Source organism: Curtobacterium sp. MCBA15_004 (assembly GCF_001865055.2).
In the GTDB taxonomy this organism is placed as follows: Bacteria; Actinomycetota; Actinomycetes; order Actinomycetales; family Microbacteriaceae; genus Curtobacterium.
The window spans coordinates 2,116,412-2,231,754 of record NZ_CP126266.1 but is presented as its reverse complement, the minus strand read 5'-3'; the positions used below and the strand labels follow the sequence as shown (position 1 = coordinate 2,231,754).

102 protein-coding genes and 1 other RNA gene (2 of these 103 running past the window's edge) are annotated in these 115,343 nt (G+C 73.3%); 57 read left to right on the top strand and 46 right to left on the bottom strand.

From position 1 onward, the window contains the following. Positions 1-469, bottom strand: the 5' portion of a protein-coding gene (lipB, locus tag QOL16_RS10395) for a lipoyl(octanoyl) transferase LipB (protein ID WP_065961973.1). It extends 215 nt beyond the left edge of the window; 469 of the gene's 684 nt are visible here — the first part of the coding sequence; its start codon is at positions 467-469; its stop codon lies off the left edge, out of view. 106 nt (positions 470-575) lie between these two features. Beyond that, the gene (locus QOL16_RS10390; protein WP_065961974.1) at positions 576-1,373 is read right to left on the bottom strand and encodes a nucleotidyltransferase domain-containing protein; all 798 of its coding nucleotides are present in this window, start codon (positions 1,371-1,373) and stop codon (positions 576-578) included. A 77-nt stretch (positions 1,374-1,450) separates the two neighbouring features. On the opposite strand from QOL16_RS10390, the gene ffh reads away from it, so the two are divergent. Both ffh and QOL16_RS10380 read left to right on the top strand, forming a co-directional pair. After that, positions 1,451-3,007, top strand: coding sequence for a signal recognition particle protein (ffh, locus tag QOL16_RS10385; RefSeq protein WP_071284076.1), 1,557 nt, complete (start codon positions 1,451-1,453; stop codon positions 3,005-3,007). A 189-nt stretch (positions 3,008-3,196) separates the two neighbouring features. Next, positions 3,197-5,185 (top strand): hypothetical protein, encoded by a 1,989-nt coding sequence (locus QOL16_RS10380; protein ID WP_305410809.1) that lies wholly within the window; start codon positions 3,197-3,199, stop codon positions 5,183-5,185. A gap of 187 nt (positions 5,186-5,372) precedes the next feature. Here QOL16_RS10380 and QOL16_RS10375 read toward each other — a convergent pair whose 3' ends face one another. Next, the gene (locus tag QOL16_RS10375; RefSeq protein WP_071284071.1) at positions 5,373-6,503 is read right to left on the bottom strand and encodes a glutamate--cysteine ligase; all 1,131 of its coding nucleotides are present in this window, start codon (positions 6,501-6,503) and stop codon (positions 5,373-5,375) included. A 78-nt stretch (positions 6,504-6,581) separates the two neighbouring features. Here QOL16_RS10375 and QOL16_RS10370 point away from each other — a divergent pair, with 78 nt between their 5' ends. From QOL16_RS10370 to trmD, 5 genes are all read left to right on the top strand, one after another. Then, positions 6,582-8,702 (top strand): FAD-dependent oxidoreductase, encoded by a 2,121-nt coding sequence (locus QOL16_RS10370; RefSeq protein WP_071284068.1) that lies wholly within the window; start codon positions 6,582-6,584, stop codon positions 8,700-8,702. 175 nt (positions 8,703-8,877) lie between these two features. Next, positions 8,878-9,285, top strand: coding sequence for a 30S ribosomal protein S16 (gene rpsP / locus QOL16_RS10365; protein WP_065961987.1), 408 nt, complete (start codon positions 8,878-8,880; stop codon positions 9,283-9,285). Between the two features lie 4 nt (positions 9,286-9,289). After that, the gene (locus tag QOL16_RS10360; protein WP_065961989.1) at positions 9,290-9,526 is read left to right on the top strand and encodes an RNA-binding protein; all 237 of its coding nucleotides are present in this window, start codon (positions 9,290-9,292) and stop codon (positions 9,524-9,526) included. Between the two features lie 37 nt (positions 9,527-9,563). Continuing rightward, on the top strand, positions 9,564-10,106 hold the full coding sequence (rimM, locus tag QOL16_RS10355; RefSeq protein WP_083394991.1) for a ribosome maturation factor RimM: 543 nt from the start codon (positions 9,564-9,566) through the stop codon (positions 10,104-10,106). Positions 10,107-10,113: 7 nt separating this feature from the next. After that, positions 10,114-10,803 (top strand): tRNA (guanosine(37)-N1)-methyltransferase TrmD, encoded by a 690-nt coding sequence (trmD, locus tag QOL16_RS10350; protein ID WP_071284065.1) that lies wholly within the window; start codon positions 10,114-10,116, stop codon positions 10,801-10,803. A gap of 145 nt (positions 10,804-10,948) precedes the next feature. Here trmD and map read toward each other — a convergent pair whose 3' ends face one another. Next, positions 10,949-11,737, bottom strand: coding sequence for a type I methionyl aminopeptidase (gene map, locus QOL16_RS10345; protein WP_065962033.1), 789 nt, complete (start codon positions 11,735-11,737; stop codon positions 10,949-10,951). A 168-nt stretch (positions 11,738-11,905) separates the two neighbouring features. Here map and rplS point away from each other — a divergent pair, with 168 nt between their 5' ends. The 9 genes from rplS to QOL16_RS10300 all read left to right on the top strand — a co-directional run bounded on the left by rplS (position 11,906) and on the right by QOL16_RS10300 (position 19,188). After that, positions 11,906-12,262 (top strand): 50S ribosomal protein L19, encoded by a 357-nt coding sequence (gene rplS / locus QOL16_RS10340; RefSeq protein WP_065961995.1) that lies wholly within the window; start codon positions 11,906-11,908, stop codon positions 12,260-12,262. A 198-nt stretch (positions 12,263-12,460) separates the two neighbouring features. Beyond that, positions 12,461-13,207: a signal peptidase I gene (gene lepB / locus QOL16_RS10335; protein ID WP_071284062.1), complete on the top strand. Its 747-nt coding sequence runs from the start codon at positions 12,461-12,463 to the stop codon at positions 13,205-13,207. Next, positions 13,204-13,908: a ribonuclease HII gene (locus tag QOL16_RS10330; RefSeq protein ID WP_083394107.1), complete on the top strand. Its 705-nt coding sequence runs from the start codon at positions 13,204-13,206 to the stop codon at positions 13,906-13,908. Before lepB ends, QOL16_RS10330 begins: the two co-directional genes overlap by 4 nt. Positions 13,909-14,093: 185 nt before the next feature. After that, positions 14,094-14,417, top strand: coding sequence for a DUF2469 family protein (locus QOL16_RS10325; RefSeq protein ID WP_065962000.1), 324 nt, complete (start codon positions 14,094-14,096; stop codon positions 14,415-14,417). A gap of 114 nt (positions 14,418-14,531) precedes the next feature. Beyond that, entirely contained in the window at positions 14,532-14,882 is a 351-nt protein-coding gene (locus tag QOL16_RS10320) for an Lsr2 family protein (protein ID WP_065962001.1), read from the top strand. Between the two features lie 153 nt (positions 14,883-15,035). Further along, complete coding sequence (locus QOL16_RS10315; protein ID WP_065962003.1) at positions 15,036-15,404, top strand: YraN family protein; 369 nt, start codon at positions 15,036-15,038, stop codon at positions 15,402-15,404. Next, positions 15,401-16,921 carry a YifB family Mg chelatase-like AAA ATPase gene (locus tag QOL16_RS10310; RefSeq protein WP_083394990.1) on the top strand — a complete coding sequence of 507 codons (1,521 nt, stop codon included), beginning with the start codon at positions 15,401-15,403 and terminating at the stop codon, positions 16,919-16,921. Before QOL16_RS10315 ends, QOL16_RS10310 begins: the two co-directional genes overlap by 4 nt. Continuing rightward, a complete protein-coding gene (gene dprA, locus QOL16_RS10305; protein ID WP_071284059.1) occupies positions 16,918-18,231 on the top strand; it encodes a DNA-processing protein DprA in 1,314 nt (437 codons plus the stop codon). Before QOL16_RS10310 ends, dprA begins: the two co-directional genes overlap by 4 nt. Before the next feature lie 27 nt (positions 18,232-18,258). Then, the gene (locus tag QOL16_RS10300) at positions 18,259-19,188 is read left to right on the top strand and encodes a tyrosine recombinase XerC (protein ID WP_065962006.1); all 930 of its coding nucleotides are present in this window, start codon (positions 18,259-18,261) and stop codon (positions 19,186-19,188) included. Between the two features lie 97 nt (positions 19,189-19,285). Here QOL16_RS10300 and QOL16_RS10295 read toward each other — a convergent pair whose 3' ends face one another. Next, the gene (locus tag QOL16_RS10295; protein WP_175473075.1) at positions 19,286-19,921 is read right to left on the bottom strand and encodes a murein hydrolase activator EnvC; all 636 of its coding nucleotides are present in this window, start codon (positions 19,919-19,921) and stop codon (positions 19,286-19,288) included. Between the two features lie 255 nt (positions 19,922-20,176). Between QOL16_RS10295 and QOL16_RS10290 the strand changes: the two genes are divergently transcribed. The 10 genes from QOL16_RS10290 (at position 20,177) to QOL16_RS10245 (ending at position 28,928) form a co-directional block, all read left to right on the top strand. Beyond that, positions 20,177-21,619, top strand: coding sequence for a sugar porter family MFS transporter (locus tag QOL16_RS10290; RefSeq protein ID WP_065962008.1), 1,443 nt, complete (start codon positions 20,177-20,179; stop codon positions 21,617-21,619). Positions 21,620-21,905: 286 nt separating this feature from the next. After that, on the top strand, positions 21,906-22,802 hold the full coding sequence (gene rpsB, locus QOL16_RS10285; RefSeq protein ID WP_065962010.1) for a 30S ribosomal protein S2: 897 nt from the start codon (positions 21,906-21,908) through the stop codon (positions 22,800-22,802). 80 nt (positions 22,803-22,882) lie between these two features. Then, a complete protein-coding gene (gene tsf / locus QOL16_RS10280) occupies positions 22,883-23,710 on the top strand; it encodes a translation elongation factor Ts (protein ID WP_065962012.1) in 828 nt (275 codons plus the stop codon). A gap of 155 nt (positions 23,711-23,865) precedes the next feature. Beyond that, positions 23,866-24,585 carry a UMP kinase gene (pyrH, locus tag QOL16_RS10275; RefSeq protein ID WP_065962014.1) on the top strand — a complete coding sequence of 240 codons (720 nt, stop codon included), beginning with the start codon at positions 23,866-23,868 and terminating at the stop codon, positions 24,583-24,585. A 47-nt stretch (positions 24,586-24,632) separates the two neighbouring features. Beyond that, positions 24,633-25,187 carry a ribosome recycling factor gene (frr, locus tag QOL16_RS10270; RefSeq protein WP_065962015.1) on the top strand — a complete coding sequence of 185 codons (555 nt, stop codon included), beginning with the start codon at positions 24,633-24,635 and terminating at the stop codon, positions 25,185-25,187. Beyond that, entirely contained in the window at positions 25,187-26,182 is a 996-nt protein-coding gene (locus QOL16_RS10265; RefSeq protein ID WP_071284055.1) for a phosphatidate cytidylyltransferase, read from the top strand. Before frr ends, QOL16_RS10265 begins: the two co-directional genes overlap by 1 nt. 119 nt (positions 26,183-26,301) lie before the next feature. Then, entirely contained in the window at positions 26,302-26,859 is a 558-nt protein-coding gene (locus tag QOL16_RS10260) for a DivIVA domain-containing protein (RefSeq protein WP_065962019.1), read from the top strand. Positions 26,860-26,919: 60 nt separating this feature from the next. Further along, positions 26,920-27,876, top strand: a complete 957-nt coding sequence (locus QOL16_RS10255; protein ID WP_254780225.1) for a lytic transglycosylase domain-containing protein — start codon at positions 26,920-26,922, stop codon at positions 27,874-27,876. A gap of 12 nt (positions 27,877-27,888) precedes the next feature. Further along, complete coding sequence (locus QOL16_RS10250) at positions 27,889-28,191, top strand: hypothetical protein (protein WP_071249163.1); 303 nt, start codon at positions 27,889-27,891, stop codon at positions 28,189-28,191. Further along, the gene (locus QOL16_RS10245) at positions 28,188-28,928 is read left to right on the top strand and encodes an alpha/beta hydrolase (protein ID WP_071284051.1); all 741 of its coding nucleotides are present in this window, start codon (positions 28,188-28,190) and stop codon (positions 28,926-28,928) included. Before QOL16_RS10250 ends, QOL16_RS10245 begins: the two co-directional genes overlap by 4 nt. Positions 28,929-29,057: 129 nt before the next feature. On the opposite strand, the gene QOL16_RS10240 is transcribed toward QOL16_RS10245, so the two are convergent. Continuing rightward, positions 29,058-30,926 (bottom strand): hypothetical protein, encoded by a 1,869-nt coding sequence (locus QOL16_RS10240; protein WP_071284047.1) that lies wholly within the window; start codon positions 30,924-30,926, stop codon positions 29,058-29,060. A gap of 205 nt (positions 30,927-31,131) precedes the next feature. On the opposite strand from QOL16_RS10240, the gene QOL16_RS10235 reads away from it, so the two are divergent. Both QOL16_RS10235 and QOL16_RS10230 read left to right on the top strand, forming a co-directional pair. Then, complete coding sequence (locus QOL16_RS10235; protein WP_071284044.1) at positions 31,132-32,865, top strand: hypothetical protein; 1,734 nt, start codon at positions 31,132-31,134, stop codon at positions 32,863-32,865. Then, the gene (locus QOL16_RS10230) at positions 32,862-33,878 is read left to right on the top strand and encodes a tetratricopeptide repeat protein (protein WP_071284042.1); all 1,017 of its coding nucleotides are present in this window, start codon (positions 32,862-32,864) and stop codon (positions 33,876-33,878) included. The genes QOL16_RS10235 and QOL16_RS10230 overlap by 4 nt, the downstream gene beginning before the upstream one ends. 168 nt (positions 33,879-34,046) lie before the next feature. Here QOL16_RS10230 and glgB read toward each other — a convergent pair whose 3' ends face one another. The 3 genes from glgB to QOL16_RS10215 all read right to left on the bottom strand — a co-directional run bounded on the left by glgB (position 34,047) and on the right by QOL16_RS10215 (position 40,942). Continuing rightward, positions 34,047-36,632 (bottom strand): 1,4-alpha-glucan branching protein GlgB, encoded by a 2,586-nt coding sequence (gene glgB / locus QOL16_RS10225; protein ID WP_254780223.1) that lies wholly within the window; start codon positions 36,630-36,632, stop codon positions 34,047-34,049. After that, complete coding sequence (locus QOL16_RS10220) at positions 36,629-38,629, bottom strand: alpha-1,4-glucan--maltose-1-phosphate maltosyltransferase (RefSeq protein ID WP_175473074.1); 2,001 nt, start codon at positions 38,627-38,629, stop codon at positions 36,629-36,631. The genes glgB and QOL16_RS10220 overlap by 4 nt, the downstream gene beginning before the upstream one ends. Before the next feature lie 231 nt (positions 38,630-38,860). Beyond that, on the bottom strand, positions 38,861-40,942 hold the full coding sequence (locus QOL16_RS10215) for a glycogen-debranching protein (protein ID WP_071284039.1): 2,082 nt from the start codon (positions 40,940-40,942) through the stop codon (positions 38,861-38,863). A 59-nt stretch (positions 40,943-41,001) separates the two neighbouring features. Between QOL16_RS10215 and QOL16_RS10210 the strand changes: the two genes are divergently transcribed. The 6 genes from QOL16_RS10210 to ssrA all read left to right on the top strand — a co-directional run bounded on the left by QOL16_RS10210 (position 41,002) and on the right by ssrA (position 46,390). Beyond that, a complete protein-coding gene (locus tag QOL16_RS10210) occupies positions 41,002-42,213 on the top strand; it encodes a cysteine desulfurase family protein (RefSeq protein WP_071284037.1) in 1,212 nt (403 codons plus the stop codon). A 144-nt stretch (positions 42,214-42,357) separates the two neighbouring features. Beyond that, on the top strand, positions 42,358-43,467 hold the full coding sequence (gene prfB, locus QOL16_RS10205) for a peptide chain release factor 2 (protein WP_065962117.1): 1,110 nt from the start codon (positions 42,358-42,360) through the stop codon (positions 43,465-43,467). Positions 43,468-43,539: 72 nt separating this feature from the next. Then, entirely contained in the window at positions 43,540-44,298 is a 759-nt protein-coding gene (ftsE, locus tag QOL16_RS10200) for a cell division ATP-binding protein FtsE (protein WP_065962119.1), read from the top strand. Further along, positions 44,295-45,209, top strand: a complete 915-nt coding sequence (gene ftsX / locus QOL16_RS10195) for a permease-like cell division protein FtsX (RefSeq protein ID WP_071284033.1) — start codon at positions 44,295-44,297, stop codon at positions 45,207-45,209. Before ftsE ends, ftsX begins: the two co-directional genes overlap by 4 nt. Before the next feature lie 173 nt (positions 45,210-45,382). After that, positions 45,383-45,859, top strand: a complete 477-nt coding sequence (smpB, locus tag QOL16_RS10190) for an SsrA-binding protein SmpB (RefSeq protein ID WP_065962122.1) — start codon at positions 45,383-45,385, stop codon at positions 45,857-45,859. A 153-nt stretch (positions 45,860-46,012) separates the two neighbouring features. Beyond that, positions 46,013-46,390, top strand: a transfer-messenger RNA (tmRNA) gene (ssrA, locus tag QOL16_RS10185). A 107-nt stretch (positions 46,391-46,497) separates the two neighbouring features. Here the strand turns inward: ssrA and QOL16_RS10180 are convergent. From QOL16_RS10180 to aroA, 10 genes are all read right to left on the bottom strand, one after another. Next, positions 46,498-47,802 (bottom strand): LLM class flavin-dependent oxidoreductase, encoded by a 1,305-nt coding sequence (locus QOL16_RS10180; RefSeq protein ID WP_071284030.1) that lies wholly within the window; start codon positions 47,800-47,802, stop codon positions 46,498-46,500. A 2-nt stretch (positions 47,803-47,804) separates the two neighbouring features. Next, on the bottom strand, positions 47,805-49,289 hold the full coding sequence (locus tag QOL16_RS10175) for an O-acetylhomoserine aminocarboxypropyltransferase/cysteine synthase family protein (RefSeq protein ID WP_083394987.1): 1,485 nt from the start codon (positions 49,287-49,289) through the stop codon (positions 47,805-47,807). A 78-nt stretch (positions 49,290-49,367) separates the two neighbouring features. Further along, the gene (locus QOL16_RS10170; protein ID WP_071249182.1) at positions 49,368-49,937 is read right to left on the bottom strand and encodes an NUDIX hydrolase; all 570 of its coding nucleotides are present in this window, start codon (positions 49,935-49,937) and stop codon (positions 49,368-49,370) included. 30 nt (positions 49,938-49,967) lie between these two features. Continuing rightward, entirely contained in the window at positions 49,968-50,681 is a 714-nt protein-coding gene (locus QOL16_RS10165; RefSeq protein ID WP_175473073.1) for a M50 family metallopeptidase, read from the bottom strand. 181 nt (positions 50,682-50,862) lie between these two features. Then, complete coding sequence (gene glmS, locus QOL16_RS10160; RefSeq protein ID WP_071249188.1) at positions 50,863-52,755, bottom strand: glutamine--fructose-6-phosphate transaminase (isomerizing); 1,893 nt, start codon at positions 52,753-52,755, stop codon at positions 50,863-50,865. A 427-nt stretch (positions 52,756-53,182) separates the two neighbouring features. After that, positions 53,183-55,933, bottom strand: a complete 2,751-nt coding sequence (locus QOL16_RS10155) for an AAA family ATPase (RefSeq protein WP_071284024.1) — start codon at positions 55,931-55,933, stop codon at positions 53,183-53,185. A 749-nt stretch (positions 55,934-56,682) separates the two neighbouring features. Continuing rightward, on the bottom strand, positions 56,683-57,465 hold the full coding sequence (locus QOL16_RS10150; RefSeq protein ID WP_071284020.1) for an inositol monophosphatase family protein: 783 nt from the start codon (positions 57,463-57,465) through the stop codon (positions 56,683-56,685). A 52-nt stretch (positions 57,466-57,517) separates the two neighbouring features. Then, entirely contained in the window at positions 57,518-58,666 is a 1,149-nt protein-coding gene (locus QOL16_RS10145; RefSeq protein WP_139266372.1) for a hypothetical protein, read from the bottom strand. Positions 58,667-58,803: 137 nt separating this feature from the next. After that, complete coding sequence (rsgA, locus tag QOL16_RS10140) at positions 58,804-59,910, bottom strand: ribosome small subunit-dependent GTPase A (RefSeq protein ID WP_071249194.1); 1,107 nt, start codon at positions 59,908-59,910, stop codon at positions 58,804-58,806. Next, complete coding sequence (gene aroA, locus QOL16_RS10135; protein ID WP_071284014.1) at positions 59,907-61,265, bottom strand: 3-phosphoshikimate 1-carboxyvinyltransferase; 1,359 nt, start codon at positions 61,263-61,265, stop codon at positions 59,907-59,909. Before aroA ends, rsgA begins: the two co-directional genes overlap by 4 nt. A gap of 129 nt (positions 61,266-61,394) precedes the next feature. Between aroA and QOL16_RS10130 the strand changes: the two genes are divergently transcribed. The 3 genes from QOL16_RS10130 to QOL16_RS10120 are packed head-to-tail and all read left to right on the top strand — an operon-like array spanning position 61,395 to position 63,042. Beyond that, positions 61,395-62,312, top strand: a complete 918-nt coding sequence (locus QOL16_RS10130) for a sigma-70 family RNA polymerase sigma factor (RefSeq protein WP_302847180.1) — start codon at positions 61,395-61,397, stop codon at positions 62,310-62,312. Then, positions 62,309-62,551: an alpha-ketoglutarate decarboxylase gene (locus tag QOL16_RS10125; protein ID WP_065962138.1), complete on the top strand. Its 243-nt coding sequence runs from the start codon at positions 62,309-62,311 to the stop codon at positions 62,549-62,551. The genes QOL16_RS10130 and QOL16_RS10125 overlap by 4 nt, the downstream gene beginning before the upstream one ends. 50 nt (positions 62,552-62,601) lie before the next feature. Further along, positions 62,602-63,042 carry a GNAT family N-acetyltransferase gene (locus QOL16_RS10120; RefSeq protein WP_071249200.1) on the top strand — a complete coding sequence of 147 codons (441 nt, stop codon included), beginning with the start codon at positions 62,602-62,604 and terminating at the stop codon, positions 63,040-63,042. Positions 63,043-63,202: 160 nt separating this feature from the next. On the opposite strand, the gene QOL16_RS10115 is transcribed toward QOL16_RS10120, so the two are convergent. Continuing rightward, the gene (locus QOL16_RS10115) at positions 63,203-66,955 is read right to left on the bottom strand and encodes a multifunctional oxoglutarate decarboxylase/oxoglutarate dehydrogenase thiamine pyrophosphate-binding subunit/dihydrolipoyllysine-residue succinyltransferase subunit (RefSeq protein WP_175473072.1); all 3,753 of its coding nucleotides are present in this window, start codon (positions 66,953-66,955) and stop codon (positions 63,203-63,205) included. A 172-nt stretch (positions 66,956-67,127) separates the two neighbouring features. Between QOL16_RS10115 and QOL16_RS10110 the strand changes: the two genes are divergently transcribed. After that, positions 67,128-68,567, top strand: a complete 1,440-nt coding sequence (locus QOL16_RS10110; RefSeq protein ID WP_071284154.1) for a GuaB1 family IMP dehydrogenase-related protein — start codon at positions 67,128-67,130, stop codon at positions 68,565-68,567. A gap of 175 nt (positions 68,568-68,742) precedes the next feature. Here QOL16_RS10110 and QOL16_RS10105 read toward each other — a convergent pair whose 3' ends face one another. From QOL16_RS10105 to QOL16_RS10095, 3 genes are all read right to left on the bottom strand, one after another. Beyond that, a complete protein-coding gene (locus QOL16_RS10105; RefSeq protein ID WP_171898755.1) occupies positions 68,743-69,834 on the bottom strand; it encodes a hemolysin family protein in 1,092 nt (363 codons plus the stop codon). Beyond that, complete coding sequence (locus QOL16_RS10100; RefSeq protein WP_065962143.1) at positions 69,831-71,276, bottom strand: hemolysin family protein; 1,446 nt, start codon at positions 71,274-71,276, stop codon at positions 69,831-69,833. The genes QOL16_RS10105 and QOL16_RS10100 overlap by 4 nt, the downstream gene beginning before the upstream one ends. Positions 71,277-71,477: 201 nt before the next feature. Then, positions 71,478-72,560: an NADH:flavin oxidoreductase/NADH oxidase gene (locus QOL16_RS10095; RefSeq protein ID WP_071284011.1), complete on the bottom strand. Its 1,083-nt coding sequence runs from the start codon at positions 72,558-72,560 to the stop codon at positions 71,478-71,480. A 194-nt stretch (positions 72,561-72,754) separates the two neighbouring features. Between QOL16_RS10095 and QOL16_RS10090 the strand changes: the two genes are divergently transcribed. The 4 genes from QOL16_RS10090 to QOL16_RS10075 all read left to right on the top strand — a co-directional run bounded on the left by QOL16_RS10090 (position 72,755) and on the right by QOL16_RS10075 (position 76,797). Next, on the top strand, positions 72,755-73,600 hold the full coding sequence (locus QOL16_RS10090; RefSeq protein ID WP_071284008.1) for an ADP/ATP-dependent (S)-NAD(P)H-hydrate dehydratase: 846 nt from the start codon (positions 72,755-72,757) through the stop codon (positions 73,598-73,600). Between the two features lie 447 nt (positions 73,601-74,047). Then, positions 74,048-74,839, top strand: coding sequence for a glycoside hydrolase family 16 protein (locus tag QOL16_RS10085; protein WP_071284005.1), 792 nt, complete (start codon positions 74,048-74,050; stop codon positions 74,837-74,839). A 231-nt stretch (positions 74,840-75,070) separates the two neighbouring features. Continuing rightward, a complete protein-coding gene (locus QOL16_RS10080) occupies positions 75,071-76,492 on the top strand; it encodes a glycosyltransferase 87 family protein (protein ID WP_305404394.1) in 1,422 nt (473 codons plus the stop codon). Continuing rightward, positions 76,489-76,797 carry a thiamine-binding protein gene (locus tag QOL16_RS10075; protein ID WP_065962980.1) on the top strand — a complete coding sequence of 103 codons (309 nt, stop codon included), beginning with the start codon at positions 76,489-76,491 and terminating at the stop codon, positions 76,795-76,797. The genes QOL16_RS10080 and QOL16_RS10075 overlap by 4 nt, the downstream gene beginning before the upstream one ends. A 20-nt stretch (positions 76,798-76,817) precedes the next feature. Here QOL16_RS10075 and QOL16_RS10070 read toward each other — a convergent pair whose 3' ends face one another. Together QOL16_RS10070 and QOL16_RS10065 are read right to left on the bottom strand one after the other, a co-directional pair. Then, positions 76,818-76,997 carry a hypothetical protein gene (locus tag QOL16_RS10070; RefSeq protein WP_139197581.1) on the bottom strand — a complete coding sequence of 60 codons (180 nt, stop codon included), beginning with the start codon at positions 76,995-76,997 and terminating at the stop codon, positions 76,818-76,820. A gap of 129 nt (positions 76,998-77,126) precedes the next feature. Next, positions 77,127-77,570, bottom strand: coding sequence for a hypothetical protein (locus QOL16_RS10065; protein WP_071249214.1), 444 nt, complete (start codon positions 77,568-77,570; stop codon positions 77,127-77,129). 293 nt (positions 77,571-77,863) lie between these two features. Here QOL16_RS10065 and QOL16_RS10060 point away from each other — a divergent pair, with 293 nt between their 5' ends. Both QOL16_RS10060 and QOL16_RS10055 read left to right on the top strand, forming a co-directional pair. Next, positions 77,864-78,043, top strand: a complete 180-nt coding sequence (locus tag QOL16_RS10060) for a hypothetical protein (protein WP_071249216.1) — start codon at positions 77,864-77,866, stop codon at positions 78,041-78,043. A gap of 343 nt (positions 78,044-78,386) precedes the next feature. Then, on the top strand, positions 78,387-79,652 hold the full coding sequence (locus QOL16_RS10055) for an MFS transporter (RefSeq protein ID WP_071249218.1): 1,266 nt from the start codon (positions 78,387-78,389) through the stop codon (positions 79,650-79,652). Positions 79,653-80,125: 473 nt separating this feature from the next. Here QOL16_RS10055 and QOL16_RS10050 read toward each other — a convergent pair whose 3' ends face one another. From QOL16_RS10050 to QOL16_RS10025, 6 genes are all read right to left on the bottom strand, one after another. Next, a complete protein-coding gene (locus tag QOL16_RS10050; RefSeq protein WP_065962989.1) occupies positions 80,126-80,797 on the bottom strand; it encodes a response regulator transcription factor in 672 nt (223 codons plus the stop codon). Positions 80,798-80,946: 149 nt separating this feature from the next. Continuing rightward, entirely contained in the window at positions 80,947-82,269 is a 1,323-nt protein-coding gene (locus QOL16_RS10045) for a hypothetical protein (RefSeq protein WP_083230272.1), read from the bottom strand. Continuing rightward, positions 82,266-83,423 (bottom strand): sensor histidine kinase, encoded by a 1,158-nt coding sequence (locus QOL16_RS10040; protein ID WP_071249220.1) that lies wholly within the window; start codon positions 83,421-83,423, stop codon positions 82,266-82,268. Before QOL16_RS10040 ends, QOL16_RS10045 begins: the two co-directional genes overlap by 4 nt. Before the next feature lie 218 nt (positions 83,424-83,641). Further along, entirely contained in the window at positions 83,642-84,841 is a 1,200-nt protein-coding gene (locus QOL16_RS10035) for a homoserine O-acetyltransferase (RefSeq protein ID WP_071284001.1), read from the bottom strand. Positions 84,842-85,255: 414 nt separating this feature from the next. After that, a complete protein-coding gene (locus tag QOL16_RS10030) occupies positions 85,256-86,587 on the bottom strand; it encodes a bifunctional o-acetylhomoserine/o-acetylserine sulfhydrylase (RefSeq protein WP_065962995.1) in 1,332 nt (443 codons plus the stop codon). Between the two features lie 270 nt (positions 86,588-86,857). Then, positions 86,858-87,949, bottom strand: a complete 1,092-nt coding sequence (locus tag QOL16_RS10025) for an acyltransferase family protein (RefSeq protein ID WP_071283998.1) — start codon at positions 87,947-87,949, stop codon at positions 86,858-86,860. A 109-nt stretch (positions 87,950-88,058) separates the two neighbouring features. Here QOL16_RS10025 and QOL16_RS10020 point away from each other — a divergent pair, with 109 nt between their 5' ends. From QOL16_RS10020 to QOL16_RS10000, 5 genes are all read left to right on the top strand, one after another. After that, positions 88,059-88,832: an SDR family oxidoreductase gene (locus QOL16_RS10020; protein ID WP_065962999.1), complete on the top strand. Its 774-nt coding sequence runs from the start codon at positions 88,059-88,061 to the stop codon at positions 88,830-88,832. Between the two features lie 90 nt (positions 88,833-88,922). Continuing rightward, complete coding sequence (locus QOL16_RS10015) at positions 88,923-89,456, top strand: phosphoribosyltransferase (protein ID WP_253181657.1); 534 nt, start codon at positions 88,923-88,925, stop codon at positions 89,454-89,456. Continuing rightward, positions 89,453-90,172, top strand: coding sequence for a Type 1 glutamine amidotransferase-like domain-containing protein (locus tag QOL16_RS10010; RefSeq protein WP_071283994.1), 720 nt, complete (start codon positions 89,453-89,455; stop codon positions 90,170-90,172). Before QOL16_RS10015 ends, QOL16_RS10010 begins: the two co-directional genes overlap by 4 nt. A gap of 8 nt (positions 90,173-90,180) precedes the next feature. After that, positions 90,181-90,882: a uracil-DNA glycosylase gene (locus tag QOL16_RS10005; RefSeq protein WP_071249230.1), complete on the top strand. Its 702-nt coding sequence runs from the start codon at positions 90,181-90,183 to the stop codon at positions 90,880-90,882. 9 nt (positions 90,883-90,891) lie between these two features. Continuing rightward, on the top strand, positions 90,892-91,500 hold the full coding sequence (locus QOL16_RS10000; RefSeq protein WP_065963005.1) for a GNAT family N-acetyltransferase: 609 nt from the start codon (positions 90,892-90,894) through the stop codon (positions 91,498-91,500). Between the two features lie 141 nt (positions 91,501-91,641). Here QOL16_RS10000 and QOL16_RS09995 read toward each other — a convergent pair whose 3' ends face one another. After that, positions 91,642-92,442: a FadR/GntR family transcriptional regulator gene (locus QOL16_RS09995; RefSeq protein ID WP_071284150.1), complete on the bottom strand. Its 801-nt coding sequence runs from the start codon at positions 92,440-92,442 to the stop codon at positions 91,642-91,644. Positions 92,443-92,684: 242 nt separating this feature from the next. Here QOL16_RS09995 and QOL16_RS09990 point away from each other — a divergent pair, with 242 nt between their 5' ends. Beyond that, positions 92,685-94,259 carry a GntP family permease gene (locus tag QOL16_RS09990; protein WP_253181658.1) on the top strand — a complete coding sequence of 525 codons (1,575 nt, stop codon included), beginning with the start codon at positions 92,685-92,687 and terminating at the stop codon, positions 94,257-94,259. Positions 94,260-94,339: 80 nt separating this feature from the next. Further along, positions 94,340-94,843 (top strand): gluconokinase, encoded by a 504-nt coding sequence (locus QOL16_RS09985; RefSeq protein WP_370692520.1) that lies wholly within the window; start codon positions 94,340-94,342, stop codon positions 94,841-94,843. Here the strand turns inward: QOL16_RS09985 and QOL16_RS09980 are convergent. Together QOL16_RS09980 and QOL16_RS09975 are read right to left on the bottom strand one after the other, a co-directional pair. Then, complete coding sequence (locus tag QOL16_RS09980; RefSeq protein WP_065963006.1) at positions 94,836-95,750, bottom strand: L,D-transpeptidase; 915 nt, start codon at positions 95,748-95,750, stop codon at positions 94,836-94,838. The genes QOL16_RS09985 and QOL16_RS09980 overlap by 8 nt on opposite strands. 77 nt (positions 95,751-95,827) lie before the next feature. Then, positions 95,828-97,492, bottom strand: coding sequence for an ABC-F family ATP-binding cassette domain-containing protein (locus QOL16_RS09975; RefSeq protein ID WP_071283991.1), 1,665 nt, complete (start codon positions 97,490-97,492; stop codon positions 95,828-95,830). A 119-nt stretch (positions 97,493-97,611) separates the two neighbouring features. Between QOL16_RS09975 and QOL16_RS09970 the strand changes: the two genes are divergently transcribed. Further along, positions 97,612-98,427: an ornithine carbamoyltransferase gene (locus tag QOL16_RS09970; RefSeq protein WP_065963011.1), complete on the top strand. Its 816-nt coding sequence runs from the start codon at positions 97,612-97,614 to the stop codon at positions 98,425-98,427. 40 nt (positions 98,428-98,467) lie between these two features. Next, a complete protein-coding gene (locus tag QOL16_RS09965) occupies positions 98,468-99,070 on the top strand; it encodes an NAD(P)H-dependent oxidoreductase (protein WP_071283988.1) in 603 nt (200 codons plus the stop codon). 25 nt (positions 99,071-99,095) lie between these two features. Here QOL16_RS09965 and QOL16_RS09960 read toward each other — a convergent pair whose 3' ends face one another. From QOL16_RS09960 to QOL16_RS09950, 3 genes are read right to left on the bottom strand one after another with little or no spacing between them, the layout of a single operon-like run. Then, positions 99,096-99,764 carry a response regulator transcription factor gene (locus QOL16_RS09960; RefSeq protein ID WP_065963015.1) on the bottom strand — a complete coding sequence of 223 codons (669 nt, stop codon included), beginning with the start codon at positions 99,762-99,764 and terminating at the stop codon, positions 99,096-99,098. Beyond that, complete coding sequence (locus QOL16_RS09955) at positions 99,761-101,164, bottom strand: sensor histidine kinase (protein WP_065963016.1); 1,404 nt, start codon at positions 101,162-101,164, stop codon at positions 99,761-99,763. Before QOL16_RS09955 ends, QOL16_RS09960 begins: the two co-directional genes overlap by 4 nt. After that, a complete protein-coding gene (locus tag QOL16_RS09950; RefSeq protein WP_083230274.1) occupies positions 101,151-102,185 on the bottom strand; it encodes a CPBP family intramembrane glutamic endopeptidase in 1,035 nt (344 codons plus the stop codon). Before QOL16_RS09950 ends, QOL16_RS09955 begins: the two co-directional genes overlap by 14 nt. A 120-nt stretch (positions 102,186-102,305) precedes the next feature. Here QOL16_RS09950 and QOL16_RS09945 point away from each other — a divergent pair, with 120 nt between their 5' ends. Then, positions 102,306-103,247 carry an NmrA family NAD(P)-binding protein gene (locus QOL16_RS09945; protein WP_071247271.1) on the top strand — a complete coding sequence of 314 codons (942 nt, stop codon included), beginning with the start codon at positions 102,306-102,308 and terminating at the stop codon, positions 103,245-103,247. A gap of 11 nt (positions 103,248-103,258) precedes the next feature. Then, complete coding sequence (locus tag QOL16_RS09940) at positions 103,259-104,698, top strand: amidase (protein WP_071283984.1); 1,440 nt, start codon at positions 103,259-103,261, stop codon at positions 104,696-104,698. A 330-nt stretch (positions 104,699-105,028) separates the two neighbouring features. Here QOL16_RS09940 and QOL16_RS09935 read toward each other — a convergent pair whose 3' ends face one another. Genes QOL16_RS09935 through QOL16_RS09910 form a run of 6 tightly spaced genes read right to left on the bottom strand, consistent with a single transcriptional unit; the run spans position 105,029 to position 111,201 of the window. After that, entirely contained in the window at positions 105,029-105,853 is an 825-nt protein-coding gene (locus QOL16_RS09935; protein ID WP_083394984.1) for an ABC transporter ATP-binding protein, read from the bottom strand. Further along, positions 105,850-106,728: an ABC transporter ATP-binding protein gene (locus tag QOL16_RS09930; protein WP_083394983.1), complete on the bottom strand. Its 879-nt coding sequence runs from the start codon at positions 106,726-106,728 to the stop codon at positions 105,850-105,852. The genes QOL16_RS09935 and QOL16_RS09930 overlap by 4 nt, the downstream gene beginning before the upstream one ends. Next, a complete protein-coding gene (locus QOL16_RS09925) occupies positions 106,725-107,723 on the bottom strand; it encodes an ABC transporter permease (RefSeq protein ID WP_254780221.1) in 999 nt (332 codons plus the stop codon). The genes QOL16_RS09930 and QOL16_RS09925 overlap by 4 nt, the downstream gene beginning before the upstream one ends. Continuing rightward, positions 107,720-108,673: an ABC transporter permease gene (locus tag QOL16_RS09920; protein ID WP_065964613.1), complete on the bottom strand. Its 954-nt coding sequence runs from the start codon at positions 108,671-108,673 to the stop codon at positions 107,720-107,722. Before QOL16_RS09920 ends, QOL16_RS09925 begins: the two co-directional genes overlap by 4 nt. After that, positions 108,670-110,193: an ABC transporter substrate-binding protein gene (locus QOL16_RS09915; RefSeq protein WP_071283979.1), complete on the bottom strand. Its 1,524-nt coding sequence runs from the start codon at positions 110,191-110,193 to the stop codon at positions 108,670-108,672. The genes QOL16_RS09920 and QOL16_RS09915 overlap by 4 nt, the downstream gene beginning before the upstream one ends. A gap of 60 nt (positions 110,194-110,253) precedes the next feature. Next, a complete protein-coding gene (locus QOL16_RS09910; protein WP_065964618.1) occupies positions 110,254-111,201 on the bottom strand; it encodes an alpha/beta fold hydrolase in 948 nt (315 codons plus the stop codon). Between the two features lie 87 nt (positions 111,202-111,288). Between QOL16_RS09910 and QOL16_RS09905 the strand changes: the two genes are divergently transcribed. After that, complete coding sequence (locus QOL16_RS09905) at positions 111,289-112,305, top strand: siderophore-interacting protein (protein ID WP_305410791.1); 1,017 nt, start codon at positions 111,289-111,291, stop codon at positions 112,303-112,305. Positions 112,306-112,373: 68 nt separating this feature from the next. Beyond that, positions 112,374-113,108: an ABC transporter ATP-binding protein gene (locus QOL16_RS09900; RefSeq protein WP_370692360.1), complete on the top strand. Its 735-nt coding sequence runs from the start codon at positions 112,374-112,376 to the stop codon at positions 113,106-113,108. Positions 113,109-113,302: 194 nt separating this feature from the next. On the opposite strand, the gene QOL16_RS09895 is transcribed toward QOL16_RS09900, so the two are convergent. From QOL16_RS09895 to QOL16_RS09885, 3 genes are all read right to left on the bottom strand, one after another. After that, positions 113,303-113,662 (bottom strand): Fe-S oxidoreductase, encoded by a 360-nt coding sequence (locus QOL16_RS09895; RefSeq protein ID WP_175473070.1) that lies wholly within the window; start codon positions 113,660-113,662, stop codon positions 113,303-113,305. Between the two features lie 2 nt (positions 113,663-113,664). Continuing rightward, complete coding sequence (locus QOL16_RS09890; RefSeq protein WP_071283971.1) at positions 113,665-115,068, bottom strand: NAD(P)/FAD-dependent oxidoreductase; 1,404 nt, start codon at positions 115,066-115,068, stop codon at positions 113,665-113,667. A gap of 122 nt (positions 115,069-115,190) precedes the next feature. Further along, on the bottom strand, positions 115,191-115,343 hold the 3' portion of the coding sequence (locus tag QOL16_RS09885) for an arginase family protein (protein WP_071247278.1). The gene runs 666 nt beyond the window's last position; 153 of the gene's 819 nt are visible here — the last part of the coding sequence; its start codon lies off the right edge, out of view — the gene reads right to left on this strand; the stop codon is at positions 115,191-115,193.

Below are 115,343 nucleotides of genomic sequence, written 5' to 3'. Positions count from 1 at the left end.
CGATGCCGTGGCTGGTGACGCCCTCGGCCACGTGGAGCCCGATCGCTCCGACCTTCGCGTACGGCGCGTCGGCAGGTCCAGGGACCCAGGCGCCGCTCCGGCCCTCGACTCGCTCCGCTCGGACCCCGGCGGCGGCTGCGGCGTCGACGAGGACCTGCTCGAGGTCCCGGACCCAGGCCACGACGTCGAGCGGCTCGGCGAGCCGGACGATCGGGTACGCGACGAGCTGCCCCGGACCGTGCCACGTGATGCGGCCGCCGCGGTCGACCTCGACGACGGGGGAGCCGTCGGTCGGCAGGTCGGACGGCTCGGTCCGGCGGCCCGCGGTGTACACGGACGGGTGCTCGCACAGCACGACGACGCCGGGAGAGCGCCCTGCGACGACGTCGGCGCGCAGGCGTCGCTGCAGCGCGAGGCCGTCGTCGTACCGGAGCGGGCCCTGCGGGCGGAAGACCTCGAGTGTCGGCACGGGATGACCGTACGCTTGTTGTTGGACGGAGTCCAGTAACTCGGCGATCCTCGCGGATCGGGTCGCCGCGCGCCCTGCGACCGTCAGGAGCTGCGACCGGGCCCGGTCACCGCGTCAGTCGTGTGACCTCGCCGCGGAAGAAGTCGTCCGCCCGGGCGCGTGCCTCGTCGGTGGGGCCGCCCGGGGGCAGGTGGTCGAAGGCCGCGGCCCGCTCGAGCTCGTCCGCGACGAATCGCTCGAGCACGCCGGGGGTCGATCCGGAGCCCAGTTCCCGGGTCGCGGCCTTCACCTCGATGAGATCGGCCACGGCCTCCCGAACCCCGGCCGGCACCGAGGTCTCCTGCACGAGCGTGGGCAGGTCCATCGGTGGGAGCGCGGAGTCCGGGTGCTCGCGCAGCCACCGCAGGGTCGTCACCGGGCGGAGCACGTAGAAGAAGCGCTTCAGCGTCGTCTGCCGTTCCTGCTGCCGGAGCGCCACGTGCAGGTGGTGCCGACCGATCCGACCTCGGTCGGCGACGGCCGCCAGGAACGCCAGGGCGCGGTCGCGGAAGCCTTCGTCCCCGGAGTAGACGATGGGGGACCGGAGCCACTCGCCGACCGTCGCGTTCCCGTTCACCGCGAGACGGACGGCCTTCCCGAGGTCCCAGCCGTTGACGTCGAAGACCGCGTCGAGCGGGGTCTCGATGACGTCGCGCGCCGGCCAGAGCGACAGGTAGTCGTCCGGCTGCCGGACGTAGACGAAGCGACAGTCGTAGTCGCTGTCCGGCGACGGGAAGCCCCACGCGCGGCTCCCGCTCTCGATCGCCCAGGGCACGGCGACGCCGTGGTCCGTCCGGACGCCGGCCAGTCGCGCGTCGATCTCGTCGACGACGGCAGGGTCGAGGGAGTCGGGGACGTTCCGCATGTCGCCGAGGCTACCCGTGGACCCGGCCGGGACCCGGTCCCGGCCGGTCGGGGACGGCCCTGTAGGATCGACGGATCATGGCGCAATTCGGCTCTCTCTCCGACCGGCTGACCGAGACCTTCCGCAACCTGCGGAGCAAGGGTCGGCTGACCCCGTCCGACGTCGACGGCACCGTCCGCGAGATCCGGCGGGCGCTGCTCGACGCCGACGTCGCGCTCGAGGTCGTCAAGTCCTTCACCGCGGCCGTCCGCGAGCGCGCGCTCTCCGACGAGGTGAACAAGGCGCTGAACCCGGCGCAGCAGGTCGTCCAGATCGTCAACGAGGAACTCGTGGGCATCCTCGGTGGGCAGCAGCGGCGGCTCGAGTTCGCCAAGCGGCCGCCGACGGTCATCATGCTCGCGGGCCTGCAGGGTGCCGGCAAGACGACCCTCGCGGGCAAGCTCGGCAAGTGGCTCAAGAAGGACGGCCACACGCCGATGCTCGTCGCGGCGGACCTCCAGCGCCCGAACGCCGTGCAGCAGCTCCAGGTCGTCGGCGAGCAGGCCGGCGTCCACGTCTTCGCCCCGGAGCCCGGCAACGGTGTCGGCGACCCGGTCAAGGTCGCGAAGAACGCGATCAAGGCAGCCGTCGACCAGCAGTACGACACCGTCATCGTGGACACCGCCGGTCGCCTCGGCGTCGACGCCGAGCTCATGAAGCAGGCCGCGAACATCCGCAAGGCGGTCGACCCCGACGAGGTCCTGTTCGTCATCGACGCGATGATCGGTCAGGACGCCGTGAACACCGCGCGTGCCTTCCAGGAGGGCGTGGACTTCACCGGCGTCGTGCTGTCGAAGCTCGACGGCGACGCCCGCGGTGGTGCGGCCCTGTCGGTGGCGAGCGTCACCGGTCGGCCGATCATGTTCGCGTCCACGGGCGAGGGCCTCGACGACTTCGAGCCGTTCCACCCGGACCGCATGGCGAGCCGCATCCTCGACCTCGGCGACATCCTCTCGCTCATCGAGCAGGCGCAGGGTGCCTTCGACGAAGAAGAAGCCCGCAAGGTCGCCGAGAAGATCGCGAGCGACTCGTTCACGCTCGACGACTTCCTCGGGCAGATGCAGCAGCTCCGCAAGGCCGGCTCGATCAAGGGCATGCTCGGCATGCTCCCGGGCGCCAAGGGCATGCGCGAGGCGCTCGACAACTTCGACGAGCGCGAGATCGTCCGGACCGAGGCGATCATCCAGTCGATGACGAAGCAGGAGCGCCAGCTGCCGAAGCTGCTCAACGGCTCCCGTCGTCTCCGCATCGCCCGCGGTTCCGGCACGACCGTGACCGAGGTCAACGCCCTCGTGAACCGCTTCGAGCAGGCCGCGAAGATGATGAAGACGGTCGCCCGCGGTGGCGTGCCGCAGATGCCCGGCATGGGGCCGATCCCCGGCATGCACGGCGGCAAGAAGAAGCAGCCGGCCGGCGGCGCCAAGAAGAAGAAGGTGGGCAACCCCGCCAAGCGCGCGGCACTGGCATCGGGTGCTCCGGCACAGCCGCAGCAGCAGGCCCCGAGCGGTTCCGGCTTCGGCTTCGGCGGTGCCAAGGGCGGCAAGGCCCCCACCGAGGAAGAACTCGCGAGCCTGCAGAAGTTCCTCGGTCGCTGACCCGACGTCGCTGACCTGACGTCGCTGACCCGACGTCGCTGACGCGACCCCAGACGGACGGGAGGCCCGTGGCGAGACCGCCACGGGCCTCCCGTCCGTCTGGAGGCCGGTAGCAATGGCATGCAAAATACTGTCAGATCACATGGTGTTCGCTGATCGCACGCAATCCGCGTGAACGAGAGGAACTCCATGAAGCGCAACACCCGCCGTCTCTGTGCGGTGCTCGGTGCCGCCACGATCGTCGGTACCGCGATCATCTCCGGGCCGTCCGCCGCACTCGCTGCGCCCGGCGCGGCCTTCGGGCTCGCCGCGTCCTCGGCACCGCACGCCGACGGGCTCCGGATCCAGACCGTGGAGGGCAAGGAGAGCGAGTCGGACAGCTCGGCCTCCTTCACGGTGTACTCGACGCACCCGGAACTCGTCGCCGAGGGCCCGGCGTTCGACCGGTTCGAGGTCGTCGTCCGCTACGGGGGCGAGCGTGTCTGCAGCATCGACGAACCGTCGTCGACCGGGGCCGCGCGCTGCGCCCTCGACCTGTCGACGATCCCCGGCCCGCAGCTCGTCGCGAAGGCGTACCGCGACGGCGAGGTCGTCGCGTCCACCGAGCTCCGGGTCACGTACCGTGCCGAGCCGCCCGTGATCGACCGCGTGGAGCGCGCCGCCGGCGGCGCCTTCACGATCGCCGGGCACACGCTCTTCGAGAACCCCGGCAACCGCTTCCGCGCCGCCGTCCGGGGCAACCCGCAGCTCGGCTCGACGAACGTCGCGGCGGACGGCACGTTCCGCCTGCAGGTGCCCGCTCGGTACGCCGGACAGACGCTCGGTGTCTACTTCGAGTACGACGGCGGCACCACGTCGTACTCGCGCCGCGTCGAGCTGACGGTCGGCGAGGACGGGGTGCAGCTGCCGCTCACCGTGACCTCGGTCGGCGGCCACTCCTCGGGGCTCGCGGCCGGCCTCCCGCTGTACTCGGTGGGCGCCTCCGCGGTGGACTTCGCGGCGCACGGACCCGCGTTCGACCGGTTCGAGGTCGTCGACACCGCGACCGGCACGACGCTGCTCGACCTCCGCGAACCGTCGAGCACGGGCGACGTCGCGTCGACGATCGACTTCTCGTCGGTGCCGGCCGGGCCGTTCGAGGCACGTGCGTTCCGCGGCGACGAGCAGATCGCCTCGACGAAGTTCCAGGCGATCGTCCTGCTCCGTGACGCCCCGGCGGTCGCCGGCGTGCACGAGACGGCCACGGGTTTCCAGCTCGACGGCTCGATCGACGCGAAGCCGACCGGGAGCCGGCTCTTCGCCGAGGTGTCCCTCGGGGACGACCAGTGGACGGCCGTGGTCCGCCCGGACGGCACGTTCAGCGTGGACCTGCCCGCCGAGCTCGCCGAGCGCGAGGTCTCGGTGCGGGTCGCGCACGTCGGGCGCCCGAACGTCTCGTCGCCGTCGGTCACCACCACGGTCCCGGCGCGCGAGGGTGGCTCGGTCGAGCCGGAGCCGATCGTGGCCGTCCCGGCCCCGGGCCCGGTGGACGGGGGCTTCACCCCGACGCCCGGCGGTGGTGACGGTGGCGACAACGGCGGCGGTGACAACGGTGGTGGCGACAACGGTGGTGGTGACAACGGTGGTGGTGACAACGGCGGTGGCGACAACGGCGGCGGCGACGAGGGCGGCCCGTCCGACGGCACCCCCGTCATCCGCGGCGCCGAGGACCAGGGCGGCAAGTGGGTCGCGGTCGTGCAGACCGCGCCCGGCCTCGAGGTCCACGTCACGGCCGACGGCGGCCTCTCGGCGACCGGTCGTGCCGACGAGCACGGCGTCGCGCGGATCCCGACGCAGCTGAGCTCGTCGTTCGACTTCCCCGTGATCATCGACGCGTACCGCTCCCGCTTCGACCGCGTCCGCACCGAGGGCGTGCTCGGGGACACCGGCGCGAACGTCGCCGACGGTGCCCACGCCCGCGTCGTCCGCGGCGCGACGGGCACCGCACGCTTCGACGCCGCCGGGTTCGAGGGCCGCGCGTCGATCACGCTGGCCGACGGGACGCACCTCGCCGACGCCCTCGTCGGGTACAACGGCCTCCTCCGGGCCGTGACCCTGCAGGGCGTCCCGGCCGACGCGGACCACGTGCTCGTCCGCTTCGGCGCCGGCGCGCCGGTCTCGGTCCCGATCGAGGGCTGACCCGGGATCGGCGTCGCCTGCGGGCGGCGCCGACCGGGTGCCGTCCCGATCCAGCGCGGTCCCGTCCGGCGCTGCGCTGACCGGGACCCGGCCCGGTCGAGCGGCGCCGTCACGGAGCGCGCGTCCCACCGGACGGGAGGCGCGGTGTCGGCCGGCACCGCGCCTCCCGTCCGACAGGTGGTGGCGTCTAGAGCGAGTCGCGCAGCTCGGTGACCAGGTGGCGGACGACCGCGCGCAGGTCGCCGCCGTGCTCCTGCGCGACGCGGAGCTGCCGCTGGTACGAGGCGCCGTCCGCGATCATCGTGTCGAGGTGGTGCAGCTCCTGCTGGCAGCCGAGCCGTTCGGCGATCGGGTCGAGGCGCTGCACGAGGTCGTGCACCTCGTCGGTGACGAGGCGTTCGTCGCCCGCCGCGTTCGTGATGATCTCTGCGTCCATGCCGTAGCGGGCCGCGCGCCACTTGTTCTCGCGGATGAACCACGGCTGCATCGACGGCAGCGTCTCGCCACGGTCGAGCCGGTCGGACAGGGCCGTGACGAGGCACTGCACGAACGCGGTCACCGCACCGACCTCGTGCAGGGTCGAGATGCCGTCGGAGACGCGGTTCTCGAGCGTGCCCCAGCCCGGCGAGGGCCGGATGTCCCAGCGGAGGTCCTTGAAGCCGTCGATCACGCCGGTCTTCGTCAGGTCGTCGACCACGGTCTCGAAGCCCGACCACTCCTCGATCGAGGGCGGGAGGCCACCGGTCGGCAGCTGCTGGAACATGAGCGCACGGTTCGAGGCGTACCCGGTGTCGGTCCCGCCCCAGAACGGGCTCGACGCGGTGAACGCCTGCAGGTGCGGGACGTAGGCGAGCATCGCGTTCATGATCGGCACGGCCTTGTCGCGGTCGTCGATGCCGACGTGCACGTGGACACCCCAGATGAGCATCTGGCGACCCCACCAGCGGGTCCGGTCGATGAGCGTCGTGTAGTGCTCGCTGTCGGCCGTGATCTCCTGCTGGTCCCAGACCGCGAAGGGGTGCGTGCCGGAGCACATCACCTGCGCGTCGAGCGGCTCCGCGGCGTCGACGACCTCGCCGATGATGCCCGCGAGCTCGCTCGTGGCACCCCCGACGGTCTCGTGGACACCCGTGACGACCTCGACGGTGTTGGTGAGGAGTTCCTCGGTCACCCGGTCGTGGTCCCCGAGGCGCTCCTGCACCGCGGCGATCACGGCGGGTGCCCGGGGAGCGAGGTCGCCGGTGTCCCGGTCGACCAGCGGGAGCTCCCACTCGACGCCGATGGTCGACGGGCGGGACTCGGTGAAACGGATGTCCATGCGGCCATCCTGCCCGTGATGTTGGAGGGTCGGCACAAGGAACACCGGCCCGGGAGCGGCGTCCGGCAGAGTAGGGGCATGAGCACCGTCGCCCAGCCGGACCTCGCGGTCCTGTCGTCGCCCTGGACCCTCGGCCCCCTGCACCTGTCGAACCGCGTCGTGATGGGGTCGATGCACACCGGACTCGAGGTGCGCGACGACGGCGGAGCAGCGATGGCGGCCTTCTACCGGGAGCGCGCGGCAGGCGGGGTCGCGTGCATCGTGACCGGGGGCATCGCGGTGAGCGACGAGGCCCGCGGCGGCCCCGACTTCGCGGTGTTCGGGGCGGACGGCGCCGACGAGCGCTTCCGGGTCGCCGTCGACGCCGTGCACGACGAGGGCGGCACCGTGCTCGCGCAGCTGTTCCACGCGGGTCGGTACGCGCTCGTGCAGGGCGTGACCGACCGGCACGGCCGACCCCAGCGGGCGGTCGCGCCGTCCGCCCTGCCGTGGGCCGCCGCGCGCGGGGTCGTCCCGGAGGAACTCACCGGGGACGAGGTCCGGTCGACGATCGAGGACTTCGCCGCCGCCGCGCGGTCCGCCCGGGACATCGGCTTCGACGGCGTCGAGATCATGGCGTCCGAGGGCTACCTCGTGAACCAGTTCCAGTCGCCGCTGACGAACCACCGCGAGGACGAGTGGGGCGGCACCCCGGAACGCCGTCGGCGCTTCGCGGTCGAGGTCGTCCGTGCCGTCCGGGCCGCGGTGCCCGACCTCGCGGTGACGATCCGGCTCTCCGGCGCGGACCTCATGCCCGGGTCGACGACCGACGACGAGGTCGACGCGCTCGTCCGGGACCTGCTGCCGCTCGGGCTCGACGGCGTCTCGGTCGGCATCGGGTGGCACGAGTCCCGCACGCCCACCGTGCAGGCCTCGGTGCCGCACGGGGCGTGGGTGTCCTACGCGGAGCGCATCGCCCGCGTCGTGCGGACCTCCGACCACCCGGACGTCCGCGTGATCGCGTCGAACCGGATGACCGACCTCCGCGACGGCGAGACGGTGCTCCGCGACGGCCTCGTCGACGCGGTCGCCCTCGCCCGCCCGTTCCTCGCCGACCCGGACATCGTCGCGCGGTCGCTCGGCGGCAGGTTCGACCTCGTGAACACCTGCATCGGCTGCAACCAGGCCTGCCTCGACCGGTCGATCGTCGGTGCCCCGGTGTCCTGCCTGGTCAACCCGCGCGCCGCGCGCGAGCTCGCGTTCCCGGCCCGACACACGCGTCGGGCGCTGCGGGTCGACGTCGTCGGCGGGGGACCGGCCGGCCTGGCCGCCGCGGTCGACGCCGCACGACGCGGCCACACCGTCACGCTGTGGGAGGCCGACGCGTCGCTCGGCGGCCAGTTCGCCCTCGCCGCCGCGATCCCCGGCAAGGAGGACTACGCGGCGACCGTGCGGGCGGCCGTCGCCGAACTCGCGGACCGCGGTGCCACGGTGCACCTCGGGCGTCGCGCCGCCGTCGCCGACCTGGCCGGGAGCGACGCGGTGCTGCTGGCCCTCGGCGTCGTCCCGCGACCGCTCGACGTGCCGGGCGCGGACCTGCCGCACGTCGTCTCCTACGAGCAGGCCCTCCGCGAGGGCGTGTCGGCGGGGACCGTCGCGATCGTCGGCGGCGGCGGGATCGGCGTGGACACGGCGGCCTTCCTCGTCGAGTCGCCCGACGAGGTCGTCCGCGCCGCGGAGTTCGCCGAGCGCTGGGACGTCGACGTCGCCCGGGACGTCCTCGGCGACGTACCGCAGCGGCTGCCCGCGGTCGACCGGGTCACGCGGCCCGGCCCCGAGGTCACCGTGCTCCGGCGCGCCGGCAAGATCGGCCAGGGGATCGGCATCACCTCCCGCTGGGTGGCCGTCGGGCGCCTGCGGGACGCGGGTGTGCACCTCGTCGCCGGGGTCCGCGCGTACCTGCGGATCGAACCGGGCACGCTGTGGATCCTCGACGAGGCGGGCGTCGAGCGCGCCGTCCCGGCCGACCACGTCGTGGTGTGCGCCGGACAGGAACGCGCGCCCGAGGCGGAGGAGACCGGACCCGACGGGCTGGTGGCGGGCCTCCGGGCTGTCGGCGTGCCGGTCGCCGTCGTCGGCGGGGCCCGCGACGCCAGCGGGATCGACGCGGTCCGGGCGACGAGCGAGGCGCTCGAGGCGGTCCGGCGGCTCGCGCCCTGACGTCCCCGGCGGGTCGCGGCTCGCTTCTCGCGCGGAAACCTGCAAGAATGAACGGTCGAATCGCGTCTGCTCGACCCTCTATCCAGCAGGTCGCGACTTCCCTCGAGCTTCCACCGCGCGTGCCCCCACGCCCGCGGTTCCGGTTCAACCACAACATCACGCAACAGGAGTAATTGTGGCTGTCAAGATCCGTCTCAAGCGCCTCGGCAAGATCCGTGCGCCCTACTACCGCATCGTCGTCGCCGACTCGCGCACCAAGCGCGACGGTCGTGTGATCGAGGAGATCGGTCAGTACCACCCGACCGAGGAGCCCTCGGTCATCAAGATCGAGTCCGAGCGTGCGCTCTACTGGCTCGGCGTCGGCGCACAGCCGACCGAGCAGGTCGCGGCGCTCCTCAAGCTCACCGGCGACTGGGGCAAGTTCAAGGGCGAGGGCAACACCGAGTCCACCGTCAAGGTCGCCGAGCCGAAGCAGGCCTTCGTCGCGGACACCGCCAAGAAGGCCGTCCTCAAGCCGAAGTCGGAGAAGACGGCACCCGCCGCCGCTCCGGCCGACGACGCCGCCGAGACGACCGAGGCCTGATTCCTTGCTCGAATCCGCGCTGACGCACCTCGTCAAGGGGATCGTCGATCACCCGGACGACGTGCGCGTCGCCAGCTCCACCTCCGCGCGGGGCGAGGTCCTCGAGGTGCGTGTGCACCCCGAGGACCTCGGCCGCGTGATCGGTCGTGCCGGTCGCACCGCGAAGGCGCTCCGCACCCTCGTCTCGGCGCTGGCCGACGGCAAGCGGGTGCGCGTCGACGTGGTCGACTCCGATTCCTAGGGAGACGACCATTCCCAGCGAGACGACCCAGCTCCGGGTGGGGCGGATCACGAAGGCGCACGGGCTCAAGGGCGGCATCAAGCTCGAGCTCTACACCGACGACCCGGACCGTCGGTTCACCCCCGGAGCGGTCTTCACGCTCCAGGTCCCGGCGGAGTCCCCGTGGGCAGGCAAGACCCTCACGCTGGACGAACTCCGCTGGTACAACGGTCACCCGGTCGCCTTCTTCGAGGGTGTCGAGGACCGGACCGGTGCCGAGACGCTCGCCCGCGCGATCCTCTGGATCGAGCAGGACGCCGACTCCGACACCGGTGAGGACGACGCCTGGTACGACCACCAGCTCGTCGGACTCCGCGTGCTGCGGGACAGCGTCGAGGTCGGCACCGTCGCACGCGTCGACCACCTGCCGGCGCAGGACCTGCTGGCGATCGACACCCCCGACCGCGGCGAGGTGCTCGTGCCCTTCGTGGCAGCGATCGTCCCGGCGGTCGACATCGCCGCAGGCACCGTCACGGTGACCCCGCCCACCGGTCTGTTCGAGGACCCGGAGGACACGTCCCGTCCCGAGACGGTCTCGTAGGCACCGCGTGCGCATCGACATCGTCACGATCTTCCCGGAGTTCTTCTCCGTGCTCGACGTCTCCCTGCTCGGCAAGGCCCGCCAGGAGAAGCTGCTCGACGTGCACGTGCACGACCTGCGGCACTGGACGACCGACCGGCACCGCACCGTCGACGACACCCCGTACGGCGGCGGCGCCGGCATGGTGATGAAGCCCGAGCCCTGGGCCGAGGCCCTCGGGTCGGTCCTCCGCGAGGACGGCTCCTCCACGCTCGTGGTCCCGACGCCGGCCGGCACGCCCTTCCGGCAGTCGATCGCCCGGTCGCTCGCCGAGCACGAGCACCTCGTGTTCGCCTGCGGGCGGTACGAGGGCATCGACGCCCGGGTGTTCGAGTGGGCGTCGACGCGGGCGACCGTGGTCGAGCTCTCACTCGGCGACTACGTCCTGAACGGCGGCGAGGTCGCGGCCATGGCCATGATCGAGGCCGTCGGTCGACTCGTCCCCGGCGTGGTCGGCAACCCGGAGTCGCTCGTCGAGGAGTCCCACGAGGACGGCCTGCTCGAGTACCCCTCGTACACGAAGCCGGCGGTCTGGCGCGACCTCGCGGTCCCGGACGTCCTGCTCAGCGGACACCACGCGCGCGTCGCCGCCTGGCGGCACGAGCAGCAGGTGGAGCGGACGCGTCGCGTCCGGCCCGACCTGCTGCCCGACGCGTAGGGCGCGGTCCCCGCGACACGACGGACGGGAGGCGCGGTGCCGGCCGGCACCGCGCCTCCCGTCCGTCGTGTGGTGCGTCCGTCGTCCGCCGCGTCTGCCGCGTCCGTCGTGTCCCGCCTCGGTCGCGTCGGTCGCGTCCCTCGCGTCAGCTCGACGCGTCGCGCTGTGCGCGCCGGAGGGTGAGGACCTCCGGTCCGGCCTCGGTGACGGCCACGGTGTGCTCGACGTGCGCGGCCCGGGAGCCGTCGACGCTCCTGAGCGTCCAGCCGTCGGCGTCCTGCACGAGCTCGTCGGTGCCCTGCATGAGCCAGGGCTCGACCGCGACGACGAGGCCCGGGCGGAGCTTCAGGCCGCGACCGGGACGCCCGTCGTTCGGGACGTGCGGGTCGCCGTGCATCGTGCGACCGACGCCGTGGCCGCCGAACTGCGTGTTCACGGCGAAGCCGGCGTCCTTCGCGACCCGGCCGATCGCGTACGAGACGTCGCCGAGCTTGTTGCCCGGCCGGAACTGGTCGATGCCGGCCGCGAGGGCCTGCTCGACGGTCGCGACGAGCCGCTGGTCCTCGTCGCGCGGCGTGCCGACCTGCACGGTGACGGCGGAGTCGGCGACCCAGCCGTCGACGCTCGCGGCGAAGTCGAGGCTCACGAGGTCCCCGTCCACGAGCACGCGGTCGTGCGGGAGGCCGTGCAGCGCGGCGTCGTTCACCGAGGTGCACAGGTTCTTGCCGAACGGCGAGTTGCCGAACGAGGGGTGGTAGTCGACGTAGCAGCTGACGGCGCCCCGCTCGGCGATCATCCGCGCGGCGACGCGGTCGAGGTCGAGCAGGTTCACGCCGACGTCGACGGTCGTGAGCAGCTCGTCGAGGACGTCGGCCACGAACCGGCCGGCCACGCGCAGGCCGTCCAGCTCGGCGGGGGTGCGGAGTTCGATCATGGTCACCATCCTGCCCTGGTTGGTGCGATCACCGGACCTGTGGCAGGATGGGTGGCTGTGCCCTGGCTGGACTCTGCCACGGGGGAGTCGCCGACACCGGGCACACCACCATCTTTCCGAACATCGATCCGCGGCGACCCGTGTGCGTCCGCAGAGAGTGAACCGCTCATGAGCCAGCTCCTCGACAACGTCGACGCAGCATCGCTGCGTACCGACGTCCCCGACTTCCGCGCGGGGGACACCGTCAAGGTCCACGTCAACATCGTCGAAGGCACGCGTTCGCGTATCCAGGTCTTCCAGGGCGTCGTCATCGGCCGTCAGGGTCACGGCATCGGCGAGACCTTCAAGGTCCGCAAGGTCAGCTTCCAGGTCGGCGTCGAGCGCTGGTTCCCGGTGCACTCGCCGATCATCGACCACATCGAGATCGTCACCCGCGGTGACGTCCGTCGCGCCAAGCTGTACTACCTCCGCGAGCTCCGCGGCAAGGCAGCCCGCCGCAAGATCAAGGAGAAGCGCGACGCCTGATCGCCTTCACAGTGAGGCCCGCGAGCCGGGTACGCTGCGAACCCCTCGTCCATGTACGGTTGTGCATCGGCGGGGGGTTCACCCTTTCCCGCACCCGTTCCCGGGGGTGGGCACCGCATGCTCCTGGTGAGCGTGGTCGAGCGTCCGGTCCGGGCGCGGTCGCAACGCTCCACGTGAGCGCGGAGAACGAGAGCAGGAATGACGGACACGACGCAGGAACCGGGGCGCCGCCCGCGATCCGACAAGAAGGCGAACGGGGTCCTGACGTTCCTCCGTGACCTCGTCATCATCTTCCTCGCCGCGCTGCTGGTGTCGTTCCTCGTGAAGACGTTCCTGATCCGGTCGTTCTACATCCCGTCGGCGTCGATGGAGAACACGCTCCAGATCAACGACCGGGTGATCGTCAACGAGCTCGTCCCGGACGCCGTACCACTGAAGCGCGGCGACGTCGTCGTGTTCAAGGACCCGGGCGGCTGGCTCGCCGGGGCCGACGTGCCGAGTGTCGCGCCGACGACGCAGCCCGCGAAGGCGATCGACTGGTTGCTGACCCAGGTGGGCCTCGGCACCGGCGACAGCGACGACCACCTCATCAAGCGCGTCATCGGGCTGCCCGGCGACAAGGTGTCGTGCTGCAACGACCTCGGTCAGATGTCCGTGAACGGCGTCCCGATCAAGGAGCCGTACCTGAAGCTCCCGCTCGGTGAGACGCGCGCATCCGGCACCGACTTCTCGGTCACCGTGCCGAAGGGCACCATCTGGGTCATGGGCGACAACCGCTTCGACTCGAAGGACTCCCGCTACAACGGCGACACCCCGTCGAAGGGCTTCGTGCCGTTGTCCGACGTCACCGGGCGCGCCTTCGTGATCTCCTGGCCGACGAGCCGCTGGACGTGGCTGGACGACTACCCCGAGGTCTTCGCCGGCGTGGAGGAGCGCGACCGGTGACCGCCGTCCGGCCGTCGCTCCGGTTCGAGAAGCGGCTGCTCGGGGAAGGCCGCGTCACGGTGCTCGGCATGGACGAGGTCGGCCGCGGGGCGATCGCCGGGCCGGTCGCCGTCGGGGTCGCCGCCGTGACGCTCGACGTCGGGCGCGTCCCGCAGGGGCTCGCCGACTCGAAGCTGCTCAGCGCCGCACGTCGCACCGAGCTGGTGCCCGTCGTCCGTCGCTGGGCGCGCACGGCGGTCGGGATGGCACCGGCGGAGGTCGTGGACCGGCAGGGCATCGTGCCCGCGCTCGGACAGGCCGGTGCGGCGGCGATCGCCGACCTCGTCGCCGACGGGCTGTCCCTCGACGGAGCCGTGGTGGTGCTGGACGGGTCGTTCGACTGGCTGACGCGTGCGGTGCCGCCGTCGCTCACCGCCGGCCGGCCGCTCGACGTCGTCGTCCGGGTCAAGGCCGACCGGGACTGCGCCTCCGTCGCCGCGGCGTCCGTCGTCGCGAAGGTCGAGCGGGACGCGCTGATGACCGCCGCGCACGCGGATGCTCCGCACTACGCGTGGGCGTCGAACAAGGGCTACGGGTCGGCTGCGCACTACGACGGCATCCGTGCCGTCGGGGTGCACGCGCTCCACCGGACCAGCTGGCTCCACCAGGCGTCGGCGGTGGCGCTCGACGGGTTCGAGGAACTCGACGCGGTCGGTCGCTGACCGGGGCCGACGCGCGCGTCCGTGTCGCCGGGGGACCGGGTGCGACGCACGGGTCCGTGTCGCGGGAGGTCCGGGTGCGACGCACGCGTCCGTGTCGCCGCGGGACCGGGCGCGACGCACGCGTCCGTGTCGCCGGAGGTCCGGGCGCGACGCACGCGTCCGTGTCGCCGTAGAATGGGTGCGCGATGGATGACGACGAATTCGACGACTACGACCGTGAGGTCGAACTGGCCCTGTACCGGGAGTACCGCGACGTCGTGTCGCAGTTCCGCTACGTGGTCGAGACCGAGCGGCGTTTCTACCTGGCGAACGAGGTCGACCTCGTCCGCCGTGACACCGAGCACGACTTCTACTTCGAACTGTCGATGAGCGACGTCTGGGTGTGGGACGTCTACCGTTCCGACCGTTTCGTGAAGTCCGTCCGGGTGTTGACGTTCAAGGACGTGAACGTCGAGGAACTCACCTCGCGGGAACTCGAGCTGCCGAAGGAACTCGCGCTCGACGAGTGATCGTCGTTTTCCCCGTGCATTCTTTCTGCGTCATCCGGCGGAGTGGTCTGCGCATTCCGGTGACATTCCCGCTAACCTGACGTGGACACCCGTCCCCGCAACCAGGAGCAGACAATGGCACAGAAGGTCACCGTCCAGCTCGTCGACGATCTCGACGATTCGCCCATCACCGACGGACAAGGCCGCACGGTCGAGTTCTCGTTCGACGGTTCGCACTACGAGATCGACCTCTCCGACGACAACGTCGACAAGTTCCGCGAGGCGATCTCCGACTACGTCGCGGCGGCCCGCAAGGTCTCCGGTCGTCGTTCCGGTGGCGCGTCGACGCCGAAGTCCGCTCCCAAGCGTGGCAATTCCGAGGAGCTCGCGAAGATCCGGGAATGGGCGAAGGAGAACGGGTACGAGGTGTCGAGCCGCGGTCGTATCTCGACCCAGGTGCAGGAAGCGTACGCAGCCGCGCACTAGTCGCGAGCGCGTGTGAGCCCCGGGTGACCATCGGTCGCCCGGGGCTTCGTCATGCCTCCACAAGCCCGAGAATTGTCGGCACTGTCCACAGGGCATTCCGGGTGTCCCGCGACTCCGCCCGACGGCGTCATCCTTCCGGCAGGAGGTGGCGACATGGACGGATCGACAGGACGCCGCGGTGCGCTCGGAGCGACGGGCGAGCGGCTCGCAGTGGAGTGGATGGAGGCGAACGGCTTCCGGGTGGTCGACCGCAACTGGCGGTGCCGCACGGGTGAGGTCGACGTGGTGGCCTGGCACGGCGACACCCTCGTCTTCGTCGAGGTGAAGACGCGGGCCGGGACGTCGACGGGGCACCCGTTCGAGGCGATCACCCCGGCCAAGACGGCGCGGCTCCGGCAGCTCGTCGGGCGCTGGTCGGCGGCGCACCCGGAGGTCTCCGCGCCGGCCGTCCGCATCGACGCCGTGGCGGTGCACGTGGACGGTCCACGGCACGGGATCGAGCACGTGGCGGGTCTGCTGTGACCGGGATCGGGCGCGCCTCGGCCGTCGCGCTGCTCGGGGTGAGCGGTCGCCGCATCGAGGTCGAGGCCCACCTCACGAGCCAGCTCCCCGGGTTCAGCATCATCGGGCTGCCGGACACGTCCCTCGGCGAGGCACGCGAACGGGTGCGGGCGGCCGCGGCGAACGCCGGGGCGCCGCTGCCGGCGCGGCGGATCACGGTGAACCTGACCCCGGCGGCGATCCCGAAGCGCGGGTCCGGGTTCGACCTGGCCATCGCGATGGCGGTGCTCGCCGGGGCCGGTGTCGCGCCGGACGTGCACGAACGGATCGTCTACATCGGCGAGCTCGGCCTCGACGGTCGGCTGCGGCCCGTCCCCGGGGTCGTGCCGATGTTGCTCGCGGCGCGGGAGTCGGGTGCCGAACGGGTCGTCCTGCCGACGGGGAACCTCGACGAGGCCCGGTTCGTGCGCGGCGTCGCGGTGCACGGGGTCGACTCGCTCCGCGCGGCCGCGATCGCGGCGGGGGCCGCGCTGCCGAGCGTCGAGGTGGATCCCGTCCCGAGCCCGAGCGTCACCACCGAGCAGCTGCCGGTCGCCGAACTGGCGGACGTCGTCGGCAACCCGACCGGCGTCCGCGCCGTGGTGGCCGCTGCCGCGGGTGGCCACCACGCGCTGCTGCTCGGACCACCGGGAGCCGGCAAGACGATGCTCGCGGAGCGCCTGCACGGGATCCTGCCGGACCTCGACGACGAGGCGGCGCTCGAGGTCGCCGCCGTCCGCTCCGTCGCCGGTCACGGAGCGGCGTCGTGGACCACCCGTCCGCCGTGGGAGGCACCGCACCACTCCGCCTCGGCGGTGTCGCTCATCGGCGGGGGGAGCGGCACCGTCCGACCGGGGGCGGTGTCCCGGGCGACCCGTGGCGTGCTCTTCCTGGACGAGGCGCCTGAGTTCCCGCGGGCGGTGCTCGACGCGCTGCGGCAGCCCCTCGAGTCGGGCACGGTCACCGTGCACCGAGCGGTCGGCGCCGCGGAGTTCCCCGCGCGGTGCCAGGTGCTGCTCGCGGCGAACCCCTGCCCGTGCGGCAACGCGGGCCAGGGGACCCTGCCGTGCGAGTGCTCACCGGCGGCCGTGCGGCGCTACCTCGGGCGGATGTCCGGGCCGCTGCTCGACCGGATGGACATCCGCGTCCGGGTGCCCCGCGTGACCACGGCGACGATCCGGAGCGGGGACGGCTCGACGCCGACCACGGCCCGGGCACGCGCGGACGTCGAACGGGCGCGCGCGGTGATGGCCGAGCGGCTGCGGGGGACCGGGTGGTCGCGCAACGCCGAGGTGTCCGGAGGGTGGTTGCGGCAGCCCGGCCACTCGGAACCCGGGGCGACCGCCGTGCTCGACCGGGCGCTCGACCTCGGGACCCTGACGATGCGCGGGTGGGACCGGACGATGCGGCTCGCGTGGACGCTCACCGACCTGCAGGGCGCTGAGCGCCCGTCGGACGTGCACGTCGGCCAGGCCCTGGCGCTCCGGAGCGCCCTGTGAACGGGGCGGGCGGTCTGCTGGACCTCGCCGGGGCCGTGCTCGACGGCGGGCTCGACCAGGTCGACCCCGCCGAGGCGGCGGCGCGTGTGGCGTGGTCGACGCTCGTCGAGCCGGGCGACGGGCTCGCCGGGGGCCTCGTCGCCGGCGTCGGTGCCGGTCGTTCGCTGCTCGCGCTGCGCGCCCGCTGCGAGGCGGGTCCGGGGAACGGGTCGGACGGCTCCGACGACCTGCTCGCGCTCGCGCTGGACGCGCAGGTCCCCGGGTCGGAGGACCCCGTCGCCTACGCCGATGCCCTGGCGTCCGCGGTCGAGCGCTGGGCGCCCCGGGTCGCCGTGCTCGACCCGACCGCCGCGCTCGCGGCCGCTGCCGCCGTCGGCGCCCGGCTGCTGGTGCCCGGCTGTCCGGGGTGGCCGGAGCGCGTCGACGACCTCGACGTGCACGCCCCGGTCGTGCTCTGGGCCCGCGGTCGCCCGGAGGTCGTCCGACCGTCGCTGTCCGTCGTCGGGTCGCGGGCGAACACCGTGGCGGGGGCCGAGGCCGCGGCGGAGATCACCTCCCTCGCCGCCGACGCCGGCTGCTCGGTCGTGAGCGGTGGCGCGTACGGCATCGACGCCGTCGCCCACCGGGTGTCGATCGCCGCCGGTGCACCCACCACCGCGGTGCTCGCGGGCGGCATCGACCAGCTCTACCCCGCCGGCAACGCCGACCTGTTGCGGAACGTCAGCAGGCAGGGCGCCGTGCTCGCGGAGTCGCCGCCGGGGACGCGACCGACGCGCTGGCGGTTCCTGGCGCGGAACCGGCTCATCGCCGCCCTCGGCGACGCGACGGTCGTGGTCGAGGCCGGTGCACGGTCGGGTGCGTTGAACACCGCGCACCACGCCGGGCAGCTCGGACGGCCGGTGTTCGCCGTGCCGGGGGCGTTCTCGTCGTCCGCGTCGGTCGGCTGCCACCGGCTCGTGGCCGACGGGCGGGCACAGCTCGTGGTCCGCCCGGAGGACCCGGTGCGGGCGGTGGTCGAGCCGGCGGTGGGCGGCGGGGCCGTCGGCGGAGGGGCGGTGCACACGCCGGGGCCGCGCGGGCGACCGTCCGGCGACGGTGTGGACGGGGACGGTCGGGCAGCACCGCTCGTCGGTGCGCGGCTCGACGCCGAGGTCCTCCGGGTCCTCGATGCACTCGCGCGGCGCCCCCTGCCGGAGCACGAGGTGGTGGTGCGGAGCGGCATGTCGCCGTCCGAGGTCGCGGACGCCCTCGCGCTCGCCGAACTGCAGGGGCTCGCCACGCACACCGCGTCCGGGTGGGTGCGGGCGTGACCGGGCCGCGCGACCTACGCTGGGCACGTGACCGGGACGGCGGACGGGCGGCTCGTGGCCGCGGTGGAGGTGTTCCTGGAGCACGTCCGGAACGCCCGCGGTCTCAGCGAGCAGACGGTCCGCGCCTACGCGAACGACCTCGACCAGCTCGTCGCCTTCGCCCACGAGCGCGGGGCACGGCAGACCTCGGACGTGACACTCGAGCTCCTGCGGGACTGGCTGTGGGAGGCCGACCAGCGCGGTCTGGCCCGGTCGACCCTCTCACGGCGGTCCTCGTCGGTGCGCGCCTTCACCCGCTGGGCCAGCGAGTCGGGCGTGGTGCCGACCGACGCCGGTGTGCGGCTCCGCGCCCCGAAGCGCGCGGCGCACCTCCCACGGGTGGTGGGCTCCGACCAGGTGCGGCGGCTCCTCGACGGCCTTGCGGTCCGTGCGGCATCGGACGACCCCGGGGCGCTCCGTGACCTCGCGGTCGTCGAGTTGCTCTACGCGACGGCGATCCGCGTGAGCGAACTGGTCGGCCTCGACCTCGGTGCCGTGGACCGGAGCCGCCTGACGGTCCGGGTGCTCGGCAAGGGCGGTCGCGAGCGGGTGGTGCCCTTCGGGGTGCCCGCGAACGACGCCCTCGAGGCGTGGACCGCCCGGGGTCGTCCCGTCCTGGCCGCGCGGTCCGAGAACGCCGGCGACGCACTGTTCCTCGGCGACCGGGGTGGACGGCTCGGCGTCCGGAGCGTCCACCGGACCGTCGCGCGGATCCTCGCCGACCTGCCCGGGGACGGTCCGAGCGGACCGCACACCTTCCGGCACACGGCGGCGACGCACCTGCTCGACGGGGGAGCGGACCTGCGGGCGGTGCAGGAACTGCTCGGGCACGCGAGCCTCGGTACCACGCAGATCTACACGCACGTGTCGTCAGCGCGTCTGCGGGAGGTCTACCGCACGGCGCACCCGCGAGCCTGACGAACGGCGGGCCAGCGAGTCTGACGAACGGCGCACCAGCCAGCCTGGCGAACACACCAGCGAGCCTGAGCGGCACAGCCCGACCCGCGTCTCCGACTCATCCCGGCCACGCGGACTCCGGCAGGAGCACCGGCCACGCCGCCGCCGGCAGGTAGGGCGTCGGGTCGATGTACCGACCGTCCACCCGTGCCCCGAGGTGCACGCACGACGCCTCGGCTGAGCAGTGCCCCACCGCGACCGTGCCGATCGGGGCGCCCCGACGGACCACCTCGCCGACGGCGACGAGCGGGGCGACCGAGTCGAGCGTCGACACCAGCCCGTCGCCGTGGTCGATCGACACGACCCCTCGGCCGGCCACCTGTCCGGCGAACGAGACCACCCCGTCGGCGACCGCGACCGTCTGCGTCCCGACCGCCGCGTCGACGTCGATGCCCCGGTGGCCCGCGGCGTACTCGTCTGCGGGGGCCTCCCACCCGCGCTCGACGACCCGGCCGCCCGTCGGCCACACCCAGGGCGCCTCCGACCGGGTCCCGGCGTCACCGACGACCCGACCCGCGGCCGGCTCCGGGACCGAGGCCGGGACGAGGAGCGAGACCGAGACCGAGACCGAGACCGGGGTCGGGACCGGGTCCGGGGTCGGGACCGAGACCGCGACAGGGACCGGTGCAGGGACCACTGCGACCAGCGCGAGGACCAGTCCGAGGACCGGTGCGACGGGACCTGACGAACGCATGCCCCGAGCGTCGCAGCGGCGTGCATCACCCCGCACCGACGCGAGCCGACCTGTGGAGGGCGAGCCGCGCCTCCCAGCTTGGGGAGGACCGGACACGCGCACCCGATCGACCCGCGCGGCCGGTTGTGCCCCGGGCCCGCTGTGGGGGTACAGTCTGGGTCGCTCCGGAACCACGCAACGCCGCTCGGACGGCGAACCTGCCGACCGCCGGGGCACCGTGCGCCACCCAGCACGGCGGCAAGAACCTGGAGCATCGTGTCGAACACGTCCACCCAGCACGGCGAGGACCGTGCGTTCAAGGGGAAGGTCACCCTGTTCGCCATCGCGGCGGCTGTCGGCGGCTTCCTCTTCGGATTCGACTCCTCCGTCATCAACGGAGCCGTCGACGCGATCAAGGGCGAGTTCGGCCTGACCGAGGCCGCGAGCGGCTTCGCCGTCGCCTCGGCCCTGATCGGCTGTGCCTTCGGCGCCTACTTCGCCGGTCGCCTCGCCGACCGCTGGGGTCGCACGCGCGTCATGTTCTGGGCCGCCGTGCTCTTCTTCGTGTCCTCGATCGGCAGCGCCTTCGCGTTCGCGACGTGGGACCTCGTGGTCTGGCGCCTCGTCGGCGGTCTCGGCATCGGCACCGCCTCGGTCATCGCGCCGGCCTACATCTCCGAGGTCTCCCCGAAGGCCATCCGCGGCCGCCTGGCATCGTTCCAGCAGCTCGCGATCACGCTCGGCATCTTCGCCGCGCTGCTGTCCGACCAGCTGTTCGCCGTCACCGCCGGTGGCGCGTCGGAGCAGGTGCTCGGTCTCGCCGCGTGGCGCTGGATGTTCCTCGTCGGCGTCGTCCCGTCGGTCGTCTACGGCGTCCTGGCGATCACGCTGCCGGAGTCCCCGCGCTTCCTGCTCGCCAAGGGCCGCAAGGAGGACGCCCGTGACGTGATGGGCAAGATCGTCCCGCGCGACACGGTGAACACGAGCCTCGAGGAGATCCAGGACGGCATCGAGAAGGAGGCCAAGGAGAAGAAGGGCTCCATCCGGGGCAACCGCTTCGGCCTGCAGCCGATCGTCTGGGTCGGCATCATCCTCGCCGTCCTGCAGCAGTTCGTCGGCATCAACGTGATCTTCTACTACTCGACGACGCTCTGGCAGGCCGTCGGGTTCAAGGAGGAGGACTCGTTCCTCATCTCGACGATCACCTCGATCGTCAACGTCGCCGTCACCTTCATCGCGATCTTCAGCGTCGACAAGCTCGGCCGCAAGCCGCTGCTCGTCGCCGGTTCCGCGGGCATGTTCGTCTCGCTCACGATGGTCGCGGTCGCGTTCTCGCAGGCCGCGATCGTCGACGGTGCACCGCAGCTGCCCGGCGCGTGGGGCATCATCGCCCTCGTCTTCGCGAACCTGTTCGTCGTGTCGTTCGGTGCGACCTGGGGCCCGCTCATGTGGGTCCTGCTCGGCGAGATGTTCCCGAACCGCATCCGTGCGACGGCGCTCGGCGTCGGCTCGGCCGCGAACTGGATCGCCAACTTCGTGGTCACGATCACGTTCCCGGTGCTCTCCGGCTTCAACCTGACGGTGACCTACGGCATCTACGCGCTCTTCGCGCTCGTGTCCCTGTTCTTCGTGATCGCCAAGATCCCGGAGACGAAGGGTCGCTCGCTCGAGGAGATGGGCATCACGGCCGAGGGCGACACGGTCGACGCCAAGGCCTGACCCACGCCGGTCGCCGGACGGGAGGCCCGGATCACCCACGCCGATCGGCGTGCGTGATCCGGGCCTCCCGTCTGTTAACATGACTCCCGCAGCGCGCTCAGCGCGCTGACTTCGCGCGTCCACTGTGCTCATCCAACGGCACGTCCACCGGCCACCGGTCCCGCTCCCACGAGCGGGCGGCCGTGCGGACAGGGCGCCAGGGGCCCCGACCACCGGTCGGGACCGACAACAACCGCAACCGTGCTCACGGCCCAACAGCCGTGCGCCGAGAACAAGGAGGGACGGCATGGCCGTCGTCACCATCCGCCAGCTGCTCGACAGCGGCGTCCACTTCGGACACCAGACCCGTCGGTGGAACCCGAAGGTGAAGCGCTTCATCCTCGCCGAGCGCTCGGGCATCCACATCATCGACCTGCAGCAGTCGCTGGCCTTCATCGACCGCGCGTACGACTTCGTCAAGGAGACGGTCGCGCACGGTGGCACGATCCTCTTCGTGGGCACCAAGAAGCAGGCCCAGGGCTCCATCGCCGAGCAGGCGACCCGCGTCGGCCAGCCGTACGTCAACCAGCGTTGGCTCGGCGGTCTGCTCACGAACTTCCAGACGGTCTCCAAGCGCCTCGCGCGCATGAAGGAGCTCGAGGAGATCGACTTCGACGACACGACGAAGGGCTTCACCAAGAAGGAGCTCCTCATCAAGAAGCGCGAGCTGGACAAGCTCCACAAGACCCTCGGTGGTATCCGCAACCTCACGCGGACCCCGAGCGCGCTCTGGATCGTCGACACCAAGAAGGAGCACCTTGCCGTCGACGAGGCGCAGAAGCTCGGGATCCCGGTCATCGGCATCCTCGACACCAACTGCGACCCCGACGAGATCACGTACCCGATCCCGGGCAACGACGACGCGATCCGCTCCGTCGGCCTCCTCACCCGCATCGTCGCCGACGCCGCGGCCGAGGGCCTGAAGACCCGCCACAACGGTGGCGACGAGGAAGAGGCCGAGCCCCTCGCCGAGTGGGAGCAGGAGCTCCTCGGTGGCGAGCAGGCCGCTCCGGCAGCCGACGCCGCGCCGGTCGCCGAGACCCCGGTCGAGGAGAACGACGCCGACGCGCAGGTCGCCGCGAAGGAGATCGGCGAGCCGATCGCCGAGGCCGACAAGAACGCCGAAGCCACCCCCGCCGAGTGACATCCGGGGGCGCCGGGCCGGTCGGCTCGGCGCCCCCTCCTTCTCTCTCCACAACTCCAGTCCAGAAAGGACTCCAGCCAATGGCCAACTACAGCCTTGCTGACGTGAAGAAGCTCCGTGAGGACCTCGGGGCCGGCATGATGGACGCCAAGAACGCGCTCGTCGAGGCCGACGGCGACTACGACAAGGCCGTCGAGCTCCTCCGCATCAAGGGCGCGAAGGCCGTCGCCAAGCGCGACGACCGTGCGACCTCCGAGGGCGTCGTCGTGGCGTCGACCGAGGGTGGCGCCGCCACCGTTGTCGAGCTCGCCAGCGAGACCGACTTCGTCGCGAAGAACGAGAAGTTCACCACCCTCGCCGACAAGGTCGTCGCCGCGGTCGCCGCCGCCGGCGCGTCCGACGTCGAGGCCGGCAACGCCGCGCCGCTCGACGGCAAGACGGTCGCCGAGGCGATCGACGAGGCCGCCGCCGCACTGGGCGAGAAGCTCGCGCTCCGCACGGTCACCCGTGTCGAGGGCGACGCCTTCGAGGTCTACCTGCACAAGACCAGCCAGGACCTGCCGCCGCAGATCGCCGTCGTCATCGCCTACTCGGGCTCCGACGCCGCCGAGGCCCGCTCGATCGCGCAGCACGTCGCGTTCGCGAACCCGACGTACCTCACCCGCGACGAGATCCCGGCCGAGGCGATCGAGAAGGAGCGCGCGACCGTCGAGGCGATCACGCGCGAGGAGGGCAAGCCGGAGGCCGCCCTCCCGAAGATCGTCGAGGGTCGCCTCAACGCCTACCGCAAGCAGGTCGCGCTGCTCGAGCAGGACTACGCGAAGGACAACAAGCTGTCCGTCGCGAAGGCCGCCGAGAACGCCGGTATCACCATCCAGGGCTTCGCCCGCGTCAAGGTCGGCGCGTAACGAACCCGTGACGGGGTCAGGAACCGAGAACCGGTTCCTGGCCCCGTTTTCGCGCGCCGAGGGGCGCGCACCCGGCCTGGAGGCGCGACCCGCCTCCGCCGGACCGGCTGCGGCCGGGTAGATTCCCACGAGACATTCGACGAAGGGTGCGCCACATGACGAACGAGAAGACCGGACGCCGCCGGGTCCTGCTGAAGCTGTCGGGGGAGGCCTTCGGAGCCGGGTCGCTCGGGGTGAACCCGGACGTGATCGGCACCATCGCGAAGGAGATCGCCGCGGCCGCCCAGGACGTCGAGGTCGCGATCGTGGTCGGCGGTGGGAACTTCTTCCGCGGTGCCGAGCTGTCGCAGCGCGGGATGGACCGCGGGCGTGCCGACTACATGGGCATGCTCGGGACCGTGATGAACGCCCTCGCGTTGCAGGACTTCCTCGAGCAGGCCGGGGCCGCCACGCGCGTGCAGTCCGCGATCAGCATGACCCAGGTCGCGGAGCCCTACATCCCGCGGCGCGCCGAGCGGCACCTCGAGAAGGGCCGCATCGTCATCTTCGGTGCCGGCGCGGGCCTGCCGTACTTCTCGACCGACACCGTGGCCGCACAGCGCGCGCTCGAGATCGACGCGCACGAGGTGCTCGTCGCGAAGAACGGCGTCGACGGGGTCTACACCGCCGACCCGAAGAAGGACACGAGCGCCGAGAAGCTCGACCACGTGACCTACCAGGACGCCCTGCTGCAGGGGCTGAAGGTCGTCGACGCCACGGCCTTCTCGCTCTGCATGGACAACGGCATGCCGATGCACGTGTTCGGCATGGAGGGCGCCGGCAACGTCGCGGCGGCGATCCGCGGGGAGCGGATCGGCACGGTGGTCAGCAACTGACCCCGGCCGCTGACTAGACTCGACAGCAGTACCGAAGGAGAACCACCGTGATCAGTGATGTCCTGACCGAAGCCACCGAGAAGATGGCGAAGGCCGTCGACGTCGCCAAGGACGACTTCGCGACCGTCCGTACCGGACGCATCAACGCCGCCCTCTTCCAGAAGATCCCGGTCGACTACTACGGCACGCCGACGCCGCTCGCGCAGCTGGCGTCGCTGCAGACGCCCGAGGCCCGCACGCTCATCGTCACGCCGTACGACAAGTCGGCGCTGAAGGAGATCGAGCGCGCGATCGCGACGTTCCCGAACCTCGGCGCGAGCCCGACGAACGACGGCGAGATCGTCCGCGTGACGATCCCGGAGCTCACCCAGGACCGTCGCAAGGAGTTCGTGAAGCTCGTGCGCGGCAAGGGCGAGGACCACAAGGTCGTCATCCGCAACATCCGTCGTCGTGCCAAGGATGACCTCGACGCGCTGAAGGGTGAGATCTCCGACGACGAGATCGCCCGCGGCGACAAGGACCTCGAGTCGCTCACGAAGAAGCACGTCGACCAGATCGACGACGCGCTGAAGAAGAAGGAAGCCGAACTCCTCGAGGTCTGATGCGTCTCCCCGACCCGGGCGGCGACCGCCCCACGCAACCGCGCCCGTCCGCGAAGAAGGGGCTCCGTCAGGACTTCGACGCCCGTGCCCGCGCGGCGCGCGCCGACTTCGAAGCGCAGCTCCGGCAGCGCAAGGCTGAGTTCGGTGCGCGCAACGAGGCACTCACGGCGCGGACCGGGCGGAACCTGCCGGCCGCGATCGCCATCGCCCTGGCGTTCGCGGTCGTCATGCTCGGGTCGCTCCTGCTGTGGAAGCCGTCGTTCATGGTCGTCGCGGCCTTCCTGCTCGGCGTCGCCGTGTACGAACTCGCGAGTGCGATGCGCTTCGCCGGCCGGGACGTCCCGCGCATCCCGAGCGTCGTGGCGGCGGTCGGCATGGTGCCGGCCGCGTTCCTCGGCGGTCAGGTCGCGGCGCTGTTCGCGGTGCTCGGCGGCATCCTGCTCATCGTGGTGTGGCGGCTCGTCGAGGTCGCGGTCGAACGCGAGAAGCCCCCGGCCGGGCACGTCGCGCGGGACCTGACGAACGGGCTGTTCGTCCAGGCGTACATCACGGTGCTCGGCGCCTGCATCGTCCTGCTCTCGGCGCAGCCCCGCGGCGAGCTCTGGGTCATCGCCTTCATCCTCGTCGTCGTGGCCGTCGACACCGGTGCCTACGCGACCGGGCTCAACCTCGGCAAGCACCCGATGGCACCGCGGATCAGCCCGAAGAAGACCTGGGAGGGCTTCGCGGGGTCCGTCGCGGCGAGCATGGTCATGGGCATCCTGGTCGTCTGGCTCATGCTCGGTCTGCCGTGGTGGACCGGCATCGTCCTCGGCGTCCTCATCTCGGGGTCGGCGACGCTGGGGGACCTCACCGAGTCGATGATCAAGCGGGACCTCGGGATCAAGGACATCTCGTCCTTCCTGCCCGGGCACGGGGGACTCCTCGACCGGATCGACAGCATCCTGCCGTCGGCCGCGGTCGCGTACGGGCTGTTCCTCGTCGTCGTGCACTGACGAGCTGCCGCAGGGCTTCGGTCGCGCGCGCACGCGCTCCCCGTGGTCGCGTCGCCGTCGTGCACTGACAGGGTGGCGTGAGGCGCGTCCAGCCAGCCCCATGGTCGAGTGCTGGCAGAATGTCGCCCGTGGCCACCACCTTCCCCACCGCAGACCGGAAAGCCCTCGGGTACGACGTCGACGAGGTCGACCGGTTCCTCGAGGACGCCCGACGCGCGTACACCGCCGCCGACACCGCTCCCGGCATCGAGGCAGCGAAGATCCGCGCGACGGCCTTCTCGATGAAGAAGGGCGGGTACTCGACGGCCCACGTCGACGCCGCCCTCGAACGCCTCGAGGACGCCTTCGCCGCCCGGGAGCGCGAGCGTGAGATCGCCGACGTCGGCAAGAAGGCGTGGTACGCCGAAGCCCGCACCAAGGCCTCGGACGTGGTGGCCCGGCTCGAACGTCCGGACCGACAGCGGTTCGCCCGCACGAGCCCGCTCGGCACCGGCTACCACCCGAAGGACGTCGACGCGTTCGCGCAGCGCCTGGCCGGGTACTTCCGCGACGGCAAGCCGCTGAGCCTCACCGAGGTCCGCTCGGTCGTGTTCCGCCCGAAGCACGGCGGCTACCGCGAAGCGCAGGTCGACGCACTGCTCGACGCCGTCGTCGAGGTCATGCTCGCCGTCCGCTGACGACGCGCTGGCAGGCGGTGCTTCTCATCGCGTGACCATTCCGTTATCCTGGACGGACTCATGGGCAGGCACACGGCAGACCTCAGCGAAGACCGCGGCACCCGCGACCACCTCGACCGTCCGGTCGTCGGTGAGCGCCGCGCGGCACGTGACCGACTCCGCACCTCGGAGCACGCGGTCATCCACACGGCACCGCAGGCCGTGACGGCCTCGATCCCGGCGGCACCCGAGAGCGCACCCGCTCGCAAGGAGCGCACCGCGACCACCGGCTCCGTCCCGCGTACGGTCGTCGACCACCGCGTCGTCGCCCAGCGTCGAGCCACCCCGTCCGCTCGGGTGACCGTGGCACGGACCGCGCCGAAGCGATCGGTCGGGTCGTTCATGCGGTCCCGCGCGACGATCCCGGCGCTGTCCTTCTTCGCGGTCTTCGGGTTCGTCGGCGGCTCGCTCTTCAACCCGATGCAGCCCGACGTCGCCCAGGCCGCGGTCACCGCGCCCGTGCTCGTCAAGGCGCCGGTCGCTCCCCAGCAGTACTCGACGCACGGTACGTACGCCGCGTTCGACGTGTCGCGCGACGAGTACGGCGTCACCGTGCCGGCCCCGAAGGTCGCGGCCCCGCCGGTCGAGGAGACCGACGACGCGACCGACAGCGCCGCGGCGGCGAAGCAGAAGATCACCCCGTCGAACGCCGTCGCACCCGCAGCGGCGACGCCGAACCCGGGCAGCGCGCAGGCCATCGCGCAGCAGCTCGTCGCCGCCCGTGGTTGGGGCTCCGACCAGTACAGCTGCCTCGTCTCGCTCTGGAACAAGGAGTCGGGCTGGCGCGTCAACGCGTACAACCCGAGCGGTGCGTACGGCATCCCGCAGGCGCTCCCCGGCAGCAAGATGGCGTCGGCCGGTGCTGACTGGCAGACGAACCCCGCAACGCAGATCACCTGGGGCCTCAACTACATCTCCGGTGTCTACGGCACCCCGTGCAACGCGTGGGGTCACAGCCAGCGGCTCAACTGGTACTGATCGGTCCCGGGGGTGCCGCGCAGCAACCGACCGCGGCGTCCCCGCGGTGCGGTTCCCGAGCCTGAGGACGAGGTCGGCCTCGACCGCCTGATGTCCGGGTGGAAGCGGACCGAGGTCCGGCGCGGTCGGACCTTCACCGTCCAGCCCGTCTCGGCTGCCTCCGCCCAGAAGGAGTACGTCTGCCCCGGGTGCGGCGGCACCGTCCTGCCCGGGACCGCCCACGTCGTCGTCTGGCGTGCCGACGGCGTCCTCGGCGACGAAGCCGACCTGGCGTCACGCCGTCACTGGCACAACCACTGCTGGAGCATCGCATGAGCACCGAGATCCGGTCCGGGACGGAACTGCCGGCGCAGCGCACCGACGTCGAGCTCGTCACGGACGACCACCTCACCCTCGTCGGGGAACTCGCGGAGCCCCTCGGACGACCCGCCCGTGGGACGCTCGTGACCCTGCACCCGCTGCCGACCGCGCAGGGGTTCATGGACTCGCACGTGCTCAAGAAGGCCGCCGCCCGGTTGCCCGAGCTCGCCGACATCGCGGTGCTCCGGTTCAACTTCCGGTCCGTGACGTCGCCCCGCGGCACCTCCGAGGGCACGTTCGGCGAGGGGGAGTCCGAGGGCTTCGACCTCCGCGCGGCCGTGCACGAGGTCGTCGCCCGGGGGCTGCCGACGCCGTGGCTCGTCGGGTGGTCGTTCGGCACCGAGGTCGCGCTCAAGCACGGGCTCGAACACGTCGCGGCCGGGAACGTCGCCGGAGTGGTCCTGCTCTCGCCGCCGCTGCACCGCACCACCGACGCGGAGCTGGCCCGGTGGGCCTCCGTCGACGTCCCGGTGGTCGCCCTCGTCCCCGAGCACGACGACTTCCTGCAGCCGGACGAGGCGGTGCGCCGGTTCGCCGTCGCACCGAACGTCCGCGTGGTCCCCGTGGCGGGCGCGAAGCACCTGTGGGTGGGGGAGCGGTACGTGCGGACGGTGCTCGACGCCGTCGCCGACCTCGTCGTGCCGGGCAGCGCGCCGCTGCCGACGCACGTCGACGACGACATCGCCCGCTGACGTCCGCACCTGCCTGACGACGGCAGCTGCCCGACGACTCCGCGGACCACGTCGGGACGCGGGCCGGCCTGGAGGCGCGTGGTGCGCCTCCAGGCCGGTCACCGCGCAGCGGCGTCCGTCAGTGGCGCGTCAGCGACCGTCCGCGTCGTGGTCGTGGTCGTGGTCGTGGTCGTGGTCGTCGTCGGTGGCTGCGCCGCCGGTGTCGTCCTGGTCGACCGCGGCCATGAGCCCGGTCGCGTGGGTCAGCACGCCACGCAGGTTCTCGAGGTAGCCCGCCACGGCGTCGCGTTCGGTGCGGATCGCGGCGAGCCGATCCTCGGACTCCGCGACGATCGCGGCGGTGCGCTCCTCGGCGTCGGCCACCATGCGGTGCACCCGTGCCTGCGCGTCGCTGATGATCGTGCGGGCGTGCTCCTGCGCCTCGGCGGTGCTGCTGCGCTCGAGGTCGTCGGCCTCCTGCTGCAGGCGCTCCGCACGCTCCCGCGCCTCGGCGGCGCGGCGGGTGGCCTCGGACAGCTGCAGGTTGGCCTCGTCGAGGTACTTCTGCGTCTCGGCGACCGTCTCGCGGTGCTTCTGCAGGTAGTCCTGCTCGGCGTCGTCGCGTCGGGCGGCGATCTCCGTCTCGAGCGCAGTCGCGGCGTCCTCGCGCTCGCGGGCGATCTCGGCACGCACCTCGTCCCGTTCCTTCGCGAGGACGGCGCGCATCGTGTCGACCTCCTGCTGGAGTGCCGCGCGCTCGGCTTCGAGGTCGGCGAGTTCGGCGCGACGGCGCTCGGCGATCTCGACGTCGACCTCGGTGTGCTCGCGCTCCCGGCGGGCTGCGAGCTCGTCGGCGTGTTCGCGGGCGGCCCGCTCGGTCGCGGCGTCGGCCTCGGCGCGCTCCCGCTCGATCCGTTCGGCGTGCTGCGCGAGCTCGCGCTCGATGCGCTCCGTGGTCTCCTGGACACGCCGGGCGTTCTCGGCCGCGGTCTGCTCCTCGTCGACGCGGAGCTGTGCGCGGGCGGCTGCGAGCTCCTGCTCCAGCGCGGTCCGGGCACCGGCGAGCTCGCGCTCCCACTCGGCCCGGGCGGCCGCGAGTTCCTCGTCGAGGACTCGGCGACGGTCGCCGACCTCGGCGTCGAGCTCGGCGCGGCGACGGGCGATCTCTGACTCGAGCTCGGCGCGGCCGGTCTCGAGCGCCAGGGCGTGCTCGCGCTGCTGCTCGTCGCGCTCACGCTGCCACGCGGCGCGGCCCTCGGTGACCTCGCGCTCGAGTGCGGCGCGGCGATCGGTCTCCTCGCGGTCGAGGTCCTCGGTGCGGCGGGTGTGCTCGGCCTCGAACACGCTGCGGCGGTGCTCGGTCTCGCGGTCGAGCGCGGCGGCGGCGGTCCGTGCGTCGGCGGCGTCCTGCTGCGCTGCCTCGCGGAGCTCGGCGACCTCGTGCTCGACGCGTGCCCGCAGGGCGTTCGTCTCACGGATCGCGACGGAGCGGACCTCGGCCGCCTCGGTCACGGCGGCACCGCGGACGGCTGCTGCCTCGTTTCGGGCGTCCTGGGTCAGCAGTCCGGCCTCGGCGCGGGCGCGCTCGATGGTGTCGGCCGACTCGGCGCGGGCGCGGCTCAGCTCGTCGGTGGCGCGGCTGCGGGCGTCCTCCAGGGTCTCGGAGGCCTCCTGGCGCGCCTCGCGCAGCAGACGGTCGGACTCGGCGCGACTCGCTGCACGGAGTCGCTGCGCGTCGATGTCCGCCTGGCTGATCAGGCGGGTCGACTGCTCCTCGGCGACGCGGAGGGTGGACTCGAGCCGGGTGCCGAGTCCGCTGTACGTCGGCGTGCCCGCCTCGTCCAGCTCGCTCTGCAGGTCGGAGACCCGGGTCTGCAGCAGCCGGATCTCCTTGGCGGCCTCGGCCCGGTCGTTGTTCGACTTGATGAGCTCGCGACGCAGCTCGTTGAGGGCCCGGTCGACGTCGTCGCGGCGGTACCCGCGCAGCTCGGATCCGAACTCGGCCTCGTCGTTCGCCACGTGTCGCTCCTGGGGGTCGGCGGAGGGCCAGCCCTTGGCCCGCGACGATCCTAGCGGCGGTCCGGCGACCCACCCTGAGTCCTCCACAGGGCCTCGTGCCGCCGTCACGACCCCACGGGGATGCGACTTCCAGCGTGCCTCGCTATCCTGAGGCGCTGATTCGCGCGCCGACATCCCCCACCCCGGCGCGGTAGGGAGAAGATCCGTGCGATTCGTCCTGGCGATCGTCAGTTTCGTCATCGGTCTGCTGCTCGTCGGGCTCGCTGTCGGCCAACGCACCGTCTTCGCGCCACCCGCGTCGCTCGTCGCGCAGTCGACCAGCAAGGCCGAGGTCCCGGTGACGGTGATCCCGGGGTCCACGCTCAACGCGAACCCCGGGTACCAGCGCATCAACGTCTCCGGCTCCGGCGACGTGTTCGCCGCGTACGGCCGGACGAGCGACGTCCAGGCCTGGATCGGCGACGCGAAGCACACCACGCTGCGGTTCGACGCCGAGCAGGACCGGCTCGTCGGCAAGACCACCGGCAGCGCCCGCTCCGTCCCGGACCCGTCCGGCAGCGACCTCTGGTACCAGGAGTGGCAGGGCGCCGGGCAGTTCACCGTCCGGCTCCCGTCCGACGTCTCCGTCGTGATCCTGGGCGACGGGTCCTCGGCGGCACCCACCGACGTGTCCGTGACCTGGCCGCGGGACACCGCGACGCCGTCGGTCGGACCGCTCCTGGTGGGCGGCGGCCTGTTCCTGGTCGGCGGGCTCGCCCTGCTCGTCTGGGCGTTCCTGCACCAGCGCCGCGGCCGCGGTCCGCGTCGTCGGAGCGGTGGGTCCCGTCCGCCGCGCGTGCGCGCCTCGCGCCGTGCCGCTGCCGCCGGTGCACAGGTGCCGAGGCCGACTCGACGCGGACGCCGTCCGTTCCTGGTCGTCCCGATCGTGCTCGTCGGTGCGCTCGGCCTCGCCGGCTGTTCGTCGGACTACTGGCCGCAGGGCGGTGGCGCGGCGACGCCGACCCCGAGCGCCTCGGCGACGGCGGCGACCGCGGCAGCCCCGACCGCGGCGTCGAAGCAGCAGATCTCCCGCATCGTCGAGCGTGTGGCCGACGTCGCCGCGAAGGCCGACGCCGCGAAGGACGCGAGCATGCTCGAGTCGCGGTTCACGGGTGCGGCGCTCGACCTCCGCAAGGCGAACTACGCGATCCGCGCCAAGGACGACAAGGCCGAGGCGCCCCCGGCGATCTCCGCGAAGGAGGTCTGCGTCGCCCTGCCCCAGCAGACCGACACGTGGCCCCGCACGGTCTTCACCGTCGTGGCCGAGGACTGCCAGGCGAAGACGGCCCCGCAGGCGCTCACGCTCGTGCAGGCGAGCGCGCGGGACGACTACAAGGTCGCCTACGACGTGTCGCTCGAGGCCGCGGCGCAGATCCCGAGCCTCGCGCCGACGTCGGTCGGGGCCGCCCGGCTCGCCGGCGACACCAAGCTGCTCCGCATCGCGCCGGACGAGATCGCGAAGGCCTACGGGGACGTCCTCGCCAAGGACTCCGAGAGCGACTCCGCGTCGCTGTTCGAGTCGGAGGGCGACGGCCTGCGCTCGACCATCGGCAAGGCGTACAAGGACAAGAAGGCCGAAGGGCTGCCGGACACCGCGAAGATCGAGTACTCGTCCGAGGTCCCCGACGACAGCGCGATCGCGATCGCGACCGACGGAGCCGGTGCGCTCGTGTCCGCCGACCTCGACGAGATCGAGAAGGTCACGCCGACGGCCGCCGGCGCCGAGGTGAACACCCAGGGCGCCGTCCAGGCCCTGTCCGGTGTGAACTCCAGCACGAAGGGCATCAGCGCGACCTACAGCGTGCAGCTGCTCTTCTCCGTGCCCCCCGTGGGCAGTGATGACAAGGTGGTGCTGCTCGGCTTCACGCAGGGCCTGACCGCCGCGAGTGAGGTGCAATGACCAACGTCCCCCCGACCCCGTCCGGTCTCCGCGGAGCCGTCGACCTGTCGTCCCTCGTCGAGCGTGCGCAGCGCCCGGCCCAGAACGCCCCGGGCAGGCCGCCCGCGGGCGCCGGGCAGCCCGTCGCGCCGTCGGCTCCGGGCAGCGACTCCGACCAGGGCACGCCGACGGTCCCGTCGCTCGTCCTCGACGTCACCGACCAGACCTTCCAGGACATCGTGGAACTCTCCACGGTCGTCCCGGTCATCGTCGACATCTGGGCCGAGTGGTGCGGGCCGTGCAAGCAGCTCTCCCCGGTCCTCGAGCAGCTGACGGCCGAGTACGACGGTCGCATCGTGCTCGCCAAGGTCGACGCCGACACGAACCCGCAGCTCGTCCAGGCCTTCCAGGCGCAGTCGATCCCGACCGTGGCCGCCGTCATCGGTGGCCGTCCGCTCGGGCTCTTCGTCGGCGCGCTGCCCGAGGCCCAGGTGCGCGACGTCTTCGAGCAGGTCGTCGCGGCGGCCGAGCAGAACGGTGTCACGGGCCGCGTGCGCGTGGACGGCCAGTCCGCCGTCGAGGGCGGAGCCGAGCCGCAGGGCGACGCCGAGCCGGAGCCGCTGCCCCCGCACCACCAGGCCGCGTACGACGCCATCGAGCGTGGTGACTACGCCGCGGCGGTCCAGGAGTACAAGACCGCGATCGCGCAGGACCCGAACGACCAGATGGCCGTGGCTGGCCTCGCGCAGGTGTCGCTGCTCGACCGTCTCGCGGGCCGGTCGGCCGACGAGGTCCGGAGCGCAGCCGCCGCCGGACCGCAGGACGTCGAGGCGCAGCTCGCGGTCGCCGACCTGGACATCAGCGGCGGACACGTCGAGGACGCCTTCGGACGCCTGCTCGACCTGGTGCCGACGGTGTTCGGGGCCGAGCGCGAGGCCCTCCGACTCCGGCTCGTCGAGTACTTCGAGCTCGTCGGGGTCGACGACCCCCGGGTCGTCGCCGCACGCCGGCGTCTGGCGAGCGCCCTGTACTGATCGGCCGAGCGCACACACGAGACGCCCCCGGGAGCGGGGGCGTCTCGTGTTCCCGGACTCGGCCCGTCGGCGCGCAGTCGCCGGACGCGACCTCCGGACGGACGGGAGGCGCGGTACCGACCGGCACCGCGCCTCCCGTCCGCCCTCGCCCCACCAGGGGCGACCGACTCAGCCGGCCAGCCGCAACCAGACCGCACCGAGCGGCGGCACCACCAGGTGCGCCGACGCCGGGCGGCCGGCCCAGGGCGTCTCGTCGGCGGTGACCGACCCGAGGTTGCCGACACCCGAGCCGCCGTACTCGACGGCGTCGGTGTTGAGGACCTCGTGCCACTCGCCGGCGCTCGGCAGGCCGAAGCGCCGCTCGACGGGCACGCCCGAGAAGTTCACGAACACGGCGATCCGGTCGTCGCCGTCCTTCCGCAGGAACCCGAGCGTCGAGTGCGGTGCGTCGCCGCCCTCGATCCACTCGAACCCCTCGGGGGAGGAGTCGTGCGTCCACAGCGCCGGGCTGTCCGTGTACACGCGGTTCAGCGCGGCGACGAGGTCCTGGACGCCACGGTGGCCCGGGTCGTCGAGGAGCCACCAGTCGAGCCCGCGCGCCTCGGACCACTCCGACGGCTGGGCGAACTCCTGGCCCATGAACAGCAGCTGCTTGCCCGGGTGCGCCCACATGAACGCGAGGTAGGCGCGCAGGTTCGCGAGCTTCTGCCACTCGTCGCCGGGCATCTTGCCGTAGAGCGAACCCTTGCCGTGCACGACCTCGTCGTGGCTGATCGGCAGGGTGAACTGCTCGCTGAACGCGTAGACGAGCGAGAAGGTGATCTCGTCGTGGTGGTACGCGCGGTGGGCCGGGTCACGCTCGATGTACTGGAGCGAGTCGTGCATCCACCCCATGTTCCACTTCTGCCCGAAGCCGAGGCCGCCGGCGCTCGTCGGCTGGGTGACGCCGGGCCAGGAGGTGCTCTCCTCGGCGATCATCACGATGCCGGGGTAGCGCTTGTAGGCGGTGGCGTTGGTCTCCTGCAGGAACGAGATCGCCTCGAGGTTCTCGCGCCCGCCGTGGATGTTCGGCAGCCAGTCGGTCCGCGAGTAGTCGAGGTAGAGCATCGAGGCCACGGCGTCGACGCGGAGCCCGTCGATGTGGAACTCCTCGAACCAGTACAGCGCGTTCGCCACGAGGAAGTTGCGGACCTGCGGCTGCCCGAAGTCGAACACGTACGTGCCCCAGTCGAGCTGCTCGCCGCGGCGGGGGTCCGGGTGCTCGAACAGTGCGTACCCGTCGAACTTCGCGAGTGCCCACTCGTCCTTGGGGAAGTGCCCGGGCACCCAGTCCATGATGACGCCGATGCCCGCCGAGTGCAGGCGGTCGATGAGGTAGCGCAGGTCGTCCGGCGTGCCGAAGCGCGCGGTCGGGGCGTAGTACCCGGTGACCTGGTAGCCCCACGACCCGCCGAACGGGTGCTCGGCGAGGGGCAGGAACTCGATGTGCGTGAACCCGAGGTGCTGCACGTGCCCGATGAGCTGGTCGGCGACCTCGCGGTAGGACAGCCCGGGGCGCCACGAACCGAGGTGCACCTCGTACACGCTCATCGGCGCGTCGTGGGTCGTGGTCTGCGCACGTCGTTCCATCCACGCGGCGTCACCCTCCGACCACGTGTACTCGGAGGCGGTGATGACCGACGCGGTCAGCGGCGGGACCTCGGTGCGGCGGGCGAACGGGTCCGCCCGCTCGACCCAGCCGGAGTCGGTGAGGATCTGGAACTTGTAGCGCTGCCCGACGAGCGCGCCCGGCCAGAACAGCTCCCAGACGCCGAGGTCGTCCAGGCGACGCATCGCGGTGGTGCGGCCCTCCCAACCCTCGAAGTCGCCGATGACCCGGACCGCGGTCGCGCGCGGTGCCCACACGGTGAAGGCGACACCGTCCACACCGTCGACGGTGCGGACGTGGGCGCCGAGGTGCTGCCAGAGCTGCTCGTCGCGGCCCTCGCCGAAGAGGTGCAGGTCGAGCTCGCCGATGGTCGGCGCGAAGCGGTACGCGTCGTCCGTGGTCCACGTCGCGTCGTCGGCGTCGGTGGACTCGTCGAAGTCGTAGTCGGCCTCGACCCGGTAGCGTCCGAGCGTGCCGGCGGTGGCACCTGCCCACATGCCGTCGCCCTCGTGCGTGAGTTCGACGTCGTCGCCGTCCGGCCGGACGATCCGCACGGCCGATGCCAGGTGGCGGACGACACGGACGCTCGTGCCGCCGTCGACCGGGTGCGGGCCCAGCACGTCGTGCGGCTGGGACCAGCGGCCCTCGGCGACCTGCTGGCGGAGCCAGTCCTCGACCGGCGCCGGCCGCGGCCCGTCCGGCGAGGTGGCGGTCGACGCGGGCGTGCCCGACGGCTGCTGCGGTCCGGTGGTGGCGGACCCGCCCGACCCGGGGTCGGGCGTGGGCGCACTCGCCGGCGCGCTCGCCCGGCCGCCGAGGGTCGCGGACTCGGCGACGCCACGGTCGGGGCGCTCACCAGGGGTCGACGGGGCGCCCGGCAGGTCCTCACCGGGGGCGGAGACGCGCGGCTCGTACCGGGGCGCGTCGTCGCCCGCGGCCCCGTTGGCAGCGCCCGACGGCGCTGCTGCGGACGGCGCGGTGTGCGGCACGGGCGGCGGGGGCGGCGGCACGGGCGGGACGCTCGGCCCCTGACCACGGCTCGGCGGGACGGGTGTCGGTCGGGCGTCGCCCATCGGCTCGGTCCCCTTCGGGTCGCGGTCGGTCATCGGTGCGGTCCTTCCACGACGAGCAGGTGCACGGGCTCCTGGAAGGCGTCCAGGCGGACGTAGTTCGACGAACCCCAGACCCAACGCTGGCCGGTGACGACGTCGCGGACGTCGAACGCCTGCTCGGTCGGCAGGCCCAGGGCGGCGAGGTCGAGGTGCACGGTCGTCTCGCGCGCGGAGTGCGGGTCGACGTTCGCCACGACGATCACGGTGTCGGCACGGCCGGACCGGATGAACTCGCCGGGCAGGTGCTTCGAGTAGACGACGATCGCCGGGTCCTCGGCGCTGTGCACGTGCAGGTTGCGCAGTTGCCGCAGCGCCGGGTGCGCCTGGCGGAAGCGGTTGAGCATCGTCACGTAGGGCGCGAGGCTCGCCCCCTCGGCCTCGGCGAGGGCGAAGTCGCGCGGCTTGTACTCGTACTTCTCGTTGTCGATGTTCTCCTCGGAGCCGGGACGGGCGACGTCCTCGAAGAGCTCGTAGCCGGAGTACATGCCCCAGGTCGGCGCTCCGGTGGCCGCGAGGGCCGCGCGCACCTTGTAGCCCGCCCGACCGCCGAACTGCAGGTACTCGGTGAGGATGTCCGGCGTGTTCACGAAGAGGTTCGGGCGCAGGTAGGCGCTCGTCTCGTGGCTGAGCTCGTCGAAGTAGTCCTCGATCTCCTCCTTGGTGTTGCGCCAGGTGAAGTACGAGTAGGACTGCTGGAACCCGACCTCGGCCAGGGCGCGCATCATCGCCGGGCGGGTGAACGCCTCGGCGAGGAACACCGTGTCGGGGTGCTCGTCGCGGACCTCGCGGATGACCCGCTCCCAGAACCACAGCGGCTTGGTGTGCGGGTTGTCCACGCGGAAGATGCGGATGCCGAAGGTCATCCAGTGGCGCAGCACGCGCAGCACCTCGGCGACGATCCCCTCGGGGTCGGAGTCGAACTGGATCGGGTAGATGTCCTGGTAGCGCTTCGGGGGGTTCTCGGCGGTCGCGATGGAGCCGTCGGCCCGGACCGTGAACCACTCCGGGTGCTGCTCGACCCAGGGGTGGTCGGGGGAGCACTGCAGCGCGAAGTCGAGCGCGACCTCCATGCCGGTGTTCTTCGCCGTCTCGACGAAGTCGCGGAAGTCGTCCTCGGTCCCGAGGTCCGGGTGGATCGCGTCGTGGCCCCCCTCGGGCGCCCCGATCGCCCACGGGCTGCCCGGGTCGTTCGGTCCCGGCGTCAGGGTGTTGTTCGGTCCCTTGCGCGCGGTCGTGCCGATCGGGTGGATCGGGGGGAGGTACACGACGTCGAAGCCCATGCGGGCGACCGCCGGCAGGCGACGGGCCGCGGTGCGGAAGTCGCCGCTCTTCCACGAGCCGTCGGCGTTCTTGCGGGCGCCCTCGCTGCGGGGGAAGAACTCGTACCAGGCGCCGACGCCAGCACGGGTGCGCTCGACGTCGAGCAGCTGGGTGGGGGAGTGCGTGCGGAGCGAGGTGAGGGGGCTGTCCTCGACCTCGCCGGTGATCCGGGCGTCGTCGACGGCCGCCAGGCGTTCCGTCGGCTCGAGGGCGGTGTCGCGCACCTGCTCGGCGGCGCGGACGGCCGCGGTCGAGTCGGTCTCGGCGGCGAGGCGGTCGAGCAGGGCTGCGCCGTCGAGCAGCGTCGCCTCGGTGTCGACGCCCGCGGCGATCTTCAACCGCGCGGCGTGCAGCCAGGTGGCCCAGTCGTCGGAGTAGGACTCGACGTGCCACGTCCACACACCGGTGTGGTCGACCTGCACGGTCGCCTCGTACCGGTCGGTCCCGGCGGCGACGAGCGTCATCGGGACGGTGCGGGTGCCGCCGTCGGGTCGTTCGAGGACCAGGTCGGCACCGATCACGCCGTGGCCCTCGCGGAAGACGGTCGCGCCGAACGTGATCACCTCGCCGTCGAAGGCCTTCGACGGGAACCCGTTCGGGGTCGTCGGAGCGAGCTGGGTGATCGGGATGCGCCCGATCTTCGGTCGGCGGGGTCGGTCTGCAGTGGCCACGGAGCCGACGCTACCCGGCTCGCGGACCGGCGTTCCCCGGAAGACGCGCTCTGTGCACGACCGGGCGCGCCGCGCCCCCTGTGGAGGAAGCGCGCGGACGCGACCACGGGGCCGGACGGGAGGCCCGTGGCGGGCCCGCCACGGGCCTCCCGTCCGCCCCCTGGGCGGCCGCCGGCCGACAGGCCGGACCAGGGCGCCCGATGCCCGACCCGAGCCGGGCGGACGTGCGCCCTACGCGACCTCGAACACGTGGATGCCCGGCCCGTACGCGGTGAAGACCTGTCCCGCCGGCCGCAGCCGCTCGTGGTCGCGGTGCTTCTCGCTCGACCAGGCGAGGCGGTACCCGAGGACGTCCTCGCGCACCGGCAGCGTCAGGTCCCGGGTCCGTCCGCTGCCGTGCACCACGACGAGCACCCGGTCGGACGGCTCGTGCTCGGGCGTCGACTCGGCGTAGTACTGCACCGCACGGTGGATCGGTTGGTCCCAGCCCTCCGGGGTCATCGGACGACCGTCGGGGCCGTACCAGGACATCCGGGTCGCGCCGGGCGTCTCCTGCCCCTCGACCCCGAACCGCGTGGGACGGAGCGCGGGGTGCGCGGCACGCAGACGCGCCAGTGCGGCGACGACCTCGGTCATCGACTCGGCGTCCTCGTCGTCCGACCAGTCGACGGGGGTCAGGTCACCGGAGACGACGTACGCGTTGTTGTTGCCGTGCTGGGTGCGGCTGCGGTCGTCGCCGGCCGTGAGCATCGGCACGCCCGCGGCGAGCATGAGGGTGCCCACGAGGTTCCGCATCGAGCGGCCCCGGGCGGCGCGGACGCCACGGTCGGCGGTGTCGCCCTCGATCCCGTGGTTGAACGAACGGTTGTCGTCGGAGCCGTCGCGGCCGTCCTCGCCGTTCGCCTCGTTGTGCTTGCGGTCGTGCGACACCAGGTCGAGCAGGGTGAAGCCGTCGTGCGCCGTGACGAAGTTGACGCTCGCGAGCGGACCACGCTCCGGGCCGAACAGGTGCCGGGACCCCGTGAGCACCCCGGCGAGCGCACCGATGCCCGCCCGCGGGGCACCGTTGCGGCGCTCCTCGGCGATGTCGCCCAACCAGAACTGCCGGACCGTGTCACGGAAGCCGTCGTTCCACTCGCTCGTCCGCGCGCCGAACGCACCGGTGCGCCAGCCGTCCGGGCCGACGTCCCACGGCTCGGCGACGACGAGCACGTCCTGCAGGTCGGGGTGCCGCCGGATCCGTTCGAGCAGCGGGTGGTCCGCGTCGAAGACGTGCTGCGCGTCACGGGCGAGCGCCGCCATCAGGTCGAAGCGGAAGCCGTCGACCTGCACCTCGCGCGCCCAGTACCGCAGGCTGTCGACCACGAGGTCGGCGGTCGCGCCCACCGAGGTGTCGAGCGTGTTGCCGCAGCCCGTCGTGTCGTGGTGGCTGCTGCCGTCCTCGGTCCACCGGTAGTGGCGCGGACCGTCGATCCCGCGGAGCGACGTGGTCGGACCGCCGACGCCCTCCTCGGCGGTGTGGTTGTAGACGACGTCGAGCACGACCTGGATCCCGGCCTCGTGGAGCAGCCGGACCATGCCCTTGAACTCGCGCAGGACCGCCGAGGCGCCGGCCGCCCGGGCGTCGGCGGAGGCGTGGGCGGCGTGCGGGGCGAAGAAGCCGAGCGAGTTGTAGCCCCAGGCGTTCTCGCGGCCGGCGGCACGGAGCCACCCCTCGGTGTCGAAGGCGTGCACGGGGAGCAGCTCGAGGGTCGTCACGCCGATGCGGTGCAGGTGCGCGATCGTGCTCGGGTGCGCGACCCCGGCGTAGGTCCCGCGCAGGTGTTCGGGGACGTGCGGGTTCGCGGCGGTGAGGGTGCGCACGTTCGCCTCGTACACGACGACCCGGTCGAGCGGCACGACCGGCTTGACGACGCCGCCCCAGTCGAAGGCGTCGTCGACGACCTCGGACGTCCAGCGCTGTCCGGTCGCCGCGTGCCGCCCGGTGCCGCCGACCCCGTCGGTCGGGTCCACCGGGACGATGCCGCGCGCGTACGGGTCGAGCAGCGGCCGGTGCGGGTCGAAGTCGTGCCGCGGGGCGGTCGGGCCGTCCGCCAGCAGGTGGTAGCGGTCGCCCGGCACCACGCCGGGCGTCGGGGCGGACCACCGGTCGCTGCCGCCGGCGCGCTCGAGCGCGAAGCGCACCGGCTCCGCACCACCGGTGCGCTGCACCACGAGGGTGACGGAGGCCGCCGAGGCGGACCGGACCGAGAACCGCGGTCCGTCGTCGCCGAGGCGGAAGCCGGGGGTCTCGTCGGTCGCGGTCTCGTGCACGGCACCCAGGGTACGAGGCCGCGCGGGTATCCTGGAACCGCTCGACCAGGGGGTGCCCGATGCCCGAGAAGAACGACCGGCCCGACCGGCCAGACCGGCCAGGCCGCGCGCCGGTCTACCTCGACCACGCCGCGACCACGCCGATGCTGCCCGAGGCGCTCGCCGCCTTCACGGCCGCGCTCGGCACCGTCGGCAACCCGTCGTCGATCCACAGCGCGGGCCAGCGCGCGAAGATGCTGCTCGAGGACGGCCGCGCGGCCGTCGCCCGCTCGCTCGACGCCGAGCCGGTCGAGGTCGTCTTCACCTCCGGCGGCACCGAGAGCATCAACCTCGCCGTCAAGGGCATGTACTGGGCACGTCAGCAGGACCGCCCCCGCCCGCGCATCGTCGTCCCCGCCGGCGAGCACCACGCGACGGTGGACACCGTCGAGTGGCTCGAGCGACACGAGGGCGCGGTCGTCGACGTGGTCCCGTTGGACGCGCAGGGTCGCGTCGACCTCGCCGGCCTGGAGGCGCGACTCGCCGCCGCCGACGACGTCGCGCTGGTCACGTTCCTGTGGGCGAACAACGAGGTGGGCACCCTGCAGCCGGTGGACCGGATCGTCGCGCTCGCGCACGCCGCCGGCGTGCCCGTGCACAGCGACGCGGTCGCCGCCTACGGGCAGGTCCCGCTGTCGTTCCGCGCGTCCGGCCTCGACGCGCTGAGCGTCTCCGCGCACAAGGTCGGGGGACCGGTCGGCATCGGAGCGCTCGTGCTCGGCCGCGGCTCGACCGTCGAACCGCTCATCCACGGCGGTGGCCAGCAGCGCCAGGTGCGCAGCGGGACGCAGGACGCGCCGTCGGCCGCCGCGTTCGGCGTGGCGGCGGGGACCCCGCACGCCGACGTCACCGCGCTGCGGGACCGACTCGTCGCCGGGGTGGTGGCTGCGGTGCCCTCGGCGGTGCTCATGGGCGACCCGGTGGACCGGCTGCCGGGCAACGCGCACTTCACGTTCCCCGGGTGCGAGGGCGACTCGCTGCTGTTCCTCCTCGACGCCGCCGGGGTCGCCGTGTCCACCGGGTCCGCCTGCCAGGCCGGCGTGCCCGAGGCGTCGCACGTGCTCCTCGCGATGGGCCTCGACGAGCAGGACGCGCGCGGGGCACTGCGGATCACGCTCGGGCACACCTCGACCGAGGCCGACGTCGACGCGTTCCTCGCGGCGCTGCCGGACGCGGTCGCGCGGGCCGGTGCTGCCGGGATGGCGTCGCGCGCGCCGCTCCTCGGCCGCTGATCCGCCGCGCCGTGCGCGGCTGCTCGGCCGCGCACGCTCGGGAGGCGGCCTCCGTCCTCCACAGCCGCCGCGGGGCGGGCGCCAGTCCACAGGCGGAGGTGGGGCGGGCCTCCGGGCCGGTGCGCACCGGTAGGATCGGGCACCATGGTCGAACTGGACTTCTCCGAGCAGCTCTCCTCCCTCCGCGAGACGTTCGGCAACATCCGCTCGGTGGTCGACGTCGACCGCCTGCAGCAGGAGATCGCCGAACTCAGCGAGCAGGCGGGCGCCCCCGACCTGTGGGACGACGTCGAGCACGCGCAGCAGGTGACGAGTGCGCTGTCCCACCGTCAGGCAGCACTCCGCAAGATCACCGACACCGAGCAGCGCATCGACGACCTCGAGGTCCTGGTCGAGATGGCGAACGAGGCCGACGACGAGGAGTCCGCGGTCGAGGCCCAGGCCGAGCTCAAGGCGATCCAGAAGACCATGGGCGACCTCGAGGTGCAGACGCTCCTCGACGGCGAGTACGACGACCGTCCGGCGGTCATCACGATCCGTGCCGGGGCGGGTGGTGTCGACGCCGCCGACTTCGCCGAGATGCTCCTGCGCATGTACCTCCGGTACGCCGAGCAGCACGGCTACAAGACCACCGTGATGGACACCTCCTACGCCGAGGAAGCCGGGATCAAGTCGGCCACGTTCGAGGTCGACGCGCCGCACGCCTTCGGCACCCTGTCCGTCGAGGCCGGCACGCACCGCCTCGTGCGGATGTCGCCGTTCGGCGCGGCCGGCAAGCGCCAGACGTCGTTCGCCGCGGTCGAGGTCATCCCGCTCATGCCCGAGACCGAGGTCATCGACATCCCCGAGAACGACATCCGGGTCGACGTCTTCCGGTCCTCCGGCCCCGGTGGGCAGTCGGTCAACACGACCGACTCCGCGGTCCGCCTGACCCACATCCCGACCGGCACCGTCGTCTCGATGCAGAACGAGAAGTCGCAGATCCAGAACCGCGCCGCGGCCATGCGGGTCCTGCAGTCGCGCCTGCTGCTCCTGAAGAAGGAGGAGGAGAACGCGAAGAAGAAGGAGCTCGCCGGCAACATCACGGCGAGCTGGGGCGACCAGATCCGCTCCTACGTGCTGGCGCCGTACCAGATGGTCAAGGACCTCCGGAGCGAGCACGAGGTCAACAACCCGTCCGCGGTCTTCGACGGCGACCTCGACGGCTTCATCAACGCGGGCATCCGCTGGCGCAAGCAGGGCGGCGATTCCTGAGCGTCCTCGTGGGGGAGCTGAGCCGCGCGCCTCGGTTGACTTCCGGTCCGGCCGACCTACCCTGATCCGGTCATGATCAAATTCGACCAGGTCACCAAGGTCTACTCGGGCAACCCGAGTCCGGCGCTCGACGACGTCTCCCTCGAGATCCTCAAGGGGGAGTTCGTCTTCCTCGTGGGCGCGTCCGGTTCCGGCAAGTCCAGCTTCCTGCGCCTCGTGCTCAAGGAGGAGAAGCCCTCGCGCGGGCAGATCCACGTGCTCGGCCAGCGGCTCGGTGCCCTGTCGTCGCGCAAGGTCCCGTACTTCCGGCGCAACCTCGGCGTCGTCTTCCAGGACTTCCGTCTCCTGCCGAACAAGAACGTCTTCGACAACGTCGCGTTCTCGCTGCAGGTGATCGGCAAGAGCAAGGGCTTCATCAGCGAGGCCGTGACGGACGTGCTCAAGCTCGTCGGCCTGGCCGGCAAGGCGACGCGCATGCCGCACGAGCTGTCCGGTGGTGAGCAGCAGCGCGTGGCGATCGCGCGCGCCGTCGTCAACAAGCCGGCGGTCCTGCTCGCCGACGAGCCCACCGGCAACCTCGACCCGACCACGTCGGCCGGGATCATGGCGCTCCTCGAACGCATCAACCAGGGAGGCACCACCGTGCTCATGGCGACGCACGACGCCAGCATCGTGAACCAGATGCAGCGACGGGTCATCGAGCTGTCGAACGGCACGGTGCTGCGCGACGAGCAGTCGGGCGGGTACCAGACCCAGGCGGTCCCGGTCCAGCGCAGCGCCGCGGTGTCGAACACCACGGGCATCCAGACGATCCCGGGACTCATCCGATGAGGCTCGGGCTCGTCATGTCCGAGGTCGGCTCGGGCCTGCGGCGCAACGCGTCGATGGTCGTGTCGGTCGTCCTCGTGACCTTCATCTCACTGACCTTCGTCGGCACCGCGATCCTGCTGCAGATGCAGATCAACCAGATGAAGGGCTACTGGTACGACCGGGCCCAGGTGGCGGTCTACCTCTGCACCGACACCGACACCACGGGCAACTGCACGGGCGCCAAGGCGACCGACGACCAGCGCGAACAGGTGCAGGCACAGCTCGACTCGTCGACGCTCAAGCCATACATCGAGAAGACCTACTACGAGGACCAGGACCAGGCGTTCACCCGGTTCAAGCAGCAGTTCAAGGACTCGCCCGCCACGGAGTTCGTCAAGCCGGAGTACCTCAACGAGACCTTCTGGGTGAACCTGAAGAACCCGTCGCAGTCCGACGTCCTCGTCGAGAGCCTGTCGAAGGTCGCCGGCGTGCAGAGCGTGGTCGACCAGCGGGGCTACCTGCAGCCGATCTTCAACCTGCTCAACGCCTCGTCGTACACCGCGATCGGCATCGCCTCGCTCATGCTCGTCGCCGCGGTGCTGCTCATCGCGACGACGATCCGGCTGTCGGCGTTCAGTCGACGCCGCGAACTCGGGATCATGCGACTGGTCGGCGCGTCGAACCGGTTCATCCAGACACCGTTCGTGCTCGAGGGGGTGATCGCCGCGGCCATCGGGGCGGTCCTCGCCGGTGGTGCGATCACCGCGGTCGTCTGGTTCTTCGTCCGGAACTACCTTGCGCGACGGTTCTCCGGGACGGCGTTCATCGGCATGAGCGATGCGGCCGTGGTCGTCCCGGCGGTCATCGTCATCGGTGTCCTGCTCGCCGGGGTCTCAGCGTCCATCGCGATCCGACGGTACCTGCGCGTCTGATCCTCCTGCGGACACCCGGACGGGGCCGACGCGCCAGGGCGGACACGCCCAGGAAGGTGCGCGGCCCCGTTCGTGTTCACTAGGCTGTAGGGCTGCACACCGGCAGCGAGCAGAGCACGGCACCGGTCGTGCCGTCGGGACACCCCGGCAGCGACCGTTCGGAGGGAACCACCATGGCGAAGGAACGCGGCGAGAAGATCGTGGCGACCAATCGTCGCGCGCGCCACGACTACCTCATCGAGGACACGTACGAGGCGGGCATGGTGCTGTCCGGCACCGAGGTGAAGTCCCTGCGTGAGGGTCGTGCCTCGCTCGTCGACGGCTACGCGTTCATCGACAAGGGCGAGGCGTGGCTCGACGCCGTGCACATCCCCGAGTACACCGAGGGCACCTGGAACAACCACGCACCCCGGCGCAAGCGGAAGCTCCTGCTGCACAAGCAGCAGATCGTGAAGATCTCGCACAAGACGGCACAGGGTGGCTACACGCTCGTGCCGCTGCAGATCTACTTCCACGACGGACGCGCCAAGGTCGAGATCGCGGTCGCGAAGGGCAAGCGCGAGTTCGACAAGCGCCAGACCCTGCGCGAGAAGACCGACAAGCGCGAGGCCGAGCGGGCGATGCGCTCGCGCAACCGGCTCGGCGACTGACCGTGACAATCCACCCCTCGGTCGTCTAGACTGAGGGACTGCTCCTCCGGGAGCACCGCTCCTCCGGGAGCACCGCTCCTCCGGGAGCACCGCTCCTCCGGGAGCGTTGGCAACTCAACAGCGTGACAGCGGCTCGCTCGGTTCGGCCTGTACGGGGATGATCGGTTTCGACATTGCCTGTGCGCCGACGGGAAGCGGGCCGAGGACCCACGGTCATCTCGTGAACGATCCGTGGAAAACAACAAGTGCCAATTCCAAGCGCACTGACTTCGCTCTCGCTGCGTAAGCAGCCCAGCACATGAAGTCCGTCGGCCAGGTGATCGTCTTCTAACCTGAGTTCCGGCGTCATCCAGAGGACTTGCTGCACGGTTGCGCCTCAGGGCCGTGTGGGACTTGCACTGAGACTGGGCCCGTCGTCCTAGAAGCCGGTAGCAAAGGACGGGGCCGAGCAGAACGCATCATCCGGATACGCCCGTAGAAGACGTCGAACTGCAGCGATGGACGGGGGTTCGATTCCCCCCATCTCCACCACCTGCCGACCGTCCGATCCGCTGTCACGCTGTTGCCGTCGCCCGGCACCACCGAACGCCCCGGCGTCGTCCCCACGGACGGCACCGGGGCGTTCGCCGTTCGCGCCGTCAGAAGTCGAACAGGTTCGCCCGGAGCCCGCCGTCGCCGTACTCGCTGCGCAGGACGCCGCGGCGCCGGAGCGCGGGGACGAGGTCGCCCGTCATCCGGTACACCTGTGCCGGGTGCAGGTCGCCCGACAGGATCACGCCGTCGTTGTCGGCGTCGGTACCGAGCCCCTCGACGAAGTCGGCGAACTCCTCGGCGGTCCCGACGAAGCCCTCGCGCGTGCTGATCCGCCCCAGCCGGGCCTTCCGCGTGAGCAGCTCGCGCAGGGGTGCGTCCGGGGTGTCACCGAGGAGCCCGCGGATCGTGCCGGCGGAGACGTGCTCGCCGAAGGTGCCGTCCGGGATCGGTGCGTCGAGGTCGAGCGCGAGCAGGTCGGTCTCGGAGTCGCTCGACCAGGCCACCGCCGCCGCACGGAGCTCGGCGTCCGACGGGTGCGCGGACACGGCGACGAGCCGGTCGGCCTCCTCGGGCGAGGACACCACGACGGGCTTGAGGACGAACAGCACCCGGACGTCCTCCGGACGGCGTCCGGCCTCGGTCGCGGCGGCGTGCACACGCGCCCGGTAGTCCCGGACCGCAGCGGACGTCAGCGGTGCGAGCGCGAGCTGCACGTCGGAGTGCGTGCCCGCGAAGCCGAGTCCACGTCCCGAGCCGCCGGGGGAGACCACGACGGGGTCGCGCTCGAGCGGCAGCGCGTTCAGCGGGCCGTCGGCGGTGAAGTACGCGCCCTCGTGGTGGAACGCGTCGAGTGCGTCCCCGTCCGCGAAGTGCCAGGAGGAGCGGTCCCCGACGTACCCGTCGCCCCACGAGTGCCACAGCCGACGCAGCAGGGTGATCCACTCCTCGGCGCGGTCGTACGCGGCGTCGTGCGGCAGCGGGGCGGCGCCGACGTGCCGGGCGCTGCCGGTGTCGGTGACGACGTTCAGTCCGAACCGGTCGGAGGACAGGTGCGCGAGCGTGGCGGCCTGCCGGGCGGCCAGGTACGGCGGCGTGATGCCCGCGTTCACGGTCGGCACGATCCCGATGTGCGACGTCGCCGCGAACAGGTACGGCGCGAGCAGGAGCGGGTCGTGCTTCGGGCCGCCGTACGCCTGGCGGATCCGCAGGTCCAGGGTCGCCGGGTTGCCGAGCGAGATCGCGTCCTCGGCGATGACGAGGTCGAGGCCGGCCTGCTCCAGCGCGCGCACGGACTGCTGGTAGAGGTCGGGCTTCGTCCAGTCGTGGCCCCAGTCCCAGTCCGCACGACCCCATGCCTGCGGGCCGAACCCGCGCGAGAAGAAGTACCCGACGTGCTGCAGTGCGCCCATCGTCAGAGGTCCTCGGACAGGACGTGCGCCTGCGGGACGGTGTGCGCGAGCGCCGCGACGTCCGGCACGGAGGCGGGACGCGCCTCCCGGCCGTCGCGCGGGACCGACGTGACGGCCCCGCCGGACGCGGGGCGCGCCTCCCGGCCGTCGCCGGCGGCCGACGTGACGGCCCCGCCGGACGCGGCGCCCTGACCGAGTGCGCGCACCGCGGCGAGCCCGCGCTCGACGTCGCGGATGATGTCGGCGACGTCCTCGATGCCGACCGACAGCCGGAGCAGGCCGTCGTCGATGCCCATGTCCGCGCGCTCGGCCGCGGTGCGGCCCGCGTGCGTGGTGGTCGCGGGGTGCAGGACGAGCGTGCGCACGTCGCCGAGGTGGGTCATCCGGCTGATGAGCTGCACGGCGTCGGTGAAGGCGCGTGCCGCCGGCTCGCCGCCGGCGAGCGTGAAGGCGAAGACGGAGCCGGCTCCGCGGGGCAGGTAGCGCTGGGCGAGGTCGTGGTACGGACTGGAGGCGAGACCCGCGTGGTCGACGCTCGTCACCTCCGGCTGTGCCTCCAGGAAGGACGCGACGGCCAGCGCGTTCGCGCTGTGCCGTTCGACGCGCAGGCTGAGCGTCTCGATGCCCTGGCGGAGCAGGAAGGCGTTGAAGGGGGAGGGCGATGCCCCGATGCGGGCGGCGACGACGTCGCGGGCGAAGACCACGAACGCGCGCCGGCCGTACCGCTCGACGTAGCTCTGCCCGCCGAGCGACGGCTCCGGCTGCGTGAGGTGCGGGAAGCGGCCGGGCTCGGCGCCCCAGTCGAACCGGCCGCCGTCGACGACCAGGCCGCCGAGCCCGGCGCCGTGGCCGGACAGGAACTTCGACGCCGAGTGCACCACGATGTCGGCGCCGTGCTCGACCGGGCGGACGAGGTACGGGGTCGCGAGCGTGTTGTCGACGATGAGCGGGACGCCGGCGCGGTGCGCGGTGTCCGCGACGCCGGTCACGTCGAGGACGTCGTTCTTCGGGTTCGGGATCGTCTCGGCGAAGAACGCCTTCGTGTTCGGTCGGACGAGCCGGGACCACTCGTCGAGGTCGCGCTGGTCCGACACGAAGTCGACGTCGATGCCGAGCCGGCCGAGGTTCTGGACGAGCAGCCCCTTGGTGCCCTCGTAGATGCTGCGGGCGCTGACGACGTGGTCGCCGGCCTGGAGGACACCGAGGAACGCGATCGTCGCGGCGGCCTGCCCGCTGCCGACCAGGATCGCCTCGGGACAGCCCTCGAGCAGGGCCACGCGGCGCTCGACGTCGGCGTTCGTGGGGTTGCCGAGGCGGGTGTAGGTGTAGCCGTCGTCCGTGCCCGCGAAGCGGTCCCGAGCCTGCTCGAAGTCGTCGAACAGGAACCCGGACGACATGTGGATCGCGGGGACCCGTGCGCCGTGTGCGGTGTCGGGCAGGAAGCCGCCGTGCACCTGTTCGGTGGCGAAGCCGTGCTCGTGCGCCATGGGGTCCCTCCGTGAGCTGGTGGTGGTCCCGGTACTCTCGCAGGCCGTCGTGCGCGGCGGGGTGTCTGCGACCTCCGGTTACGTGGCCGGGGCGGCGTGGTGCCCGGCGAGGCGGTCGCGGTCGCCGGTGTGGTCGGCGAGGACGGCGGCGAGCCGCGCCGCGAACCCGTCGGCGAGCGGCGACGGCAGTGCGTCGACCGCGAACCAGCGCACGTCGTCGCTCTCGTCGCTCACGACGGTCGCGGCGGCCGGATCCACCTCGGCCACGAACCCGACGTCACGGTGCGCCGCGCAGGCGAACCCGTCGTGCAGCGCGTGCCGGTCGAGGTCGGCGATGCCCGTGTCCACCAGCTCGAGGTCGGCGATCCCGGACTCCTCGCGGGTCTCGCGGCGGGCGGCTGCGGCGAGGTCGACGTCGTCCGGCTCGAGGTGCCCGCCGAACTGCACCCAGAACCCGCCCTTGCGGTGCAGGCAGAGCAGGACCTGCCGGTGGTCGGGGGAGAGCACGAAGCAGGACGCGGTCAGGTGCTCCGGCCGCCCGTCACGCCGGAGGGCCGTGTCGCCGTGGGTCCGCACGAAGTCGGCGAAGTCCGCGGCGAGCGGATGGTGGCTGGACCCGAGGGCGGTGAGGACGACGTCGACGTGCACGGTCCCATCCTGCTCGCTCTGCGGGCCGGGTCAGACCAGCGCCCGCACCCCGGCCGCGATCGTGTCCCACACCGCGAGCAGGGGTTCCCGGGCGAGCCACACCGCCAGCGCGTTCCCCGCCAGGAACAGCACGAACCAGCCCACCGCGGGCACCCGCATCTCGGCGGCGGCGATGTGGAAGTCCGTCTGCACCCGGGCCCCGGTCAGCAGCCAGCGCGCCACCTGCACGACCGAGCGCAGACCGTCGACGACGAAGAGCGCCCCGACGGCGGCGACGACGAGCACGGTGGCCTCGGACGGGCGCAGTGCCACCCAGAGCGCGAGCGCGTCGAACCCGACGACGACGAGCAGGCCGAACCAGTTGCGGACGAAGGCGAGCGCCACGAGCCCGATCACGGCGAGCACCGCCACGGGCAGCCACCGCGACCCGTCGAGGACCCCGGTGAGCAGCAGCACGCCGGCCCACACCGGTGCGCTGTAGCCGGCGAACAGGTTCAGGACGCGGACGAGCCACCGGACGGCACCGGGCACCCGGCCGAGCCGGACCCAGGCCTCACCCGAGCCGTCGGCGTGCAGGTCGATCCGGTCGATGCGGCCGCCGAACGGCACGACGACGACGCAGTGTCCGACCTCGTGGGCGATGGTGGCCGCGATCCGGGCGACCCGGCCGACGAACGGCACGAACGGCAGGACTGCGCCGACGAGGACGGCGATGAACACGAGGGAGGGCGTGGCGGAGGTCAAGGCACCAGGATGGCAGGCCTGCCGATGACGGCGCTGGACGGGTCGTGACGAGCGTGACGCCGCGCGGACCGGAGCGGCCGCTCCGGGTCCCGGTCCGGTCAGGCCCCGGACAGCGTCGAGACGACCACGAGCACGAGCGTCGCGACGACGACGAGCCCGGTCGTCACGGCGACGACCACCGTCACCCGGTTGGTGTTGCTGTGCCGGGCCATCGGACCGTCACCGACCCCGCCGCGTGACGCGGCTTGTCGACCTCGAACCCGTGCTGCAGCGCGAGCTCCCGGGCGAGCATCTGGAGCGGCACGACCGCCTCGACCGGACCCCACGGCGCGAGGTCGCGGCCCCACGCCAGGCCGGTCGTCCCGCCCGGGCGTGCCGGTCCCGTCGTCGTGAGACCACCCGGAGCGGACAGGACGGGGACGTCCGAGTCCTCGCCGCCGATCGTCACGACGAACCCGCCGTGCGCCCGCACGTGGGCGACGGCGGTCTGCAGGCGTCGGTCGCCGTGGTCGACGACCAGCACCGGGGTGCCCTCGTCGACGCGTGCGAGCAGGCCGTGCTGCAGGTCGCCGGCCGGGTGCGCCTCCGCCCACCGGCCGCTCAGCTGGGTGAGCTTCAGGGCGCCCTCGGCGGCGTACGGGAGGCCGGGGCCGCGTCCGGTGAGCAGGAACCCCGGGGCGTCCCGCACGGTGGCGGCGAGCAGCGGGATCCGCTCGGCGGCCACGGCGGCGGCCGCGCTCATCCGGTCGGGCAGCTCCGCGAGGTCCTCGACGAGTGCGGTCGCCCGGGCCGTGTCGAGGCGTCCGGAGGCCACCAGCGCGGACAGCACGGTCGTCACGCCGACCACGACCTGCGCGGTGAAGCGCTTCGTCGCGACGACGCCGACCTCGGGCCCGGTGTGGCAGTCGAGCACGGCGTCGGCGCGGCGGGCGAGGGACGAGTGCACGTCGTCCGTGAGCGCGAGGACCGGGTGCCGCGGGTCGAGTTGGTCGAGGGCCCGCAGGACGTCGGCGGTCTCACCCGACCCGTCGATCGCGAGGACCAGGGTGCCGTGCCCGAGGACCACCTGCTCGGCCTCGCTCGCGACGACGACGTCGGTCGGGACCCCGCCGAGCGTGCGGATCGTGCCCGCGACCACCTGCCCGGCGTGCAGGGACGTCCCGCACGCGACGACCGCCAGTCGCCGGAAGGCCGGCAGCCCGAGACCGGCCCAGGTGCTGCCGTCGACCGTGCGGTGCCGGAGGCGGGCGAGCAGGTCGCGGGCGACGGCGGGCTGCTCGGCGATCTCCTTCGCCATGTGGTCGGGGTGGTGGCCGCGGTCCGGCGTGACGGCGGCGAACGGGGACGGCGTCGGGAACGGCACCGGGACGGCGATCCCCTCGGAGGACCACGCCCACGCCTCGCCGAGCTCGACCACGTCCCCGTCGCGCAGCGGGACGAAGGTCTCGCACCAGGCGGCGATCGCACCGACGTCGCTCGCCGCGAAGTCGCCGCGGTCGGACCGCCCCACGACGAGCGGCGACCCGTTCGCCGCCGCGACCATCCGGCCGTCCCGGGCGTCCAGCACGACGAGCGCCCACGACCCCTCGAGCTGGGCGGTGGCGAGCTGCACGGCGAGCATGAGGTCCGGGTCCACGACGAGGGCTCGCTCGACGAGGTGGGCGATGACCTCGGAGTCGACGTCCGAGGTGAAGACGTGCCCCTGTCGCTCGAGCACGGTGCGCAGCCGCCGGGCGTTGTCGACGACGCCGTCGTGCACGATGCTGACCCGGCCGGTGCAGTCGGCGTGCGGGTGCGCGTCCGCCTCGCGCACCGGCCCGTGCGTCGCCCGCCGCACGTGCCCGATCCCGACGCCGGTCGACGCGTCGGAGGCCGGCACGGTGCCCGACCGACCGGCCAGCCGCGTCCGCAGGTCACCGACACGGGTCAGGGTCCGCGTCGTCGCGATCCGTCCCGACGCGGTCCGCACCGCGACACCGACCGAGTCGTGCCCGCGGTGGTCCAGCCGCTCGAGGCCGTCGAGCAGGAAGGGCGTCGCGTCGTCGGTGACGCGCACCGCGATGATGCCGCACATCTGGGGTCCGTTCGCAGGGAGGGGACTCCTGGTGGAGCCGGAGGTCGGCACCGACCGCCGCCGGGTCGGCCGCGCGTCCGGGACCGTCGGGCGGTCCGGGCCCGTCCTCGGATCAGGCGAGGACGGACGACGGGTCCGCGGGTCGACGGTTCGGGTACCGGACGGGGTACGCGGGCCTGCCCTCGGGGGAGGGCACGGCGGTCGGTGCACCAGAAGCGTCCCGCGGAGGGCACGGCCCTGACAACGGCGACCACCGCCTCTTGCGGTTCACCGCGCTCGCGGTGCGACCGGGCAGGACCCGGTGCGGACTCCCGCAAGGCGACCCACGTCGTCGACGGGGCGGGACGACGGAACGGGAGGCCCGGTACCAGCTGGTACCGGGCCTCCCGTTCCGTCGTGTGGTCGCGTCCACCGCGACCCGCGCCGATCAGGTGAGCAGCGCGACCAGGTGCGAGCGCGAGCGCGCACCGACCTTGCGGTAGATCTGCGTGAGCCGCAGCTCCACCGTGCGCTGCGACATGAACAGCGACGACGCGATCTCGCGGTTGCGGAACCCCTCGGTGACCTTCTGCACGACCGCACGCTCCTCGGCGGTCAGCGAGGTGAGCACCGTGGACGCGTCCGGGGCGCTGCGCGGCGCACCCGCCTCCTGTGCGGAGGCGACGGGACCCGAGCGGAACGACGACAGCGCACCGGAGGCGGGCATCGCCGCCGTCGGCGCCGGCGTCACGAGCGGACGGCGCAGGCCGGCCGCCTCGTACGCCGCGGCCGCCGCCGCTCCCAGCCGGGGACGCTCGGCGGCGGAGGCGATCGCCGCGAGCGCCGCGAACGTGCGAGCACGCTCGTACGGCGAGTCGTGCGGCTGGAACAGCTCGAGCGCACGTCGACGGGCGGTGTCACGCGTGGCGTCGTCGGCCACGAGCGCCAGGCTCCTGGCAAGCACGAGCGCGCCCCAGCGGGACGGGCGGGCGTGGTGGTCCGCCGCGAGGCGCGCCGTGACGGCGCGCGCGTCGTCCGTGCGGCCCAGTCGGACGTTCGCCTCGACGAGGTCCCCGAGGTGCCGCAGCACGGTCGGGTTCCGCAGCGGTCGGGCGATGGCGTCGGCCGCCTCGAGGGCGACCACGGCCTCCTCGGCCCGGCCGTCGAGCAGCAGGATCCGCCCGCGGAGCGCGTGCAGCCGGGCGGTGGTCGCCCAGAGCAGGTTCGTCGTGCGCAGTGCCAGGCAGCGGTCGATCACCTCGAGCGCGTCCTGTGAACGGCCCTCGGCGAAGTGCCGCCACGCCACCGCGATCGCCCGGGACGGTGCCGGCTGACGGGGTCCCGCCCCGGCGCCGTCCTCCCACGCGTCGATCGCGCGGAGCGCCTGCCGGTAGTTGCCGGACCGGAGCTCGTTCTCGGCGGTCAGGTACCGGGCCGCCTCGGTCCACACGGCCCGTGTCTCCATGCTGCGGGCGAGGACGAGCGCGAACACCCGTCGGGCGCTCCGGTACCGCTCCGCGGTGCTCAGGGCGTGCGCCACGAGGAGCAGGCCCGGGTCCGAGAGCGCGAGCAGCTCGGCGGTCGCCAGACCGTCGTACAGCTCGGTGTCCGGCGGGAGGGTCCCGTCGAGCGCCGCGACGAAGCAGCCCACGGCGCGGACGATCTCGACGGTGTGCGGCGACAGCGGGACGTCGAGCGCGTCGACCCGTGCGAGCAGGTCACGTGCCTGGTCGAGGTCCCACGTCTCGGCGCGGAAGCTCGCCACCATGGCGAGCAGTCCGGCGACGGCCCCCGCCTCGGCCGCGTCCGGCCCCACCGGGACGAGCAGCTCGTCGGCGTGCACGGTCTCCCCGCGCAGGTACTGCACGGAGTAGAGCAGCCGGAGCCGACGGACCTCGTCCTCGGTGTGCCGGAACGGTCCGATCGCGGCGAGGTACCGGGCGGCCAGACCGAGCAGGCGGTTGCCGAGCAGGAGTTCGACGACCCGGAGCAGTGCCGACCGCTCCAGCTCGCTGCCCGAGCCGACGTGGAGTGCACGCTCGGCGAGGGCGACGGCCGCCTGCGGGGCGCCGTCCGACACGTACCCGGCCGCGGCGTCGAGCAGGGCGACGACGTCGGGGACGTCGTCGACGAAGCTGCGGTGCCACGCGGCGGCTCGCGGGTCGGCGGTGGCGCTCGCCGCGGCGAGCTCGGCGTGCGCGGCCCGACGTGCCCGGGCGGGCATGCGCCAGTACAGGACCGAGCGGACCAGGGGGTCGCGCACGGTCACGGTCTGCCCGCGCACCGTGACGAGGCCGGCGTCCGCCAGCTCGTCGAGGGCGTCGCGGTCCCAGCCGGCCGTGCGGGCGACGGGCACGAGGGCGAGCCGCGCGAGGACGTCCAGATCTCGTCCCGCGTCGGTGCCGAGCAGACCGTCGCCGATCCGTCGTGCGGTGATCGCCTCGGCCGTCGCGGTCGGGCGCAGGGGCAGCACGACGGGCTCCGAGCCCGTCAGCTGGTCGCGACCGAGCACGTCCAGCTGCTCGCGCAGGGCACCGGGGTTGCCGCCGGTCTCCTCGGCGAGGACGGTCAGGACGCCGTCGTTCGCGTCGGACGGCGCCATCGTGCGTGCCGCCGCGAGGGCGTCGTCGGCACCGAGCGGCTCGAGCCGCAGGGTCGGCAGCGCCGCCAGCGGGCTGGTGGCCGGGATCGAACGGACCGTCACGACGAGCCGCAGCGCGGTCCCGGCGAGACGACCGGCGAGGAACGCGATGAGCTCCTGGCTCTCGGCGTCCATCAGGTCGAGGTCGTCGACGAGCACGAGCGTCGGCGGCAGCGTCAGCGTCTGCACGGCCTCGAGGAAGTCGTGCGCTGCCGCGAGACCGGAACCGGCCGTCCCGCTGGCGGTCTGCGGGGCGCCGGGTGCCGCGGTGTCCGCGGTCGCCGCGGCGTTCGCCTGCAGGAGCAGGGCGATGTGTGCCGAGGCGCGCGGGTCGTCCAGCGCGGTGAACAGGGACGTCACGCCGGCCAGGGGCCAACGGGACTCGCTCCCGTTGCCTCCGACCCGCACGACGGGGAGGGCGACGCGGTCTGCGACCGCGCCGAGGACGCTGCTGCGTCCGGAACCAGGGTCGCCGACGACGACCATCGCTGACTCACGAGGGAGTGCAGCGAGGGTCGCGATCCGGTCGACCTCGAGACGGCGACCGGTGAGTGCCATGACTCACCGGCCTCCGGGTCCGGGGACGGATGCGGCGGCGGGGACCCGTGCAGCGACACGGCGGGGAGCCGTGGCGACGGGGGACCGGTCGGCGGCACGGCGGGTGACCGTGACGACCGACGGACGTGTGGCGGCGACGGAGCGCGCGCCGTGGATGTCGATGATGTGATGCGGAGCACGAGTGAGGGTGCACTCGGTTCCGCGCGGGAACGATGAAGCCATCGTCTGTACCACCCCTCGGGTTAGGGTTTCGGGACGAAACACGACCGGTCCGGCCCTGCGCCCGGTCTAGGGAACCCGGCGCGTGGTGGACCTGTCGTCAGCGAGACTGTAACCCAGGTCGGAGCCTCGTTCGAGGGGGTCGACGCCCGGCGGCCCCGGCCCGTTGTCCCCAGTCCGGGGGGTGCTGCCGTGTGGTCCGGATGGAGCGCTCCGGCGGCCTCCACCTGAGTCGGGGTACAGCTGATCGGTGCACTCGGTGCAGGCAGGCGCGCCCGTCCGGGACGGCCCTCGTGCGGGGGGTCGGACGGGGTACGCGGTGGCTGCGCGGGTGCGGTCGCGTCCGACCGGGATCGGTCGGTTCGGCTGACAGCGGAACGGTCTGTCCGCGTGGGGACGCAGTGCGCTTCCCGGCGAGTCGCACGGGACCGGTGCCGGGGATCGGCGACCGGCGGTCGGCACCGGAGTCGGTGGTCGGCGCCCCCGTCGGCGGTCTCCGGGGTGCCGGTGGGTCGCCCCCGGGGATCGCGTCAGCGGCTGACGACGGCGACGACCGCGTCGTGGACGAGGCCGTTCGTCGCGAGGGCGCTGCCGTGCCAGGGGCCGGGGTCACCGTCGAGCGAGGTGAAGCGGCCGCCGGCCTCCTCGACGATGGGCACGAGTGCGGCGATGTCCCACGGCTTGAGGTCGGGCTCGCCGGCGACGTCGAGGACGCCCTCGGCGACGAGCATGTACGACCACATGTCCCCGTAGGCCCGGGTGCGCCACACCTGGCGGGACAGGTCGACGAGGGCGTCGAGGCGGTCGTCGTCGTCCCACTGCTGCAGGCTGTTGTAGCTGAGGCTCGCGTCGGCCAGGTCGGCGACGCCCGAGACGCGGAGCGGGCCGTCGGTCGAGTGTGCACCGAGCCCCTCGGCCGCCCACCAGCGCTTGCCGAGGGCCGGCGCGCTCACGACGCCGAGCACCGGCCGGCCGTCGACCGCGAGCGCGATGAGGGTCGCCCAGACGGGGACGCCGCGCAGGTAGTTCGCGGTGCCGTCGATCGGGTCGACGACCCACTGGCGGTGCCCCTCGCTCGTCGCCTCGGCACCGGTGTCGGCGGTCGTCTCCTCGCCGAGGAAGGCGTCGTCGGGACGCTCGGCGGCGAGCCGCTCGCGGAGGGCCCGCTCCACGGCCTGGTCGGCGTCCGTGACGTGCGTGCTGTCGGCCTTGGTCGTGACGTGCAGGTCCGCCGCGCGGAACCGCTCGAGGCTGATCGCGTCGGCGGTGTCGGCGAGGGAGCGGGCGAAGTCCAGGTCGGCGCTGAGGTCCACGTCGTCAGCGTAGCGGCCGGGCCCGGTGCGACCGTGGTGCGCTCGCGGTCGCTCAGGCGGCCACGACCGCTTCCTCCTCGAGCCGGCTGACGGCGCGGTCACGCGCGATCCGGGTGCGGCGCGCGGCGAGGCCGTGCACGAGGGCGCCGAGCAGGACCGCGACCACGAGCCAGAGGGCGAGCACCAGGGACGCGCGGCCGAGGGAGGCGCCCGGGAAGTACACGAGGTCCTGGGCGGCCTCGAGCCAGGCGGCACCGCTCCAGAAGGTGTTCAGCGCGGCGAAGAACCCGGGCTGGAAGGTCGGCTGGAAGATCCCGCCGGAGCTCGTGAAGTTGAGCATCACGAAGAGCATCGTCAGGACCGGGGTCGTCCACCGGCCGAGCAGCGGGTGCAGACCGACGCCGAGGGCGATGATCACCGCGTCGTACAGCCAGGCGAACAGGAAGACCTCCCAGCGGTGGTCCGGGACCACGCCGTACACGGGCCCGGCGACGACGGTGCCGATGCCGGCGACGACCGCGGCGGTCGCGGCGCCGACGACGGCGGTCCACACCGCGCGGAAGCGGGTGGCGAACGCGGCGACGGCGATCGCCGAGGCGTAGCCGCCGACGCTCAGGCCGACGAGCATGAAGAACAGGCCCTGGCCGGTGGGGTCCTGGTCGCCGGTGGGGACGACGTCCCGCACGGCGAACGGCAGGTGCTGCGCGTAGGCGATCGGGAGGAACACCTTCTGCGCCGCGGTGGCGGTCGTCTCGCTCGCGGCGGTCGAGACGGAGAGCGTCGCGCCGTCGGTGCCCGGGGCGTAGACGGCGGCGAGTTCGCGGTCGCGCACCTGCCGCTCGGCCTCGGCGGTCGAGTGCACGACGTGCGCGACGAGCTTGCCGTCGGACCCGTCGGTCACGGACTGCGCGAACACCTGCGTGGCGGCGCCCTGGCCGACGATCCCCACGGGGAGCTCGTGCGGCGACGGCGCGTGGAAGGCGCCGAGGTACGCCAGTGCCATGCCGACCGCGAGGAACAGCGGCACGAGGATGTGCGACCCGAAGCCCCGCAGCGAGCGGCCGAGGTGCTCCGGACGCAGCGTGGACGGCGTGGACGGGCGGCGCGGAGGCCGTGGCGCGGCGTGCTCGGCGTGGTGGGTCGGCGAGCGGGGGCCGTCCTCGGGGGCGACGATTAAGTTGTACTTTGCAACTTCAGACACGAGGGTCGACTGTACACCCGCGGGCGTCCCGGCACCGGGCCGGCGTCAGGGCACCCGGAACGACGCCCGCCCGACGTCCGGACACCCGGGGGACCCCCCGGAGCCGCGGCCGGACCTCGGACGACGCCCGGCCGCGGTCAGACGGTGCCGGGGTCGTCCGCGCCCATGCCGGTGAGCAGCGCGCGGAACGAGTCGAGCCGCTCGACGCCGGTCGGTCCGAGTTCGCCGTCCTGCACGCGGTCGACGATCTCCCAGTCGTGCGCCTGGGCCAACGGGATGCCGTCGGCCGGTTCGCGGACCGGGACCGCGTGCGACGCGAACGCCCGGAACACGTTGGCCGGGTCGACGTGCCCGAGGCCGAACGACCGCACGCCCGGGGTGTCGATGATCCAGCCGCCGTCCCGCACCCGCAGGGCGATCGACGACGACGAGGTGTGCCGACCGCGGCCGGTCACCGCGTTGACGACGCCCGTCGCCCGCGTCGACCCGGTCAGGGCGTTCACGAGCGTCGACTTGCCGACGCCCGAGTGCCCGACCGTGACGGTGACCTGGTCGTCGAGGACCTCGTGCAGCGCGTCGAACGGCACGTCGTCGGAGCGGCTCGTGACGATGCGGAGGTCCAGGCAGGCGAAGTGCGCCAGGAACGGTGCCGGGTCGGCGAGGTCCGTCTTCGTGATGCAGAGCACCGGGTCGAGCCCGGCGTCGAACGCGGCCACGAGGTAGCGGTCGATGAGGCGCGTCCGGGGTTCCGGGTCCGCGGCGGCCACGACGATGAGCATCTGGTCGGCGTTCGCGACGATGACGCGCTCGACCTCGTCGGAGTCGTCGGCGCTGCGGCGGAGCAGCGTGCTGCGCTCGTCGACCTTGACGATCCGCGCCAGGGACCCGGGCTCGCCGGAGGTGTCGCCGACCAGCGAGACCCGGTCACCCGTGACGACCGACTTCTTGCCGAGCTCGCGGGCCTTCGTGGCCGTGATGACCCGGCCCTCGCCCGCGCTGGCCCCGATCGACGCGGGTGCGCCGTCGGCGACGACTGCGCCGTCGTCCGCGGTGACGAGGACGCCGAACCGGCCTCGGTCGACGTTGGTCACCCACCCCCGGGCCGCGTCGTCGTACGAGGGACGGACCTTCGTGCGCGGCCGGTTGCCCTTCGGGTTCGGACGGATCCGGACCTTGGACTCGTACTGGCCGTACGGCTCGTCCGCCTCGGTGTCGTCGCCGTCGACGTCGTCCCACCAGCTCACCGTGCACCTCCGGACGTCGCGACGAGCTCGGCCCACAGCTCCGGGAACTGCGGCAGGGTCTTCGCGGTGCAGCCGACGTCGTCGACGGCGACGCCGTCGACGACGAGGCCGACGATCGCGCCGGCCGTCGCCATCCGGTGGTCGTCGTACGCGGCCCAGCCGCCGCCGTGGAGCGGCGCCGGCTCGATCCGCAGGCCGTCGTTGAGTTCGTGCACCGCGCCTCCGCACCGGTTGACGTCAGCCGCGAGCGCGGCGAGCCGGTCCGTCTCGTGGCCGCGCAGGTGGCCGATCCCGGTGACCTCGCTCGGTCCGTCGGCCAGCGCCGCGAGCGCGACGAGCGCCGGGGCGAGTTCGCCGCCGCGCGTCAGGTCGAGCGTCACACCCGGGAGGGAGGCGCCACCCCGGACACCGACGCCGCCGTCGACGACCAGGTCGTCGCCGTCCCGCGTCACGGTCGCCCCCCACAGGGGCAGGAGCGTCTCGAGGTCGGCCCCGACCTGCGTCGTCGCGGTCGGCCAGGTGCGGATGCGGACCGTGCCGCCCGCGACGAGCGCGGCGACCGCGAACGGCGCCGCGTTCGACAGGTCGGGTTCGATGGTCACGTCGCGTGCCGCGATCGGCCCGGGGTGCACGACCCACTCGCCGACCGACGGTTGGTCGACACGGACGCCGCGGGCGCGGAGCACGGCGACGGTCATGTCGATGTGCGGCAGGCTCGGCAGCCGCTCGCCCACGTGGGTGAGGTGCAGCCCCTCGGCGAAGCGCGGCGCGGACAGCAGCAGGCCGGAGACGAACTGCGAGGACGCACTCGCGTCGATGGTGAGCGCACCGCCCCGGACCGCGCCGGTGCCCGTGAAGGAGAACGGCATCGCGCCGTCGCCGTCGTCCGTGACGTCCACGCCGAGGTCGACGAGCGCCCGGATGACCGCGGCCATCGGGCGCTTCCGGGCGTAGGGGTCGCCGTCGATCGTGACCGGGCCGCTCGCGAGTGCGGCGAGGGGCGGCAGGAAGCGCATCACGGTGCCCGCGAGCCCGCAGTCGACCCGCACGCCGCCGTGCATGGGTGCGGGCGTGACGCGGAGGTCGGGGCCGTACGGGTTCGGGGCTGCGCCGGGCTCGGGGGCGACCTCGTCGACGCCGACGCCGAGCTGCCGGAGCGCGGCGACCATGAGCGCCGAGTCGCGGGAGTGCAGGGGCAGCCGGACGGTGGACGGTCCGTCGGCGAGGGCGGCGAGCACGAGCTCCCGGTTCGTCAGCGACTTCGAGCCGGGCAGGGCGACGTCGCCGCGCAGGGGCCCGCGGGCGAGGGGAGCGATCCACGGATCGGTCGGCTGGGAATGCGTCGTGTCGGCCATCGGTTCCCCAGGGTACTGAACGCACCGGGAGGACCATTGGCGACAGCAGTACTCGCACCAGCGCGGACGCGTCCGTCCCCGCTCGTGCTGCCCGCGACGTCCACCTCGCTCGGCCTAGACTGGGCCGCGATGACGACCGACGAACCGCAGGCAGCACCGCACGACCTGGTCGAGGCGACCGAGGAGCAGCTCGACGCGGTGTCCGAGGAGCGGGACGCGCTCGACGAGGACGGCGACGCGTCGTCCGCTGACGCAGACCTGTCCGGTGACGCGGACGACCTGTCCGGTGACGCGGACGACCTGTCCGGCGACGCAGACCCGTCCGGCGAGGACGGCCTGGACCATGACGCCGACGAGCCCGAGCCGGCCGACGAGAAGACCGTCTCCGAGCACGAGCTGCGCGCCCTGTTCGAGGACCAGGCGCTGCCGTTCATGGACCAGCTGTACGGCGCCGCGATGCGCATGACCCGCAACCCGGCGGACGCTTCCGACCTGGTGCAGGAGACCTTCGTCAAGGCGTACGCGGCCTTCCGGCAGTTCCGCCAGGGCACGAACCTCAAGGCGTGGCTGTACCGGATCCTGACGAACACGTTCATCAACACGTACCGCAAGAACCAGCGGAACCCGTACCAGGGCACGATCGACGAGCTCGAGGACTGGCAGCTCGGCGGCGCGGAGAGCGTCACCCAGTCGGTCTCGGCCCGTTCCGCCGAGGCCGACGCGATCGACCACCTGCCGTCCTCCGCCGTGAAGGACGCGCTCCAGTCGATCCCCGAGGACTTCCGGATGGCCGTGTACTTCGCGGACGTCGAGGGGTTCTCGTACCAGGAGATCGCCGACATCATGAAGACCCCGGTCGGGACCGTCATGAGTCGGCTCCACCGTGGCCGCCGGCTCCTCCGTGGGCTCCTGGCCGACCACGCCCGCGAGACCGGCATCGTCCCGGACGCAGCGTCGACGGCGACGATGCGTGGACGGGGTCGCGGTGCCACGACGAAGAAGGCTGCTGCGACCGCTGGTCGCACGGACGGGAAGGACGCACGATGAGCGGCTGCGACTGCTCGAAGGCGAAGGCCGAGCTCGAGGAACTCCTGCACGACGAGCTCTGCCGTGAGGACGCCGCGGACATCCGCGAGCACATGGCGAACTGCGAGGACTGCACGAGCGAGCACCGCGTCGGCGTCGTCCTCATGGAGACGGTGAAGCGCGCGTGCGCCGAGACCGCTCCCGAGCAGCTGCGCTCCGAGATCCTGGCGCGCATCCGCGTGGAGCAGGCGACGCACTGACCCGATCGGCGGGGTCGTCACACGGCGGTTCCGCTCGGTAGGGTCGGCCCATGACCCGTGCCGCAGAGTCGACCGCCACCTGGACCGACGCCGACGTCCGCGACGTCACGGCGCTCGTGCGACTGCTCGGACACGTCGTCGACGAGCCCGCCATGCGCGGGCGGCTGGAACGGCTCACGCCGGAGGCCGGCCACCGCACGTGGCTGGTCCGCGACGAGGACGGCCGTGCGGTCGCGGTCGCGGGCGCGCAGCTGACGTGGTCCTACGCGAGCGACGAGCCGACGGCGCAGCTGCTGCTGCTCGTCGTCGACCCGTCGGACAGGAGGCGCGGCACCGGTTCCGCGCTCCTCGACACGTTCGAGACGTGGGCGCGTGAGCAGGGCGCGCGTCGCCTGAGCGCCGTGTCGGCCGCGGCCACGGACAGCGCGCACCGGTTCTACCAGAAGCGCGGGTACCACGAGGCCGGGGTCCGGTACACGAAGCTCGCCTGACCGGGGCGCGTCGCGTCTGGTCGCGTCGCGCGCGGTCGTCGCGTGCGGTCCTCGCGTCGCGTCGCCTCCGGTCGTGTCGCATCCGGACCACGGAGAACGCCCCGTGCCGGAGTCCCAGGGACTCCGACACGGGGCGTTCCGCACGCTCAGCGCGGTGCGTTCACGACCCCAGGGCCGTGCGGATGACCTCGGCGGCCTCCTGCGCGGACCGCTTCGACGACCCGGTCGCGGGAGCGGCGCTCGCGGGACGCGACGCGACCGACAGCGGACGGCCGTCCAGGTGCGGCGACAGGTTCATGCACACGTACGGCCACGCGCCCTGGTTCTCGGGCTCCTCCTGGGCCCAGACGACCTCGGCGCCCGGGTAGCCGGCGAGCACGGACAGCAGCTCGTCGAGGGGGAGCGGGGCGAGCTGCTCGAGCCGGACGAGGGCCACGTCGGACCGGTCCTGCTTGTCGAGCTCGGTGCGGAGGTCGTGGTGCACCTTGCCCGAGTGCAGGACGACGCGACGAACGGCGCCCTTGTCGGTCACGTGATCGTCGTCGATGACCGGGAGGAAGGTGCCGCTGGTGAACGCCTCGACCGGGCTGGTGGCCTGGCGCAGGCGCAGCATCGCCTTCGGGGTGAACACCACGAGCGGGCGCTGCGGGCGCTCCCACGCCTGGCGACGGAGCAGGTGGAACCAGGACGCCGGGGTCGACGGTCGGGCGACGACCATGTTGTCCTCGGCGCAGAGCTGCAGGTACCGCTCGATGCGCGCCGAGGAGTGGTCCGGTCCCTGGCCCTCGTAGCCGTGCGGGAGCAGGAGCACCAGGCCGGAGCGCTGGCCCCACTTCTGCTCGGCGGACGAGATGAACTCGTCGATGACCGTCTGGGCGCCGTTCGCGAAGTCGCCGAACTGCGCCTCCCAGAGCACGAGCGCCTCAGGACGCTCGACCGAGTAGCCGTACTCGAACGCCATCGCCGCGTACTCGCTCAGCAGCGAGTCGTAGATGTACAGGCGCGCCTGGTCCTCGGTGACGTTCGCGAGCGGCAGCCACTCCTGGCCGTTCGTGCGGTCGTGGAACACCGCCTGGCGCTGCACGAACGTACCGCGGCGGGCGTCCTGTCCGACCAGGCGGACCGGCTTGCCCTCGGTGAGGACCGACCCGATGGCCATGAGCTCCGCCATCGCCCAGTCGACGCCGCCGGAGCGGGTCATCTCGGTGCGCTTGGTGAGGAGCTGCTGCAGCTTCGGGTGCACCTGGAAGCCCGCGGGCGGGTTGCTGTGCGCGTCGCCGATCGCCCGGACGAGGTCCTCGCTGATCGCGGTGTCGTGCACCTCGACCTCGGTGTCGTCGCGCTGCGCGGTCGGACGCTCGAGACCGTCCACGGCGCCGGCGTCGTCGGCCGTCACGACGGGCATGGTGCCGGTCTGGGCCTCGTGCGTCTCGGCGAACGCGCGCTCCAGGCGGTCCTGGAAGTCGCGGTGCGCCTCGTCGTACTCCTCCTGCGTGATGTCGCCGCGACCGACGAGGGCCTCGGTGTACAGCGTGCGGACGGAGCGCTTCGCCTCGATCAGGTTGTACATGAGCGGCTGCGTCATCGAGGGGTCGTCGCCCTCGTTGTGCCCGCGGCGGCGGTAGCAGACGAGGTCGATGACGACGTCGCGGTGGAACTCCTCGCGGTACGCGAAGGCGAGCTCGGCGACGCGCGCCACGGCCTCGGGGTCGTCGCCGTTCACGTGGAAGATCGGCGCCTGGATCGTCTTCGCGACGTCGGTCGAGTACACCGAGCTACGTGCCGACTCCGGCGGGGTGGTGAAGCCGACCTGGTTGTTGATGACGAGGTGGACGGTGCCGCCGGTGCGGTAGCCGCGGAGCTGCGACATCTGCAGCGTCTCGACCACGACGCCCTGGCCGGCCATCGCCGCGTCGCCGTGCACGAGCACGGGCAGCACGCCGAAGGTGCCGGGCGGGGTGCGGTCCTGCTTGGCGCGCACGATGCCCTCGAGCACGCCGTCGACGGCCTCGAGGTGGGAGGGGTTCGCGGCGATCGTCACCGGGATGCTCGACCCGTCGGACGCGCGGAAGAGGCCCTCGGTGCCGACGTGGTACTTCACGTCGCCCGAGCCCTGGCCGGACACCGAGCCCGGGAGGGACGAGCCCTCGAACTCGCGGAAGATCTGCCCGTACGTCTTGCCGGCGATGTTCGTCAGCACGTTGAGGCGACCGCGGTGGGCCATGCCGATCGCGACCTCGTCGAGGCCGGCGCCTGCGGCGTGCTGGATGAGCGTGTCGAGGAAGGCGATGGTGGACTCGCCGCCCTCGAGCGAGAAGCGCTTCTGGCCGACGTACTTGGTCTGCAGGAAGGTCTCGAACGCCTCGGCCTCGTTGAGCTTGCCGAGCACCCGGAGCTGCTCCTCCTTCGAGGGCTTCGAGTACGGGACCTCGATGTGCTCCTGCACCCAGCGGCGCTGCTCCGGGTCCTGGATGTGCATGTACTCGATGCCCACCGTGCGGCAGTAGGCGTCGCGGAGGATGCCGAGCACGTCGCGGAGCGGCGCGTTCGTGGTGCCGGCGAGGCCGCCCGTCACGAACTCGCGGTCGAGGTCCCAGAACGTCAGCCCGTGGTTCTCGATCTCGAGGTCGGGGTGCGTGCGCTGCCGGTACTCGAGCGGGTCGATGTCCGCCATGAGGTGCCCGCGGACACGGAAGCTGTTGATGAGCTCCTGCACGCGCGAGGTCTTGTTCACCCGGTGTGCGAGGTCGACGTTGATGTCGTTGGCCCACTGGATCGGCTTGTACGGGATCCGGAGCGCCGAGAAGATGCCCTCGTAGAAGCCGTGCTCGCCGATGAGTCGCTCGTGCACCTTCTTGAGGTACTCGCCCGACCCGGCGCCCTGGATCACGCGGTGGTCGTAGGTGCTCGTCAGCGTGATGGTCTTGCCGACGCCGAGCTCGACGAGCGTCTTCGTCGCGGAGCCCTGGAACTGCGCCGGGTACTCGAGCGCGCCGGCGCCGATGATGCAGCCCTGGCCCTTGGTCAGGCGCGGGACCGAATGCACCGTGCCGATGCCGCCCGGGTTCGTCAGCGAGATCGTGGTGCCCTGGAAGTCGGACGGGGTGAGCTTGTTGTCGCGGGCGCGCTTGACGAGGTCCTCGTAGGCGCTGAGGAACTGGCCGAACGTCAGCGTCTCGGCGCGCTTGATGCTCGGGACCAGGAGGGAGCGGGTGCCGTCCTTCTTCGGGACGTCGATCGCGATGCCGAGGTTGACGTGCGCGGGCTGGACCACGAAGGGCTTGCCGTCGCGCTCCTCGTAGGAGACGTTCTGGCTCGGGAAGTCCTTGAGCGCCTCGACCATCGCCCACCCGATGAGGTGCGTGAAGGAGATCTTGCCGCCGCGGGCACGGCGCAGGTGGTTGTTGATGACGATGCGGTTGTCGATCATCAGCTTCGCCGGGATCGTGCGGACGCTCGTCGCGGTCGGGACGGTCAGCGACGCGTCCATGTTCGACGCCAGGGTCTTCGCCATGCCCCGGAGCGGGGTGGCGACGTCCTCGTGGGTCTCGTCGTGCTCGTCGGTCGCGTCGTTCGCCTCGGCCGGGATCGGCTGCGGCGTCGGCTGCCGCGAGGTCGTCTTCGCCTGGATGGGGCCGCCGGAGCGTGCCTCGCCCTGGGCGTCACCCGACTGCGCGGGTGCGGGTGCGGCCGAGGCGGTCGGTGCCGGCGTGGGGGCCGCGGTCGAGGTGGCGGACGCGGTCGGCGCGGCGGGTGCGCCCTGCGAGCGGTGGTAGCTCTCGAGGACGGGCCACCAGGACTTGTCCACCGACTCCTTGTCGGCGACGAACTGCTCGTACAGCTCGTCGACGAGCCACTCGTTCGCACCGAATTCGCCCGCGGTCTCGTCGGTTCCCGTCAGATGGCTCGACACAGCCGATCGCCCACTCTCCGTCGATAGATGCTCGTGTGTGTCGTGCGGGGCAGCCCTGCTCCGCACTGCCAGCCAGCCTAGCCGTTCCGCGGTGACCGTCCGCCGCGGGGCGGAGGCGGGTCGCGCCTCCCGGCATCCCGCGCGTGTCGGGCGGAGCCGTACAGTGGTGGGCATGAGGTTCTACGAGACGCGGCCGACCCACGACCTGACCTACTCCGACGTCTTCCTCGTCCCGAGCCGCTCCGGCGTGACGAGCCGCTTCGACGTGGACCTTGCGACGACCGACGGCACCGGTGCCACGATCCCGATCGTCAGCGCGAACATGAACTCGGTCACCGGCCCGCGCCTCGCCGCGACCCTCGCCCGACGCGGCGGCCTCGGCGTGCTGCCGCAGGACATGCACCTGCAGGACCTCGACGCCGCGATCCGCTGGGTCAAGGACCAGCCGGTCGACTTCGACACCGCGTACGACATGGGCGCCGACACCACGGTCGCCGAGGCGCTCGGGCAGCTCCTGCCGGTCGCCGGGCGCGGGGTCGTCGTCCGCGACGCCGCGGGGGAGTACCTCGGCTGCGTGCCGGCCACGCGACTCGGCACCGCCGGCCCGGACGCCACGCTCGGCGACCTGCTGCACGGCCCCTCCACCGCGATCGACGCCGAGGACGCCGGGACGCCGCGGCACGTGTACGACGTGCTCAACGCCGCCGAGGTCGAGTTCGCCCCCGTCGTCCGGCACGGCCACGTCGTCGGCACCACCAGCCAGACGAGCGCCATCCGCTCCGACATCTACACGCCCGCCGTCGACGGGGACGGCCGCCTGCGGGTCGCCGCGGCCGTCGGCATCAACGGCGACGTCGCCGCGAAGGCGAAGGCCCTCGCGGCCGCGGGCGTCGACGTCCTCGTGCTCGACACCGCGCACGGTCACCAGGAGGGCATGCTCCGTGCGCTCCGGACGGTGTCCGCGCTCGGCCTCGGGCTGCCGATCGTCGCCGGCAACGTCGTCACCGCCGACGCCGTCGCGCACCTCGTCGACGCGGGTGCGACGATCATCAAGGTCGGCGTCGGCCCCGGTGCGATGTGCACGACCCGCATGATGACCGCGGTCGGTCGCCCGCAGTTCTCCGCCGTGCTCGAGACCGCCGCGGCGGCCAGGTCCCTCGGTGCCCACGTCTGGGCCGACGGCGGCGTCCGGTACCCCCGCGACGTCGCGCTGGCCCTCGCCGCCGGCGCGTCGAGCGTCATGATCGGCTCGTGGTTCGCCGGCACGCTCGAGGCACCAGGGGTGCTGCGCCGCGACGCCGCGGGCAAGGCGTACAAGGAGAGCTGGGGGATGGCCTCGGCCAAGGCGGTGCGCGAGCGCTTCGAGCGGCTCGACCCGTACGAGCGGGCGCGCAAGGCGCTCTTCGCCGAGGGCATCTCGTCCTCGACGATCTACCTCGACCCGGAGCGGCCGAGCGTCGAGGACCTGCTCGATATGATCACCACCGGCATCCGCAGCTCGGCGACGTACGCGGGGGCGTCCTCGCTCGCCGAGTTCTCGGAGCGGGCGCTCGTCGGCATCCAGTCCGCCGCCGGCTACGAGGAGGGCAAGCCGCTGCCGGTCAGCTGGTAGCCGCTCGTCGCGACCCACGCGGGGTCGCGACCCACGCGGGGTCGCGACCGGACGACGGACCGACGGGAGGCGCGGTGCCAGCTGGCTCCGCGCCTCCCTCGCAGGCTCGGTCGGCGCGCCCCGCGCAACGCTCCGCGTTGCCGCTGAGCGGGGCGCGCCCGTCGGTCCGTCGCGGCTACCGCCGTCGGGTCGCGTCCTCGACGGTGCCGACGAGCTCCTCGAGGATGTCCTCGAGGAACAGCACGCCCGTCGTGCGTCCGTCCGCGTCGAACGCCCGCGCGACGTGGCGCCCGGCGGCACGCATGGTCGCGAGCGCGTCCTCGAGGTCCATCTCGGTGTAGAGCGAGATGAGCTGCCGGATCCGCTTCGGCGGCACCGGCACGTCGAACTCGTCGGGCCGCAGGTCGATGACGTCCTTGACGTGCACGTAGCCCGTCGGGTCGCCGTCGTCGCCGACGAGCACGTACCGCGAGAAGCCGCGCTGGGCGACGGCCCGCTCGACGTCCTCGGGGGTGGCGGTGTCGGGCAGCGTCACGAGTTCGGCCATCGGGACGGCGACGTCCTTGACCTTCTTCTCGGTGAACTCGAACGCCATCGCGAGCTTGCCGTCGTCGGTGAGCGTCCCCTCGCGGCGGGACTGCTCGACGATGGTCTGCACCTCCTCGACGGTGAAGGCGCTGACGGCCTCGTCCTTCGGCTCGACCTTGAAGAGCCGCAGCACGCCGTTCGCGACCGAGTTGAGCCCGACGACGACCCAGTGCAGACCGTGGCCGATGTACCAGAGCGTCGGCACGAGCACGAGTGCGGCGCGGTCCGGCATCGAGAACGAGATGTTCTTCGGGACCATCTCGCCGAACACCACGTGCAGGAACGACACGAGCAGCAGCGTGAACACGAACGCGACGATGCCGATGACCTCGACGCTCCACCCGGTCAGGCCGAGCGGGACCTCGAGCAGGTGGTGGATCGCGGGCTCGGACACGTTGAGGATGAGCAGCGAGCAGACCGTGATGCCGAGCTGGGTGGTGGCGAGCATGCGCGTGGCGTGCTCCATCGCCCACAGGGTCATCTGCGCGGCCTTCGACCCGGCCTCGGCGCGGGGCTCGATCTGCGAGCGGCGGGCCGAGATCACTGCGAACTCGGCGGCGACGAAGTAGGCGTTGCCGAGCAGCAGGACGACGAGCCAGAAGATGCCCCACCAGTCGGACCCGGCGGAGGCGGACTCCCCGGCGGCGAGGACGACCCCGCTGGACACTGCGGCGCTCATCGGGTGCGCTCCTTCGTGGCGGGGATGATGATGCCGGTCGCGGGACGCTGGCCGGAGCCGGCGGTCGCAGTGCCGCTGGTCGGCGTGCTGCCGGTGGCCGGGCCGGTGGTGCCCGTGCTGCCGGTGGGCGTGGGGTCGACCGGCGGCGTGTTCGGGGTCCACCGGATCCGGTCCACGCGGCGGCCGTCGAGGCGTTCGACGCGGAAGACGCCGTCCTCGAGCACGACCTCGTCGCCGACGACGGGCAGGCGACCGAGGGTCGCCATCACGAAGCCGCCGACGGTCTCGTACGGGCCGTCCTCGGGCACGGTCACCCCGGCGCGGTCCTCGAGCTCGTCGGGGCGGAGCAGCCCGGGGAAGGTCAGCCAGCCGCGCGAGCGGACGACGTCGATGCGGGCGCGGTCGTGCTCGTCCGACACCTCGCCGACGATCTCCTCGACGAGGTCCTCGAGCGTGACGACGCCGGCGGTGCCGCCGTACTCGTCGACGACGATGACCATCTGGTAGCCGCGGCCGCGGACCTCGGCGAGCAACGTGTCACCGGGCATCGTCTCGGGGACGCGCTCGGCCTCGGTCATGAGGGCGCCGACCGGCACCTCGGGACGCTTCTCGCGCGGGACGGCGACGGCCTGCTTGACGTGCACGATGCCGACGACGTCGTCGGCGTCCTCCTCGATGACGGGGAAGCGGCTGAACCCGGTGCGGCGGGCGAGGGCGATGACGTCCTCGGCGGACTCGGACACGCGGATCGTCGAGACGCGGGGGCGGGGCGTCATGACGTCGCTCGCGTCGAGCTCCGAGAAGGCGATGGTGCGCTGGAGGAGCGTGGCGGTGTCCTGCTCGAGCGAGCCCTCGGACGCGGACCGGCGCAGCAGCGAGCTGAGCTCCTCGGCGCTCCGGGCGCCGGAGAGCTCCTCCTGTGGCTCGATGCCCATCGACCGGAGCACGGCGTTCGCGGTGCCGTTCAGCACGGCGACGGCCGGCTTGAACACGGTCGTGAAGCCGATCTGCAGCGGGACGACGAGCCGTGCGGTCTGCAGGGGCAGCGCGAGCGCGAAGTTCTTCGGCACGAGCTCGCCGAGGATCATCGACAGCAGGGTCGCGATCACCAGCGCGACGATCGACCCGACGGTCTCGACGACCGCCTCGGGGAGCTGCGCCGCGAGGAACGGTGCCTCGAGCAGGGTCGCGATCGACGGCTCGAGCAGGTAGCCGGTGAGCAGCGTCGTCAGCGTGATGCCGAGCTGGGCGCTCGACAGGTGCGTCGACGTGACCTTGAGGGCGCTGATGACCGGGGTCAGGCCGGACTCGCCGCGGTCACGACGGGCCTCGACCTCGGCACGGTCGAGGTTCACGAGGGCGAACTCGGACGCGACGAACACGCCGGTGCCGAGCGTCAGCAGGATGCCGCCGACCAGCATCACGACGTCGACGGGACTCATTCCTCACCCCCCGGTGCAGGGGAGGAGGGGGTGCTCACCGAGTGAGCGCCGGATGAGTGGGAGGGCGAAGGTGCGTTCGGGGGATCGTCCACAGTGAGGGTCATCCTAGCGGGTGGGTGGTGCGGAGGCGGTGAGGACGTACAGGTCGCGGGGGCGCCCGTCCGGCGGGCCGGGAGGCACACCCCGCGTCGTCCCGTGGGCCTAGGCCGTGACGCGGGCGCGGTGGTACTGCTGCGGCTCGTAGTCGAGCGACACCCCGAGCTCGGCGGCGGCACGGAGCGCGAACGCCGGGTCGCGGAGGAACTCGCGACCGACCATCACGACGTCGGCCTGTCCGGTCGCGACGACCTGCTCGGCCTGGAACGCCGTCGAGATCATGCCGACCGCGATCGTGCCGATGCCCGCACCCCGACGGACGGCCTCGGCGAACGGGACCTGGTAGCCGGGGCCGACCGGGATCGCGGCGCTCGGCACGTTGCCGCCGGTGGAGACGTCGGCCAGGTCGGCGCCGTGCTCGGCCGCCCAGCGGGCCACCTGGACCGTCTCGTCGAGCGTGAGCCCGCCGTCGGTCCAGTCGGTCGCCGAGAAGCGCACGACGACCGGGAACCCCTCGCCGACCTCGGCGCGGACGGCGTCGACGACCTCGAGCAGGGCGCGGGCGCGGTTCTCGAGCGAGCCGCCGTACGCGTCGGTGCGGTGGTTGCTCAGCGGCGAGAGGAACTGGTGGAGCAGGTAGCCGTGAGCGGCGTGCAGCTCGACCAGGTCGAACCCGGCCTCGACCGCGCGTCGGGCCGCGGCGGCGAAGGCGAGCGCGACGACGCGGACGTCCTCGACCTCGAGCTCGCGGGGTGCGGCGTACTCGCCGAACGCGACGGCGGACGGCGCGACCGTGGTCCAGCCGCCCTCGGACACCGGGACGCTGCCCTGCGTCGTCGACCAGGGGCGGTGGGTCGAGGCCTTGCGGCCCGCGTGGGCGAGCTGCACGCCGATCGCGGCGCCCTGCTCGTGCACGAAGTCGACGATCGGGCGGAACGCGTCGCGCTGCTCGTCGTTCCAGAGGCCGACGTCCTGGGGGCTGATCCGGCCCTCGGGGACGACACCGGCCGCCTCGACCACGACCGCACCGGCGCCGCCCTTCGCGAACCCGCCGAGGTGCACGAGGTGCCACGTGGTCGGGACGCCGTCCTGCCGCTCGACCGAGTACTGGCACATCGGCGAGACCCAGAGACGGTTCCGGACGGTGAGGTCGCGGATGGTGATCGGTTCGAACAGGGCGTGCGTCACGCGGGAGCTCCTTCGGGGTCCGTGGGGCCGGGTCACCCGGCGCCGTGGTCATCGAACACCCCCGACCCGTGCGCGATTCCCCGACGGACCCCGGACGCGGCGTGCCCCGGAGACGGTGGTGCCCGACGCCGCGCGCCCGGACCGCGTCCCCGACCACCGCACGCCCGCACCGTCGCGGACGTACCGTGGGTGTGGTGACCGACTTCGTGACCGTCTCCCCGTCCGACGCCGCCGCGTGGACCACCGCGCCGACCGGCGACAGCACCAAGTACCGCCGCGGGGTCCTCGGCGTCGCGACCGGTTCGGCCGCGTACCCGGGGGCCGCCGTGATGGGCGTCGACGCCGCCGTGCACACCGGGGTCGGCATGGTCCGCTACGTCGGGCCGGACCGTGCGACCGACGCCGTGCTCGCCCGCCGGCCCGAGGTCGTCGCCGGCGTCGGCCGCGTGCAGGCGTGGCTCGTCGGCTCCGGCATCTCGGCCGACACGCTCGACGACCTCGACGAGCGCACCGCCGAGGCGTTCCGACACGCGTCCGACGACGGCGTCCCCGTGGTCGTCGACGCCGGTGCGATCCCGCTCGTCGACCTCGGCCCGCGCGCGGTGCTCACACCGCACGCGGGGGAGCTCGCCACCGTGCTCGGCGTCGACCGGGAGACCGTCGAGGCCGATCCACGCGGGTCGGCCCTGCGCGCCGCGGAGCGGACCGGCAGCGTCGTGCTGCTGAAGGGCTCCGACACGCACGTGGTCACCCCGGACGGGTCGGTCCGGCTCGTGGCCTCGTCGGCGACCCCGTGGCTCGCCGCCGCCGGCGCCGGTGACGTCCTGGGCGGTGTCCTCGGGGCGCTCGTGGCGACACGGGCGGGCCGCGAGGAACCGGGGCCCGAGGCACTCGCGCACCTCGCCGCCGCGGCGGCGGTCGTGCACGGCACGGCCGCGCGCCGCGCGTCGCGCGGCGGCCCCTTCACGATGACCGCGCTCGTGGAGCAGCTGCCTGGCGTGGTCCGCGACCTCGTCACCACGGGGGACGCGACGGCCTGAGCGGGTCGGCGGCGACCGCCGCGGGGGCCGGGAGGCGCGTGGCGGGGACGGCGCGTGCCTCCCGTCGGGTGGTTGTGCGGGTCGGGAGGCGCGTGGCGGGGTCGGTCCGTGCCTCCCGTCGGGTGGTTGTGCGGGTCGGGAGGCGCGTGGCGGGGTCGGCCCGCGCCTCCCGTCCGGCGGGTGCGCGGGTCGGGACGCGCGTGGCGGGGGAGACCCGTGCCTCCCGTCCGGTGCGCGACGCGGGACACCGCAACGATCCCGCAGGCCGACCGGACGGTCCAGACATCCGGCGCGGACGCGCCGACACTGGTCGCAGGGACGTCGCCTCACCAGCGACACGGCTCAGGTGCGCGCCCCGGAGAGCAGAACCACCACCATGTCCAGAACACCCACCGCCGCGCGGTCCGTCGACGACGACACCGCCGCAGGCCGGACCCGGAGCGCGCCGTGAAGGCCGTCCGGACGCTCGTCGTCCTCGCGTCGGCGGCCCTCGCCGCCGGCACCGTGGGCGCCGTCTCGAGCGCCGACGCCCGCACCCAGTTCGGCAGCCTGGCGACCGCCACGCCCGTGCTGCCCGCCGCGACCGCCAGCCCCACGCCGACGCCTCCCGCCGGCGGTCGTCCGCCGACCTTCTCGGAGGACTTCGACACCCCAGCGGCGGCCGACGGGCCGTTCGCGGCGACCTACGCCGGGTCGTGGCAGCCCTACCCGGACGGCATGGGCGGCAAGTACTGGTCCGGGCCGCTCATCAGCGCGCACGACGGGTACATGGACGTCGCGATGGACGGCAAGCGCGGCGCGGCCGGCACGTTCGGGACGCCCGACGACGCCTGGGACCACGTCGGCGGGACCTTCAGCGTCCGCGCGCGTGCGGTCGGTGGCGACGGCAACGGCGCCGCGTTCATGCTCTGGCCGACGTCGGACGACTGGGCGGAGGGCGAGCTCGACTTCCCGGAGGGGAACTTCCAGGAGACCGTCGGCGCGTTCACGCACTCGATGGTGCCGGGGCAGGAACGGCAGGCCGCCGGGCTGCACACCGACACGACGTGGCGGGAGTGGCACACCTACACGACCGAGTGGGTGCCCGGACAGGTCGTGCGGTACTCGATCGACGGTGAGGTCGTGTTCGAGACGCACGAGCACGTCCCGACGACCGCGCACCGGTACATGTTCCAGATCGGGGACTGGGGGCAGCCGGGGCACCTGGAGATCGACTGGGTCCGGAGCTGGACGCCGTAGGGCGCGGCGGGGCGGGGCGGGCCGCGCCCCGCACGGCCCCGCGGGCCGGGGCGCTGGCGTCCGTGGTCGGGTGTCCCGGGTTGGGGTCTTGTGTCCGCGGTCCGCCCGGGCGTCCAGGGTCCGGAGTCGGGCGTCGCCGGGTCCGCCCGGGTGTCCAGGGTCGGGGTCGGGCGTCGCCGGGTCCGCCCGGGCGTCCAGGGTCGGGACCGGGCGTCCCGCTACGCTCGTGCGGTGCACAGGCAGTCCCGGTGGGTCGAAGGCGTCGGTTTCGTGGTCGCGTTCGCCGGCGTGCACGCCCTGCTCTGGTGGCTGACCGCCGTATCCGCGAACCTGCCGCTCGGCGACGTCACGATCACCTACCGTCGCTGGATCGAGACCGGGCACGTCGACCACTCGTGGGTCGGCATCGACTCGGCGTGGGTGTACCCGATCCTGGCGATCGTGCCGATGGCCGCCGCCGCGATCGGTGGGACCGCGTCGATCGGCACCGGGTGGCTCGTGCTCATGGTGGTGCTCGACGCCGTCGCGTGCGCGGCGCTGTGGCGGCACCGGACGCTCGGCGTCCGGGTCGTGTGGTGGTGGCTCTCGTTCCTCGTCGCCCTCGGGCCCATCGCACTCGGGCGCATCGACACGGTCGCGACCGCGGTGGCCCTGGTCGGGGTCGCCTTCGTCGCCACGCGGCCCGCCGTCGCCTCGGCGCTGTTCACCACGGCCGCGTGGGTCAAGGTCTGGCCCGCGGCGCTGGTCGGCGTGCTCCTGCTGCTCCGGCGCGGCCACCGCCGAGCGGTCCTGGCCGGAGCCGGCGTCGTCACCGGCCTCGTCGTCCTCGTCGACGTGCTGTACGGCGGCGCCTCGCACCTGCTGTCGTTCATCGGCGAGCAGACCGGTCGAGCGCTGCAGATCGAGGCGCCCCTCGCGACGCCGTTCATGTGGGCCGCCGCCGCGCGGGTCCCCGGTGCCGGCGTGTACTACGACCGCGAGATCCTGACCTTCGAGATCGCCGGACCGGGCACGCACGTCGCCGCCGCGCTCTCCATGCCGCTCATGGCGCTCGTGGTCGTCGGCGGGGTGCTGCTCGCGCTGGTCGCCGCGCACCGCGGTGCCCGCCGGGCCGAGGTCGCCCCGGTGCTCGCGCTGCTCCTCGTCGCCGCGCTCGTCGCCACCAACAAGGTCGGGTCGCCGCAGTACGTCGGCTGGTTCGCGGTCCCCGTCGTCTGGGGGCTCGTCGCCGGGCGACCCAGCGCGCGGCGGTTCCTGCCGGTCGCGGTCGCCGTGCTGCCGATGGCGGTGCTGACGCAGGTCGTCTACCCGGGGTTCTACGACCAGGTGCTCGCGGTGCAGCCGTGGGTGCTCGTCGTGCTCACGCTGCGGAACCTGCTCGAGGTCGCCGTGCTCGTGTGGGCGGTCGTGGTGCTCGTGCGGGCGGCGCTCGCCGGGGGCGGGGGCGGGGCCGGGGCCAGGGCCGGTTCCGGTGCCGGTGCCGGTGCCGGTGCCGGGGTCGGGTCGGCTGGTCGGTCCTCCGTCGCCGAGGACACCGCGTCGCGCGGTGCCCGCGGGGTGGTGCGTCCGGAGGGGGAGCGCGGGGTGGTGCGTCCGGAGGGGGAGCGCGGGGTGGTGCGTCCGGAGGGGGAGCGCGGCAGGATGGACGCATGATCGTCGCCTTCTCCGTCGCCCCGTCCGGTGGTCCCGCAGCGACCTCGGACGGCTCCGTGCACGACGCGGTCGCCGCCGCGGTCCGGGTCGTCCGCGAGTCCGGACTGCCGAACCGCACCTCGTCGATGTTCACCGAGGTCGAGGGGGAGTGGGACGAGGTCATGGACGTCGTCAAGCGCGCCACCGAGGCCGTCGGCGCCTACGGAACGCGGGTCTCCCTCGTGCTCAAGGCCGACATCCGTCCGGGGCACACCGGCGAGATCGACGGCAAGCTCGAGCGGCTCGAAGCGGCGCTCGGGGACTGAGCCGCGGGGAGCGGCTCGGGCTACGGGTACATCCGGCCGTTGTTGATGTCCCGCTCCGCCTGGCGCAGCGCTTCGGCGATCTCGGGATCGCTCCCGTCGAACGCCCGCGAGCGCGAGCCCGGGTCGGTCAGGTGGTGCATCCACGACCACAGGGCGACGAGCGCGAGCAGGACGACGCCGGTTCCGATCCACCACCACATGCCGCGAACGCTACCCGAACGGGTCGGTCCTGTGCAGACGAGGCGCGGCGCTGCGTTGCGCAGCGCGTCCGACGCGAGCGCGGCCGTCGGCTGCGCGTCGGTGGGGCGCACCGCCGTCGGGTGCGCGGGTCAGCCGACGTCGTCGCGGCGGAAGCGGTGGTCCGGTTCCGGCTTGTCGATCGTGGTCGTGTAGGAACCGATCGAGAACCCGTGGCCGAAGAAGCTGTCGAGGTCCTCGTAGCCGACCGCGAGGGTCAGTCCGCCCGAGTCGAGCCAGACCTTCGTCGGGTCGTCACGGTGGCTCGTCCAGGTGCCGGTCGTGGTGACGGGGCCGCTCGTCCGGCAGGCCTCCGGCTGCGGCGCGAGGGCCGAGGAGGAGTCGCACGCGACGTCGAGGGGGAAGTCCTCGACCGAGAAGGAGCCGTCCTGGTCGAGGACGAGCGTCGAGCCGTCAGCGGCGCTGGTCCACGTACCGACGTACTGCTCGCGGGGGTCCGGGTCGCGGGAGCCCGGCCCGCCCAGCGGGGACGCACACGCCGTGGTGGTCGCGACCGCGGCGAGCACGCCGAGCACGGCGGTGCTCCGGGCACCACGGACGCGAGTCCGCGAGCCGGCCGCAGGTCCGTGCGCTCCGCCCGCGATCCGCGCTGCCGTCGCCCGTCTCCGAGCGATGCGCCGGTGGTCCGTGGGCACTGCGTCCCCCTCGTCACCCGTCCCGTTCCCCGCCGCCGATCGTAGCGGGAGCGCTCCCTGCCGACAGCCCGGGCGACACGCCGCAGTGGTCCCGGGGATGTCGGTGGGCGGGTGTCTCATGGTCGTCATCGAGCCGCACCCGCGGCCGGACCGACGACCACGAGGAGCGCGTGATGACCCACGACGGCTGGTGCCCTGACTGCGATCTGCAGACGGTCGTGATCGACGCGGACGAGCAGGGTGAGAACGGCTGGGCGACGTGCGTCGAGTGCGGAGCCGGTTGGGTGCACCGGGACGAGATCCGGGAGGCACGGTCCTCGCGGTCCGAGCGCACGGAGCGCCGGGCGGCCTGACGCTCCCGCTGGAGCGCCGGCAGTGGGGCGAGCCCGTCCCGTCGACGGTCAGGCCTGCCGTGGGTCGTGCCGTGCGGCTCCGCCCGACCGGTTCGCCGCGTGCGCCGTCGAATCGATTCGTCTCGGGCTTCCCCGATGGCGTTGGAGCGGTCTACAGTGGTGATGGGTCGCTGTTCGTCCACGCCGACGGCGGCCACCGCAGGCCGCTGAGCGTGGACGTCGTCCCAGAGCAGCGGCCCCGCGACGGTCGGCCTCCCAGTCCCGGATCCGTCGCCCTCGGTCGTCCCGACGCATCCGGCCCGACGACACCCGCCCTGCCCTTCCTCGTCCGAGAACAGGTCCCATGACGCTCACCACGCCGACGCAGCGCGCACTCGCGCTCGTCGCCCTCGCCCTCGGCGGCTTCGCCATCGGTTCGACGGAGTTCGTCGCGATGGGGCTGCTGCCGAACATCGCCGAAGCGCTCCTGCCGCACCAGTACGCCGTCGACCCCGACGCCGGTGTCGCGCACGCGGGCTGGCTCGTCAGCGCCTACGCACTGGGCGTCGTGGTCGGTGCGCCGACGATCGCCGCGATCTCGGCGACGTTCCCGCGCAAGGGCCTGATCCTGGTCCTGCTGGTCGGCTTCGTGGTCGCCACCGTCGCGAGCGCCGTGCTGCCGAGCTTCGGACTGGTGCTCGTGGCCCGGTTCGTCGCGGGGCTCCCGCACGGGGCGTACTTCGGGATCGCCTCGATCGTCGCGGGCGAGATCATGGGGCCCGGCAAGCGCGGCAAGGGCATCGCGATGGTCATGCTCGGTCTGTCGATCGCGAACGTCGTCGGCGTCCCTGCGATCACGTGGGTCGGGCAGAACGCCGGGTGGCGCGCCGCCTACGGGGTCGTCTCGCTGCTCTTCGCACTGACGTTCTTCGCGGTGGCGGCGTTCGTGCCGCGCAGTGCCCGCGACGAACACGCGACGATCGGGAGGGAGCTCCGCGCCTTCCGCTCGCCGCAGCTCTGGATCGTGATGGGCCTCGGAGCCGTCGGCTTCGGTGGGTTCTTCGCGGTCTACTCGTACATCTCGCCGCTCGTGCAGAACGTGACCGGACTGCCCGAGGCCGCCGTGCCGCTCGTGCTCGTCGTCGTCGGGCTCGGCATGGTCGTCGGTGGCGTCCTCGGCGGGCACCTCGCGGACCGCAGCGTCAAGCGGACGATCTACTTCGGCATGCTCGCCCTGATCGGCGCGCTCGTCGTCACGGTCACGACGGCCCAGTTCGTCTGGGGGGTCTTCCTCGGCGCGTTCCTGCTCGGCGCGACGGCGTCCGCGATCCCGCCCGCGGTGCAGTCGCGGCTCATGGACGTGGCAGGCGACGCCCGCACGATCGCGGCGGCGCTCAACCACTCGGCGTTCAACATCGGCAACTCGCTCGGTGCGGCCCTCGGCGGCGCGGTCATCGCGGCCGGCTTCGGCTTCCTGGCGCCCGCGTGGCTCGGGATCGTGCTCGCGCTGCTCGGCCTGCTCGTCACGATGGTGAGCTACGGGGTCGAGCGCCGGACGACCCGTCGCGCCGGTCTCCGGGCGACGTCACCCTCCACGGGCCCGATCACCGCTCCCGTCCCGACCGTCTGACGCCGCGGGCGCCCACCCGCGCGGTGCTGCGTCTGCACTGCCGGAGCGACAGATCGCGGCGGCGGGAGGGGCGACCACCTCGCCGAAGTGACAGATGCCCGCGGATGGTCGCCACTGATCTGTCGCTCCCGTGTGGGCAACGGGGTCGCCCGGGAGGCGCGTGGCGGGCCGGCACCGCGCCTCCCGGCGGACGGCGTGCGGGCCGGGAGGCGGCGTGGCGGGCTTGCACCGTGCCTCCCGGCCGTGCGGTGTGGTCGCGAAGGCGACAGATCGCGGCCGCGACGCGGCGACCACTCCGTCGAAGCGACAGATCCCGGGGAACAGTGGGCGCCGATCTGTCGCTTTCGCGAAGGGGGCGCCAAGGTAGCGGTACCCCGGCGCGTGCCTCCACCACCGGGACAGCTCCAGCACGCAGCAGGGGCGGGCCCGGAACCCTGACCCGCCCCTGCGCTCAGCCGTCGCCGGCTGCGGACCTACAGCCCGAGGGGGCTGCCGTCCTGCACGATGATGCCGTCGGTGATCGCCCGCTTCCGCAGTGCCACCTTCGTGCCGACGTCGAAGCCCGCGACGCGGTACTTCTCACGGATGCGCTTGAGGTAGCTCTTGGCGGTCTCCTCGGAGATGCCGAGCTGGTAGGCGACGCTCTTCACGGGCTCGCCGCCGCCGTAGAGCGCCATGACGCGCCGCTCCTGCGCGCTGAGCTTCGGCACGCCGCCGACGTCGCCGCTGTTGATCGCCAGGTCGAGCTCGGCGGACACGTACTGCTCGCCGCGCTGTGCGGCGCGGATCGCCTCGACGATCATGTCGGCGTCCTCGCTCTTCACGAGGTAGCCGAGGGCGCCGGCGCCGAGGGCCTCGCGGACGACGTTCGGCTCGGAGTACGTGCTCATGACGACCGTCTTCACGCCCGCGGTCTTCAGCGTCGAGATCTTCAGGGACACCGGGATGGAGTCCTTCAGGTCGAGGTCGAGCAGCACCACGTCGACGGGGAACGCGGAGTTCGTCAGGAGCTCCGGCCAGGTCGTGACGGCGGCGACGAGCGTGATGTCGTCGGCGGCACTGCGGATCCACTCCGTCAGCGCACCGAGGAGCATCCGGTGGTCGTCGACCAGTGCGAGTCGGATCGGTTCCTCTGGAGTCGCCATCAGGCGTCCTTTCTCGAAGGCGTGCCCGCCGATCCTAGGCGGCAGGACGCCGTGGGTCGGGCAGGCGGAGCGGGTGTCCGGCAGTTCGGGCCCGGCCGGGCGGACGTGGTGGTGCGTTCGGGGCGGCGTGTCGCCGTGCCGCTCCGGGGTCACATGGTCGGGTGCCGGTCGACGACGCAGTGCGCGACGACGTGCAGGACCCCGTCACGGACCGAGTCGGTGTACGGACCGATGCGCTGCAGGGCGCTCCACGCGGTGGGTCCGAGTCGGCGACGGGGGACCCCGCGCGACTCGAAGACGACCGGCACGTCCATGCGCTCGTCGGTGACCGGGTGGCCGTCGGAGCCGATCGGCCCGAGTGTCACGGACACGACGGGGGAGCCCGGCTGGCTGGTGCGCCCGTCGCCGACCATCTGCCACAGCGCCTGCAGCAGTCCGTCCCGCTGGGCGGGCGAGAGGTGACCGGCCAGCGACTGCGGGTCGGTGACGGTGACCGAGCGGCCGAGCTGGTCGGACTCGGTGATCGCGTGGTAGAGCCAGGTCTCGCGGCGACCCTCGATGAGGTGCAGGCGGAGCTCGGTGGCGAGGGACGCGGCGACCGACGAGGACGCGTCGGACAGCGGGAGCGGGTCGGTGCCGTTCGCGACGGCGTCGAGGAGTTTCTCGGCGGCCAGGTCGAGGCGGGCGAGCTCGTCGGACGCGAGCATCCCGACGGCGAACTGCGGCGCCTGCACGTTGCTCTGCACGAGCACCCGGTCGAGCTCGCGCTGCACGAGCTGGCGGAACCGGTGCACGACGAACAGGGCGATCGACGGCGGGACGACCACGAGCGCGAGCATCGAGACGAGCCCGGGCAGGGTGTCCGAGGTGATCGGCGTGGAGACCAGGGCCATCGCGACGAACGCCGCCCCGAGGACGACGATCGCCCCGGCGACCTCGCGTGCCGGACGCAGCGTGGCGACGGGCAGCAGGGCGAAGCCGGCCGCGACGGACGCGCTCGCGGTGCCGGCGAGGTCGTGCTCCGGGTGGATGCCGACGAAGTCGAGCGTCACGACGCACGCGAGCACCACGCAGATGAGGGCGAACGCGGTGCCGGTGAGGCGCTCCCCGTAGGTCATCAGGCTCAGTCCGACCGCGATCGCCGCGACCACGTAGAGCGCCCACGCCGCCGCCGGCAGCCACGGGTCGGTGAGCTCGGGGGCCCGCACGAGGAAGAACGCGATGCCGGCGACGGCCTCGATCGCGGCCAGCACCGCGGCGCCGAGGCCGAGGTAGCCGGCGCCGAGCGACGCCCCGGGCTTCGCGGCCTGCCGGAGCGATCGTGCGCCCGTCGAGGTCGAGGGGAGCCCGCGCGCCTGTCGTCGCTCGTTGCCGCGGTAGCGCTCCCGGGCCTCGCGTCGGGTCCGTGGTGCAGCCTGCACGGTCTCGCCGGGCAGCCCGCGGCTGATGGTGTCCTCGGGGGTCCGGCTCATCGCGGTGCCTCCAGCACGACGGTGGTGCCCGACCCGGGGGCCGAGAACAGCTTGGCGTCGCCGCCGACCTCGCGCAGGCGGTTCACGACGCTCTCCTTGAAGCCGAGCCGCTCCGCGCCGACCGCGTCGAGCTCGAAGCCGACCCCGGAGTCGGTGACCATCGCGCGGACGGTCTCCTGGTCGTGCACGATCGTGACGTGCGCCTCGCCGACGCCGGCGTGCCGACGGACGTTCTCGAGGCACTCGCCGAGCGCGAGCAGGAAGGCGTCGAGCACGTGCGTGGGCAGCAGGACCTGGCCGGTGCCGTGCCAGCTGACCTCGAGCCCCATGCGGCCGAAGCGCTGCTTGACCGACTCGAGCGTCTGACCGAGCGGGGACTCCTCGGCGCGGGTGAGCGAGTAGTCGCCGGACTGCTGCGGCTGCGGCGTCGCGCCGAGTCGCAGGTGGCGGAGGAGTCGGGCGTCCTCGGCGGCCTGCTCGCGCATGGCCTGCTCCGAGACGCCGACACCGGAGTGGGCGAGGAGCGTCAGGGTGGCCAGCACGGTGTCGTGCAGCAGCCGGGCGCCCTGGCGTCGCTGCGCCTCGGTCTCGCTCGCCTGGCGCTCGGCGCGGTGTGCGGTGCCGATGCTCTGGATGCGGCGTGCGACGCGGGGGATGCTCCGCGCGATCCACACCGCGACCGTGGCGAGCAGCACCCAGCCGAGGGCGACACCGCCGACCGGGGCGGACAGGACGCTGCCGGTCGCCCACGAGACGACCACGAGGGAGACGACCCCGGCCGCCGCGGTCAGTCCGAGGCCGACCAGTGACGTGCGGTAGGTCATCAGCGGGGCGGAGAGCGACCCGGCGGCGAGCGGCACGACGGCGCTCGCGACCACGGGCCGCAGGTCGGGACCGGTACCGGCGAGGAGCAGCAGGAGGGCGCCGAGCCCGGAGGCCAGCGCCAGGGCGGTCCACCACACCGAGCCGTGCACGCCGAACAGGGCGAGGGCGGCGATCATCACGGCGATGCAGGCCAGCCCGGCGAGCAGGGGCACGAGCGGGACCGCCAGCGAGCTGACGACCGCGACCACCGAGACGAGTGCGCAGGTGATGCCCACGACACGGGTCGTCGACCGAAGCAGTCGGTCGCGCTCCTGTGCGAGGAAGTCCATCGGTGTCCTGGTGGTGACGGCGGTACGGGGAGCGAGCCCCGGTCGTCCCGGTGACTCGTTCGACATCATTCCACGGACGGCACCCGTTGGGGGGTCCTCGCCGCGCGGACGACGGGCGGATGGGGACCCGATCGTTACCGGGGGTCGCGCTGCGCGGACGCACGGGTCGCGCTGCGCGGACGCACGGGTCGCGCGGCGCGGACACGCCGGTCGTCCGCTCAGTCGAGCAGTCGCCGCAGGTGGGCCCCGACCGCCTCGTGCTCGATGAGGAACCCGTCGTGCCCGAACTCGCTCTCGATCACGGCCGCGCGGTCGCCGTCGAGTGTGTCCGGCACCCCGGCAGCGATGCGGTGCTGGTCCTCGACGGGGAACAGCCGGTCGCTCGACACCCCGACCACGAGTGTGCGGGCCCGGACCGTGCCGAGCGCGGCCGCGACCCCGCCCCGTCCGGCCCCGACGTCGTGCGAGTCCATCGCGTGCGTGAGGGTGACGTAGGACGCGGCGTCGAACCGCCTCGTGAACTTGTTGCCGTGGAAGTCGAGGTAGCTCTCCACGCTGAACCGGCCGTCGTCGCCGAGCGGGGAGACGTCGCTCTGCCACGACCGGGCGAACCGGCCGTTGAGCTCGTCCGAGGCCCGGTAGGTCATCAGCGCCATCCGCCGCGCGAGCGCGAGTCCCCGGTGCGGCCCCTCGCCGGGTTCGGCGTCGTGGTAGTCGCCGTCGGCGAAGGCCGGGTCCATCTGGATGGCGGCCCGCTGCAGGGAGTTCGCGGCGATCTGGTCGGCGGTCGTCTGCGCGGTGGTGGCGAGCAGGGCCAGCCGCTCGACGCGCGTGGGGTGCGCGACGGCGAACTCGAGCGCGTGCATCCCGCCCATCGACCCGCCGACGACCGCGGCGAAGCGCTCGATCCCCAGGCGGTCGGCGAGCTGCGCCTGCACGGCCACCTGGTCGCGCACGGTGACGAACGGGAAGCGCCCGCCCCACTCGCGGCCGTCGGGCGCCACGGACGAGGGGCCGGTCGTGCCCTGGCAGCCGCCGAGCATGTTCGGCGCGACGACGAACCAGCGGTCGGTGTCGATCGCGAGGCCGGGGCCGACGACGTCGCCCCACCAGCCGGCGGTCCGGTGCCCGGGCCCGGGCGGCCCGGCGACGTGCGAGTCCCCGGTCAGCGCGTGGAACACCAGCACGGCGTTGTCACGACCAGGGGTCAGGGTGCCCCAGGTCTCGTAGGCGACACGCACCGCGGGCAGTCGCCCGCCGCGTACCCGTTGCTCGCCGAGGGCCTCGAAGTGCCGCGCGCCGGGGTGGTCGCCCGGTCGCCAGGCCCCGGTGACGGGCGGTTTGCCGAGGGTCCCCAGCTCAGTGCCGGGCACGAGGGTGGACGGCACGGAGTCCTCGGGGGTCGTCTGCCAGTCCATGGTGCGTCCAGTCTGCCGGGAGGCGCAGGTCGCCGCCGCCGTGTTACGTCACGTCCGGCGGGTGGCCGGGTCCGGTGCGCGTGGTCGGGCGCGCACGGAGCGTCACCGTGGTCGTCGTGCGACAGCGGTGGTGTCGCAGCATGTGCGCGCATGGACGGTGGGCGGGCCAGTCGGCGCCGACGGCGAGCGTCACCGTGGTCGTCGTACGACAGCGGTGGTGTCGCACGATGCGCGTGCATCGACGCGCACGAGGTGAGAACGACATCGCCGCTGTCGGACGACAGCGGCGATGTCGTTCCAGGACGACTCGGCAGCACGGCAGCACGGCAGCACGGCAGCACGGCAGCACGGCACCACGACGACTCGGCGAGACGGCAGCGGCACGGCACGACGGCCGCACCGCCGCCCCGCGCTCTACGCGCGCTGGCCCTCCTGCGCGACCGCCCGCGCTGCCGCGAGCCCGGCCTCGAGGTCGGCGCGCAGGTCCTCGACGTTCTCGATGCCCACCGACAGCCGCACCAGGCCCGGCGTGACCCCGGTGGTGAGCTGCTGCTCGGGCGTGAGCTGCGAGTGCGTGGTGGAGGCGGGGTGGATCACGAGGGACCGCACGTCGCCGATGTTCGCGAGGTGCGAGAACAGCTGCAGGTTGTCCACGAACGCCCGGCCGGCCGCGACGCCGCCCTTGAGCTCGAAGGACAGCACCGCACCCACGCCGCGCGGGGCGTACTTCGTCGCCGCCGCGTACCAGGGCGAGGTGGGCAGCCCCGCGTACGCCACCGAGGCGACGTCCGGGTGCCGGTCGAGCCACTCGGCGATCTCCTGCGCGTTCGACACGTGCCGCTCGATCCGGAGTGACAGCGTCTCGATGCCCTGCAGGAGGGCGAACGCGGTGTCCGCCGAGTTCGACGCACCGAGGTCGCGGAGCAGCTGCACCCGCGCCTTCACGACGTACGCGAGCTCGTTGCCCACGGCCTGCGCGAACACGGCGCCGTGGTACGACGGGTCCGGCGTGTTGAACTCCGGGAAGCGCTCGGCGTGCTCGGACCAGGCGAAGCGCCCACCGTCGACGATCACGCCGCCGATGACCGTGCCGTGGCCGCCGAGGAACTTCGTCGCCGAGTGCACGACGATGTCCGCCCCGTGCTCGAACGGTCGGATGAGGTACGGCGTCGCGATGGTGTTGTCGACGATGAGCGGCACGCCGGACTCGTGCGCGACGCTGCTCACCCCGGTGATGTCGAGCACGTTGATGCGCGGGTTGCCGATGGTCTCGGCGAAGAACAGCTTCGTGTTCGGCCGGACTGCGCGACGCCACTCCTCGAGGTCGTCCTGGTCCTCGACGAACGTCGTCTCGATGCCGAGCTTCGCGAGCGTGTACTTGAACAGGTTGTAGGTGCCGCCGTAGATCGACGACGACGACACGATGTGGTCACCGGCGCCCGCGATGTTCAGCACGGCGTACGTCTCGGCGGCCTGCCCCGACGACACGAGCAGCGCGCCCGTCCCGCCCTCGAGCGCGGCGATGCGCTGCTCGACGACGTCGTTCGTCGGGTTCATGATCCGCGAGTAGATGTTGCCCGGACGGGCGAGCGCGAACAGGTCGCGGGCGTGGTCCGAGTCCTCGAACACGTACGAGGTCGTCTTGTAGATCGGCGTCGCCCGCGCACCGGTCGTCGGGTCCGGCTGCGCCCCGGCGTGGACCTGCGTGGTCTCGAACCGCCAGGCGGCGGCGTCGTTCGTGCTCATCGGTGCTCCTGTCGGGTGCGGTGGTCGTCGGGTCGCCGCGCGCCGGCCGGGAGGCCCGTGGCTGCGCTGCGTCGAGCGTCACGGTACGCAGGTGGGCGGGCCTGCACCAGCGTGGCCGCCACGCGACGTAACCGTCGCGTCCGCACCGCGGCCGACCCGGCCACGCGCCCGACGCGGGCCGAGGGGTGGACGGTGCACCGCGCCTCCCGTCCGGGACGCGCCGGGACCACTGGGACGCGCCGGGACGGACCGGGACGCACGCCGGTGCGCTCAAGCCGGGTCGCGCCGGAACAGCCAGTCGACCTTCGGCTCGAGCAGCCAGCGCATCCCACGGCGCACGAACGGCTGCGCGAGGAACAGGCTGACCGCGCACGCCAGCACGACCATGAGCAGCACGTAGGGCCACGCGGAGTGCTCGCCGGCCAGGACCCCGGACTCCCGGATCGGGTAGAGCACGAACGTGTGGAGCAGGTAGACGTACATCGTCGCCGCGCCGAACCGGGTGATCCACACCGTGCGCCGGGGCACGAGCAGCAGGAACGACGCCGTCAGCGCCGCCGCGAGGACCATCAGCCCGAGGCGCACCCCGCCGGCCCACCAGGCGTCCTCGCCGAGCCCCGAGTACGAATCGTCGTAGAAGAACCAGTGGTGCAGGTCGAACTGCTCGAACTGCGGCGTGAACAGCAGGCACGCGGTCGCCCACGCGGCGAACACCACGGCCGCGACCACCCGCACGCGCACGACCGTGCGACGCGGGGCCTCGTACCAGCGGTCGAACAGCCCCCACTGCTTGAGCTGCCACCCGACCAGGAAGAACGGCAGCAGGCTGATCGCCCGGCCGAGCGAGAACGTCGAGTCGACGTTGTCGAGGTACCCGACGCCGATGCTCAGCGCGATCGCCCAGACGAGCGGGAACCGCAGCTGTGCCAGGTACGGCAGGATCAGCCGGAAGATCCCGAGGGCGAGCAGGAACCAGAGCGTCCACGTCGGCTTCGTCAGGTTGAGGTCCTTGCCGCCCTCGACGACGGCCTGCACCACCGTCCAGATCGTCTGCATGACCACGTACGGCACGACGATGTCCGTGAAGGTCCGCCGCATCCGCTGCGCCGACGGGGTCTCGGCCGACGAGAAGTACCCGCTGATGACGCCGAACGCGGGCATGTGGAACGCGTAGATGAACGTGTACAGGGCCAGCGCGTGCTCGCTGCCGACGGTCTGCCGCTGGATCGCGTGGCCGATCACCACGAGCGTGACCGCGAGGAAGCGCGCCGTGTCCCACATCGGGATGCGGCGCGGGGTCCGACCTGGCTCGAGCTGCGTCGCGGGGGTCGAGGGCGCGGGGGGAGCGGCGTCCGTCGTCATCCCCGGTCACGGTACCGGAAGGCGACGGCCGGGGATCGGTACGGTGGAGCGGTCCGGTGCCCCGTCCGGACCGTGGCCGCCCGGCCCGTCCCACCCCTGGAGGAACCCCATGGCACGTCGCGCAGTCGTCACCGGAGCGAGCTCGGGCATCGGAGCGGCCACCGTGCGCCGGTTCCGCGACCACGGCTGGGACGTCCTCGCCGTCGCACGCCGTGAGGCGCAGCTGGCGGCGCTCGCCGAGGAGACCGGGGCGACCTTCCTGGTCGCCGACGTGACCTCGGCCGACGACGTCGCCGCGCTCGCCGCCCACGTCGACGGGCTCGGCGGGACCGACGTCCTGGTGAACAACGCCGGCGGCGCGTTCGGGTCGGCCTCGGTCGAGGAGTCCGACGTCGAGGACTGGCGCGCGATGTTCGAGGTGAACGTGATCGGGACGAAGCGCGTGACCGCGGCCCTGCTGCCGCAGCTGCGCCGCCGCGCCGCGGAGGCCGGGGTCGCCGACGTCGTCACCGTGACGAGCACCGCCGGGCACGTCGCCTACGAGAACGGCGGTGGCTACAACGCCGCGAAGTTCGCCGAGCACGCCCTGGTCGCGGCGCTCCGGCTCGAGCTGAACGGCGAACCGCTCCGCGTGGTCGAGATCGCGCCGGGCATGGTGAAGACCGACGAGTTCTCCCTCACCCGGTTCGGCGGCGACCGGGACAAGGCCGACGCCGTGTACGCCGACGTCCCGGGGCCGCTCCTCGCCGAGGACGTCGCCGAGGCGATCGTGCACGCGGTCGAGCTGCCCGCGCACGTGAACCTGGACCTCGTCACGGTGCGGCCGGTCGCGCAGTCGGCACAGCACAAGCTCGCGCGTGGGCCGCTCACGGTCCGGTCGTAGCGCGGCGCACGGGGTCGTCCGACCCGCGGGACGCGCGCGGTCGCCCGACGCGGGTCGCGGTGGACGCCGCTGTCCCGGTACCGTGGGCGGATGCCGATCAGCAGCGAACCCGGGTCGACCGCGCAGGCACCCTCGACCGTGACCGTGACGAGCGGACCCGAGGTGCTCGGCTGGCTGGAGTTCGGCGACGCGGCCCGCCTGCTCGCCAAGGACGTCCTGTCCTCCGGCTTCGAGCCCGAGGTCGTCGTCGCCGTCGCCCGCGGTGGCCTCATCATCGCCGGTGCCGTGGCGTACGCGCTCGGCACCAAGGAGTGCGGCTCGATCAACGTCGAGTTCTACACCGACGTCGAGCAGCGCCTCGAGGAGCCCGTCATCCTGTCGCCCGCCCTCGACGCCCCGAGCCTCGCCGGCAAGCGCGTCCTCGTGGTCGACGACGTCTCCGACTCCGGCCGCACCCTGCGCCTCGTCGTGGACATCATCCGGAACGCCGGCGCCGACGTCCGCAGCGCATGCCTGTACTCGAAGCCCGGCACCGTCCTCGAGCCCGACCACGTGTGGCGTCGCGTCGACGGCTGGATCACGTTCCCGTGGAGCGCCCTCGCACCGGTGACGGCCGAGTCGTGAGCATCCACCTCCTCGGCGGCGGCCCCGTCGTCGCCGCCGACGTCGTCCCGCACTTCACCGCCGAGGCGACCGCCCGTGCCGCCGCGGTGGGTCGGACCGTCCCGCGCGTCGCGCTGCTGTCCGTCGCCGGCGCCTCGGGGGCGTCGCCCTCGTCGACCGCCGACCTGGCCGAGGCGATCGGCGGTGCCCGGCAGGCCGAGGTCCTCGTGACCGAGGTCGCGCCCGGCGCCGTGTTCGACACCGCCGTGCTCAGCGACGTCGACGCGCTCGTCGTCGGCGGCGGGGTCACGCCGGACTACCTCGACGCGATCGCCCCGCTCGTCGACCAGCTCCGGCTGCTCGTGTCCGACGGCCTGCCGTACCTCGGGTACTCCGCGGGTGCGATGGTCGCGGCGGACCGGGCGCTCGTGGGCGGCTGGCGCATCGGCGGGGTCGAGGTCTGCCCGGAGGGGGCGTCCGAGGGCCTGGACGAGGTCGAGCTCCGCGAGGGACTCGGGCTCGTCGACCTGACGATCGACGTGCACGCCGTCCAGGCCGGCACCCTGGCGCGCCTGATCGCGGCTGCCGAGGCCGAGTTCGTCACCGCCGGACTCGCGATCGACGAGGACACCGCGCTCATCGTCGGCGAGGGTGCGCTCGAGGTGCGCGGCACCGGCAGTGTCTGGCGCGTCGTGTCCGGCGAGGACGCGGTCTCCGTCGCCACCATGGGCGCGTAGCCACCGCCGTGGTCGCCCCGCGCCCGCTCGCCGAGCTCGTCGACCCGGGCTGGGCCGAGGCGCTCGCCCCCGTCGAGGACGACGTGCACCGGATGGGCGACTGGCTCCGTGCCGAGGTCGCCGCCGGTCGGCACTACCTGCCCGCGGGCGAGCACGTGCTCCGCGCCTTCACCCAGCCCTTCGCCGACGTCAAGGTGCTCGTCGTCGGGCAGGACCCCTATCCGACGCCCGGGCACCCGATCGGCCTGTCGTTCGCCGTCGATCCGCACGTGCGTCCCGTGCCGCGGAGCCTGGCGAACGTCTACCGCGAACTCCGGGACGACCTCGGCGTGACCCCGCCCGAGCACGGCGACCTGCGGGCGTGGTCCGAGCAGGGCGTGCTGCTGCTCAACCGGGTCCTGACGGTCGAGGCCGGCGCGGCCGGCAGCCACCGCGGCAAGGGCTGGGAGGCGGTCACCGACCAGGCCGTCCGCGCACTCGTCGCCCGCGGTACTCCGCTCGTCGCGGTGCTCTGGGGCGCCCAGGCAGCGTCGGTCCGGCCGCTGCTCGCCGACACCCCGGTCGTGGCGTCGGCGCACCCGTCACCGCTGAGCGCCTCGCGGGGCTTCTTCGGCAGCCGCCCGTTCTCGCAGGTCGACGCGCTGCTCCGCGAGCAGGGCGCCGACCCGGTCGACTGGACGCTGCCGCCCGCCGGAGCGACCGCACCGTAGGCTCGGGTCGTGCTCGAGGAGGAATACCAGCGCCGGCGCGTCCTGCCCCGGCACCTGCGCGCGCCCGTCGCCGCCGAGGCCACGTTCACGTACACGATCCGGGCCGCCGAGCCCCGGGACCTCCCCGACGTGCGCGAGATCCACACGCACTACGTCCGGAACTCGTCGGTGACCTTCGACCCGGCCGCGTACACGTTCGCCCGCTGGAAGCAGCGCTACGACGAGGTCCGGCGCCGGGGCCTGCCGTTCCTGGTCGCCGAGAACCCGTCGGGGCAGATCCTCGGGTACGCGCTCGTCGACCCGTGGAACCCGCGGGACCGCTCGAACCACGTGGTCGAGGACTCCATCTACCTCGGCGCCGCGTCCGGCGGCAAGGGACTGGGGCGTGCCCTCATGGAGGCGCTGCTCGACGAGTGCCGGTCGGCCGGCGTGCGCGAGGTCATCGCGGTCATCGCGGACCGGCAGGCCGAGGCGTCGATCCGGCTGCACGAACGGCTCGGGTTCGAGGAGGTCGGGCGCATGGGCAAGGTCGGGTTCAAGTACGACCGCTGGCTCGGCACCGTCACGATGCGCCTGCGGCTGCGGGGACCGCGGCTGTTCGCACGCGGCCGACGGTAGCGGGCGCGCGACCGCGCGCGGTCCCGGACACGACCGCCGCGCGTCGCGACGCGACCACCGCGCGTCCCGACGCGACCAGGGGGCGGACGGGAGGCCCGTGGCGGCGCCGCCACGGGCCTCCCGTCCGACGGTGGGTCACGGTCACCGCGTCGGTGCGGTGCGCGCCTGCCGTCCGGCCGCCGGGGCCTCGGCGATGAACTCCTCGCGCGTGACGCGCAGGAGCGCGGTCGCGGCCGCGGACGCCGCGTCCGCGTCGCCCGCGACCGCCGCCAGGGCGACCGCCTCGTGCCGGGCCGCGGCGTCGCGTGTCCACCGGGTGATCGTGTCGCGGGACTCCGACGTGCGCGTGCGGAGCAGGGCCTCGACCGTGCCCGCGAAGTGGGCGAAGACCGCGTTCCCGGAGCCGGTCAGGAGCGCACGGTGGAAGCGCACGTCGGCCTCGAGGTAGGCGCGGGAGTCGTCCCGGGCGCACGCGTCGGTCATGTCCCGGGCGGCGGCCAGCACCGCGGCGGCCGGGGTCGGCTCGGTGCCGGCCGGGTCGGTCGCGGGTCCGTCGTCGGTGGGTCCGGCCGTGGGGTCCTCGGTGACCGATCGGGCGGCGACGAGCGACGCGGCCACGGGCTCCACGCCGAGCCGGAGCTCGAGGAGTTCCCGCTGCTGCGCGAAGTAGGCGGGGGAGGCGCCGCGCCAGCGGATCACGGTCGGTGCGAGCAGCTCCCAGGACGCCGTCGGACGGACGAGGGTCCCGACGCGCTGCCGCGGCTCGACGAGCCCGAGGGACTGGAGCACCCGCAGGGCCTCGCGGACGACCGAGCGGGAGACGCCGGCCTCGTCCGCGATCGTCTCGGGCCGGACGACGGTGCCGGGTGCGAGCTCGCCGTCGACGATGCGCTGCCCGAGCGTCTCGAGCACCTGTGCGTGCAGGCCCCGTGCCGTGGTCATCGGTCCTCCGTGGTGCTCGGTCGTGGTCGTGCCGGCCGTCGCTGTCGCCGTCGTCGTCGCTGTGACGACGTCCCCCATCGAAGCGGCAGACTGCGCGGCGAGGGGGACGGCACGCTGCGGTCCATCGTATGATCTGATTAATCAGATTATTCGGGTCGGGGCGGCAGGGTGCCCCGCACGGCGCCGACCGGCGCCCACGAACGCGACGGGGCCGCGGTGCAGCGGCCCGGGAAGGGGCACCGATGCCTCACAGCAGCAGCGGACTCGCGACGGCGACCACCGCGAGCACCGCGCACGCCGGGTCGGTGGACCCGCTGCACGGCCTGACCGTGTTGGCGGCGGAGGGCGGCGGCACCCAGACCGTCGACCCGTCCGGGTCGGTGACGCAACTGGTCGTCGCGGCGCTCGCGGGGATCGTCGTCATCATCGCGCTCATCACCTGGCTCAAGGTGCACCCGTTCATCGCGCTGCTCGTCGGTGCGCTGGGGGTCGGTATCGGCGCTGGGCTCGCGCCGGACAAGGCCGTGACGAGCTTCGGCAACGGCTTCGGCGCGACGATGACGAGCGTCGGCATCCTCGTGGGCCTCGGCGCGATGTTCGGCCGCATGCTCGTGGACTCGGGTGCCGCGGACCGCGTGGTCGACACCCTGGTGCGGCGGTCCTCGAAGGCCGCGCTGCCGTGGACGATGGCGCTCATCGGGGCGCTGATCGGCCTGCCGATGTTCTTCGAGGTCGGCCTCGTGCTGCTCATCCCGATCATCGTGCTCGTCGCGAAGCGCAGCGAGGTGCCGATCATGAAGATCGCGGTGCCCGCCCTCGTCGGCCTGTCGACGATGCACGCGTTCGTGCCGCCGCACCCGGGGCCGCTCGTCGCCGTGTCGACCGTCGGCGCGGACCTCGGCACGACCCTGGCGTTCGGCATCGTGCTGGCGATCCCGGTCATCGTGCTCGCCGGCCCGCTGTTCGCCCGCCTCGCGGCGCGCTGGGTCGACATCCCCGCGCCCGACATGTTCTCGTCGCGCGGCGGCTCCGGTCCGTCGGACCCCGCGCACGCCGGTCGGGAGGCACGGCGCGGCCCCGCCACGCAGGACACGGCCTCGCTGCCGCACGGGAAGAGCGACTTCACGCGCGTCATCAGCGAGCCGCGCAGCCCGTCCTTCGCGGTCGCGCTCGTCGGCATCCTGCTGCCGGTCGTGCTCATGCTCGCCCAGGCGGTGCGCGAGGCGACCGCCCCGGACGCCACCGGCGGGTGGGTGTCGCTGCTCGACTTCCTCGGTTCCCCGACGATCGCGATCGGCATCGCCGCCGTGTTCGCGATGGTGTTCTTCGCGATCGGCGGCGGGATGGACCGTACGGCCGTCGCGAAGTCGCTCGAGGACGCCCTGCCGCCGATCGCCGGTGTGCTGCTCATCGTCGGTGCCGGCGGCGGCTTCAAGCAGGTGCTCATCGACACCGGCATCGGCGGCGTGATCGCCGACGCCGTGCAGGAGTCGGGCGTCTCGGTGCTGCTCGTGGCCTGGGCCGTGTCGGCGCTCGTCCGGGTGGCGACCGGTTCGGCCACCGTCGCGACCGTCACCGCCGCGGGCATCATGGCGCCGATCGCCGAGGGGCTGTCCACGCCGGAGACCTCGCTGCTCGTCCTGGCGATCGGTGCGGGCTCGGTCTTCCTGTCGCACGTCAACGACGCCGGGTTCTGGCTCGTGAAGGGGTACCTCGGCACCACCGTCGGGCAGACGTTCAAGTCCTGGACGGTGCTCGAGTGCCTCATCTCGGTGATCGGCCTGGGCGGCGTGCTCCTCGCCGGGGTGTTCCTGTGACCGCGGGTGCGGGGCCGACGGGGTCCGACGCGGCCCCGGCCGCACCGTCCGTCGGGTCGCCTGCGGTCGGGACGTCGGACGTGCGGGTCCTGGTCGTCATGGGCGTCTCCGGTTCGGGCAAGTCGACCGTCGCTGCGATGGTCGCGGACCGGCTCGGATGGGACCTCGCCGAGGGCGACGACATGCACCCGCCCGCGAACGTCGCGAAGATGCAGGCGGGCACCCCGCTCACCGACGAGGACCGCTGGCCGTGGCTCGACGTCGTCGCGTCGTGGATCGGCGACCACCTCGACCTGGGCCGCCCCGGTGTCGTGACCTGCTCGGCCCTGAAGCGCTCCTACCGTGACGTGCTGCGGGCGCCCGGCGTGGTGTTCGTGCACGTCGCCGGGGACGGCACCCTCATCGCGGACCGGATGGCCGCACGCTCCGGGCACTTCATGCCGACGTCGCTCCTGGCGTCCCAGCTGGCGACGCTCGAACCGCCGGAGGCCGACGAGGCGCACCTGACGGTCGCCGCGGACCGGACACCGCAGGAGGAGAGCGCCGAGGTCGTCGAACGCCTGGGGCTCACGCCCGTCAGGTGAACCAGATCGGGGTGCCGACCGGCAGTGCTGCGAGCGTCTTCGTCATCGCCGCCGAGATCCGCACGCAGCCGTGCGAGCTGCCGGTCGGGTCCGGGTAGTAGTGCAGCGCGGTGAGCGCCGCGTTGCCGCCGTACTGCGGGATCCGGGACGAGTGCGCCCCGGTGAGGATGATCGGGTTCCCCTGCGTGTAGGTGACGCGCGCGTCGACGTAGGCCGCCTCGACGTAGGTCGCGGTCCCGGTGGGCGTCGGGTCGTCGGGTGTGCCGAGCCGGGCGGTCTCGGTGGCCGAGACGGCACCGTCCCTGCCGACCACGGAGACCGTCGACGCGGCGACGTCGACCCGGATCATCCGGTCGACCGACGCCAGGGTGAAGTCTGCCGCGCGTGCCCAGGCGAAGGTCGCGCTCGGCGCGGTCGGGTCGCCGCCGTCGCCGGGGGTGCGGTTGCGTGCGGGCGTGGAGACGAGCACCATCCCACCGTCGAGGCCGGGGGAGCGTCCCCACACGGCGGTGACCGCCGGGGTGTCGAGTGTGGTGACCGTCGACGCGAGCGTGGCGACCGGGGCGGCCGTCGCCGCGGGGTCGGCGTACAGGGCCACGAGCGGCGCGTTCGGCGTCGCGATGGTCCACTGCTCCTCGGGCTGCACCCGCGTGCCGTCGAGGAGCGCCGGCACGACGGCGTCGTGGTACGCCAGCGGGAGTGCGGCGAGGGTCTCCGCCGACGGTGCGGCCGGGACCGCCGGGAGTGCCGGTGTCGGCGTGGGGGTCGGTGTCGGTGCCCGTTCGGTGGTGCGCACCGCACGGGGTTCCGCCTGTCCGCCACCGCCGACGGCGGCGCCGATCCCGACGCCCGCGACGGCGAGCACCCCCACCGCTGCGAGGACGATGCCCCAGGTCTTCCGCTGCATGTGTCAGCCTCCCCGACCCCAGTCCACCAGATCCCGGCCGTGCGGGCACGCGGGGTCGGCCGGGCGACCCGCTGCGCTCAGACCTCGGTGACCCGCCCGTCCTCGACACGCCACTGCCGGTCGAGCCGCACCGTGTCGAGCATCCGGCGGTCGTGCGTGACGAGCAGGAGCGTGCCGTCGTAGGAGTCGAGCGCCTGCTCGAGCTGCTCGATCGCCGCCAGGTCGAGGTGGTTCGTGGGTTCGTCGAGCACGAGCACGTTCACCCCGCGGGCCTGCAGCAGCGCGAGCGCCGCACGGGTCCGCTCGCCCGGCGACAGTGCCGCGGCGGGACGTCCGACGTGGTCGGCCTTCAGCCCGAACTTCGCGAGCAGCGTGCGGACGTCGGCGGTGGTCATCTCGGGCACGAGGTCCTCGAACGCCGCGGCCAGTGGCTGGTCGCCGGCGAACGCCCCGCGCGCCTGGTCGACCTCGCCGATCGCGACGTTCGACCCGAGCGAGGCCGTTCCCGAGGTCGGGGCGACCCGGCCGAGCAGGGTGCGCAGCAGCGTCGACTTGCCGGCCCCGTTCGGTCCGGTGATGCCGATCCGGTCCCCGCCGGAGACCTGCAGCGACACCGGTCCGAGGGTGTGTTCGCCCTGCTGCACCACGGCCTGGGACAGGGTCGCGACGACGGCCGACGAGCGCGGGGCGCTGCCGATCGTGAAGGCGAGCTGCCACTCCTTGCGCGGTTCCTCGACCTCGTCGAGCCGGGCGATCCGCGACTCCATCTGCCGGACCTTCTGTGCCTGCTTCTCGCTCGACTCGCTCGCGGCCTTCCGGCGGATCTTGTCGTTGTCGGGGTTCTTCTTCATCGCGTTCCGCACGCCCTGGCTCGACCACTCGCGCTGGGTCCGGGCACGCGAGACGAGGTCGGCCTTGGTCGCGGCGAACTCGTCGTACGCGTCGCGCTTGTGCTGCCGGGCGACCTCGCGCTCCTCGAGGTACGCGTCGTACCCGCCGCCGAAGATGCGGTGCGACGACTGCGCCAGGTCGAGCTCGAGCACGGCGGTCACCGAGCGGGCGAGGAACTCGCGGTCGTGGCTGACCAGGACGACCCCGCCGCGGAGGCCGTGCACGAACTGCTCCAACCGCTCGAGGCCGTCGAGGTCGAGGTCGTTCGTGGGCTCGTCGAGCAGCACCACGTCGAAGCGGGACAGCAGCAGCGCCGCGAGGCCCACCCGGGCGGCCTGCCCGCCGGACAGCGCCGTCATCGGGGAGTGCGGGCCGACACCGTCGCCACCGGCCGTGACCGCGAGGCCGAGCTCGCCGAGCACGACCGGCAGGCGGTCGTCGAGGTCGGCCGCCCCGGACGCGAGCCACCGGTCGAGGGCGACCGAGTAGCGGTCCGCAGCCGCGTCGTCGGCGTCGGGGGCGCCGAGTGCCTCGGCGGCCCGGTCCATCGCGACCGTCGCGTCCGCGCAGCCGGTGCGCCGTGCGACGTAGTCGGCGACCGTCTCACCGTCGACGCGCTCGTGCTCCTGCGGCAGCCACCCGACGAACGCGTCCGGCGGGTTCGTCGACACCGACCCGGCGAGCGGCTCGTCGACGCCCGCGAGCAGCCGCAGCAGCGTCGACTTGCCGGCGCCGTTCACGCCGACCAGGCCGATCACGTCACCCGGGGCGACCGTCAGGTCGAGCCCCTCGAAGAGCGTGCGGGCGGCGTGGCCGCCGGCGAGGTCCTTGGCGACGAGCGTGGCGGTCATCCGGCAATCGTCCCACGGTCGGCCCCGCCGTCGTCGCGCCCACCACCGGCCGGGAGGCGCGGGTCGGCCCCGCCACGCGCCTCCCGGCCGCGCGTGCCGTCGGCCCGTAGGGTCGGCGGATGCGCCACCTGCTCCGACTGGACGACTGGACCCTCGACGACGCCGACGCGGTGTTCGCCCTCGCCCGGGCGTACGAGCGCGGAACCGGCCCCGTCCTCGGCGGAGCCGCGGCGATGTTCTTCCCACCGACGAGCCTGCGCACGCGGGCCTCGTTCGAGCGGGGGGCCGTGCTCGCCGGGATGCAGCCGATCGTCTTCCCACCGGAGACCCTCGACAAGGACGAGGCACCGCGGGACGTCGCGGCGTACCTGGCGCAGTTCGTCGACGTGCTCGTCGTGCGGCACCCGGACATCGCGCTGCTCGAGGCGCTCGCGGCGGCCGCCGCCGTCCCGGTGGTGAACGCGATGACCTCGGAGAACCACCCGTGCGAGGTCCTCGCCGACCTCTACGCGCTGACCGGGGGAACGGACGTCGGCGCGCTCCGGGTCCGCTTCGTCGGCGCGGACGGGAACATCGCACGGGCGTGGGCCGAGGCGTCGCGCCTGTTCGGCTTCGACCTCGTGCAGTGCTGCCCGAGCGCACTGGCGACCGCCGGACTCGCCTGGACCGACGACCTCCGGGCCGCCGTCGCGGACGCCGACGTCGTCGTCACCGACGGGCCAGGACCGCACGCCGGTGCGCTGGCGCCGTTCCGGGTGACGGCTGAGGTGTTGTCCTGGGCGCCGACCGGGGTCCGGTTCGCACCCTGCCCGCCCTTCGTCCGGGGTCGCGAGCTCGCCGCGGACGCGCTCTCGGGTGCGGCGTTCGTCGGGTACGCGGCGAAGCGTGCCCTGGTCCCGGTGCAGCAGGCCGTGCTCGCCCACTGCACCGGATGACGCGGGGCGCCCGGTCACCAGCTGCTGGCAGGATCGAGGCGTGTCGACGCTCATCGTGACCGCCCACCCGGATCCTGACTCGCTGACGCTCGCCGTCGCCCACCGACTCCGAACGGCGCTCGACGCCGCTGGTGCGGGCCCGGCGACGATCGCGGACCTCGCCGCCGAGGGGTTCGACCCCCGCTTCACGGCAGCCGACCGGCACACCTACCGGACCGGCACCGACCCGGCGCCCGACGTCGCGGCGGAGCAGGCACGCCTCGACGGGGCGGACCACCTGGTGCTCGTGTTCCCGGTGTGGTGGTGGTCGGTACCGGCGCTGCTGAAGGGATGGCTCGACCGGGTGTTCGTGAACGGCTGGGCCTTCGGCGTCGGTCCGGACGGGCGCATCGACCGACGGCTCGGGCGCCTCACGGTGCACCTCCTGCCGATCACGGGCGACGATGCCGGGGTGTACGAGCGGCACGGCTACGAGCGCGCACTCCGGACGCAGCTCGAGCACGGCGTGGTGGACTTCTGCGGCGCGGTGCGCGGGGCGACCGCGTTCGTCCACGAGTCCGAACACGAGGACCCGGCCGTGCGCGAGCATGCCGTGGCGGCCGCGGTCGAGCGGGTCGTCGCCGCGGTGCGCCCGTCCCCGTGACGCACTGCCGCCCACCTGCCCGCGGCTAGCCCTCCGGGACCGCCACGACGCGGTTCTGGTACGCCCACACCACGGCCTGCAGGCGCGACCGCACCCCGAGCTTCGGCAGCATCCGTGCCAGGTGCGACTTCACGGTGGAGACCTCGACGACGAGCTCCGCCGCGATCTCCTCGTTCGACATGCCCTGGGCCAGCAGCAGGAGCACGTCGCGCTCCCGGGCGGTGAGGACCTCGGCGGCACGGTCCCCGGTCACCGGCTGCAGGCTCCGGCGGGAGACGAACTCCCGCAGTACCCGCCGGGTCAGGGACTGGTCGATGGTGCCGTTGCCCGCCGCGACCTGCCGGACCGCGTCGACGATCACGTCGGGCTCGGCGTCCTTGAGCAGGAAGCCGGACGCCCCGGCCTCGAGCGCGCCGAACACCAGGTCGTCGAGGTCGAACGTCGTCAGCACCAGCACGGGTACCGCGGGGTCGGCACCGGGAGCGCAGAGCTCCCGGGCGACCTCGATGCCGTTCCGCACCGGCATCCGGATGTCGAGCACCGCGACGTCGGGCCGCGTGCTCCGCGCCAGGGCCAACGCCTCGCCGCCGTCGGCCGCGACGCCGACGACCTCGACGTCGGGCTCCGCGGCGAGCAGCGCCGACACCCCGGCGCGCACGAGCGGCTGGTCGTCCGCCACCAGGACCCGGATCACCGGCCCGCCTCCGCCTCGGAGCGGGGCTCGCGACCCAGGACGAGGGTCACCGCCCAGCCGCCGTCGTCGGTCGGACCGGTCTGGAGGCGCGCCCCGACCAGGTCTGCTCGCTCACGCATGCCACGCAGGCCGTTCCCGCCTGCTGCCGTGCTCCCCGACGCCGGTGCGGTGGGCGCCGTGTTCACGACACGGAGCGTCACCTGGTCGGCGTCGCGGTCGTCCACGGTCACGGTCACGCGCGCACCGGGAGCGTGCAGGGCGGCGTTCGCGAGGGCCTCCTGGACGGTGCGGTATGCGGCGAGCTGCGCGAGCGGGCCGACGCCGTCTGCGAGCGGTGGTGTCCCGTCGCCGGTCGCACTCCTCGCGGTCGCGTCGTCGGCCGCGCGGGCGGGGGCGGGCAGGACCTCGAGGTGCACGTCGGAACGGTACCGTGCGCGCTCGACCAGGTCGGCGACGCCCGTCACGGTCTCGACGGCACGTTCGGCGGGGGAGTCGTCGCGGAGGAGCCCCACCAGGCGGCGGAGGTCCTCGAGCACCGCGGTGCTCTGCTCCCGGACCTGGCGGACGCCCTCGTGCGCGCCGGCCGGGTCGACGTCGATCTGCCGGTCGATGACCGCCGACATGAGGGCGATCCCGGACAGGTGGTGCGCGGCGATGTCGTGCAGCTCACGGGCCATCGCGGCACGCTCGCGGGAGACGGCCGCGTCGACCCGGGCGTCCTGCTCCCGGACGGCCGCGGAGGCCTCGGCGGCACGGGCGTCGGCCTCGGCGGTGCGGGCGTCCGCGGCGACCGCACGGGCCTCGGCCTCCGCGCGGCGGGCGGTGCGGACCTCGCGCCGGGACCGGACCACCAGGGCGACGACGAGCGGGATGCCGACGGCGCCGAGGGCCTGCAGCACGCCCTGGCCGGCCCCGTCACGGACCGCCTCGGCGAACTCGTCGCCGTGGGGGCCACTGCTGACGGCGACCCGGTGCCACCCGGTGCCGAGGGCCACGAACACGGCCGCGCCGACGAGGGCCGGCCAGGTGCGGACCAGCGGGGCCCGGAGGGCGGTGGTGACGACCGCCACGACCACCGGCAGCGCGGTGAGCCCGAACAGGTCGTCGACCTGCGGTACGGCGATCGCGGGCAGCAGGGGGAGCGCCGCGACGAGGAGCAGCACGGTCCGGGGTGCCCGTCGTGCCGCGAGCAGCACGGCGGACTGGGCGAGGAGCACGAGGGCGAACACGGTCCACGGCACGCTGCCCACCGGCGGGGCCGTCACCGGGGCGCCGAGCGTGTCCGGGTCGGCGGCGTCGAGGGGCGGCAGCCCGAGCAGCAGGCCGAGCGACACCACCGCGGTCAGGGCCGCGACGAGGACGTCGGTGCGCCGGCCGGCGCGGGGATCAGCGGGTGCCATCGTTCGATCCTACGAGGCGGGCGTCGGCCGACCCGGGCAGGTGATCCGCGCCTCCCGACCGGGGTCCCGACGGTCCCGGGTAGCCGAGCCGCCCGCGGGTGGCGACCACCAGCACGACCGCGGCCACCGTCGAGACGATCGCCAGGCCCTGCATCATCGTGCCCGCGGTCATCCCCGGGTACATGTCCGCCCACAGCGTCGAGATGGTGTTGTTCACCCCGACGTGCAGCAGCAGGGCGATCGGCAGGCTCTCGCCGGTGCGGTTGAAGACCCAGGTCATCACGACGTTGAAGGTGATGGTGAAGAGGGCGAACACGAGCGGCTCGCTCCAGTGCGCGTCCGGCCAGCCGCCCCAGTCGCTGAGGTACAGCGGCATGTGCCACAGCGCCCACAGCGGGCCGAGCACCGCCGCCGACCCGAGCGGGCCGAAGCGCTCCTGCAGACGGGGGAGGGCGAAGTCGCGCCAGCCGGGCTCCTCCGACAGGCCCGTCGAGAACACCTGGACGACCAGCCCGGGGACGAGCGCGAGCAGGGCCAGCGCGCTCGGTGCCTGCACCTGCCCGCCGGCGAACGGCAGCCCGGTCAGGACGACCAGCGCGGGCACCACGACGAGGGCCAGGGCGTACCAGCGCCACGACACCCGCCAGCGCCACAGCCGCCCCACCCAGCGACGCAGACCCGGACGGCCGTCGGCGAGGGCGGTCACGAGGAACGCGCTGCCGAGCGGGCCGAGGAGTGCGCCGGGCAGGATCCCGGTGAACTGCGCGGTCCCGAGGAACTCCGGGAAGTGCAGGTCCCACACACCGAGGCCGTGCGGGCTGAGGATGTACGGCACCCACGCGAGCCAGCTCAGACCGAGGGCCAGGACGGCGAAGGACAGCAGGGGGTGGCGGGCCACGAGGCCCCGGAGGCCCGGGTCGGCGGTGTGGTCGGTTCCGGTGGTCGGCCGGCCCGTCGTGTCGTCGGGCCCGGTGGTCGGCCGGCCCGTCCTGTTCGTGTGGTGATCGGTTCGGTTCGTCATGACGTCGACGCTAGGAAGCCGCGCGTCGCCGGACGACCGGCGGAGGGACGCACCGTGCAGGGTGCATCCGAAGGGTGCAAGCCCGGCCCGCGTCGGGTCGGGCTGCGTACCGTCGGGGACATGACCACCACCGTCCTCGTCGCCGGCGCCACCGGCGACCTCGGCACGCGCATCGTCCGTGCCCTCCTCACCCACGACGCCCACGTCCGCGTGCTCACCCGCTCGGCGTCGTCGCCCGCCGCGGCGCGGCTCGTCGCCGAGGCCGGCGGGGACGGTCCCACCGCGGGGGAGTCGCGGCTCTCGGTGGTGGAGGCGTCCTACGACGACCACGCCGCGCTCGTCACCGCGCTCGCCGGGGTCGACGTCGTCGTCTCGGCGGTCAGCGGCACCCGACCGGTCATCGTCGACGCGCAGACCGCGCTGCTCCGCGCCGCGGTGGACGCCGGGGTGCGACGGTTCGTGCCGTCCGACTACTCCGCCGACTACCGGTCCACCACCCCGGGGACGAACCGGAACTTCGAGCTCCGCCGCGAGTTCGCCGCCACGCTCGACGCCGCCCCGGTCCGGGCGACCTCGGTGTTGAACGGTGCGTTCACCGACATGCTCACGGGCCAGGCGCCGATGATCCTGTTCGGACGGCGCCGGGTGCTGTTCTGGTCCTCCGCCGACCAGGTGCTCGACTTCACCACCAAGGACGACGTCGCCCGCACCACCGCGCACGTCGCCCTCGACCACGAGGCCCCGCGCGTCGTCGAGGTCGCCGGCGACCGCGTCACCGCACGCAGCGTCGCCGACACCCTGTCGCGCCTCACCGGCACCCGGTTCCGCACGCAGTGGGCGGGGACCACGGGCACCCTCTCCGCGATGGCACGCATCGGACGCCGCCTGTCCTCCGACGACCCCGCCGACCCCTTCCCCGCGTGGCAGGGCATGCAGTACTTCGTCACCATGTTCAGCGGCGAGGGGGAGCTCCACCACGTGCGCGACGACCGGTACGGCGACGAGCACTGGACCACGGTCCGCGACGTCCTCGCCGCCCACCTCGGCACCGACCGCGCCTAGGCTCGAGGACCGTGTTCGCACTCCACCACCTGTCCGCCCAGGAGCTCTGGGACTGGATCCGCCGAGGGGACGCCACCGCCCTCGAGGTCACCGACCACTACCTCGAGCGGATCGCCCGACTCGACCCGACGCTCGGTGCGTTCGTCACGGTCACCGCCGAGGACGCGCGCGACCGGGCCGCCCGGCTCGGCGACCTCGTCCCGACGTCACGACCGCTGTGGGGGATCCCCACGGGCGACAAGGACCTGTACGACCGCGCCGGCGTCCCGACCCGCAGCGGTTCCACCACGCTCCCGGTCGTGCCCGCGACCGTCGACCACCCGCTCGTGTCGGCGCTCGCCGCGGCCGGGACCGTGAGCCTCGGCAAGACGTCGTCGCCCGAGTTCGGGATGTCCTCGTCGTCGGAGACCCGGTTCGGCGTGACCCGCAACCCGTACGACACCGAGCGGGCGCCCGGTGGGTCGTCGAGCGGGGCCGCGGTCGCGGTGGCGGCCGGCCTCCTGCCCGCCGCGGTCGGCACCGACGGCGGCGGCTCCGTGCGGATCCCCGCGGCGGCGACGGGGCTCGTCGGGCTGAAGCCGAGCCGTGGCCGGGTGCCGTCGATGCCCGGGCGGAGCGGCCTGGGCGGGTTGAGCGTCGCCGGGCCGATCACCCGCACGGTCGCCGACGCCGGGATGCTCCTCGACGCCCTCGTCGTGCCCACCGGGGTGCCGGAGCGCGTGCCGTACGCCCTCGTCACGCCCGAGGTCGGCGAGGGACCGTTCACCGCCGCCGCCGTCCGGGGCGAGGGGCGCTTCACGGTCGGGGTCCTCGACGGGTCTCCCTGGGACGACACCGTCGACGTGGTGGTCGACCCGGCCGCACGGGCCGCCGTCGAGACCGCCGTGCGCGTGCTCGGCAAGGTCGGGCACGGCGTGGAGGACCTCGCGATGCCGCGCCTGCCCTACGCCGACGCGTTCCGGGTGGCGTGGGAGTCGAGCGCCGCCGGGCTGCCCCGGGTGCCCGGCATCGACCTCGCGCAGGCGACGCCGCTCGTGGCCTGGCTCGTCGAGCGCGGACGGGCGTTGACCGCCACGCAGGTGCTCGACGCGATGGCCGCACTCGACGCGTTCTCGGTCGGGCTCGTCCGCGCGTTCGACCGGTTCGACGCCGTGCTCACGCCGACGCTCGCCCTGACGCCGAGGCCGCTCGGCTGGTACGGCGACGACCCCGAGGAGGACTTCCGCCGGCAGTGCGCCTACTCGCCGTGGACGTCGATGGCGAACGTGTCCGGGCTCCCGGCGATCACCCTGCCCGTCGGGGCCACGGATGCCGAGCACCCCGACGGTGCCGGACTGCCGATGGGCGTGCAGCTCATCGGCCGACCCGGCGGCGAGCGCGTCCTGCTCGCGATCGGCGCCCAGCTCGAGCGGCGCCTGCGCTGGCAGCGGCGGCACCCCGCCTGCTGGTGAGGCGGCCACCCCGCCGCCCCGACCGTCGCCCGGCGACATCGCCGACGTCGTACGACAGCGATTCTGTCGCAGCATCCGCACGCATCGACCGCGTACCGGAGGAACCCGTGTGGTGATCAGCGAGCGACATCGCGGACGTCGTACGACAGCGGCGGTGTCGCATCATCCGCGTGCATCGACCACGTGCGGGGGAGGACCGGGTCCTGCGACATCGCGGTCGTCGTACGACAGCGGCGGTGTCGCACGACAGCGGCACCACGACGCCCCGAGCCCGAACCCGCGCCGAGCCCCCGCGCCGAACCCCCGCGCCGAACCCCGCGCCGCGCCCCCCTACGACAACGTCGGCGCCGCCGCCACCAACGCCCGCGTGACCGGGTGCCGCGGCTCGTCCAGCAGCCCGACCGGCCCGTGCTCGACGATCCGCCCCTCGGACAGCACCGCCACCGTGTCGCACAGCCGCTGCACGACGCCGATGTCGTGCGACACGAGCACCAGGGTCAGCCCGAGGTCCTCGGCGAGCGACCGGAACAGCTCGATCACCCGCGCCCGGACCACCACGTCGAGGGCGCTCATCGGCTCGTCCCCGAACAGGATGCGCGGTCCGTGCACGACCGCCCGCGCGATCGCGATCCGCTGCCGCTGCCCGCCGGAGAACTCGTGCGGGTGCCGCTCGACCGCGTCGGCGGGCAGGTCGACCCGTTCGAGCACCCGGCGCACCAGGTCCCCGTGGTCGCCCGGCACCCGGAGCGCCCGCAGCGGCTCGCCGACGATCGAACCGACGCGCATGCGCGGGTCGAGCGAGGCGTAGGGGTCCTGGAACACGACCCCGGTCTCGCGACGGAACCAGCGCGTCGCAGCCGCGGAGGCGGACGCGACCACCGGACGACCGGAGGCCTCGACGGTCCCTGCGGAAGGTGCCTCCAGACCGGCGAGCAGCCGCACCAGCGTCGACTTGCCGGACCCGGACTCGCCCACGATGCCGAGCCGGGCGCCGGGGGCGACCGTCAGGTCGACGCCGTCGACCGCGGTCCGGACCGGGCCGGGCTCGAACGGTCCGCGACGGGGGAGCCGGTACGTGCGGTGCAGGCCGGACGCCACGAGCACGGGCGCGCCCGGGACGGGTGCGGGGCCGGAAGCACGTCGGGGGTCGGTCACGGGGTCCTCCTGGCGGTCGCGCGGGCCGCGTCGACGAGCGCGACCGTCGCGGGGTGCCGGGGCGCGTCGAGCAGCGTCCGCACCGGACCCGCCTCGACGACGCGGCCGGCGTCGAGCACGACCGCGGTGTCGGCGATCCGGGACAGCACCGCCAGGTCGTGCGTGACGAACAGCATGCCGGTGCCGCGCTCGGTCGACAGGTGCTCGAACAGGTCGAGGATGCGGGCCTCGGTGGTGACGTCGAGCGCGGTGGTCGGCTCGTCGGCGACGAGGTAGGCGGGGGAGCCCGCCATCGCCATCGCGATGCAGATGCGCTGCCGCTGTCCGCCCGACAGCTGGTGCGGGTACTGCCGCAGCAGCGACACCGGGTCGGGCAGGCCGACCGCGTCGGCGAGGGCGACCGCGGCGGTGCGCGCCGCCCGGCGGTCGAGGCCGCGGTGCAGCCGCAGCGGCTCGGCGACCTGCGCGCCGACCCGCCGTAGCGGGTCGAGCGCCGTGCCCGGCTCCTGGAACACCATGCCGATGCCGGACCCGCGGGTGCCGGCCCGCTCGCGGTCCGGCAGGCCGACGAGTTCGCGTCCGTCGAGTCGGATGCTGCCGGTCACCTCGGCCCCGGTGGGCTCGAGGCCCATGAGGGCGAGCGAGGTCATCGACTTGCCGGAGCCGGAGGCGCCGATGACGCCGACGCGTCGGCCGGGAGGCACGGTGAACGTCACGTCGTCGAGCAGCGTCCGCCCCGCGGCCCGCACCGTGAGTCCGCGGACCTCGAGTCCGGCGCGCTGGTCCGGCCCGGTGGGCGGTGCCGTCCGGTCGTGCCGTCCCGTCCCGTCGCGGGTTCCCGTACCGGGGTGCGGCTGGCGGTCGTGGTCGGTCATGCGGTGACTCCGGGGGTGGTCGTGGCGTCGGAGCCGGGCGCGCCGCCGGCGGTGCCGCGGACGGCGCTCCCACCGGTCGGGGCGTCGGTCGCGCCACCGGCGCTGCCGCGGGCCGGGCCACCGCCGGCCGGGCCGTCGGGACGGCCACCGCCCCCGCTGCCCGCCGCACGGTCGCCCGTGGTCAGGCGCGGGTCGGTGGCGTCACGCACCGCGTCGCCGAGCAGCGACAGCGCCGCGACCACGAGCGCGATGGCCGCTCCCGGCCAGGCGGCGCTCCACGGGTGCACCCCGACGTAGGTCTGCAGGTCGGCGAGCATGCTGCCCCACGAGGCGGTGTCCGACCCGGCGCCGTAGCCCAGGTACGACAGACCCGCCTCGGCGAGCACCGCGGTGGCCATCGCGAGGGACAGCTGCACGGTGAACAGCGGTGCCGCGTTCGGCACGAGGTGGCGGGTCAGCACGCCGAGGGGTCCGACGCCCGAGGCCCGCGCCGCGACCACGAAGTCGCTCCGGGCGATCCGGCGGATCTCGCCGCGGGCGACCCGGGCGATCGTGACGCCGAACGACAGCCCGACGCTCACGACGACGACCCCGAGCGACCCGCCGAACACCGCGGTGAGCAGCATCGCCGTCAGCAGGGTCGGGAACGCCACGAGGATGTCGAGCAGGACCGCCGTGCCCTCGCGGACCCAGCGGGCCGTGAGCGAACCGACCGCCGTCAGCACGATGCCGACGACGCTCGCGATGACGCCCGACCCGACGGCGACGAGCACCGTCGTGCGGGTCCCGGCGAGCAGGTAGCTCGCGATGTCCCGCCCGGAGGCGTCGGTCCCGAACCAGTGCGCGGCGCTCGGCCCCGACCACTGCCGGAACGGGTCGGTGCGGAACGGGTCCTGCGGCGTCCACACCAGCGAGACGAGCGCCAGGACGACGAGCAGCCCGAGCACGACGACCGCGAACACGCCGGTCGGGCGGGCGAGGAGTCGGCGGATCACTCGTGTGCCTCTCGCTGTCGCGGGTCGAGCACGCGGTGCAGGACGTCGACCGCGAAGCCGACGAGCAGCACGAGCCCGGTGAGCACGAGGAGCTCGGACTGCACCTTCGTGACGTCGCGCCGTCCGACGTCGGTGACGAGCATGCGCCCCACCCCGGGGAGCGAGAACAGCTGCTCGACCACGACGGCCCCGACGAGCAGGCCGGCGATCTGGACCCCGAGCACGGACAGCACCGTCAGCGCGACCGAGGGCAGTCCGTGCCGCACGAGGGCCTGCGTCCGGCTGAGCCCGATCGCGGCCGCGGTCCGGACGTGGTCGGCGTCGAGCACACCGAGCGTCGCGGAGCGGGTGAAGCGGAGGATCACGGCGCCCTCGACCGCACCGATGGTCAGCGCGGGGAGCACGAGCGCGGCGAACGCGCGGCCCGGTTCGCCCCAGCCGTCGAGCGGGAAGCCCTGCGGCGGGAGCCAGTGCAGCGTCACGGCGAACAGCGCGATGAGCAGCAGCCCGGCCCACACGATCGGCACGGCGGCGACGGCCTGCGCGACGAACGCGATGACCGCCCCGCCCGCACGGCGCCGGAGCACCGCGGCGAGCACCCCGAGCGGCACGCCGAGCACGAGCGCCGCGGCGAGCGACATCCCGGCGAGCGGGAGCGTCACCGACAGCTTCTCGGCGAGCTCCGGGGCGACCGCGCCGCCGGTCACGAGCGACCGTCCGAGGTCACCGCGGAACAGTCCGCCGATCCAGTCGGCGTACTGCACGACGACCGGCCGACCCAGTCCGAGCTGCTGCCGGAGCGCCTCGACCTGCGCGGGCGACGACTGCGTGCCGGCGACGACCTGTGCCACGTCGCCGGGCAGCACCCGGAGCGTGGCGAAGACGATCACGCTCGCCACGAACAGGCCGACGACGAGCAGCAGCAGCCGCCCGAGCAGGAAGCGTGTCACCGCACCGCGAGCTTCGACAGGTCCAGGCGCGAGTTCGTGCCGTCGTAGGGCACGCCGGTCACGCCCTTCCGGACGGCCGTGATCGCGGTCGCGGTGTACAGCCACTCGCCGGCGGCGTCCTCGCTGACGATCTTCGCGGCTGCGCGGAGTGCTTCGTCCTTCGCCTGCTCGGTGGTGGCGGCGACGGACTGGGCGTACAGCGCCTGCACCTGCGGGTTGTCGTACCCGAAGTAGTAGTCCGGGTTCGCCCAGTTGCCGAAGTCGCGGGACTCGACGTGGTTGACCATCGACAGGTCGAAGTCGTGCTGCTCGAACACCTGCGACAGCCACGTGGCGAAGTCGACGCGCTTGACGCTCAGGGTGATCCCGACGTCGGCGAGCTGCGACTTCAGCACGTCGCCGATGGTGGCCGCGTAGATGTTCGGGTACGTCAGCGTGAGCTTCAGGTCGGTGGCCCCGGCCTCGCTGAGCAGCTGCTTCGCGGCGGAGGGGTCGTACGCGTCGACGTCGGTCAGGTCCTGGTAGCCCGGGTCGAGCTCGGGGATCGGGCCGCCCTGCGGCACGCCGGTCCCGCCGATCGCCTTGATGAGCGCCTTCGGGTCGATCGCCTGGCGGATCGCCTTGCGGATGCGCACGTCGGTGAAGGGTGCCTTGCGGTCGTTGAACGCGAGCGTGTACTTGTCCGTCGTCTTCCCGGTGTGCAGCGCGATGTCGCCGTTGCCCTCGAGCTGGCTCTTCAGGGTGCCGTCGACCGACGTCTGCACGTCCAGGTCACCGGCGGCCATCGCGTTCACCGCGGCCGAGCCGTCGGTGATGTACCGGAACTCGATCTTCGCGACCTTCGCCTTCGTGCCCCAGTAGTCGTCGTTGCGGGAGAAGACGAGCGCGTCGCCCTGCTTCCAGCTCGACACCTCGTAGGGTCCCGTGCCGTTCGCCGAGTCCGACAGGTCGTTCTTCGCGGCCTTCTCGAGCACGAGCCCGGCGCGGCCGGTCAGGTTCCAGAGCAGGTCGGAGTCCGGCTTCGACAGGCGCAGCACGACCTGGTCGGCGGACGGCGACTCGATCGACGCGACGTTCGCGAGCTGCGCGGAGTCGACGTACGACGCGTCGTCCCTCACCTGCTGCAGCGACCACACCACGTCGGCTGCGGTGACGGGCTTGCCGTCCTGGAACGTCGTGCCGTCGCGCAGCGTGAACGTGTACGTCAGGCCGTCGGCGGAGACCTCGTGCTTCGCGGCGAGCACGTCGCGGATGTCCCCGTCGGAGCCCGACCGGCCGACGAGTCCCTGGTACACGTTGTCGATGAGCACCTGGTCGAGCGCCGCACCCGAGGTGGTGCGGATGTCGAGGCTGGTGGGCTCGAGCACGAGCCCCACGCGGACGGTGGCGTCGTCGCCACCGCGCTCGGCGGACGAGCCGGAGCAGCCGGTCAACGCGAGGGCCGACACGACGGCGACCGCGGTGCTGACCAGGGCGACGCGTGCTGCGCGGCGACCGGGTCGGGGGAGGAGCGGACTCATGGTGGTGGGTTCCTTCCGGGCGCGTGGGAGCGACGGTCGTCGCGTCGCGCTCGCACGAGGTTACCGGCGACGGGTGCCGTCGGGGGACGGTTCTTCGTCGGGGTGCAACAATCCCGAGTCCTCCGCCCATGCCCGGATCGCCGCCGCCAGTTCGAGGGGTGCCTGGTTCTGCACCGCGTGCCGGGCGGTGACCGTGACGATGCGCGCGTGCGGCAGGCGCTCGGCGAAGCCCGCGTGCAGCTTCGGGGACACGTAGCCGCGGTCGCCGCGCACGAGCAGCAGCGGCACGCGCAGGGCCTCGAGGTCGGGCCAGGCGTCCGCGAACCGGCCGACCGACGCGGTGCGGCCGGCGGGCAGGTGCGGGAAGTGGTGGCGGCGGACCAGGCGCCCGTCGGCTCCGAGCCGGGTGGTGTGCCGGGCCTCGCGCCGCAGCACCTCCCGGTCGTCGCCGACCCTGGCCTCGACGGCGCGGTCGACGACCTCGTCGAGCGACGCGAACGACGGCTCGTCCTCGAGCGCGCGGGCGATCCGGTCGACGGCCCGCTGCGCGAAGTCCGGCGACATGTCGACGAGCACGAGCCCGGTGACGCGCTCGGGCGCGAGCGCGGCCAGCCGCGCGGCGAGGATCGCGCCGAGCGAGTGCCCGACGACGATGCCCGGTGGCACCGCGAGCGCGTCGAGCGCCGCGAGCACGTCCGGCGCCGTCACGGCCGCGCCGTAGTCGGCGTCGTCCCGCCAGGACGACCGACCGTGCCCCGGCAGGTCGAGCGCGACCGCCGGCTCGCCGACGGCGAGCGCGGTCTGGTCGAAGCTGTGCGCGTCGATGCCGAGCCCGTGCAGGTAGGTGATCCGTGCCTCCCGGCCGTCCGCCGTGTCCCAGCGGATCGCGGCGGTCTCGCGTCCGTCCGTGGTGGGGACCACCTGCCTGGAGGCGCGGAGCGGCTCCGTCACGCCGCTCGCGGCGGCCAGCGCGGCCAGGTCCGAGAATTCGTCGTCGTGTTCGTGCACGGGGACGATCCTCGCACCGCCGGGAGGTACCCCGATCCACCCTGTTCCACCCTGGAAGCCTTAGGTAAGGCATGCCATACTCGTCGCGTGGCAGCCCGGTACCGCGTCTTCTCCGTCCGCGTGACGGCCGTGTCCGCGCTGACCCCGCACTTCGTCCGGGTGACCCTGGCCGGCGACGCCCTCGCCGAGTTCTCCGCCGTCGGCCTCGACCAGCGGATCAAGGTCGTCCTGCCGATCCCGGGCGTGGGGTTCACCGACCTGCCCGACGGCGAGGACTGGTACGCCGCGTGGCGCGCGCTGCCCGACGCCGTGCGGAACCCGCTCCGCACCTACACGGTCCGCTCCTTCCGGCCCGACGCGCGCGAGCTCGACATCGACTTCGTCGCCCACGGTGACACCGGCCCCGCGTCGCGGTGGGTCTCGGAGTGCCGCGTCGGCGACGAGCTCCGGATCGTCGGACCGGCCGTGCCGGAGTCGCCCGCCGAGCTGCCGGTCGGTGCCGCCGAGTTCGCCCCGGGCGACGCCGGACGCATCCTGCTCGCGGGCGACGAGACCGCGGCGCCGGCGATCTGCGCGATCCTCGAGGCGCTCGACGTCACGGCGGTCGGGCACGTGTTCATCGAGGTCCCGACGGACGCCGACCGGCTGCCGGTCTCCGCGCCCGCCGGGGTCGAGGTGCGCTGGGTCGCCCGGAACGGCGCCGCGCACGGTGTCCGGATGACCGACCACGTGCACGCCTGGGCGTCCACGGTGGGACGGACCGCGGGGGCCGTCGTGGCTGCCCCGGGCACCGCGGTGTCCTCGACCAGCTCGGTGTCCTCGACCAGCTCGGTGTCCTCGACCAGCTCGGTGTCCTCGACCGCCTCGGTGTCCTCGACCGCTTCGGTCGACGTGCTCGCCGCACTCGAGGCGGACGACCGCTCCGACGAGCAGGTCCTCTGGGACGTGCCGGCCCCGACCGCCCACCGCCCGGTCTACGCCTGGATCGCGGGCGAGGCGGGGTGCGTCAAGGAGCTCCGTCGACACCTCGTGCGGAGCGTCGGACTGGACCGGAAGCAGGTGGCCTTCATGGGCTACTGGCGCCGCGGCAAGGCCGAGCACTGAACACCACCACGGTCACCCCGACCACGGCGCTCGGCGCCCGGGGCCTGACGCTCGCGTACGACGACCGCGTGGTCGTCTCCGGGCTCGACGTCGACGTGCCGGACGGCGAGCTGACGGTCGTCGTCGGCCCGAACGCGTGCGGCAAGTCGACGCTGCTCAAGGCCTTCGCCCGCACGCTCACACCGACGGCGGGCACGGTGTACCTCGACGGCGCGCCGATCACGTCGTACCGCCCGAAGGCCGTCGCCCGTCGGGTCGGCATGCTCCCGCAGACACCGATCGCCCCCGAGGGCATCACCGTCCGCGACCTCGTCTCCCGCGGGCGGTTCCCGCACCAGGACCTGCTGCATCCGTCGTCCGGTTCGGACCGGGTCGCCGTGCAGGCAGCGCTCGACCAGACGGACACCGCGGCACTCGCGGACCGGAGCGTCGGCGAGCTGTCCGGTGGCCAGCGGCAGCGAGTGTGGATCGCGATGGTGCTCGCGCAGGAGACCGACATCGTCCTGCTCGACGAGCCGACGACCTTCCTCGACATCGCCCACCAGTACGACGTGCTCGAGCTGGCCTCGACGCTGCACGCGGCCGGGCGCACCGTGGTCGCCGTGCTGCACGACCTGAACCAGGCGGCGCGCTACGCGACGCACCTCGTGGCGATGCGGGCGGGCGAGATCGTGGCGCAGGGGAAGCCCGGGGAAGTCCTCACCGAGGCCCTCGTCGAGGACGTCTTCGGGCTGCCGTGCATCGTCGTCCCCGACCCGGAGACCGGCACGCCCCTGGTCGTCCCGCGGCGCCGCGCGGCCTGACGGGCGCTGCGCCCGGGCGCGCGTGTGGCGGCCGCTCGCGTGCCGAGCGTTCGTGCGTCGCGCGTTCGTGCGCCGCGCCAGGTTGTCACGTCGAGCGGGCAGGACACGCCGCTCACGTGTGCCGTGCGGGTGAATTGCGTCGCCGGAGGACGCCGAGCGAGCCACGTCTGGCTCGCTCGGTGGTGGGTGACGCGTCAGCCGGTGTAGCCGCCGTCCTCGAGGCCTGCCTCGACCTCGAACCGGTTCCGCAGCGGGTCCCGCCCGGCGATCCAGTACAGGACCGGCATCGCCATCCCGTACCGCCGCCACTGCTCGACGTGCACACGTTCGTGGCGGAGGACCCGGTCTCCGTCGTTGTCCCGCGTCAGGTACACCGACCCGACGCAGGTGCCGCCGCGGCGGAACACCCAGCGGGGGAGTCCCGAGCAGACGACCAACCCGTCGACCACCCGGACGCGGCCGGTCGACAGCGGCAGTCCGATCGCGAGACCGACCGCGGTCGCGACGAGCCAACCGGCCCGCGACACCGGGGAGTCGAGGAACGGGTTCCGCACCGCTACTCCGGGCGGCCGTACGTCTCGAGCAGGCGGAGCCAGATCTCGTTCATGGTCGGGTACGCGGGCACGGCGTGCCACAGCCGGTCGACCGGGACCTCGCCCACGACCGCGATCGTGGCGGCGTGGAGCATCTCGGCGACGTCCTGCCCGACGAACGTGACGCCGACGACGATCCCGCGGGACTCGTCGACGACCATCTTCGCCCGGCCCGTGTAGCCGTCGGCCTGCAGCGCGGAGCCGGCGACGGCACCGAGGTCGTACTCGACCGCACGCACGTCGATGCCCTGCTGTCGAGCGGCCTCCTCGGTGAGGCCGACGCTCGCGACCTCGGGGTCGGTGAACGTCACCTGCGGGACGGCCGCGTGGTCGGCGGTGGCGACGTGCGCGCCCCACGGCTCGGTGTGGACCGGACGACCCTGGTGACGGGCGGCGATCGCCTCGCCGGCGGCACGGGCCTGGTACTTGCCCTGGTGGGTCAGGAGTGCGCGGTGGTTCGCGTCACCCACGGCGTACAGCCAGTCGGTGCCGTGCACGAGCATCGTGTCGTCGACCTGCAGCCAGTCGCCCGGGGTGAGCCCGACGGTCTCGAGGCCGAGGTCGGCCGTGTGCGGGGAACGACCGGTCGCCGCGAGCACCTCGCTCGTGACGACCGTGGTGCCGTCGTCGAGGGTGGTGGTCACGAGGCCGTGCTCGTCCCGGTCGACCCGGGTGGGGTTGACGCCCGTGCGGACGTCGATGCCCAGACCGCGCATCGCGTCGGCGACGAGCTCGCCTGCGAAGGGTTCCATCCCGCCGAGCAGGCCGTGGCGGGCGACGAGGGTGACCTTCGCGCCGAGCGACGCCCACGCGGTCGCGAGCTCGGAGCCGGCGACCCCGCCGCCGATGACCAGGAGGCTCTCCGGCACCTGCTGCGCACTCGTGCCCTCGCGGGTGCCCCACGGCTTCGCGTCGGCGAGGCCCGGGACGTCCGGCAGCGCGTGCAGGGAGCCGGTGACGACGGCGACGGCCGCACGTGCGGTGTGCGTCTCGCCCGCGACCTCGATCGTCTTCTCGCCGGTGATGCGCGCGTGGCCGCGGATGAGCGCGATGTCGGCCGACTCGAGCCAGGCGACCTGGCCGTCGTCCTGGTAGTCGGAGGTGAAGGAGTTGCGACGAGCGAGCACCTTCGCGGCGTCGAGCTGGCCCGTGACCGCCTGGGCGGCGCCGTCCACACGCCGTGCTGCGGCGACTGCGTGACCGCTGCGGAGGAGGGCCTTCGACGGCATGCACGCCCAGTACGAGCACTCGCCGCCGACGAGCTCGGCCTCGACCACCGCGACGGACAGCCCGCGCTTGTGGGCGTAGTCCGCCACGTTCTCGCCGACAGCGCCGGCTCCGATCACGATGAGGTCGTAGTCCGTCATGCCGCCGAGCGTATCCGCGGCGCCGGTGGACCGGCCGGGTGCGATGGGTACCGGTCCGGAGGGCGCACCGCACGGGACGCCGGGCTGCGCGCGGGACGCGTGGCTCCGCGTTGGAGGTCGGGCTACGCGCGGGACGCCGTCGTCAGCGCGCCGACCACGCGCAGGATCACGCCGAGGTCGTCCACGGCACGGTCCGGGTCGACCGGTGCGAACCCGGTCAGGGCCGCTCCGACGAGCCGCCGACCACGGGTCGCCGCCTGGACGAGTTCGACCAG

Excerpts from the sequence above, each read along its gene's own strand:
- QOL16_RS10390 (WP_065961974.1), bottom strand. The coding sequence starts at position 1,373 with ATGCGGAACGTCCCCGACTCCCTCGACCCTGCCGTCGTCGACGAGATC.
- ffh (WP_071284076.1), top strand. The coding sequence starts at position 1,451 with ATGGCGCAATTCGGCTCTCTCTCCGACCGGCTGACCGAGACCTTCCGC.
- QOL16_RS10380 (WP_305410809.1), top strand. The coding sequence starts at position 3,197 with ATGAAGCGCAACACCCGCCGTCTCTGTGCGGTGCTCGGTGCCGCCACG.
- QOL16_RS10375 (WP_071284071.1), bottom strand. The coding sequence starts at position 6,503 with ATGGACATCCGTTTCACCGAGTCCCGCCCGTCGACCATCGGCGTCGAG.
- QOL16_RS10370 (WP_071284068.1), top strand. The coding sequence starts at position 6,582 with ATGAGCACCGTCGCCCAGCCGGACCTCGCGGTCCTGTCGTCGCCCTGG.
- map (WP_065962033.1), bottom strand. The coding sequence starts at position 11,737 with ATGATCGAACTCCGCACCCCCGCCGAGCTGGACGGCCTGCGCGTGGCC.
- rplS (WP_065961995.1), top strand. The coding sequence starts at position 11,906 with ATGAGCCAGCTCCTCGACAACGTCGACGCAGCATCGCTGCGTACCGAC.
- lepB (WP_071284062.1), top strand. The coding sequence starts at position 12,461 with ATGACGGACACGACGCAGGAACCGGGGCGCCGCCCGCGATCCGACAAG.
- QOL16_RS10325 (WP_065962000.1), top strand. The coding sequence starts at position 14,094 with ATGGATGACGACGAATTCGACGACTACGACCGTGAGGTCGAACTGGCC.
- QOL16_RS10320 (WP_065962001.1), top strand. The coding sequence starts at position 14,532 with ATGGCACAGAAGGTCACCGTCCAGCTCGTCGACGATCTCGACGATTCG.
- QOL16_RS10315 (WP_065962003.1), top strand. The coding sequence starts at position 15,036 with ATGGACGGATCGACAGGACGCCGCGGTGCGCTCGGAGCGACGGGCGAG.
- QOL16_RS10295 (WP_175473075.1), bottom strand. The coding sequence starts at position 19,921 with ATGCGTTCGTCAGGTCCCGTCGCACCGGTCCTCGGACTGGTCCTCGCG.
- rpsB (WP_065962010.1), top strand. The coding sequence starts at position 21,906 with ATGGCCGTCGTCACCATCCGCCAGCTGCTCGACAGCGGCGTCCACTTC.
- tsf (WP_065962012.1), top strand. The coding sequence starts at position 22,883 with ATGGCCAACTACAGCCTTGCTGACGTGAAGAAGCTCCGTGAGGACCTC.
- pyrH (WP_065962014.1), top strand. The coding sequence starts at position 23,866 with ATGACGAACGAGAAGACCGGACGCCGCCGGGTCCTGCTGAAGCTGTCG.
- QOL16_RS10265 (WP_071284055.1), top strand. The coding sequence starts at position 25,187 with ATGCGTCTCCCCGACCCGGGCGGCGACCGCCCCACGCAACCGCGCCCG.
- QOL16_RS10260 (WP_065962019.1), top strand. The coding sequence starts at position 26,302 with ATGTCGCCCGTGGCCACCACCTTCCCCACCGCAGACCGGAAAGCCCTC.
- QOL16_RS10255 (WP_254780225.1), top strand. The coding sequence starts at position 26,920 with ATGGGCAGGCACACGGCAGACCTCAGCGAAGACCGCGGCACCCGCGAC.
- QOL16_RS10245 (WP_071284051.1), top strand. The coding sequence starts at position 28,188 with ATGAGCACCGAGATCCGGTCCGGGACGGAACTGCCGGCGCAGCGCACC.
- QOL16_RS10230 (WP_071284042.1), top strand. The coding sequence starts at position 32,862 with ATGACCAACGTCCCCCCGACCCCGTCCGGTCTCCGCGGAGCCGTCGAC.
- glgB (WP_254780223.1), bottom strand. The coding sequence starts at position 36,632 with ATGACCGACCGCGACCCGAAGGGGACCGAGCCGATGGGCGACGCCCGA.
- QOL16_RS10210 (WP_071284037.1), top strand. The coding sequence starts at position 41,002 with ATGCCCGAGAAGAACGACCGGCCCGACCGGCCAGACCGGCCAGGCCGC.
- prfB (WP_065962117.1), top strand. The coding sequence starts at position 42,358 with ATGGTCGAACTGGACTTCTCCGAGCAGCTCTCCTCCCTCCGCGAGACG.
- ftsE (WP_065962119.1), top strand. The coding sequence starts at position 43,540 with ATGATCAAATTCGACCAGGTCACCAAGGTCTACTCGGGCAACCCGAGT.
- ftsX (WP_071284033.1), top strand. The coding sequence starts at position 44,295 with ATGAGGCTCGGGCTCGTCATGTCCGAGGTCGGCTCGGGCCTGCGGCGC.
- smpB (WP_065962122.1), top strand. The coding sequence starts at position 45,383 with ATGGCGAAGGAACGCGGCGAGAAGATCGTGGCGACCAATCGTCGCGCG.
- QOL16_RS10180 (WP_071284030.1), bottom strand. The coding sequence starts at position 47,802 with ATGGGCGCACTGCAGCACGTCGGGTACTTCTTCTCGCGCGGGTTCGGC.
- QOL16_RS10175 (WP_083394987.1), bottom strand. The coding sequence starts at position 49,289 with ATGGCGCACGAGCACGGCTTCGCCACCGAACAGGTGCACGGCGGCTTC.
- glmS (WP_071249188.1), bottom strand. The coding sequence starts at position 52,755 with ATGTGCGGCATCATCGCGGTGCGCGTCACCGACGACGCGACGCCCTTC.
- QOL16_RS10155 (WP_071284024.1), bottom strand. The coding sequence starts at position 55,933 with ATGGCACTCACCGGTCGCCGTCTCGAGGTCGACCGGATCGCGACCCTC.
- aroA (WP_071284014.1), bottom strand. The coding sequence starts at position 61,265 with ATGGCCGACACGACGCATTCCCAGCCGACCGATCCGTGGATCGCTCCC.
- QOL16_RS10130 (WP_302847180.1), top strand. The coding sequence starts at position 61,395 with ATGACGACCGACGAACCGCAGGCAGCACCGCACGACCTGGTCGAGGCG.
- QOL16_RS10125 (WP_065962138.1), top strand. The coding sequence starts at position 62,309 with ATGAGCGGCTGCGACTGCTCGAAGGCGAAGGCCGAGCTCGAGGAACTC.
- QOL16_RS10120 (WP_071249200.1), top strand. The coding sequence starts at position 62,602 with ATGACCCGTGCCGCAGAGTCGACCGCCACCTGGACCGACGCCGACGTC.
- QOL16_RS10110 (WP_071284154.1), top strand. The coding sequence starts at position 67,128 with ATGAGGTTCTACGAGACGCGGCCGACCCACGACCTGACCTACTCCGAC.
- QOL16_RS10105 (WP_171898755.1), bottom strand. The coding sequence starts at position 69,834 with ATGAGCGCCGCAGTGTCCAGCGGGGTCGTCCTCGCCGCCGGGGAGTCC.
- QOL16_RS10100 (WP_065962143.1), bottom strand. The coding sequence starts at position 71,276 with ATGAGTCCCGTCGACGTCGTGATGCTGGTCGGCGGCATCCTGCTGACG.
- QOL16_RS10075 (WP_065962980.1), top strand. The coding sequence starts at position 76,489 with ATGATCGTCGCCTTCTCCGTCGCCCCGTCCGGTGGTCCCGCAGCGACC.
- QOL16_RS10070 (WP_139197581.1), bottom strand. The coding sequence starts at position 76,997 with ATGTGGTGGTGGATCGGAACCGGCGTCGTCCTGCTCGCGCTCGTCGCC.
- QOL16_RS10060 (WP_071249216.1), top strand. The coding sequence starts at position 77,864 with ATGACCCACGACGGCTGGTGCCCTGACTGCGATCTGCAGACGGTCGTG.
- QOL16_RS10055 (WP_071249218.1), top strand. The coding sequence starts at position 78,387 with ATGACGCTCACCACGCCGACGCAGCGCGCACTCGCGCTCGTCGCCCTC.
- QOL16_RS10050 (WP_065962989.1), bottom strand. The coding sequence starts at position 80,797 with ATGGCGACTCCAGAGGAACCGATCCGACTCGCACTGGTCGACGACCAC.
- QOL16_RS10045 (WP_083230272.1), bottom strand. The coding sequence starts at position 82,269 with ATGAGCCGGACCCCCGAGGACACCATCAGCCGCGGGCTGCCCGGCGAG.
- QOL16_RS10040 (WP_071249220.1), bottom strand. The coding sequence starts at position 83,423 with ATGGACTTCCTCGCACAGGAGCGCGACCGACTGCTTCGGTCGACGACC.
- QOL16_RS10035 (WP_071284001.1), bottom strand. The coding sequence starts at position 84,841 with ATGGACTGGCAGACGACCCCCGAGGACTCCGTGCCGTCCACCCTCGTG.
- QOL16_RS10030 (WP_065962995.1), bottom strand. The coding sequence starts at position 86,587 with ATGAGCACGAACGACGCCGCCGCCTGGCGGTTCGAGACCACGCAGGTC.
- QOL16_RS10025 (WP_071283998.1), bottom strand. The coding sequence starts at position 87,949 with ATGACGACGGACGCCGCTCCCCCCGCGCCCTCGACCCCCGCGACGCAG.
- QOL16_RS10020 (WP_065962999.1), top strand. The coding sequence starts at position 88,059 with ATGGCACGTCGCGCAGTCGTCACCGGAGCGAGCTCGGGCATCGGAGCG.
- QOL16_RS10015 (WP_253181657.1), top strand. The coding sequence starts at position 88,923 with ATGCCGATCAGCAGCGAACCCGGGTCGACCGCGCAGGCACCCTCGACC.
- QOL16_RS09995 (WP_071284150.1), bottom strand. The coding sequence starts at position 92,442 with ATGACCACGGCACGGGGCCTGCACGCACAGGTGCTCGAGACGCTCGGG.
- QOL16_RS09990 (WP_253181658.1), top strand. The coding sequence starts at position 92,685 with ATGCCTCACAGCAGCAGCGGACTCGCGACGGCGACCACCGCGAGCACC.
- QOL16_RS09980 (WP_065963006.1), bottom strand. The coding sequence starts at position 95,750 with ATGCAGCGGAAGACCTGGGGCATCGTCCTCGCAGCGGTGGGGGTGCTC.
- QOL16_RS09975 (WP_071283991.1), bottom strand. The coding sequence starts at position 97,492 with ATGACCGCCACGCTCGTCGCCAAGGACCTCGCCGGCGGCCACGCCGCC.
- QOL16_RS09970 (WP_065963011.1), top strand. The coding sequence starts at position 97,612 with ATGCGCCACCTGCTCCGACTGGACGACTGGACCCTCGACGACGCCGAC.
- QOL16_RS09955 (WP_065963016.1), bottom strand. The coding sequence starts at position 101,164 with ATGGCACCCGCTGATCCCCGCGCCGGCCGGCGCACCGACGTCCTCGTC.
- QOL16_RS09950 (WP_083230274.1), bottom strand. The coding sequence starts at position 102,185 with ATGACGAACCGAACCGATCACCACACGAACAGGACGGGCCGGCCGACC.
- QOL16_RS09945 (WP_071247271.1), top strand. The coding sequence starts at position 102,306 with ATGACCACCACCGTCCTCGTCGCCGGCGCCACCGGCGACCTCGGCACG.
- QOL16_RS09930 (WP_083394983.1), bottom strand. The coding sequence starts at position 106,728 with ATGACCGACCACGACCGCCAGCCGCACCCCGGTACGGGAACCCGCGAC.
- QOL16_RS09915 (WP_071283979.1), bottom strand. The coding sequence starts at position 110,193 with ATGAGTCCGCTCCTCCCCCGACCCGGTCGCCGCGCAGCACGCGTCGCC.
- QOL16_RS09890 (WP_071283971.1), bottom strand. The coding sequence starts at position 115,068 with ATGACGGACTACGACCTCATCGTGATCGGAGCCGGCGCTGTCGGCGAG.